The sequence below is a fragment of the Gordonia sp. 'Campus' genome, from assembly GCF_022206305.1.
Taxonomy (GTDB): Bacteria; Actinomycetota; Actinomycetes; order Mycobacteriales; family Mycobacteriaceae; genus Gordonia.
The window spans coordinates 171,649-268,783 of sequence record NZ_JAKOIW010000007.1 but is presented as its reverse complement, the minus strand read 5'-3'; the positions used below and the strand labels follow the sequence as shown (position 1 = coordinate 268,783).

Here is a 97,135-nt window from a genome sequence, read left to right as displayed (position 1 = left end):
GGCGACGGGCGGCCGCCGGCTTCCGATGCGCGATCGCGGCGCCACGTGTCGAATCCCGTCGCCGGGGGGACACGTGCGGAACACGCAGGGACATCGCTCCTCCAGGTGAGCAGACGCGGGCACGGACGGTGCGGTAACTCTAACCCGCGATCGCCGCGGTCCACGGTCTGAATAGCCCGAACGAATTACATGCGTCGCGCCAGGTCAGCGCCCACGCCGCGCACGTCGCCGTCGACGAACGTGACATCAGTTGTTGACAAATAGCGGACCGTCGAAATACGTTCGGAGTATCTGCTGTGGTCGGGCTCACCCGGCCCGGCCGCCCACCCCGAAGGACGCGACGATGACAAAAGCATTGACACCGAGCACTCCGGAGACCCGCCAGGACGCGCCCACGCGCTACGTCCCCCAGCACGACAAGACCGGCGGCGACCATGACTACAGCCAGGTACTCGACGACCTCTCCGCGGCCTCCGTGCATCGCAACTTCGACCCCTACGTGGACATCGACTGGGACGCGCCGCACATGGCGATCACCGAGAACGACCCCCGGTGGATCCTGTCCTACGAGGTCGATCCCATCGGCCGTCACCCGTGGTACCAGCAGCTCCCCCAGGAGAAGCAGATCGAGATCGGCATGTGGCGCCAGGCCAATGTCGCCAAGGTCGGGCTGCAGTTCGAGTCGATCCTCATCCGCGGCCTGATGCAGTACAGCTTCAAACTCCCCAACGGCGCGCGCGAATTCCGGTACACCACGCACGAATCCAAGGAGGAGTGCAACCACACCCTGATGTTCCAGGAGTTCATCAACCGCACCGGGGTGGACGTGCCGGGTGCCAAGATCGGCTACCGGCTGATCTCTCCGTTCGTCCCGCTCGTCTCGACCGTCTTCCCCACCCTGTTCTTCTTCGGGGTCCTCGGCGGCGAGGAGCCGATCGACCACATCCAGAAGGACTTCCTGCGCACCCGCGCCAGCCTGCATCCCACGATGGCCGCGGTCATGCAGCTGCACGTCGCCGAAGAGGCGCGCCACATCTCGTTCGCCCATCACCTCATCCGTGAGCAGGTGCCGCAGCGTGGCCGTTTCCAGCGGTTCATCCTGTCGCTCATGCTCCCGCTGACCATGCGCATCCTGTGCGGCGCGATCGTGGTGCCCCCGCGCGGTTTCGCCAAGCGTTTCGACGTCCCCGACGAGGTCATGAAGGACATCTTCTGGCGGTCGGCGGAGTCGAAGCGGTTCCTGCGCAACGTCTTCGGCGACGTCCGGATGCTCGGCGAGCAGAGCGGGCTGATGAACCCGGTGTCGCGACTGCTGTGGCGCGCACTCGGCATCAGCGGCCGGCCCTCGCGTTTCCGCAGCGAACCCACCTACACCGCGGCCTGAGCCGCACCGAACGCAGGTAGATCCCGAGACCATGCCCCACGTCGTCACCCAGGCGTGCTGCGGCGACGCGTCGTGCGTATACGCATGCCCCGTCAACTGCATCCACCCCACGCCCGAAGAACCCGATTTCGGCATCGCCGAGATGCTCTACATCGACCCGGCGACCTGCGTCGACTGCGGTGCATGCGTCAGCGCCTGTCCCGTCGGCGCGATCGTGCCCGGCCACCGGCTCCCAGTCGGCCAGGAACGCTTCGTCGAGGTGAACGCGGCCCAGTACCGGGATCCGTTCGACGGCGCCGCACGGTTCCCGGTGGACCCGTCGCGCCGGCTGCCGCTGGCTCCCATCGACCGCCCGCGCGAGCTCGCATTCGACCGTCCGGTGTCGATCGGCATCGTGGGGTCGGGGCCGTCGGCCATGTACGCGGCCGACGAACTCCTGCGCCGCCCCCAGATCTCGGTCACCATGTACGAGCGTCTGGACAGGCCGTTCGGGCTGGCGCGCTTCGGCGTGGCCCCCGATCATCTGCACACCCGCAAGGTGATGGAACTGTTCGACGACATCGCCCGCAACCCGCGGCTGGAGATCCTGCTGAACACCGAGGTCGGCCGGGACGTCACCCTCGAGGACTTGCGATCCCGGCATCAGGGAATCGTCTGGGCCGGCGGCGCACCCACCGACAAACCCCTGTCCTTGCCGGGCATCGACCTCGCCGGGGTCAGCAGCGCGACCTCGTTCGTCGGCTGGTACAACGGCCACCCCGACCACGCCGGTCTCGACGTCGACCTCACGACCGGTCGCGCCGTGGTCGTCGGCAACGGCAATGTCGCGCTCGATGTGGCCCGAATCCTCGTCTCCGACCCCGATTCGCTTGCCGCGACGTCGATCTCGCGACCGGCGTTGGCGCGGTTGCGCGAGTCGTCGGTACGCGAGGTGGTGGTGATGGGTCGACGCGGACCCGCACACGCGGCGTTCACGCTGCCCGAACTCATCGGGCTGGTGGACTCCGGGATACCGGTCGTCGTCGACGCAGCCGACCTCGAGTCCGTGCCCGCACCCGCCGAGCTGGATGCAACGGTCCGCGCGAAGCTCGACCTCCTCGCCGAGTGCGCGGCCCGGCCGGAACCGGAGGGTCGTCGAATCCGGCTGGCGTTCTTCAGCTCTCCGCTCGAGGTGGTGCCGGGCGACGACGGCCGGGCACGCGGCCTCCTCGTCGGCCGGAACCGGCCCGTGGTCGACGACGCCGGTGTGGCGGTCGGCATCGAACCCACCGGGCAGACCACCACGCTCGACGCCGGATTGATCCTCACCTCGGTCGGATACCGGGGGGTTGAGGTGCCGGGGTTGCCGTTCGACGCCGCGCGCGGCGTCATCCCCCACCACGAGGGCCGCGTCCTCGACGGAGCGGACCCGGTGCCGGGGGTCTACGTGACCGGATGGATCAAGCGAGGCCCGTCGGGTTTCATCGGCACCAACAAAACCGACTCCGCCGAGACGGTGTCGTCGTTGCTCGACGATCTCGAGTCCGGCGCGCTCGCCGCACCCGAACCGCGACGGCGTCGTCTCCTCAGCCGACGGTAGCCCGCCACGGGCACGTCGACGGCGAAACCTGCACTACATTGAGCAGCAATGGGGCCCGCGTACCAGCGCACGACCGAGCGCGCCGATCTGTCCGACCTGCCCGCCGACGTCACGGCGGTGTTGCGTGATCATGCGGAGTCACACCAGCTGACACTCACCGACGACCTGCCGTCGTGGTGCACCCGCAGCATCAACCCGCCGTCGACGTCGCTGCTCGGCAAGATGTTCGGTCGACGCAGCAATCCCGTCGACCCGGACTCCGAACACCAGACACTCATCGTGCTCCACCCGACGCACCTGCTCGTCGTCGTGTCCGGGGCCAAACGAGGCGTGTCCGCCCTGTCCGTTCCGCTGGCCGTCGCATCGATCGCGTCGGTCCCGGGCGTGCCCGCCACGGACGGCTTCTCCGTCACCGGTTTTCCCGGCCACGAGGGGCGTCCGGGCAGCTTCTATCTCGGCACCGGGCAGCCCTGTGGCGACGAATGCCGCGAGGCCGTCCGGGCCGCCATCGTCGCCGCCAAGAATCCGTGAGGAACCCCGGGAGCAGTGTGCCGTTCTGCGCCGGGCCACGGCACGTTGAGGATGAATGTGTCGCACGTCGCACCCGGTCGGGGTAACCTCGACCTCCATGTGGGGGGAGGAACCACGGGCGACGGGGATGTTCTCGAGGTTTGACTACATCGATGCCGCGCTCGCGACCGGAAAGCATTTCGCCGAACTCGTTCGCGGAGTCGAGAATTCGGAGGCGCGACTCGCCGACGCGCCGGGATGGACGGTGGCCGACTGCGTCGGCCACGTCTCACTCGCGCCGTCGAGGTTCCTCGGCCTCGCGCGCGGCGAAGGTGAGTGGTGCTGCCATGCCGTCGACGTCCCGGACTTCAATGCCAAACAGATCGCGAACCTGCCCACGCGTGACATCGACGTGCTGACACGGCAACTGATCGACGATTTGCACATCCTCGCCGACGAGGTCGGGCACTTCCAGGCGCAGGTCCCCAAGATGCACTTCGACGGCGACCGCATCATCCGAGCCGACGCCGCTCTGGGCCTGCTGATCGGCGAGTTCGTGGTGCACGGGTACGACATCGCGCGTGCGCTCGGCGTCCGATGGTGGGTCGAGCCGGAAGTCGTGCTGATGATCATCAGGGCACGCCAGCACATTCTCCCGAGCTGGGTCGACCCGGCGGCGGCAGCCGGGCACCACGGCACCTACGACATCCGGTTACGCGGCTGCGGCGAGCGGCATGTCTACGAGTTCACCGACGGCGACCTGGTGATCGATCCCCCGCTGTCTCGTCGCCCCGACGTCCACATCAGCGTCGACCCGGCCACCGCATTACTCGCAGGCTACGGGCGTCTTTCCCCGGCGTGGATCGGCATCACCGGCAAAGCCGTGGCCTGGGGCGCCAGACCCTGGCTGGCGCCACGGCTGGCACAGAAATTCCTGCCCGCCTGAAGTGACTTCAGGCGGGCAGGAGTCTTGCTTGTCAGTTGTCAGGCCGGCGAGCCTGCCGGACGGCTGGCGCGCCGACCCTGCGGACGTCCGCCCGCACGGTGCTGATCACCGGAGCGCGACTGGCCGGCGGAACGCGCCTGCCCCGTCGAGCGCGACTGCCCGGCCGATCGAGACTGACCCGTCGAACGTGCGTCGGTCGAGCGCTGACCACCCGAGCGGCGCGACCCGCTGCCCGCCGACCGTGAGTCGTCGCGCGCGGGACGCCCGCGGTTGTCCCCGCGGCTCTCGCCACGGCCTTCACCGCGGCTGTCGGCACGGGCGCCGTTGCCACGGCTCTCACCGCGTCCACGGCCCGGTCGGCCGCCACCGCGCCCGCCCTGCGAACGACCGCCCTGGGAACGTCCGCCGTGCGAACGCCCACCCTGGCCTCCGCCTCGAGCGGATTCGGCTGCGGCCCGCGCTGCCGCGGAGACACGCGGTGCACGCTCGCCGACGAGCTCGTCCACGGCGTCGGATCCGGGGGTGACGCTGGTCGGGGTGACCTTGATCTTGGCCTTGCGCAGCAACTGGGCGACCTCACGACGCTGCTCGTGCAGGCACACGGTCACCACGTCACCAGCGCTGCCCGCGCGGGCCGTACGGCCCGAACGGTGCAGGTAGGCCTTGTGCTCGGCCGGCGGGTCGACGTGGACGACCAGCTCGATGCCGTCGACGTGGACACCGCGGGCGGCGACGTCGGTGGCGACGAGCACGCGTACATCGCCTTCACCGAAGGCGGCGAGGTTGCGGTCGCGCTGCGCCTGGCTGAGGTTGCCGTGCAGGTCGACGGCCGGAATTCCTTCTTCGCTCAGCTTCTTCGCGAGCTTCTTGGCCTGATGCTTGGTCCGCATGAACAGGATTCGGCGGCCGGTGCCCGAGGCGAGTTCGGCGACGAGGGACGCCTTGTCGGCGGAGGAGACCTCGAAGACGTGGTGGGTCATGGCGGCGACCGGGGACTCCGCTGAGTCCACGGAGTGCAGAACCGGATTGTCGAGGAACCGCTTCGCCAGTTTGTCGACACCGTTGTCCAGCGTCGCCGAGAACAGCATCCGCTGTCCCTCTGCGGGGGTGGCGGCCAGGAGCTTGGTGACAACCGGCAGGAAGCCGAGGTCGGCCATGTGGTCGGCTTCGTCGATCACCGTGATCTCGACCTCGTCGAGACGGACGATGCCCTGACGCATGAGGTCTTCGAGCCGCCCCGGGCAGGCCACGACGATGTCGACGCCCCGGCGGAATGCCTGTTCCTGGCGGGTCTGCTTCACACCGCCGAAGACGGTGGTGACGGTCAGGCCGACCGACGCGGCCAGCGGCTCGACGACCGCGGCGATCTGGGTGGCCAGCTCACGGGTCGGCGCGAGGATGAGCCCGGTGGGGGCACCGACGTAACGCTTGACCTCCATCTCGGCCAGTCCGGCGACGAGCGGGATGGAGAAGGCCAGGGTCTTGCCCGAGCCGGTCTTGCCGCGGCCGAGGACGTCCTTGCCGTCGAGCGTGTCGGGCAGGGTATCGGCCTGGATCGGGAAGGCGTTGACCTTACCCTGAGCGGACAGGACCTTGACGAGTTCGGCTGGGACACCGAGTGATTGGAACGACGGCGAGTCAGACGCAACGGCGTCCGAGGTGGTGTGCGCCGACGAGGTTTCGAGTACAGCAGTCATCGAGTGTGCAGGGTTCTTCCTGTGCATGGCACGCGAACAGCACGACGAGGTGCCGGTGGGCTGTGCCGGTGGCGAACACGCGGGTGCGCGAGCTCGTTCGCCGTATGAAGTCAATGGCAGGTGGCCCGGCGATTTCGGTGGGTACCGACCTGCGAGAGAGGCGTTCTACGACGCTTGACGCGTCCCGGTTGCCGGGCGCATCACTGAACGCAACAGTACGCGTCGGTAACCGATGTGGCGAATCGTTGTGATGCAGGTCGCGATCGAGGCCTCGTCTCGACTCGCTGCGCGCGACCGCCCCGAGATTCCGTGCGGCGCGACAGCGGAGCTCAGAAGATCTCGTTCAGCATGACGGCCACCGTGCCGGGCTCGAGGGCGTCGAAGACGTGCTCGACGTCGCCCGGATACGAGATGTAATCGCCCGCCGAGAGCGTTTCGGGCGCGCTGATGGGGCCGAGACGTGCTCGGCCACTGCTGATCACGACATGCTCGCGCATCCCCCGGGCGTGCGGTGCGGACACTCTCGGCTTGCCCGGCTCGGCGCGGATGACGTACATGTCGCGGCGCGATCCCGGGGCGGCGGTGGAGAGCAGGGTCGCGGAATAGTCGGCGTCGGCGGCGGGGATGACGGGCCCCTCGCCGAGTCGGATGATCTCGACGGTGGGCGCGGGCGAGTCCAACAACGCCGAGAACGGCACGCCCAACGCCGTCGAGAGCGCCCACAGCGTCTCGACACTGGGATTTCCGTCCCCGGACTCGAGCTGCGACAGCGTCGACTTCCCGACACCCGCACGGCGCGCCAGCTCAGTCAGGGACAGTCCGGCACGCGTTCGTTCGCGCTTGAGCGACGCCGCCACCAGCTCTTTCGGGTTCACCGAAGAAGAGTCGTTCATCAAACCGTCCGATCGTCCATCTTGACGAACACCAGCATTCCTGTTCACTATAGTAGTCATGCGTTCGGCTTGGAGAACACTCGATGCGGCGACTCGGCGGGCCGTCGTGGTGATGTCCCTGTCCGTCCTCGTCATCGGCGCGTCGTATGGGGTTGCCGCGCATGGCGCAGGTCTCGCGCTGTGGCAGATCGTGCTCATCGCGACCGTGGTCCTCGCCGGCTCGTCGGAGTTCGTCTTCGTCGGCATCCTGGCCGCAGGCGGGGCCCCGGTCCTCGCCGCACTTGCGGGTCTGCTGGTGAACACGCGCAACTTCGGATATGGACTCGCAATCGGCAAGCATCTGCGCGGAGCGGCGGAGGTGTTCTTCGGCGCCCATCTGATCAACGACGAGACGGCCGCGGTCACGACAGCCGAATCCGATCCCCCTCGCGCACGAGCGGCATTCCTGTTCTGCGGTCTGGGAGTCCTCGTGTCATGGCCGGTCGGTGCCGCGCTGGGCGCTGCCCTCGGTGGCGCGCTGGCGCACCCCGAAGCCCTCGGTCTCGACGCAGCTTTCCCCGCCCTGCTTGCCGCGCTTGCGATCCCGGCGCTGCGCGACGGCGCGACGTGGGCCGCGGTGGCAGTCGGTGCGGCCGTCGCCGTGGCATCGACCCCATTCCTCCCGGCGGGATTGCCCGTCATCGGCGCGCTCGGCGGTTTCGTTGCGCTGGAGGCGATCCGGCGGGCTCGCTCGACCGGGCCTGCCCTCGCCTCGTCGCCGGTGCACACCGATCCGTTCATCCCCGGCGAGCAGGCGCGAACGCAACAGTCGCACAGCGACGTCTCCGGGGGCACTCGATGACGGGTGGACTCGCCCTCGGGGTCGGGGTGGCACTCCTGGCGGTCGGCACCTACGCGATGCGCGCGGCCGGTCCGGTACTGCGCCACCGGATCTCGATGTCCGACGAGACGGAGAAGGTGATGGACCGCGCGACCGTGGTACTCCTGGTCGCCGTCGCGGTGACCGGCGCGCTGTTCATCGAACACGACTTCGCGGGCTGGGCCCGCCCCGCCGGGGTGACGGTGGGGGTGGTCGCCGCGTTGATGAGGGCGCCGCTGGCCGTTGTGGTGATCCTTGCCGCGGCAACCGCCGCCGGCCTACGCGCCGTGGGCATCGCCTGACCGAACCCGGCGGTGGACTCAGAACGGGCTTCCCGTGACGGGCGCGGCCCGGTCACACGGGACGGCTCGGGGATGGTCGGGGTCGAGAGCGTTGAGCACGAAATGCGCTGCACGACGCGAACCCGCGATCCCGGCGTGCTCGGTGAAGTCGACCGAACAACCTTCCTGCACAATGATGTTGCGGACGTTGGGACCGCCCGGGGGCAGACCGAGCCAGTACGGCACCACCAGTTCGTCGTAGCGGGTGGCGATGTTGGTGTACTGGATCGACGGCAGGTAGTAACCGCCCTCCGCGACCTGACGGAGCACCTGCGCGCCCGGATCGAGTTGCGCGCACGCCTGACAGAGAGGCACCTGCTCGGGTCGCAGTCCCAGGGACCGGACGATCGGCATGATCACATCGTTTCCGCCGACCCCGGACCCCCGCCACGCGGGAGCCAGCGACACGTACTTGTCGATGGCGTCGCGGCCCCCGAGATACTTCGCGTAGTAGGCGGGCACCACAGTCCCCTGCGAGTGGCCGACGACGTCGACCTTCGGCGCTCCGGTCGCCCGGCGCACCTTGTCCACGAACGCACCGAATTCGGCAGCGCTGGCGGACATCTCACCCATCCCACCGATGGCGCTGATGGGCCACGGGGCGCCCTTGATCGCACCGTAGGTCAGTGCATAGACGCAGTATCCCTCGTTCTTCAGCAGCGGCACGTAGGTGCCCCAGTTGGTCTGCTGCGATCCCCCGGTCCCGTGAGCAAGGATCACCGGGTTGGGGTGGCGCGCGCTCGGCGTGCAGTTCCAGTCGTTGGAGCCGGGCAGCGAGCCGCCCGGATCGGTCAGTTCGTCCGGGATGCCCGCGAGAAAGTTGTAGGTGACCGGCAGGGTGTCGGCTCGCGCCGGAGCCGCGGTCATCACCATGAGCGCCCCGCAGACGGCGACGACCAGCGCTACCAGGATCTTCGTCGATCTCATGGACGAAAGCTAACAAACCGTCTCAGGCGGGGGTGCGAGTTTGGCCGGACCGGCGCGATCAGTCCGCGGGTTCCTCGTCGCGGTGCCGGATGTCGCGGATCGTCGCGACCGCCGAGGCCAGCACGAGAACGAAACCTAGCACCAGCAGCGTCACGGCGACGTAGTGCATGATGCTCTCGTAATGGCCGATGTCGAACTGCTCGGCCGAGATCCGCAGTCCCACGACGACGAGCCACGCGAGGAAGGCCATCGTCAACGCCCGTCGTTGGAAGACGGCGCTGCGCCGGCGATGTTCGTACTCCGCCAATTCGTTGATCGCGTCGAGGACGATGCCGTTCATCCGCTCATGCGCCTGCGACTCGTGCGGCAGTTTGACCAGGATGTCGACCTTTTGCGACAGCTTCTGGTGCCGATCGTTGGCGTCGAGCCGGGCGATGACCGCGCCGATCATGGCGACCAGCAGCGTTCCGGCGAACGTGAGCATCGCGGCGGTCATGAGCGAGAAACTACACCGCGGTACCCCGCTTCGAGGCCCGAAGCGGACGGGCCGACACCCTCACCGCGACCGGGCGCGTCGTCCGATCAGCGGGCACCCTGCGGGCAGGCAACCCCAGCGCGGACCAGAATCCGTTCGGCGCGACGGTATTCGAGGGAATGGCATTGGCTGCCCGTGATGACGCTGTCGCTGGCCTGACGCAGCAGGATGGCCGCCAGCGACGACGCCGTCCGCGGCGGGATGACCAGCAGGGTGACAGTCCTCCCCGCGGTGGTCAGCGTCATCAGCGGAGGTGTCTCCGGCGAGTCCGGCGAATCGAGCCCCGGCAGTCTCCGAAAGCTGTTCCAGTTCACGTCGATCCCACTGATGTCGCCGACGCGGGCCCGCGCGGCGGCAAGCATGCCGGGGAGTTCCTCGGCGAGTTGCACGGTGTACGGATACCACGCACCCGCGACGGCCGCGCCGGGGTCGACACCGAAACGGACCCGAGCCGGTCCGAGTAGGGGCTTCATCGCCGCAGTCCGTTCCGCGTTGTTTGCGGGGTACCTACGACACGGGACACCATGATCACCGACGCCACCTGACTTGGTCACCGGACGGGTCAGCGTCCGACACCGGAGACGCCAACAGTTCTCTGTCAGATGTTCGATCCAGTTGGTGCCACTCTACGCCCCGAGTCCCGAGGCCAACCCACCTGCGACACGAAAAAACCCAGGTGACGGTATTGTCACCCGGGTTCTGCCGGTGGAGCTATGGGGAATCGAACCCCAGACCTACTCGATGCGAACGAGTCGCGCTACCAACTGCGCCATAGCCCCGGGAGGCGTGTGACCGCCAACCGGGAGCCACTCTAGCAGCCCCGGACCGGCGACACCCAAACGCCTCACCCGCCGCTAGGCTGGTCGGGTGCCTCGGATGTCTGATCAGCAGTTGGCCGGAATTCTCGACAACGTCGTGGGGGTGATCAACCCCGTTCTCGACGCGCTGGCCGAGCGGGACCCCCTGGGTCTGAAGGGCCACACCTTCCACGACGACGACCACGCCGACTCTCGGTTGCAGCAGGCCCAGCACGCGGCGTCGAAGCTGCTCGACGCGGCTGACTGGCCCGGGACCAAGGGCTGGAGCGAACGGTCGATGGCCAAGCGGGCGAGCTGGTGGGTCACCCGCATCGGGACGCTCAACACCGGCGCCGTCGCCTTCCCGGGCGTCTTCGGAATCTGGGCCAAACGTCTGCCGGTGACCCCCTACCTCGGCTTCGCGAACCAGTCGATGGTCCTCGTCGCGATCGCCCGCGAGTACGGCGTGACCGACCGCAAGAGTCAGGTGCAGTTACTCGCATCGGTGCTGTGCAAGCGAGACCTCTCGAACCCAGATGTCACCGCCGAGTCGGGCAAGTCGCTGCCCGACGAACCGAAAGAACGCGAGAAGTCGTTGTTCAAGGCGATCTGGGACGCAGCCAAGCTCCTCCGGGCCGTCGACGACGAGTTCGAGAAGCGCCCGCAGCCGATGGCGGTGTTCCGCATGCTGAGCTACATCCCCGTCGTCGGGGCGCCCGCGACCTATCTCGGCGAACGTTTCGCGTTGTCGAAGGCGGCGAAGGCCGGTCGGGCGTGGCTCGAGTCGCACGGCAAGCCGGCGCTGACCAAGTAGTGCCGAAACGACTCAGCAGTGGGTATCGATCATCGATACCCACTGCTGAGTCCGTTGGTTGTGTGAGTCCTAGGGTCAGCCGACCCGGCGGTACTCATGGTCCTCGCGCTCCACGCGCCGGCGCTGGAACGGCGGCAGGTGGTCGAACACGGGGTCCTCGTCGTCGATCTCGAGAACCGTTGCGCCACCGGGCCTGCGCAGACGCGGAGGCGGCGGTGCGGCCGCGAACTCGGGGACCGCAGCGGCGCGTCGACGCCGCTCCTGCTCGGCACGCGCCGCCCGCTTGGCGCGCGCGGCTCGTTGAGCGCGGATCTGCTGTTCGGTCATCACCGCACGACGCAGGTAGGCGAGGTATCCCACGAGCAGCAGCCCCAGCACCCCGGTGGCCACCCAGCCGGGCATCCCGGTCAAGAATCCGGCGACCACGGCCAGCAGAGTCAGGACGAACAGACCGAGGGTCACCCGCTGGCGCTCGCGGTACTTGAGTTCGCGTTCTTTCTCCGACGAGTACACGCTGCGTCGACCGGACCGCTCGGTCCGCGACCGGGCCACCGGGGCGTCCTCGACCTCGTCGATGACGGACTCCGGCTCGTCGTCCTCGGCATGCGGCTCGGACGCACGGGAGCCACGGGCGTAGTCGTCGTACTCGTCCTCGTCGAGTTCGTCTGTGGCGTCCTCGAAATCGGCGGCGTCCTCGAAATCGGCGTCGTCCTCGAGTTCTGTGTTGTCCTCGGGTTCCGCATCGTCGAGCTCGGCGTCCTCGAGCTCTGCGTCTTCCTCGTGATCGGCCGCGTCGTCCTCGACCTCGTCGTCGTACTCGGCGTCTTCGATGTCCTCCGACGCCTCGACATCGGAATCCGCGGCATCATCATCGGCGCCGTCGACAGTGTGCAGCTCGGTGTGCTCGGCGCTGTCCTCGTTGTCGTCGTCGGCCGCGTCATCGCTGGACACGACGGTCGGCTTCTCGACGACAGGCTTGCCGGCACGACGGACACGCGTGGTGGTGGTGCTCTCGGCGGTGTCCTCAGAAATGTCGGAGTCCTCGGCCTTGTCCTCGTCGAGGGTGGCAGTCGCGGTGCGCCGCGACGACTTCCACGACGGGTCGTGGGGGTGCCTGGCCGATGACCGGCGCCGGTCTCGCGTCGCGGTGCTCGCGCGCGACCCGCCGCGGTGCAGCAGGCGGGTCTTGCGGGCGGCGTCGGTGGACTTCAGGATCTGCGGACGACCCTTGATGACCATCGGGACCAGCACGAAGAGCCAGACCGCGACGAGACAGACCCACAGTACGGAGTTGGGCATGCGACTCTCCCTTCATTCACTCTGGTCACACGAGGCCACTCCACAATCTAGGGCCGGAAGACGCCGGTCCCGGGCAGACGCGCCGGGGCACGGGCGAATCGGCACGGTTTCACACGCGCCTCTCAGCAATTTCGACGCCGCCGGGGTCAGCGCGCCCGGAACCGACCACGACCTCCGGGCCGAAGATGTGCTCGGTCGTCGACGAGAGCCGGTGCGTCGACGCGCCGAGTCCGGACTATCGTGAAAACGGACATTCCGGCGCAGGGGTGGAGGTAGAGGGCGTGCGAACAGACGGCCTGACGGCGAGCAGAACGGTGCCCGTGCGCCGACTCGTGGCATTGTGCGCGACCGCGATGTCGGCGTGCATGCTGGCCGGCTGTGGCTGGATCGCCGACGTCGTCTCGCAGCGGGTGGACGCGGCCGACTACTTCTCCCCTCCCACCGTTCGACTGCTCGACGCCGCCCGGCGTGACGACCAGGCGCAGATCCGATCCCTCGCGGCCGCCGACGCCGACCTCGACGAGCAGGGCGGCGATCCGGACACCGACCCGCGCCGGGAGAACATCACCCCGCTTCAATGGGCGGTGGAATTCGAGCGACCGACGGCCGTGGCCGCTCTCCTCCGTGCGGGTGCCGATCCACACCGTCCGGGCGCCGGTCGATACAACGCCGTCGCCTACAGCGTGCTGCTCGACCGTTTCCCGGCCTTCCGCACCTTCATCGAGTTCGACGCCGGACTTGTCGAGGCGTCCGACCGGATCGGCGGCAACGTCGTCCACACCGCGGTCCGTCACCGGCGCGGCGACGCGTTGCGCCTGTTGATCGATCGCGGCGCCGACCTCGACTCGGTGCAACCACTGGCCGGGCGGACACCGCTGTTCACCGCAGCCGACGTCCTCAACATCGACCATTGCCTGATCCTGCTGCGTGCGGGCGCCGATGGCGCACACCGGGATCAGCGCGGCGCGACGTTCCTACCCTCGCTCTACACCGCCGACGACTCCATCCGGACAGGTTCGTATCTTCGCACTCGAGCGGCGATCGAATCCGAGATGCGCGCACGGGACTTCCCCATCGAGACCGGCCGCTGACACGGTCCGGCACCCCTGCTCATCGGAGGCGGTGCGCACAGACCACCGCCGGCTCAGCCGAACGACGCCCGGCCCGCGCGGACGAGCGCCTCTGCGGCGCTGCCGACCACTTCCTCGGCGGTGAGCGCGAAGAGCATGTGGTCACGCCAGCGCTTGTTGACGTCCATGTAGCGCAGGAGCAAACCCTCTTGCCGAAAACCGATGTTGGTCAACACTTTCTGCGATGCCTCGTTGGCGGGTTGAACGGTCGCGTCGAGGCGGTGCAGACCCACCGGGCCGAAGCAGTGGTCGACCCCCAGCGCCACCGCCGCGGTTGCGATCCCGTTGCCGGCGACCGCCGAGTCCACCCAGTACCCGATCCAGGCGGTGCGCACGGCGCCACGCTGGATGTTCCCGACCGTCAGCTGCCCCACGTAACGGCCGTCGAGTTCGATGACGAACGGCAGGAGGGCGCCGCGCTTCGCCTCGGACTTCAACACCCCGAAGAGCGGCGGCCACGAGGCCGGCTGATGCCGGTCGGCCCAGCTCCCCACACCGGTGGGTTCCCAGGGGAGCAGCGCATTCTGGTTACGGATGCGAAGTTCGCTCCACGTCTTGGCATCACGCATCTTCACCGGCCGCAGCGTGACCGATCCGGTCCTGGTGTGCAGCGGGCCGAGAGTCGCCGGCCAGCCCGGGCTGCTTTGATCGCCGCTCAACCACCTGAACACGTGATGAAGTTTATGCGTTGTCACGGATTCGTCTGCCGAACCCGGAACTCACACCGGGCACCGCGTCGTCGGACCGGGAGCAGTGCCCCGTCATCCGCGTTGCGCGAGGAATGCCACTTCCACCTCGTCACCGGTGCCCAGCTCCTCGACCTCGGGGTCGACCATGATCAGGCAGTTGGCTTCGGCGAGTTCGGCCAGCAGGTGCGAGGACCCGGTCGGTGAGGCGCCCAGCACCTGGACGAGATAGTCGCCGGAACGCTCATCGCGCATCAGCTGGCCCCGCAGATAACCCTTGCGGCCCTGCACCGACGCGATCGGACCTATCGTGCGCGCCTTGATGATCCGGCGCATCGGCTGCCGCTTGCCGAGGGCGATCCGGATGAGTGGACGCACCATCACCTCGAAGGTCACCAGCGCACTGACGGGGTTGGCGGGCAACAGGAACGTGGGGACCTCGTCGCGGCCCAACCGCCCGAAGCCCTGTACCGAGCCGGGATGCATCGCCACCCGCACGATCTCGAGATCGCCGAGATCGGCGAGGGCGTCGGCGACGGCCTTCGACGCGCTGCCGCCCACCGCGCCACAGATGACCACGATCTCCGAGCGGATCAGTTGGGCCTCGACGACCTCGCGCATGCGTGACGCCTCACGCTCGGCGATGCCGACGCGGTTGACGTCGGCCCCGGCGTCGCGCGCGGCGGCGGCCAACGCATAGCTGTTGACGTCGTAGATCTGCCCCGGGCCCGGCGTCCGGTCGATGTCGACGAGTTCGCTGCCCACCGAGATGACCGACAACCGGGGACGTGGGTGGACCATCACCCGCGCCTGGCCGACGGCCGCGAGCAGACCGACCTGGGCCGGTCCGATGATGGACCCGGCACGGACCGCGACGTCACCGGGCTGCACGTCGTCGCCGACACGCCGCACATAATTGCCGCTCTCGACGCCGTGCCCCACCTTGACCCGCTGATCACCGCCATCGGTCCACCGCAGCGGCACCACCGCGTCGGCGAGGGTCGGCATCGGGGCACCGGTCTCCACCCGCACCGCCTGGCGCGGTTGCAACCGGGTCGGGTTCCGCGAACCCGGACCGACCTCGCCGACCACCGGCAGGGACACGATCATCGGTTCGCCCGACTCGAGGTCGACGAGTTCGGCGCCGTTGGCGTCGAAGTCCTCGAGGTCCTCGGGCGCGAGGACGCCGGCCAGACCGACGTCGACGGCCCGCACCGCGTACCCGTCGATGGCAGCCTGGTCGAACCCCGGCATCGGGTGTTCGGTGACGACTTCCTCGGCACACATCAGGCCCTGCGCCTCGGAGATCGCGACGCGCACCGGTCGCGGCGCGACCGCGGCCGCGGTCACCAGCGTCAGATGATCTTCGACAGACCGCATCTCACCGCTCTTCTCGTCTCACCCGGTCAGCACACCGCGTCCTACGCCCGACACAGTCGCACGCGCCGGTCGGCACGCCGTGCACTCGATACAACACAGGGAAACGGTATCGGGCGGTCGCACCCCAGCGTTCGAGGCGCGCGGGAGGAGACGAACGGACGGGGCGAACGAGATCGCGCCTGGCTTCAGCGTTCGGTCAGTCGCTTCTCGAGCCACTCCCGCAGATCGGGGCCGTAGTCGTCGCGGTCGAGCGCGAAGTCGACCGCGGCCTTCAGGTATCCGCCGGGATTGCCCAGATCGTGGCGTGTTCCACGATGGACGACGACGTGGACCGGCTCACCCTCCTCGATGAGGAGTGCGATCGCATCGGTGAGCTGCAGCTCGCCGCCGGCTCCCGGTTCGATGCGGCGCAGCGCGTCGAAGATCTTGCGATCGAGGATGTACCGGCCGGCGGCCGCGAAGTTGGACGGCGCGTCCTGCGGTTCGGGCTTCTCGACCATTCCCTTGAGCCGCATCACATTCGGGTTGTTCGCGTCGGGCAGCGGTTCGACGTCGAAGACGCCGTACGCGCTGATCCGGTCTTGGGGGACCTCGATGGCGCACAGCACCGAACCGCCTCGACGCTGCCGGGTGCGCGCCATGACCTCGAGGACCCCGCCCGGCAGGACGAGATCGTCGGGCAGCAGCACCGCGATGGCGTCCTCGTCGTCGTCGAGGTAGCTCTCCACACAACCCACCGCATGCCCCAGGCCGAGCGGCTTCTCCTGGATGACCGAGGCGACCTCGAGAAGGTTCGGCGCCTTGCGCACCTTGGCGAGCATGGACTCCTTGCCGCGGGTGGCAAGGGTGTTCTCCAGGACGAGGTCTTCGACGAAGTGGGCGACCACGCCGTCCTTGCCGGGCGAGGTGATGATCAGCAATCGGTCGGCGCCTGCGGCTTTGGCCTCCTCGGCCACCAATTCGATTCCGGGGGTGTCGACCACCGGCAGCAACTCTTTGGGGACCGTCTTGGTCGCCGGGAGGAACCGGGTCCCCAATCCGGCTGCCGGGACGACCGCGGTGTGCGGGATCGGCGGAGTGTTCGGTACACCCTCGTACTCACTGAAACCAGCTTTGTTGGTCGCACTCATGAATCCACCCTAGGACAGGTGTCGTCTTCCGGCCCGATGGACAGCGGTGTCCCGGACGTCCCCGGCACGATTCGGTCGTCGGATACAGTGCGGTCGTCCCGGCCGGCACGGTTGCGGACGGAGTCACCGATCTCGAGACGATGCGAAGGACGGTCGGGTCTTGCGAACGCTGAAGGATCAGTTCCGGGAGGAGATCGAGACCCGGCGGGCACGTCGGTCCCGGGCCGAGAGAGACCGCGCCGCTGCGGCTCTCGCCGAGTGGATCTACTCGTGCCCGTTCCGGCTCGAGTACGACGTCACCGTCGCCGCGTACGTTCCCGTCGGCAGCGAACCCGGTTCGACGTCGATGCTTGATGCGCTGGTCGACCGAGGGGTCGCGGTTCTTGTCCCGGTGGTCCCCGCCGGCGGACCGGCACCGTTGGACTGGGCGCCGTACACCGGCCCGGAGTCGCTGGCACCCGGGCGGTGGGATCTGCTCGAGCCGACCACGGACAGGTTGGGTATCACTGCCATCCGTGCGGCGTCGGTGATCTTCGTCCCCGCACTCGCCGTCGACAAGACCGGGGTGCGTCTGGGTCGCGGGGCCGGCTACTACGACCGGACCTTGCACGGCCTGTCCGCCGACCTCGTCGGCGTCGTCTACGACGACGAGGTCGTCGACTCACTCCCCTCCGGCGACCACGACGTTCCGGTTCGCTGGACGCTCACGCCGGCAGATGGGTTCCGCGAGCTCACCTGAGGACGGTACGACTGAACCCGGGCGGTGCCGTCTGAGGCCCGTGCCCGGGTTCTGCGATCGTGCGTCCGGCGAGGATCAGGCCGGCGTCGCGGCCTTGCTCTCGCTCTTGCCGCTGCCGGCGGTCGAGGAGGAACTCGACGAGCTCGACGACTCCGACTTCGACGAGCCGGAGCTCGAGGAACTCTCCGACGACGAAGATGAACTGTCCGACGATGACGACGACGTCGAGGTGTCCGAGGACGACCCGGGTCGGGAGTCCGTGCGGTAGAAACCGCTGCCCTTGAACACGATGCCGACCGAGTTGAACAGCTTGCGCAGGCGTCCGGCGCACTGCGGGCACTCGGTCAACGAGTCGTCGGAGAAGGACTGGACGATGTCGAACTTGTTGTCGCACTCCGTGCAGGCATACGAGTAGGTGGGCACCGAAACCTCCGAAAAGTCAGTAAACGCTGACCAGTGTAACCGACTTTGGCACTCGCTCATTCCGAGTGCTAAGGGCTTCGATGTGCAGGCGTGCGGAGACCGTGGATCGTGCCATCTCGCGCCCGGTGCACACGTCGTGCAAACTGTTTCCCTGGCCGAAGTAAACGGTTCACCAATCACCGGGACAGCCGTCACGCGGAAGTCCTCTCACTCCGGAGCGCCATGACCGACTTCCTGACCGATCTCAACAGCATCATCTGGAGTAACCCCCTCGTGTACCTCTGCCTCGGGGTCGGGGTGTACTTCTCCATCCGCTCAAGGTTCTTGCAGATCAGGCACGTTCCGGAGATGGTTCGCGTGATGCGTCACGGCGAGAGCTCCCCCGACGGGGTGTCGTCGTTCCAGGCGCTGATGATCTCGCTGGCCGGTCGCGTCGGCACCGGCAACATCGCCGGCGTGGCCACCGCCATCGCGTTCGGCGGGCCGGGCGCGCTCTTCTGGATGTGGGCGATGGCGTTCCTCGGGGCGTCGACCTCCTTCGTCGAGTGCACCCTCGGCCAGATCTACAAGACGCGTGACCCGCTGACCAACGAGTACCGCGGTGGCCCGGCCTACTACTTCAGCAAGGCGCTCGCGCACACCAAGGCCGCGCCGTTCTTCAAGGTCTACGGACTCGTCTTCGCGGCGGTCACGGTCCTCGCCTGCGGCCTCCTGCTCCCGAGCGTGCAGGCCAATTCGATGGCGATCGCGATGAACCAGGCGTGGGGAATCGCCGACTGGGCAGTCGCGGTAGGAGTCGTGATCGTGCTGGCCTTCGTCATCATCGGCGGCGTCAAGCGCATCGCCACCTTCGCCACGATCGTCGTGCCGTTCATGGCCATCCTCTACATCCTGTTCGCGCTGTTCGTGGTTGCCACGAACGCGTCGCAGGTCCCCGAGGTCCTGCGGCTGATCTTCGCCAGCGCCTTCGGTGTCGATTCCGTTTTCGGGGCGGTTGTCGGCGCGGCGATCATGTGGGGCGTCAAGCGCGGGATCTACTCGAACGAGGCCGGCCAGGGCACCGGCCCGCATGCTGCGGCGGCGGCCGAGGTCTCCCATCCAGCCAAGCAGGGGTTCGTGCAGGCCTTCGCCGTCTATGTCGACACCCTCTTCGTGTGCTCGGCGACCGGCTTCCTGATCATCTCCACCGGCGCCTACCGGGTGTTCGAAGGCGAGAGCGCCGACGGCGCGGTCCTCGCTGACGGCGGACTGTTGCCCGGTGGCACCGACGTCGGACCCGCGTTCGTGCAGATCGGCTTCGACAGCATGTGGAGTGGCGCGGGTTCGACGTTCGTCGCGGTCTCGTTGGCGTTCTTCTGCCTGACGACGATCATCGCCTACTACTACATGGCCGAGACCAACCTGCGGTTCCTGATGGGCAAGGCCTCCACGCTGTACATCCGACCGCTGCGTAGCACGCTCGGCGCGAACCTCACACTGCTCCTGCAGGCGCTGATCCTGGTGTCGGTCGCCTTCGGCTGTGTCTCCACCGCCAGCGATGCGTGGACACTCGGCGACATCGGTGTCGGACTGATGGCGTGGCTCAACATCGTCGGCATCCTGATCCTCCAGCAGCCGGCGTTCAAGGCGCTGCGCGACTACGAGAAGCAGAAAAGGGAAGGCAAGGACCCGATCTTCGATCCCATCGCACTCGGCATCGTCGGAGCGACGTTCTGGGAGACCTACGGCAAGGCCGACGTCGAGAAAGAGGTCTCCGTCGCGAAGTGACCTTCGCGCTGTGCTTGCCGCGGGACGTGATCGGGAGTCATCCCCCGATCACGTCCCGATCGGTGTCGGGGATGTTGTCGCGGTTCATGTCCGGGTCGCGGGCCTGCCGGGCGTCCCATCGGAGCAGGATCGCGGCCAGGATCGCGGAGACGACCGAGCCGGCCAGGATGGCTGCCTTCGCCGCAGCGGCGTGATCGTCGGACCCGGCTTCGAAGCTCAGCTCGGCGATGAGGAGCGCGACGGTGAACCCGACCCCGGTCAGGAGCCCGACCGGTAGCAGGTCACGGAGTCCGATCGCATCCGGCAGGCGCAGAGGCGTGAACGTGGTCATCAGCCACGTCGACCCCAGGACGCCGACGAGCTTCCCGACCACCAGGCCGAGGAAGATGCCGATCGAGACCGGTTGGATGACCGAGCCCTCGCCACCGACGACGCTCACACCCGCTGCGGCGAACGCGAAGACGGGCAGCGCGAGGGCTGCCGAATACGGGCGCACCGCATCGTCGATGGTTTCGGTGCGGGGCGCCTTCTCTCCTCGGATCGCGACCGCCGGGACGGTGAACCCCAGCAGAACGCCTGCGATGGTGGCATGCACGCCCGAGGCGTGCATGAGGCCCCATGCCACGACGGCGACCGGGATGAGCACCGGCCACCATCGCCACGCCTGGCGGACCAGCACGGCGAAGACGGCCACCGTGAGCAAGGCGGCGCCGAGCAGCACGAAGTCGATCTGCTCGGTGTAGAAGGTTGCGATGACGATGATGCCGAGCAGGTCGTCGACCACGGCGAGCGTCAGCAGGAAGGTGCGCAAGGCCAGCGGCAGACCTCGCCCGAAGATCGCGAGCACCGCGAGGGCGAAGGCGATGTCGGTCGCGGTGGGGATCGCCCATCCGCGCAGACCCTCGGGATCGCCGAGCGCCACGACGAGGACGTAACAGGCAGCGGGGGTGATCATGCCGCCCACGGCAGCAGCGACCGGCACCCCGGCGAGCTTCAGGTCACGCAGGCTGCCCGCGACGAACTCGTGTTTCAGTTCGACGCCCACCACGAAGAAGAAGATGGCCAACAGACCGTCGGATGCCCAGTGCGCCAACGACAGATGCAGGTGCAGGGCGGACGGCCCGACCTCGATGTGCAGCAGGGAGTCGTAGCTGTCGCGCCATGGCGAGTTGGCCCAGATGACTGCGACGGCCGCGGCCAGCAGGAGCAGTGCGCCACTGGTCGTGTCGAGTGCCGCCCAACGCCTCAGGCGTGCGCTGCGGCCCGGGGCCGTGGCTGCTGCGGGGTGTGGCGGGTGGTCGGTCATGCCGCTCCTTCGGTGGTCGGGCACAGGGCCATCGTCACGCCACCCGGCCGGGCAGCGGCCGACCAGACTTCCCGGCACACCGTCGACGATTCTCCCCCACCGGGCCGCCGGTCACCAGTCGACCCCCTTCGTACCCCGGACCGCACGATCGCCCCCGGCACAGGTCCACATCGGCCGGCCCGGCTGCGGACCTGTCCACAGGTCGGGCTACGACCGCGGACTGCGGCTGCGCGCGGCCTACTGTGCGCGCATGCCTCCGACTCCCCCCACGATGTCGCGACACGCCCTCTCACCACGACTCCGCGACCGCCTGGGCGCGGCGCTACGGCCGGGATGGACGCGCAGCCTGCTGATCAGGCGGTGCACCGCGGTCGCGCTGATCGTGTGTGCCGCGGTCGTCGGCGTCGTCGGCGCGCGCACGGACGGCGACGTCGAGGTCATCGTGGCGACCCACGATCTCCTGCCCGGCACGGTCGTCGAGGAAGGTGATGTGCATCCACGCCGGGTCTCCGGCTCGTCGGTCCCGGAGGGAGTCCTGGACGATCCCGGCCTGGCGGTCGGGCGGACGGTGACCGGGCGCGTGCGCGGCGGCGAGATCCTCACCGACACCCGACTGCTGTCCTCGCACCTGCCCGCCGACGTCACCGGACTCGACGACGCGCGGCTCGTGCCGGTCCGCCTGTCCGACGAGGCGGTCGCGGCACTCCTGCGCCCCGGCGACGTCGTCGACGTGCTGACCGAGAACGCCGAGATCCTGGCGCGTCGCGCCGTCGTCGCACTGCATGCGGCCGGCTCGGCTCCGGGCGGCATCACGAGCGGCCGTACCTCCGTGTCCCCGGTGCTCCTCGCGATGGACGCCCCGTCCGCTCACCGGGTGGCGGCCGCGGGTCTGGATACGTCCCTTGCAGTGGTCCTGCACTGAGCCGCCGCGCCTATGGGCCTCGCTACGCCATCCGAGACGGGACGACACAGCAGCGGAAATCAACACAAATGGATCGGTTCGTTCACGATCGTGGATAGGGTAGTACAAGCTCGCACAGCGCATGTCGGATTTGCGGCGATCATGCACACAATCGCCGGCAATTGAGCGGAAACGTCGAGGAGAGGCCGTACACCGTGCTCAAGGGATTCAAGGACTTCATACTCAAGGGCAACGTCATCGAACTGGCGACCGCGGTCATCGTCGGTGCCGCGTTCACCGCGATCGTCACCGCCTTCACCGACGGCATCGTCCAGCCGATCATCAATTCGATCCCGATCGGGTCCGACGCCGCCCAGGGCCTCGGATTCCAGATCACCGACAGCCCATCGACATTCGTCGACCTCGGCAGTGTGATCACGGCGGTGATCAACTTCCTGATCATCGCCGCCGTGGTGTACTTCATCATCATCCTGCCCTACAACAAGCTCTCGGAACTCGGCGGATTCGGTAAGAAGGCCGAGGTCACCGAGGTCGCGCTCCTCACCGAGATCCGCGATCTCCTCGACCCCGAGGGGACGTCGAAGGCCAAGGCGGAGGCCGAAAGTGACCTACCGCCGCATCTGACCGACCCCGCCGGACCGGCGAGCGAATCCTACGGCCCGCCTTCGGGCTCCTTCGCACCCTATGAAGCACCGTCGGGAGCCGGTACCACCCAACGCATCTCGTCGCCGCCGTCTCAATCCCAGGGCCTGCCACCGCACTCGGGACCGCACCAGTCGGGCCCGCCCCAGTCCGGAACACCCCAGTCCGGAACACCCCAGTCGGGCCAGCCCCAGTCGAACCAGCCGTATTCCGCTCCGCCCCAGAACCGTCCTCCGCAGGGGCCGCCTCCCGGCCAGCCGTATCCGACACCGCAACCCGCCCCGGGCAACTATCCCCCGCCCGGCAACTACCCGAATCCCGATCCCTACCCGGCACCCGGGCAGGGATCGGGATACCCCGGCGAGCAGTATCCGGGCGACTTCCCCGGCGAAGGTCCGGACGCGCCCGGGCGGCATTCGCGGTGAGTTCCCCCGCCCGGTTGCGACTCCCAGGAGCCTGACAGCCAGGGCCATCCGAACCCGAAGGTCCGACTCCTAGTTTGGGATTCGTCGCCGCAACGAGCGACCACACCGGACAACACGCCGGTGTGACGTCACGAGAAGGATGAACGAATGCCCAACAAGACCACGCCGAATCGCCAGCCGCAGCAGCAGAACCGACGCAACGGACGTCCGCAGCAGCGCACCCAGCCGCGGCCTCAGGCTCGTCCCCGGACGTTCCCGTGGTTCTTCGGTAGCTGATCCCACCGCACACCCGATCGGGGAGACCGCCCCGAACCCACCGAGCCCCTACCGCCTCCGCGGTAGGGGCTCGGTGCGTGGTGGACGTCGTGTGGCGCGGACGCGTCTCAACCGACCGGGTCGATGCGCTGCACCCACACCGTCGGCCCATCGGTCAGGGTGAACTGCGCGCGGACAAAGGCGCTCCATCGGCGGGCGTACAGGTCCGAGAGCTGTGCATCGCTCGTGCTGCAGGTGAGCGGGCGGCCCTCACGATGCACACGTGCCACGACGGGGTCCACCAGTTGCGCCAGGATTCCCCCTCCACGGTGATCCGGATGGATGAGGACGAAGATGACGCGAATCGGATCGTCGGCGACGGTTGACTCCGCGGACTTCTGCTGCAGTTCGTTGAACCGATGCGGAAAACCGTCGAGCTCGCGAATGCGGCGCCGGGTGCGCTCCTTGAGATCGTCGTCGATGCGTCCGGACTCCTCGGTGTTGTCGGAGACGGCGATCAGCGCAATCAAGACGCCGGCATCATCAAAGATGCCCCGCAGGCCGTGCAGATACTCGACGAAGAGTATCTCGCCGTACCAGCGATATGCGTCCGGCTCAGCGTCGTCACCGATCAGCCACCGGTACATGGGAACCTCGCGTAACCCGTCCTGCAGCAGGTCCAGCGCAAGGTCGAGATCCGGAAGCGAGAGCGGTCGAATCGTCATCGTGCCTTTTGACTCATCAGGTCGCGTCACGGGTTCATACCAGCACACCGCGTCGACTTCCTGCCACGCCGGGACCGCGGCGGGACAGGAATCCGCGCACGCCGAGCCAGCCGAATACATTTCACCCAGAATTCAACTGCTTCTGCGGAGGACAGGCCAAGTGGGGTGCGGTATGGTCAGCCGCGTTGCTGTCTTCGAGACGGAACGACGCGCGACACAAAGAGTTTGTCGACAACCCATGAGGAGATTGACATGTCCGACGCCATCAGCATTTCCTGGATTCGCCTGTACCTCGAGGAAATCGTCACCGATTCCGATGGCGACGACGGCTTCGGTTCGTACGCGGCGGAGTAATTCGGACTGATTCGCGACCAGCCCGGTACGGGCGACTCGCGAGCCTCACCACAACTTCATCTTCCGACCGGGAGGGTGCGCTTTCTTTCGAGAGCTGACATTGAACTCAGACTCTTCCCGGGACGGCTCGAAATGATCGAGTACCGTCGGCTGTGTCACCGCCATGGAGACTCTGCGGTGTACTCGAAATCAAATGTGACGAAGGAGAACAACATGGGCGAGATCTACGGCGGAAGCATCCAAGAAGCGATCGCGGCACTCTTCAGTGGGTCCGACGACAATTACGGCGATCCGGTCGACTGATCCGGCTCACACCGGCCCGGCGGACTTCCGTCGGAACACGCGGTCACCTGACGCTGCAACAGCCAATCGGCTTCCGTAGCAGCGCCATCGACCGACAGACATTCCAGCACCACCACTCGTAGGAGACCGACATGGCCACTGGCATCGAAATCAACCTGAACGAACTCTTCAAAGAGTTGCAGAGCGGTTCGGCAGACTCCGACACCGCGAACTGACCGTTTGCAGTTCAGAAACCGCCCTCGGCCACGGCCCGGGGCGGTTTTTGTTGTTTGAAGTCCGCTCATCGCGGACGGGGGCCAGCGAGATCAGTGTGCTGACGAGCACTCGGAATTGCTCCGTCGTTCATACATCGACCACGTGCCGTGACCGCAATATTGTCGAATATCGTACAGTCTGCGATGTGAACGTCGATGGTTTTGTTCGACGTCCACGTTCGGCTGTTTCCACACGACGAAGGAGTTTCCATGGCAGAGATCATCCAAGGCGCAATCACTGACGCTATCGTCGAGCTGGTCACCGGGTCGATTGAATCCGGCTCGGACGACGCTGCCACGTAATAACGTCGCGAACACACCGCCCCGCGGATTCGGCCGCGGGGCGGCTGTGTATTCGGCGCAACCTCTGGGCGGTCACGATATATGCGATGGTTCGCCACCAATTGACGATGCATCGACACTTGCAGCGCGCGACCGGAACGATTGCCGCGTCTGTACACTTCTGAACAACTTCAGCGCCGCTGGTTGCCCTGCGGATCGATTTCCGCCGAACGACTCATCCATGCGCGGTCGGCCATGGTCGTACAACCGGGAGTAGCCTCACCAGATGCCCGTCACCCGCTCATTGAGCAAGGATGAGGTACGAGCGTTGCTCACCCTCATCTCGGACGCGGTCCGGACCACCCCGGCGGCATGCATCGGCTTCCTCGTCTTCCAGATCGCGTCGGTGTTCACCACTCTCGCCCAGCCGGCACTCAACGCAGCGATCATCGACGACGGCATCCTGCGCGGCGACATCGAGACCATCAAACGCGTCGGCGTCATCATGGTGATCGTCGCCGCGGTCAACCTGGTGGTCTCGCTGGGCGCCACCTACCTGGCCTCACATATCTCGGCGACCGCCGCGCGCGACCTGCGGGCGCGGCTGAACGTACGCGTCAGCTCGTTCACCGATCCCCAGGTTGCCCGACTGGGACTGTCGAGCCTGTTGACGAGGTCAACCGGCGACGTGGGTCAGGTGCAAGGGTTCCTGTTCATCAGCCTCACCGTCGTGGTGACCGCTCCGCTCATGCTGTTCGGCGCCCTGGTCCTCTCGCTGGCCCAGGGGTGGCGGATGGCGCCGGTCATCGTCATCGCGGGCATCCTGCTGGTACTCCTCGTCGCGCTACTCGTCCGCCGGCTGGTCCCGTGGGCCGCCCGCCTGCAACGGCGCCTCGATGTCGTCAACCGGGTGCTGCGCGAACAACTCCGCGGGATTGCCGTGATCCGGACCTTTCGCCGGGAGGACCGCGAACGTGCCCGCTTCGCCGTCGAGAACGACGAGTTGACCCACACGGCATTGCAGCTGGGCCGTCTCCAGGTGCTGATGCTGCCCGTGGTCACGATCGTCTCGAACCTCGCGGTGGTCGCGGTCACCGCACTGGGAGCCGTCTTCGTCGATCGCGGCCAGATGCAGATCGGGCAGATCACCGCGACCGTCGGCTATCTCGGGCAGATCCTGCTCGCGGTCTCGCTGTTGACCGTGGTCGCCGGGATCATCCCGCGCGCGGTCACGAGCGCGGGGCGCATCACCGAGGTCCTCGACACCGAGATCCTCGACGCCGGGGATCCGGGGACGGATACGCCGTCGAACCCTCCGACGATCGTCTTCGACAAGGTGACCATCGCTTACCCCGGCGCCGAATCCCCCGCCGTCGACAGCATCTCGCTGATGTGCGCGGCCGGGAGCGTCACCGGCATCCTCGGCGGCACCGGCAGCGGCAAGTCGACCCTGCTCTCCCTGCCACTGCGATTCGCCGACCCCACCGGCGGGCTGCTGCGTTGGGACGCCGACGACGTCACCGGCCTCGCCCCCGCGTGGATCCGTGCGCGCAGTGCCTATGTCGGTCAGGGCGCGGCCCTGATCTCCGGGACGGTGGCCACCAACCTTCGTCTCGCCCGACCCGATGCATCCGACGACGACCTGTGGGCCGCACTGGAAGTGGCCGCGGCGGCGGAGTTCATCACGACGCGGCCGGGGGGGCTGGACGCCACGGTTGCGCAGGAGGGACGCAATTTCTCCGGCGGGCAGCGTCAGCGACTCGCACTGGCGCGCGCCGTGCTCCGCCGGCCGTCGCTCTACATCCTCGACGACCCGTTCAGCGCCCTCGACGTGGACACCGAGTCCCGCATCATCGAACAACTACGGACCACCCATCCCGACGCGACCGTGCTCATCGCCGCACAGCGGGTGTCCTCGGTCCGGCACGCCGACGTCATCGCCGTTCTCGACGCGGGTCGCATGGTCGATGTCGGGACCGACGAGTCCCTGCGCGCCCGCAGCGACATCTACCGGGACATCGCCCACGCGCAGGCGGTGACCAGTGCTTGACGAGAAATCGCGCCCGGCGGCTCCCGCACGCGCGACGCCGCCGCTTCCCGGAACATCCTCCGGCACAACGCGATCCCACATACCGACGGCAGGCTCGGGAGGAGGTGGCCGAGACGGTTCGTTGCGATGGCTGATCGGCCAGCTCCATCTCAGCCGCGGTCGTGGGGTGGTCATCTCGCTGTTCGCCATCCTCGCCGCGGTGGGCAGCGTCGTCGCACCGATCCTCTTCGGGGCGATCACCAATGTCATTGTCGACGGCACCGTCGGCGACTCGACCATGAACTGGCGTCTGTTGTGGACTCTCCTGGGCACACAGATCGCCGTCTTCGCGGTGGTCGCGGTCCTCGGTCTCACGCAGGGCCAGATGCTGACCGTCGCCGTGCAGCGTTCGGTGGCAGGTTTGCGTGAACGCATCGAGGACAAGATCCATCGTCTGCCGCTGCGCTACTTCGAGAACACCCAACGCGGTGCCCTCGTCAGCAAACTGACCGCGCACACCGACAATGCCGCCACCGTCATCGCACCCGTGCTGGTCACCGTTCCCACCAACGCGTTGACGCTCGTCGTGGTCACCGCCGTGCTCTTCGTCATCTCCCCCGTGCTGGCGGCCGTGGCGCTGGTGGCGGCCCCGGTGTCGGCAGTCGCCGCCGTTCTCCTCGCCCGGCGCGCCCGCCCTCATCTCGAAGATCGATGGACCACCACGGCCGCACTCACCGGGCACATCGAAGAAGAACTGAGCGCCCGACGAACGCTCCAGGCGTACAACGCCGAAGAGGTCTCGGCCCGCCGATTCGACGACCTCAACCGAAAGCTGTTCACCTCCGTCCGCGCGGCGCAATGGACCGGCGGCTCACTGCCACCTGTCCTCACCGCGGTCAACGCGCTGGTGTTCCTCGTACTCGCGGTCCTCGGCGGCATCATGGTGGTCGACGGTCACCTGAGCCTCGGTGCGGCACAGGTCGTGGTGGTGTTCTCCCAACAGCTGACGAGCGCGGTCCGCGAGCTGGCCGGATTCGTGACCAAGGTGCAGTCGGGCACGGTGTCGGCGAGCAAGGTACGGGAGGTGCTCGACGCCGCGGAGGACCCGGGCGCCGACACCGACGTCGCTGTACACGCGCCGCCCGGACGACATGCGCGACCTCCCGAGATCGTCTTCGACGACGTGGGTTTCGCCTACGAGGAGGGCAATCCCGTCCTCGACTCGGTGAGCTTCCGAATGGCACCGGGCACCACCACGGCCGTGGTCGGGACGACCGGGTCGGGAAAGACCACTCTCACCAATCTCCTCCAGGGGTTCTACACACCGACGCACGGTTCGATCACCATCGACGGCGTGGACATCGCCGACCTCGGACCGCAGCAGGCACGCGCGCACATGGCCGTCGTCACCCAGGAACCCTGGTTGTTCACCGGGACGGTGCGCGAGAACATCGCCTTCGGCATGGACGAGTCCGACGACGTGTCCGGGGCGCTCGAGGACAGTCATGCGGCACAGATCGTCTCGGCCCTGCCGAACGGTGTGGACACCGTCATCGGCCAGGAATCGGAGAATCTGAGCGCCGGCGAGAAGCAGCTGGTGACCGTGGCCCGCGCGATTGCCGCCGCGCCGCAGATCCTCATCCTCGACGAGGCGACGAGCGCCGCGGACCCCCGCACCGAACTGCTCGTGCAGCGCGCGCTGCACCGCCTGCGCGCCGGGACCACGACCCTGCTGATCACCCATCGCATGGCCACCGCAGCGCTGGCCGACACCATCGTCGTTCTCGACGATAGGGTGATCGTCGAAGCCGGGACCCACCGAGAACTGGTCGCCGCAGGCGGGATCTACGCCCGCAGGTGTGGCCTGGGCCCGGGCACCGGGACTCCGATCACGGGTGATCTCGAAACGGGTACTGAGCCATGACAGAGACGACCGACCGAGTGCGCGCAGGCGCGGGCTCGCCATCCCCCGAGCAGGAGGAACACATGTCCAGCAGCTGGCGCAGATTCGGCATGGCCGCGGTGGTGGCCCTGAGCATCACACTCGTCGCACCACTGAGCGGCGGAGCGAACGCGGCACCGCGACTGGTGAGCCCGGGCGTCGCGGGTGAGCGGGTGACCGACATCGTCGTCCATTCGGATGCGATGAACCGCGACGTCCCGCTCACCGTGATCAAGCCGGCCGACGAGTCGAAGCCACGCGGCGTGCTCTATCTCCTCAACGGCGCGGGCGGCGGCGAAGATCGCGCAAACTGGCTGGAGAAGACCGACATCGTCGAGTTCACCCGCAACAAGAACCTGTATGTCGTGATCCCCAACGCCGGGCAGTACAGCTACTACACCGACTGGGAAAAGCCCGACCCGGTCCTCGGCGTACACAAGTGGTCGACTTTCCTCGGCAAGGAACTGCCGCAGGTGGTCGACGCCACCTACAACACGTCGGGCCGCAACGCGATCGGCGGGATCTCGTCGTCGGCCACCTCGGTGCTCAACCTCGCCATCGAGCATCCGGATCTGTACCAGGCAGTCGGTTCCTACAGCGGTTGCGCCACGACGTCGGATCCATTCGGGCAGGAGAACATCCGGCTGGTGGTCGAGATTCGCGGCAACGGCGACGCCACCAACATGTGGGGGCCGTACAACGGCCCGGGCTGGCGCAACCACGATCCGGTGGTCAACGCGAACAAACTCCGCGGCAAGCAGCTCTACATCTCGAATGCCGGCGGCCTACCGGGACAGTACGACACACCGCGGTACGTCAAGGATCTCGACACCCTCGCCGATCAGATCGTGGTCGGTGGCGTCATCGAGGGCGGTACCCTCGTCTGCACGGTCCAACTGTTGAACCGTCTCGGGCAGTTGAACATTCCGGCGACGGTCGACCTGCCCCCGACCGGCACTCATTCGTGGAAATACTGGCAGGACCAGCTCCACCGGTCATGGCCGTTCTACGAGCGCGCCATCGGCTGACCGCCTGAATCGGCCCTCGATCCGACGAGTCGTCGCTCCTCGAAGCCCCCGTCACGCAACTCGATCCGACGGTCCGCGATCGCCAGGACGCGCGGATCATGGGTGATGAGCAGCGTGGTGCGCGTGGACGCCACCGCCGCGAGCGGTTCGAGGATCCCGGCGACGGTCTCGTCGTCGAGCCCGGTGGTCGGTTCGTCGAGGATCAGCAGCGGCCGGTTCCGAACGATGGTGCGCGCGAATGCTATGCGCTGCTGTTGGCCCCCCGAGAGGTTCTCCCCGCGTTCGGCGATCTCGGCGTCGAGACCTCCGGGAAGGGCGTCGATGAACTCCATCGCCCCGGCGGCGTGGGCCGCCGCGGTGATGTCGGCCCGCGTCACGCCCGGGCCTCCGAATGCGATGTTGTCGGCGATGGTGCCGCGCAGGAGCGCCGGACGTTGATGCAGCACCGACATCTGTGCTCGCACCATCTCGAGACTCATCCGGCGGATGTCGTTGTCGTCGAGACGGATCGAACCGGCGTCGGGGTCGTACAGCCGCAGCAGCAGGTAGGTCAGCGTGCTCTTGCCCGCGCCGCTCGGCCCGGTGACGGTTACGACCTCACCGGGTGCCACGTCGAGCTGCGCGTCGTCGAGGACACGCTTCGCCGACCCGGGATAGGCGAAGCAGACGCCGGTCAGCGTGAGGCCGACTGGAGGCGGAGCCGCGGTGTGGGCGAGTGCGTACCCCGGATTGCCGGTGTGGTCCTCCGGCCGTTCGGCGTCCTCGGCTCCGGACTCGCCGACGCCCATCGGGGCGTCGAGCACCTCTGCGACGCGCTCGGCACTTGCGGTCGCCGACGTCACCTCCACGACGAGACCGCCCAGCGTCTGGATCTGCGGGTAGAGATAACCGAGGTAACCCGTCAACGCGATGAGCGTGCCCAAGTCGGCCGCGCCGGTGGAGATCTGCCACGCACCGAGCGCGATGACAGCGATCATGCAGAGAACCTCGACGATGGTGACCGCCTCGCCGAAAGCCGCATCCGCCCTCACCTCCGACATACGCGCGTCGCGCCACCGCCGGCTCTGCCGGAGCACACGACGACGGTCACGGGTGACCTGATTGTCGGCGACGATGGCCAGGGAGTTGGCGATGCCCTCGGCCACGAGCGAGCTGATCTGTCCCGCGGCGTTGCGTTCGTTGCGGGCAGCGGATTTCACGATCGAGCCGAACCGGCGCGCGATCAGCCACAGCATCGGGGCGAGCACCGCGGCGACAGTGGCGAGCTGCCAGTTCGTCACGAAGGCGGCCGCGCCGTAGACCGCAAGACTGATCCCGGCCACGGAGCCCGTCACGATGCCCGACGAGAGGAGACTGTCGACGGCCTCCACGTCTCCGGTGTTCCGGGACACCAGATCGCCGGTGCCGAAACGTCGACGCGCGTGCGGAGCCAGGCGCTGGGTGTGGGCGTAGAGGCGGTCACGAAGGCGGAGTAGCAGGGTCTCGGTCACTCCTCCGGTCAGCATGCTCCCGGCGAAGGATGCCGCCGCTCCGGTCAGCGACGCACCGACCCAGATCATCAGCGGGCCCACGAGAGCATCGAGGTCGCCGGTGACGAGTACGTCATCGACGATGTGGGCGAAGACGGCCACCGTGATGACCGTGGTGACCACCTGGAGGAGATGGCACCCGATCGCCGCGACCAGTCGCCACCGCAAACCGGCGAGCAACGGTGCGAAGCGGCGCGCCGTCGCGATCACCGACAGCGTCGGCGGCCGCGTGTCCCCCACCGTTTCCGTAGCGCGGTCCACGTCGGTCGGCACACTCACCCTCGATCACTCCCTCAACGGCGGCATCGGCACCACCGCGGTCGAGGTTAGAGCGTCGACCCTGTGAAAAGGACCCTGCGAGAGGCGGTTACAGCACCCTCACAGACACCCGACAGCAGACACACAAACACCGCGGGGCGGGAACCCTGTCGGATTCCCGCCCCGCGGTGTAGTACGAGAGAAGCTGTCAGCCGATGCTGAACGGCTTGCCGTTGAGCGCGACAACGCCCTTCACGGCGTCGGTGCTGACGGTCACCTGGATGAAGGCGCGAGCAGCGGCGTAACCGGCGCAGCTCTCGACCTTGAACTGCTCCTGGCTGTAGACGACGCCGCCCTTGTTGCCCTTGAACGTGTAGGCGTTGACTTCGTAGCCCTTGTACGACTTGTCGTCGCCCGAGGTCTCGTTGATCAGCCACTGACGCTTGACCTCGCCCGGGCCGAGCGAGAAGCCGCCGCCGACCTCTTCACCGTCGAGACCGCCACCGACGGTCACGTTCGACGGGTCGCTGTAGTCGATGCCGCCTGCGACACCGGGCACGCTGACCTCGCCGCCACCGAAGTTGACCTGGCAGCCGACGTCGTAACCGACCTTGACCGAGCCGCCCTCGGCCTTGCCGCCGACGGTGACGCGAACCTTGCCCGACAGCCACACCTCACGGGTGGTGGGGACGTTGCTGATCGGACGCTGGACGTTGACGTACTCGTCGAACAGCTGAACGGTGACGGGGGTGCCGTCGACCAGGGTCTTGGTGATGGTGCCGCCTGCCAGGGGGCCGGCGGTGGCGCCACCGGCGCCGAGGCTGGTGAGGCCCATCGCGACGGCACCGGCGAGACCGGCCGCCGCAACCACGCGACGCGTGATGTTCTTCTTCATGATTCCCCTTCGTGGAATATCGATCTGCTCAGGGCAGACAAGTCAGGAAAAGCTGGTTTATCTGAGCTGATCAGCCGATGGTGAAGGGCTGGCCGTACAGGGTGGACTGGATGAGGGTTCCCTCGCCGCTGACCTTGCCGTCGTCGGTGCTGTAGCCCTTGGCGCCGATGGTCTTGACAGCCGAACGGGCCGAGGCGAAGCCACCGCACTGGTTGAGGTTGAACGAGAGCTGCGACAGCTGGACCGCGGCGACACCCGAATCGGAGAAGTCCTTGTCGGTGATGTCGACAACCGCGACCTGGCCGGGCTTCAGCGGGAGGCCGAGCGAACCGGACAAGGTGGTGGCGGTGAGGCTGATCGCGCCGCTGAGGTCGAGCGTGATCCCGCTGACGTCCACCTGGCAACCGACGATGTACTTCACGGCGAGGTTGCCGCCGACGCCTGCCGAGGCCTTGCCGGAGTAGGTACCCGAGATCACGAAACCGCGCGAGGCAGGGTTGTTGGCCACCGTCGGGATGGGGTACGCGCTCTCGGCGGTACGCCACGTCTGGATGGACTCGCCGTCGATACCGGTGGCGTTCTTGTAACCATTCGGCAGCTTCGCTGCCGACGCCTCGCCGACACCCATGCCGGCCAGGCCCACGACCGCGGCCGAGGCGATCGCGACCGCGCCCGCGGCGCGGCGCAGCCCAAGCTTGCTGAACTTGCTCATTCGTTCCCTCTCACAGGATTCGGCTGATACCCCGCGGAATGCACTCACACCCGCAAGTCATGACCCTCGACGTTCGATGGGCTTCCACACAGTTACCACTAAGCACGCTCTTACGCATGTCTTAGCCGTCGTTAAGAATCCATCGAAATCCTGGTCACTGCTGCGTTGTCACTCGCGACAGATCGCAGGACCACCCTCAGTCCCCGACTTTGGGGACCCGAGCGTTGTCGAGCCGAACGTTATCGGAGGGGTCTCAAGTGGGGCAACAGGAGGACTCAGGCGTGTCACGAACAGGCCACGCACCATAGTGAATGCGAAATCCGCCAGCTATCGAAAGTGCAAAGTTAACGACAGGAAAACACGCTGATGCGCGTATGTGCGGCGTTGCGCTCGTTATTCGTAATGCGGCGGCCGTTGGGCTTCGAACCAATCCTTAGAGCGGCCTGTGTGACTTTCGTCACTCTCGTCGGAGGTGACGTCGGGTAGCACGTTCCCGAACACGGCGTCGAGCCGCCGACGGCGGTCCGCACGACGCCGCGCGACCCCGTCGGCGCTGCTCACGGCGGATTTTTTCGCGTCGTCAGGGTCGGTCGTCATGGCGTCGGTCGCCCCCTCGAACGTTCTGTAGCACCCCGTTAACCTGGGGTTTTCTTCGTATTGCTGAACAGATTTCGCTGGCAACAAACCAGCCGAGGTCAGAACTCGCTGATGGCCTCGATGACGTGCTTGGCGAGCGGGGCCGCCGTCGCCATGCCGTCGCGCACCGCCGCTCGGGAGTTGGCGATGTTGACCACCAGCGTCTGACCGGAGATTCCGGCCAGCCCGCGCGAAAGTCCGCCGTCGGTGGCGCCGGCCGCCAAACCTGAGCTGCGTACCGCCTCCTCGATCCCCCGGAGTCGCCGGTCCAGCAGCGGCTCGGTCGCCTCGGGGGTCACGTCACGTGCCCCGACGCCCACGCCGCCCACCGACACCACGAGATCGACTCCGCCGATCACGGCGGTGTTCAGCGCATTGCGGATCTCCACCTCGTCGCCGGACACCACGACCGCGGCGTCGACATGGAATCCGGCCTCGGCGAGCAGCTCGCTGACGAGCGGCCCGAGGAGGCGCTGGTCCTCACCGTGGGCCGCCTCGTCGTCGACGACGACCACCAGGGCGCGGCCGACCTCCTCGCCCTGCGGTCGGTGGGTGGCCTGTTCGTGGCGGGCCACGAACTCGCGCGCCGCGGCGTCGGCGGCCACCACATCGGCGGGATCGACCGATCCCTGGCCCCCGGTGAGACGGACGTCGAGAGAGTTCTCGTCGAGGTCGCTCCCGGTGGAGATGGCGGTGTTGCGCGAACCAGCGTCGGACATGGCAGGCCCTTTCTGAGTGGGTCGGACCGTCGGAACGGTCATCGTGCTGGGCTGACCCGGCGCGGGAGGCGACGGTACAGCGTCTATGTAGTTGTCACCCGGCGGTTGATGACCGCCGCGGTTCACGTCACCGGACCTCGAGCGTTCCCAGCTTCACCTGAGCGGTCTTGGTCGCCCCGTTGTCCTCGTAGGTGACGGTCACGGTGTCGCCGGGAGCGTGCGAACGGACCGCCGCCACCAGTGCATCACCCGAGGAGATCACGCGTTCGTCGACCTTGGTGATCACCGCGTCGTTCGGGATCCCCGCCGCGGCCGCCGGCCCACCCGGGGTCACCGCCGTCACGACGGCGCCGGGAGCGTCGGAGCCGCCACTGGGGCGTACCGACACACCGATGTTCGCGTGGCTCGCCTTGCCGGTGCGCTCGAGTTCCCTGGCGACCCGGATCGCCTGATCGATCGGGATGGCGAATCCGAGGCCGATGCTGCCCCCGGCCTGCTGCTCGCCTCCGCCCAGGGTGGCGATGGCCGTGTTGATGCCGACGAGGGCGCCGCGCGCGTTCACGAGGGCGCCACCCGAGTTGCCGGGGTTGATCGCCGCGTCGGTCTGGATGGCGTCGATCACCGAGGTCGTGTTGGTTCCGGGATCACGTGAGGTCAGCACCGGACGGTTGAGCGCGCTGATGATGCCGGTCGTGACGGTGCCCGCGAGACCCAGTGGCGAACCGATCGCGATCACGTCCTGCCCGACGGCGAGGTTGTTCGAGTTGCCGACGGTGATGGCGGTCAGGTCGTTGCGGTTGACCTTGATGACCGCGATGTCGGAGATCGGGTCGGCGCCCAGCACACGGGCCTCCGCCCGCGAGCCGTCGGAGAAGTTCACCGCGACCTTCGACGCCGGGCCGTCGCCCCCGGCGCTGACGACGTGGTTGTTGGTCATGATGACGCCGTCGTTGCTCAGGACGACGCCCGATCCGGACCCCATCGCACCGCCGGCGGCCACGTCGATGGAGACCACCGAGGGGATGACCCTGGCGGCGACTTCCTGCACGGAACCCGCGGGGGCCGCGACCGGCGTCGTGGTGTTGTTGCCGGGATCCCCGCCGAGCGGTCCGCTGCTACTGCTCGAGCCGTTGTCGTCGTCGGCGAGGGTGTAGCCGGCGACGCCGCCCGCCCCGCCCGCGACCAGTGCCACGATCAGTGCCCCGGCACCGAGTGCGGCGAGTCGTCCACCGCTCTTCTTCTTGGGCGGGGTCTGCGGTTCCGGAGTGGGTCCGCCGAAGGACTGTGGCGTCCCGGGCCGTGAGCCGAACGGCGTCGACGACGGCTGGCCGTAGGGGCTGCCGAACTGCCCCTGGGGCGGGAACGGACCCGTTCCGGGAGTGGAGTAGGGCTGATTGACGTACGCCTGATTGGGGTTGGACGGGTTGGCATAGGACGACGTCGGCGCACTGCTGCCGCCGAAACCGGATCGACCGCCCGGCGCCGGGAACGATCCGGAGGCCGGCCCGGCCGATGGCCCGGAGCCCTGCGGTCCGGACGGGTTGCCGCTGCCGTGCTGGGTGCCGCCCTGCTGGTTCCCGGCACTGTCTCCTGCACTGTGCTGACCACCGCCGTGCTGGCCACCGCTGTGCTGGCCACCCCCGTAGGGACCGCCACCTTGCGAACCGCCAGTCGTCATCTTCGTCTCTTCCTCGTCGATCCGGCCGCTGTGCCGGTGTGGTGTCTTCCGATGGCTGGGACGGGGCCGGAACACCTCGGCCGTCGTACCCTGACTGCGCCTCCGGTCAACCCTAGGTGATCGATGACCAGGTCACACCGGGTGCGCACGCAGCAATTCGTAGTCGTGCCGGGTGGCGATCGGGGTCCGGTGTCAGGCGCTTCTCCTCTACTGACGAATCACCTGGGGAGATGGTTCCGCGGCCGTCGCACGACCCGGCAGCGTCATCCGGATGAGCGCGCCGCCGAGGGGTGAGGTGTCGGCGGCGACGCGGCCGCCGTGTCGTTCGACCACCTGACGCACGATCGCCAGTCCCAGACCCGATCCCGGCATCGACCGCGACTGCGTCGATCGGTAGAACCGCTCGAAGACCAGTTCGCGGTCCTCCTCCGGGATCCCCGGTCCGGCGTCGGCGACGATGAGTTCGGCGCTCGACATCCCGACCTGCGTCAGGGCGACGCTCACGGTGCGGCCCGGCGGACTCCACTTGGCCGCGTTGTCCAGCACGTTCAGCACCGCACGCGACAGTCCGTGCTGTTCGCCGAACACGAACCACGGTGAGAGGTCTACGTCGAACTCGACGTCGTTGCGGCGGCGTCGAACTCGTTCGAGTGACTGCTCGACGACCTCGGCCAGGTCGACCTCCTCGTAGATGACCTCGGGCGCATCCTCGCGCGCGAGATCGACGAGATCGCCCACCAGCGTGGACAACTCCTCGATCTGGGCCATGACGTCGGACCGCAGCTCGACCATGTCCTGTTCGGGTACCTCGCGGGCTCCCGGCCGGCTGGCGGCGATGAGCAGTTCGAGATTGGTCCGCAGCGAGGTCAGCGGGGTGCGCAACTCGTGCCCGGCGTCGGCGACGAGACGCGCCTGGCGATCCCGTGATTCGTCGAGTGCCCTGAGCATGGCGTTGAAACTGACGGTCAGGCGCGCCAATTCGTCATTGCCGGTCACCGGGATCGGGGTGAGATCGTTGGTGCGGGCGACCCGTTCGACGGCCCGGTTGAGCCGTGCGACCGGGCGCAGTCCGGCACGCGCGACCGTCGTCCCCGCCAGGGCCGCGAGAGCGACTCCGCCGCAACCCACCACGAACAACACCCAGGCCAACCGTTTCAGTGTCCGATCGGTCTGGATCAGGCTCTGCGCCAGCACAAGGGTGTTGCCGTCGTCGAGTTTGCGGGTGAGGACCCGCTGGTTGCGCGTGGTGCGCAGACTCTGCTTGTTGGAGCCGGGAACCGAAGGCGAGCGCACGATCCCGCGTTCGACGTCCTCGAACGGCACCTGCCCGATGAGGTAGGTCTCGCCGCTGGGGGTGACCAGCGCGATGGAGATGTTGGTGGAGAACACCGTTCCCGCCACCAGCTGTTCGGGCTGGTTGCGTAGGACACCGGCACGCGCCAGGGCCGCCATGCCGTCGGCGCGGCTCTCCAGTTGTTGATCGACGTCGTTGTACATCGCCCGGTAGACGACGAAATACGCCGCGGCGGCCATGAGACTCACCGAGACCAGGACGACGGTGGCAGACAGGATGGTCACACGCGTGCGCAGCGACACCGCACGCGTGAGCGGCATCGGCGCACGCATCTCCTTCTCCGCCGAACCGCCCGCACCTGCCGCATTGCCGGTCAGCGCCTGGGCGATTCGGTCGCGCAGCGGAAACCGGGCCCCGGTGGTCGGCGTCGACGCCGGGTCCGACGACCTGCCCACTAGGGCGGCGTCTCCCGCAACACGTATCCGACGCCGCGCACGGTGTGGATCAGTCGCGACTCGCCATCGGCCTCGGTCTTGCGGCGGAGATAACCGACGTAGACCTCGAGCGCGTTCCCGGAGGTCGGGAAGTCGTATCCCCACACCTCTTCGAGAATGCGGCTGCGTGACAGCACGCGACGCGGATTGGCCATCAGCATCTCGAGCAGTGCGAACTCGGTGCGCGTGAGGCTGATGGAACGCTCCCCGCGGGTGACGTCGCGGGTCACCGGGTCGAGCGAGAGGTCGGCGAACGTGAGGGTCTCGTTGTCGGCGTCGTCGTCCGGTGAGGCACGACGCAACAGTGCCCGGAGTCGTGCCAGGAGTTCCTCGAGGGCGAAGGGCTTGGGCAGGTAGTCGTCGGCTCCGGCGTCGAGACCGGAGACCCGTTCGGACACCGAGTCCCGGGCGGTCAACACGAGGATGGGCAGGTCGTCACCGGCGGAACGGAGTCGGCGACAGACCTCGAGGCCGTCGAGGCGGGGCATCATGACGTCGAGGATCGCGACATCTGGCCGGTCGGCCAGTATCTTCTCGAGTGCCTCGATACCGTCGCCTGCTGTCTCGACGCTGTATCCGTTGAAGGTGAGCGACCGTCGCAACGACTCCCGGACGGCCCGGTCGTCGTCGACCACGAGGATGCGCATGGATACAGTCTTATCCACCTCGGCTGAGATAGGGCTGAGCAACGCCGAAACCCGTGCGGTGAACTGACCATATCAGGGCTCACCTGCGGTTCCGGACCTCTTTCACACCCCGCGCGACGCCCTGTGAGGTCAAGTTGATGGATGCGTAACGCCGGGCTTCGGGTCGCGAAACATGCGGCTCCGACGCTGGGAGCCGTGACCGTCCCCGCACCCACTCGCTCCGTTGTCTCCAAATCGGTGATGACCCTCTGCGCCTACTGCGGCGTGGGTTGCGGCATGGAGATGAAGGTCGACGAGGACTCCGACCGGGTCACCAAGACGGTCGGGCGTGCCGATCACCCCACCAACTTCGGGCGTCTGTGCACCAAGGGTTCGACGACGGCCGACATGCTCGCGGCCGGTGGCCGCCTGCACACTCCCCTGGTCCGCGACGACCGCGGCGGTCAGCTCCGGCCCGCCGACCTCGACGCCGTCATCTCCGACACCGCTCGCCGACTCCGGGCGATCGTCGACGAGCACGGACCCGATGCGGTTGCGCTGTACGTGTCTGGTCAGATGTCGCTCGAAGCGCAGTATCTGTCCAACAAGTTGGCCAAGGGGTTTGTCCGCACCACCCACATCGAATCCAACTCACGACTCTGCATGGCCAGCGCGGGCACCGGTTACAAGCTGTCGCTGGGTTCTGACGGACCGCCCGGGTCGTACGAGGACTTCGACCATGCCGACGTCTTCCTCGTCATCGGCGCCAACATGGCCGACTGCCATCCGATCCTGTTCCTGCGGATGATGGACCGCGTCAAGGCCGGCGCGAAACTCATCGTCATCGATCCGCGTCGTACCGCCACCGCCGACAAGGCCGACCTGTTCCTGCAGATCAAGTCGGGTACCGACCTCGCCCTGCTCAACGGCCTGTTGCATCTGCTCATCGACGGCGGTCACCTCGACGACGAGTTCATCGAATCGTTCACCGACGGCTTCGAGCAGATGCCGGACTTCGCCGCCCAGTACCCACCCGACGTCGTCGAGGCCATCACCGGTATCGACGCCGCCGATCTGCGCGCCGCCGCCGAGATCATCGGGACCGCGGGCAACTGGATGAGTTGCTGGACGATGGGGCTCAACCAGTCGACGCACGGAACGTGGAACACCAACGCGCTCATCAACCTCCACCTCGCGACCGGCGCCATCTGCCGTACCGGGAGTGGACCGTTCTCGCTGACCGGCCAGCCGAACGCCATGGGCGGTCGCGAGATGGGTTACATGGGGCCGGGTCTGCCCGGTCAGCGGGCGCTGGTCTCCGACGCCGATCGGGAGTTCGTCGAGGACGTGTGGGAACTCCCGGCCGGGACACTGCGCACCGACGTCGGTGGCGGGACCGTCGACATGTTCCGTCGGATGGCCGACGGGGACATCAAGGCGTGCTGGATCATCTGTACCAATCCGGTTGCCTCGGTGGGTAATCGGAAGACGGTGATCGAGGGACTCGAACGTGCCGACCTCGTCATCACCCAGGACACCTTCGCCGAGACCGAGACCAATCAGTACGCCGACGTGGTCCTGCCCGCGACGCTGTGGTCGGAATCGACCGGGGTGATGGTCAATTCGGAACGGAATCTCACGCTGTTCGAGCCGGCGCTGTCGGCGCCCGGGCAGGCGATCCCGGACTGGAAGCTCATCGCCCGGATCGCCTCCGAGATGGGCTACGCCCACGCGTTCGACTACTCCAGCGCCGAGGAGGTGTTCGAGGAGATCAAACGCTTCGCCAACCCCAACACCGGGTATGACCTGCGTGGGATCACCTACGACCGACTTAGCCGGACGCCGGTGCAGTGGCCGTCCCCGCCCGTCGACGACGCTGCGCCCGATCCGTCAGACATCTCGTCCCGCAACCCGATCCGATACCTCAACGACGGTCGAAGCCAGACTCTGCACCGGCTCGACGACGGCTCGGTGCCGCGCCTGGCCTTCGCCACGCCGACGCGTCGTGCCCAGTTCTTCGCCCGGCCGCACATCGATCCCGACGAGATGCCCGACGACGACTACCCGTTCCTGCTCAACACCGGGCGGTTGCCGCACCAGTGGCACACCATGACCAAGACCGGTCGGGTCGCCAAGCTCAACAAACTCAACCCCGAACCGTTCGTCGAACTGCATCCCGCGGATGCCGAACGGATGGGTGTCTCGCCGAAGGACAAGGTCGAGGTGGCCTCGCGCCGCGGACGAGCGGTGTTGCCCGCCCGCATCTCCGACCGTGTCCGCCCGGGGAACTGCTTCGTCCCCTTCCACTGGAACGACGTCTTCGGCGAGCATCTCGCGATCAACGCGGTCACCTCGGACGCAGTGGACCCGCTCTCCCAGCAGCCCGAGTTGAAAGTGTGTGCCGTGACCCTGACCCGGGTGGTCGGTTCACCGACACCGTCACCGCACGCCGGGAAATCCGATGGCGCCTCGGAACTCGCCGTGGCGCTGGGGGTTCCGGACGTACCGCGTCCCGATCTGCTGCCCGCGGAGATGCTGTACCTGGCGGGCATGGCCACCGGACTCGAGGCCGGACGCGCCGGGGTGCCGACCGTTCCGACCGACGCTCCGCTACGAGACGAGGTCCGGATGTGGGTGTCCGGCCTCCTTGCCGGCATGTACTCGCGCGCCGAAGCAGATGCCGACTCGCCGGGGCCCGGATCCGATCCGACCCCGACGCAGGCACCCGCCGACACGGTCACCGTGCTGTGGGCGTCGCAGATGGGCAACGCCGAGGAACTCGCCGCCGAAGCCGCCGAACGCGTGAAAGCCAGCGGGCGCAACGTCGATGCCAAGTCGATGGACGACGTGGCGGTCGACGAACTGCGTGGCACCGCCCTGTTCGTCACGTCGACCACCGGCGACGGGGACCCGCCCGACAACGGGTCGTCGTTCTGGGATGCGCTGAACTCCGACGATGCGCCGGACCTGTCCGGGATCGACTATGCCGTTCTGGCGCTGGGAGATTCCAACTACGACGACTTCTGCGGTCACGGCCGAAAGCTCGATGCGCGGATCGGCGAACTCGGCGGTCGTCGGCTCGTCGACCGGGTCGATTGCGAACCCGACTTCGAGGAGACGGCCGGCGGATGGCTGAACGATGTCATCCGGGCGATCAGCTTGGGCAACAAGGCGCCGACGTCGGAGGTGACCGCCGACCGGGTCACCGTCGTCAGCGAACCGGCCGACTCCGCGGCCGCACCGTCGGTCCGCTCCGCACCGGCCTACTCGCGCAAGAAGCCGCTGATCACCTCACTCGTCCGCAACGACAGACTCAATGGAGCCGGATCGGCGAAGGACGTGCGCAACTTCGGGTTCCGGCTCCCGGCCGACACCCTGACCTATCAGGCCGGTGACGCACTCGGTGTGTGGCCGCACAACGACCCCGCACTCGTCGAGGAGTTCCTCACGCGCACCGGGCTGGACAGTGATACGCCGGTGACGGTCGGCGGCGACGCAATGCCCCTGCATACGGCGTTGCGCGAACGACTCGAATTCGCTCGCGTGACCCCGGATCTCGCGCGTTTCGTCGGCGACCGCACGGGTTCCGGCAACCTCCAGACCCTCGCGGCGCCCGGTAATCGCCAGCAGTTCAACGACTGGTCGTGGGGCAGGCAGTCGGTCGACATCCTGGCCGATCACCCCGTCGCCGCCGACGTCGAGGAGTGGATGCAGGTCCTCAAGCCGATCGTTCCCCGCTCCTACTCGATCTCGTCGAGCCCACTCGAGAGCCCGAACGAGGTACAACTCACGGTGTCGGCGGTGCGATACAACCTGTACGGAACCCCGCGCGGCGGTGTCTGTTCGACGTTCCTCGCCGACCGCGCCGAGGACGAAGTCGGTGTGTTCGTCACCTCCACCAGCCATTTCCGTCCACCGGCGGACCCGGACACCCCGATGATCATGATCGGGCCCGGCACCGGCATCGCCCCGTTCCGCGGATTCCTGCGGGAGCGAGAGGCACTGGGCCACAGCGGGAAGAACTGGCTGTTCTTCGGCGAGCAGTATTCCGCGACCGACTTCTACTACCGCGACGAGCTCACGACCATGCTCGGCGACGGCCTGCTGACACGCCTCGACGTCGCGTTCTCTCGCGACCAGGACCACAAGATCTACGTGCAGGACCGTATGCGTGAACACGGCGAAGAGCTGTACCAGTGGCTTCACGACGGAGCGCACGTGTACGTCTGCGGCGACGCCACACGTATGGCCAAGGACGTCGACGCCGCCCTGAAAGGAATTGTGGCGCAATACGGTCGACGCTCCCCCGCCGGCGCCGAGGCCTACGTCAAGGCCCTCGCCGCCGACAAGCGCTACGTGCGGGACGTGTACTGAGGAGCAGAGCACTCCACCCGCAAACCCACCACCGATGGACACATCCACCCCCCGAGCGAGTGTGGATGTGTCCATCGGTGGTGGGTTTGTCCGAGCGGGCGCGACCCTAGAGCCAGAGAACGATCTCGCCGCCTCGTTCCTCGACGCGGTGCACACCGACGCCGCCGACGTCCTCGGAGGTGCACCCTCCGTCGGCGAACCCGAAAGCGTACTGGTGCAGCGGGCAGACGACCTTTGAGAGATCGAACTGGCCGTCGGCCAGCGGTCCGCCGCGGTGTGGACACACCGCGTCCGTGGCGCGCAGCGTGCCGTCGGTGAGGCGGAACACGGCGATCTGCCTGCCGTGCACCGCGTATGCCCGGCTCTCGCCGATGTGCAGGTCCTCGACGAGTCCGATCACGACGCCCGGGTCGGCCGACACGCTCGTCATCGCACCGGCACCTGTGGCAGCGGAAGCAGCGGCAGCGCGGAGGTGAACTGTGCGGGCGACTTCGGTGCGGCGCGGTCGAGCCACGGATCGACGTAGGCTTCCACCGCCTCGTCGATCCGTTCCTGCAGGCCGGCCACCAACCCGTCACGGTCGTCGACGACGATTGCCCGGAGTTCTTCGATACCGATCCGCGGCACGAAGTCGTAGGTCCGCTCGAGCCACCTGCCCCGTTCGCGGTAGAACTGGATGAAGATGCCGCACAATCGGATCACCTCGGCAGGTGAGTCCACGGTCGCCAACACGTCTCCCTTGCGAATGTGTGCGCCGGCAGCGCCACCGACGTAGATCTCCCACTTGCCGTCACCGATCGCCACCACGCCGAAGTCCTTGCACAGGGCCTCCGCGCAGTTCCGCGGGCAACCTGTCACGGCCAGTTTGAGTTTCGCGGGTGACTCGAGGCCCTGGTACCGCGTCTCGATGTCGATGCCGAGCTGGGTGGAGTCGCCGAGTCCGAACCGGCAATAGTCGGTGCCCACACAGGTTTTGACGGTCCGGAAACTCTTGCCGTAGGCGTAACCCGACGGCATGCCGAGGTCCTCCCACACCTTGGGCAGGTCTTCCTTCTTGACGCCCAACAGGTCGAGTCGCTGCCCGCCGGTCGCCTTGATCATCGGGATCGAGTACTTCTCGGCGACGTCGGCGATCTTGCGGAGCTGGCCGGGTGAGGTGACGCCGCCTTTCATCTGGGGCACCACCGAGAAGGTCCCGTCCCGCTGGATGTTCGCATGCACACGATCGTTCACGAACAGAGCACCGGGTTCGCGCTTCCAGTCCGATCCCCAGATGATCCGCAGCAGCGACGCCACCGGCATTTTCGCGGTCGCGTCCTCGCCCCCGGGTGCGAGTTCGGCGAACACCTCACTGACCGACCGCAGATCTTGGCGGCGGATGGCATCGATGAGTTCGGGTTTGGTCAGCGGAATCGACGGGACGTACCACTCGGCGGATGCGTCCGTGGTCAGTGAGTCTCCCGCGGCGAACTCCACGATGTCGGCGACGAGACCCTTGCACGACCCACATCCCTTGCCCGCGCGCGTCTTCGCGCACACCTCCCCGACGCTGGTGCACCCCGACGCCACACAGCTCACGATGTCGCCCTTGGTGACGCCGTTGCAGTTGCACACCTGGACGTCGTCGGCGAGTTCGGCGGCACCGGTCTCGGCGCTGGGCGTGCCGAGGTCGAACAGCATGGAGATACGTTCGTCGGGCAGTGGGACCTTGTCGTCGAACGCCTGGGTGAGGAAGCTGACCTTCGAGATGTCCCCGAGCAGCATCGCGCCGATGAGCTTGTTGTCCCGCACCACCACGCTCTTGTAGACGCCGTTGCGCGGTTCGTAGAACTGGACGAACTCGTCGTCGTCGCGCTCGGGGCCCTTGACGCCCATCGCGGCGACGTCGACACCGGCGACCTTGAGTTTCGTCGTCAACCGCGAACCATGGTATTCGGCCTGCGGATTCGCACCCGTCAGAACGTCGGCCAGCACCACAGCCTGTTCCCACAGCGGCGCCACCAGCCCGTACACCTCACTGCGGTGCTGCGCGCACTCCCCGACCGAGTAGATGAAAGCCTCGTCTTCGCAGCGCATCTGGTCGTCGACGACGATCCCGCGTTCGACGACCAGCCCGGCACCGCGGGCGATCTCGACGTTCGGCCGGATACCCGCGGTGACCACGATCATGTCGGCGGGCAGCGAATCGCCGTCGGTGAAACCGACTCCCGTGATGGCCCCGCTCTCGTTCCGCAGTACCGAGGTGGTCCTCTTGCCGGTGTGTACACCCACGCCGAGCGACTCGATCTTGTTGCGCAGCACGCGCCCACCACGCTCGTCGAGTTGCTGGTTCATCAGGTGCCCGGGCGAGTGGACGACATCGACGCTGACGCCCTGCGTCTGTAAGCCGTACGCGGCCTCGAGTCCGAGTAGGCCACCCCCGATGACGACCGCTCGCACGTGATCTCGCGACGTCGCCATCTGCAGCATGCCGTTGGTGTCCTCGATGGTGCGGAAACCGAACACCCCGCGCGCGAGTTTGCCGTCGGGTTCACGCAATCCGTCCATGTTCGGGAAGAAGGTGTGCGACCCGGTGGCGATGATCAGGACGTCGAACGCGATGATGCGACCGCTTGCGCAGGTGACGGTCTTGGCGAACCTGTCGATCGACTCGGCACGGTCGCCGGAGTACAGCGTGACGTCGTTCTCGCGGTACCACGCCATCGGATTGAGCATGAGGTCGTCGTCGTCGACGCTGCTCTCCCCGGCGAGCACGTGGCTGAGCATGATCCGGTTGTAGTTGCCATACGGTTCGTCGCCGATCATGGTGATGTCGAACTGGTCGCCACCGCCCCGGGAGATGATCTCCTCGACGGTTCGCGCACCGGCCATACCGTTGCCCACGACGACGAGCCGACGCTTCTCCCGAGATCTGTCGCCGTGCTCCGCCGACTTGTCGTCGCGCATCAGAACACGACCAGCCCGAAGTCGACCACGACCTCACCACTGGCCCCTTCGGGTGCAGCGAGAACCAGTTCCAGCCTCGAGTCGGGATCCACGTCCTCGACGACACGCAGCGGCACGTTCACCGACGACCGCGCGCCCATCGGGAACATCCGCATCGGCGACCCGTCGCGCACCAGGGTGACGCAGATCAGTTCATCGGAGCTGTTGCCGCCGCGAAAATACAACGGCTGAGCCGTCATTCCCGACGGGACCACGAAGGTCAGTGAAGCATCGATCGGCCCCGGCCTGGTCAGCCCCGTGCCGGCGAAAGCGTAGACACCCTGCAGGAAATGTGGAGTGCTCGACATGCGGCCACTATCCGCGAGGCGCATGAAATGCGACTTGCCGCGGTGTTACGGCGGCGTTGTCTGGTTCTCACCGGGCCCGCTCGCCGAGGAGAGCGCGGGCATTAGGACTATCGCGAGCCGAGCGCCCGCTCCCGCGCGAGGAAGAAGAACGGGATCGCAGTCGCGATACCCACCCCGAAGGTCAAAACCACCGAGGCGGCCCACCACGGCAGGATGCGGAGTCGGCGGGCTTCGGCGAAGGCCCACAGGTGAAATCCGATGACGACGAAGGTGAGGTCCACCATCGCAAACCGGCCTGGCGTCGTCTTCAGGATGTCGCCGACGAAGAAGTCCTTCACCGACTCGGGACCGTTTCTCCGTACGTAGGGAATCGCGATGGCGTTCTGGCTCACCAGAGCAGCCACGAAGACCACGAACAACGATCGCTCGCGCCACTTCTGGTCGGTATCGGTCGTCGTCATCGTGCCTCCCTCGACATGCCGGAACCCCGATCGTGCCACGGTCGAGCGCCGGCGCGGCGGGACTCCGCGCCGACGGTGGACCTCAGGTCCGGCGCCACCCCGCTGCGCCGACCATCTCCGCCATCTGCGTGAACTTCACCCGCGGGCGGCCCTGCTCGAGACCCCGACGACGTTCCTGACGGTCGATGGCGCGCATGCCTCGGTATCCGATGACCGTCCGGACGCGCTTGCGCACAAGTGCGCCGAAGGCGCCCGGCTCACGCTCGGTGCGCTTGAGTCGCCCGGCTGCGACGTCGTCGATGAAGTCCTCGACGGTACTGGTCGCGCACATCTTGTTCGCGCCGATTCCGCCACTGGGGCCGCGCTTCGCCCATCCCAGTACGTATCCGCCCGGGACGATGCCGCCCGTCTCGTCGACCAACCGGCCGTCGACGTTGCCGAAGACCCCGCGCTGGTCGTCGAACATCACCCCGGGGATAGGCGTCGACCGGTAGCCGATCGACCGGACGACCAGGTCGGTCGCGATGTGGTGGCGTCCCTCGCCGGTACGGACCGTGATCGACGCGACCTGCGGGTCGCCCGTGATCTCTTCCGGTGAGCTGTGGAAGAGAAAGACGATTCGACGCCGTGCCGGGTCGGCCGGTTCCGCGAAGGACGGCACCTCGTCGTCGAGGCCGTCGATGACCTCGACGTCGACGCCCGGGATCTCCGACAGCGCACGGTATTCGGCTGCGGTGTAGGCGGCCGAGGCCTGATCCCGGCGACCCAGCAACACGACCTCGTGGACATTCTGCTCGCGCAGGATGTCCAGCGCCCGGTCGGCGATGTCGGTCGTCGCGAGCAGATCCGGTGGCGACACGAGAATTCGTGCGACGTCGAGCGCGACGTTGCCCGTTCCGACGACGACCGCGCGACCCGTGGCCGGATCATCGGTCGTCCCCCGACGGAGGGGCGGTCCCGCATCGACGCCGGGCACACCGTTGTACCAGGCCACGAGGTCGGTGGCGGATGTCGATCCGGGCAGGTCCTCACCCGGGATGCCCAGGCGCCGTGACTCGCTCGCGCCGACCGCGTAGAACACGGCGTCGAAGTGCTCGGCGAGCTCGGCGGGCGTGATCTCGCCGGGGCCGTCCCCGACGGTCACGTTGGTCATCATCGTCACGCGCGGATCGCGGTACAGGAGGTCGAAGCCACGCAGGACCCCCTTGGTTCCGGGATGGTCCGGTGCGACGCCGGCCCGGACGAGCCCGCCCGGCGTCGGCAGCTTGTCGATGACGGTGACCTGCGCCTCGGTGCGGTCGAGCAGTGTCCGCAGCGCGTAGCCGCCCGACGGTCCCGTTCCCACCAACGCGACCCGCAGTCCTGCAGGCAGTTTCGGGACGTCCGGGTAGTTGACCGTGGATCCGGACTCCTCGTCCACCGGAGCCCAACCCGACTTCACGTCCGGATTGTTCTTGTAGAAGTCGGCGTTGATGTCGATGAACACCTTGTCGCGGGTACCGAGCTTGTCCGCGGGGTAGATCGCGTCGACGGGGCAGGCGTCGGCACAGGCACCGCAGTCGATGCACGCCTCAGGGTCGATGTGCAGGATGTCGGAGCTGCCGAAACCGCGTTCCTCGGGTGTGGGGTGGATGCAGTTCACCGGGCACACCGAGACGCATGCCGCGTCGCTGCAACATGATTGGGTGATGACGAACATCAGAGCATGTGCGCTTTCCGGTAGTAACGCATGGCGGGCTTGGTGAGCAGGCCGACCTCGTCGAGGAACTCCATGAGGTGGGCGCAGCTACTGCGGATCATCGAGTGGAAGTGCGAGTTGCCGCGCATCTCGCGGACGGCTCGGTCGACGTCGAGCCCGGCGTCGGCGAAGGCCTTGGGCTGCACCAGACTCGTGACGATGAAGTAGGCCCCGATCGCCACGGAGAGGGCACTGAACTGGCGGCGCGCCCAGCTGACGCCCTGCAGCGAGTCGCGGACCTCTTCCCGCGCGAACTTCATGTGCCGCGATTCCTCGAGGACGTGGATCTCGTTGACGGTGCGGATGAAGTCGAGAACCCGGTCGTCACGCATGCATCCGCGTTGGAAGACGTCCAGGACTTCTTCGGCGACAAGGATTCCCGCGTATGCGACCTCGTTCTTGGCGGTCTGCATGAAGATCTTGCCCAGCCGGGAGACCTTCTTCGACGGATGGTAGGACGCACCGACCATCTTCTCCGAGGCCTTCGCGAACATGAGCGAATGCCGGCACTCGTCGGCGACCTCGGTGAGGGCGAACTGGAATTCCGAACCGTGGTAGTCCCCGAGGTACTGATCGCGGATCACCATCTCCTGCAGGATCATCTCGAACCAGATCCCGATGTTCATGATCGACGCGAACTCGTGGCGCGTGACCGAGATGCGCTGCTCCTCGGTGAGCTCGTCCCAGTACGCGGTGCCGTACAGCGAGGACCATTCCGGGCTGCAGCCGTACTTGGTGGGGTCCATCGGCTTGGACCAGTCGATCTCGGTCATCGCGTTGCGCGAGAGCCGGGCAGCCGACGCCAGCAAGCGTGCCGACACCTCTTCGGTGCCCTGGTCACGCAGACTGATGACATTCTCTGATCGTTCCATCGCGGCGGTCATGGAGAACTCGCTTCCGGTCGTCGTCGATCGTGACAATGATCGATGTAATGACAATGCGTGTTGTCAAGATAGCACCGCCTGGTGACGGAGTAAACGAATCAGCGAATATACTCACCGGTAAGTTCGACATCGGACACGATCGCCGCAGGTCAGCGCCGTCAATGCAGTACCCGTTCATCGACAGGAGTTCGCATGCCTTCCATCTTCATCACCGGTGGGGCCGCCGGTATCGGTCTCGCCACCGCGGAGCGGTTCGGACGCGAAGGATGGACGGTCGGCGTCTACGACGTCGACCCGGACGCCCTGGCGAAGGTGAAGGCAGACCATCCCGACTTCATCACCGGCACCATCGACGTCCGCGAGCCCGATCAGTGGGCCGACGCCCTCGCCGAGTTCACCTCGCACACCGGCGGCACCCTCGACGTGCTCGACAACAACGCCGGCATCCTCCACGAGGGCCAGATCGACCACATCACGCCGGATCAGATCAAGCGTCAGATCGACATCGACGCCCTCGGCGTCGCCCTCGGCGCCCAGGCCGCCTACCCCTACTTGAAGAAGACGCCGGGCGCGCACCTGGTGAACATCGGATCGGCGTCGGCCATCTACGGCCAGCCCGGCATCGCCGTGTACTCCGCGACCAAGTTCTTCGTCGCCGGCCTCACCGAGGCGCTCGAGTTGGAATGGGAGCACGACGACATCCGCGTCGTCAGCATCTGGCCGCTGTGGGCGAAAACCGCACTGGCCACCGGTGGCGCCAAGTCCACCAAGACGCTCGGCATCCGCATCACCCCGGAGCAGGTCGCCGAGAAGATCTGGGAGTCGGTGCACCCCACGCGCCAGGACAAGCTGCTGCACCGCACGAGCTACTCCGTCGGCGCCCAGACCCTGTTCCTACAGAATGCCGCCAAGTTCATCCCCAACTTCCTGAACCGGACCGTCAACAAGTACATCGCTCAGTAGCCGCCCGCGCCCCCGGGACAAACCCACCACCGATGGACACATCCACCACCGTCGAGGTGGAGGAGCTGTCCATCGGCGGTGGGTTTGTCTATGGGTGGCACCGGCGACGCCCCGGGTGCGTCCAAGACTCATGGACCTCGCGACCGATCAGCACGGCCTTGTTCGACGCTCTGACGCAGTTCGAACCGACAGCACCGACAAACAGTTGCAGCGACGCGTCGACGCCCGGCAACTCACCCGGTTGTGGCCCGGGGCGATGGCCGATCGTGAGCTGGTCGCCGGACTCGCCCGGATCGAGCAGCACCGTCTCACCGTGTTGGCGGCGGCCGCCGCCGGCGAGCCCGGCCGGATCTTCAGTCACGTGTCGGCCGCAGCGATCCACGGACTCCCGATGCTGAGTCCCGACGTCGCCCGGGTTCACGTCACGTCGCCGAAGGTCGGCAAACGGTCCGCTCGCGTGATGAGACACCAGGCCGTCGTCGCCTCGGAGGACGTCATGGTCGTCGACGGGGTGTGTGTCACCTCGGTCGAGCGCACCGCGTGCGACGTCGCCCGGCTCGGCACCAGCCGCCAAGCGCTTGTCGTGCTCGATTCCGCGCTCGCCGCCGGGGCCGACCCTGACCGGCTGGCGAAGATCCTGGAGTCGAGCAAACGGTTCAAGGGCGTGGAGACGTTACGTCGAATGCTGCCGATGGCGAGCAAGCTCTCCGAGAGCGTGGGCGAATCCCTCAGCCGTGCAGTGATGTTCGAGATCCCCGGGATTCCGATCCCCCGCCAGCAGGTGACCATCGGCGACGACTCGTTCACCGCCCGGGTCGATTTCCTTCTCGCCGGCACAGTCATCGGCGAGTTCGACGGGATGGTCAAGTACAGCGGCGCCCTCGGCGGCGACAAACCCGCCTGGCAGACGGTCGTGGAAGAGAAAGCCCGTGAAGACAAGCTGCGGGCGTTGGGGTACACCGTCGTCCGATGGACGTGGCGGGACCTTCAGGACAAGGCCGCGTTCGCCGCCCTGCTCACCGACGCTCTTCGCATCGCCGGCGCACCGCCCTTCGCAAACCCACCCCTAATGGACAAAGCCACCGGGTGATCGGTGGTGGACCTGTCCAACGGTGGTGGGTTTGCGAGCGGGGTCAGCGGCGCGCCGTCGGGAGGCGCAGCGCGAAACGCAGGCTCGCGAGCCGGAGCCCGGTGGCGAGCACCGACCCGACGACGAGCCACACCCATCCCGGGGCAGACGTGTAAGTGGCTCCCACCGCGACCACTGCGGCGCCGAGGACCGCGGGTACGGCGTACAGGTCGGAGGGCTGAAGCAGCAGGGGGATCTCGTTCGAGATCACGTCGCGCAGGACACCACCGCCGACCGCGGTGAGGAGTCCGACGGTGGTCGCCGCGAAGGGACTGGCGCCGACGTCGATCGCGATCCCGGCACCGGTCGCGGCGAAGAGACCCATCCCGAACGCGTCCAGAACCAGGATCGAGCGGTGCAGCGCGGTGAAGGCCGGGTGGAAGAAGAACACCACGACAGACGCGGCGGTCGCGGTGACGACCGGACCCCACCCGTCTATCGAGGCGGGCGGATTGATGCCGAGCAGCACATCACGGATCACTCCGCCACCGACGCCGGTGAGCACTCCGACGGTGATGATGCCCCAGATGTCGAAGTCCTTGCGGACCCCCAACGTGGCACCCGACGCGGCGAAGACCGCGATACCCGCGAAGTTCAGCACCTCGAGCAGCACGAGAACACCTCACTCAGGACACTGCGCGCCGTCCCGGGCACTTCCGCACACGAATGACCGCCCCCGGACGATCCCGGGGGCGGTCATCGGTGAGACGGTGCGGTGCCGGAACGGCTACCGGACGAGACTAGCGACGATCCAGATCGATGAGGCCGGCGCGAGCCGCCTTGACGAGCCGACGCGGAATCCGCACGGGAACGCCGTTCACCTTCTCCTCTTGCAGTGCGGGGTTTTCCGCCTTCCACTGCGATCGACGGCTACGGGTGTTCGCCCGCGACATCCGGCGCTTCGGTACAGCCATGGTTGAGCCCTTCTCCTACTGTGGTCTGCGTGGCCGCTGGTGACGCATGTCGTCACTGGATCGGCCTCATCAGTGCGCCCCTCTGCCCGCGCGGGCGCGGCACACAACCCGACCAGACTACCTGGCGAGGACGCCCAGCTCCAAAATGGGCTCCATCGCCCAGCCGGCCCGCTGCGATGTCAGAAGTAGTCCCACGGTGTGCGGGCCTCGGTCAGCACGACGACCAGCCAGTATGCGATCCACACGATCGCGACGAACGCGCCGATGATGACCGCGGTGAGGGCGACACCGTCGCCGGTCTGGGTGCCGTCGGACGCCGCGATCTGCTTGCGGGCGACGACACCGAGCACCAGTCCGACGAGCCCGCCGACGCCACTGCACACCAGGCCCAGCAGCGACGCGACCAGCGCGACGACGGCGAGAGTGTTGGTGGACCTTCCGGCCCCGTCCTGCAGCTGCCCGTCCTGCAACGGCCCGTCCTGCGGCCGCACGTCCGGTGCGGATGACGGGCCCGGCGAAGGTTGGCTGTAGGGGTGCCGTGCGGCTTGCCCCTGCATCGACGCCCCGGGCTGCCCGTGACCGGGCGGCGGTCCGTAGCCCGGAGGCCGGGCGGGGCCGGGCGGATAACGACCGGGCTGCCCTGGCTGGGGACGCGGACCGGCGAGGGGACGTCCGACTTGCGGGGGTGGCCCGGCGGGCGGGCGCGTCGAGATCACGCGAGTGGAACCGTAGCCCGACGGCGCCGGACCCGCCGGCGGAGGAGCGCCCGCCGGGGGATGCACCGGCCCACCGTCGGTTCCACCCGATGGTGCGCCGCCGGTGCGGATCACACGGGTGACGTCGTCGGCGGGGCTGTGCGAGTCGGGGACCTCGGTGCCCTCCGGAACGACGCCCGGGGCCGAGGACACCGGGACCGAACCCGTCTCCGGCTCGGTCACCGATGCTTTTCGGGTGGGCTCCCACGCCGCGGACTGCGGATCGGCCGAGGACTGCGCATGGGGCTCGGCGTCCGGCCGGGGTGCGGCGGACGGATCTCGCGGATCCCCGCCGTCGGGCGAGTTCGTCATCAGGTGCCTTTCACCGGGCGCCCGCTGGGCCGGCGCGACGATCGTGCGTACACAGCGCATGGCTATACATCACGCACAGACTAGAGAGAAAGCACCCCGAACTCGGCCGAAGTCGACGATCACGGTCCCGAAAGGACCCGAGATTCGTTCAGTAGTAGTAAACGGAATCGGTCGAGTTGCCCGCCGCGATGAGGATGATGAACAGGACAACCCACACGAGCGCGCCGACGATGCTCAATGCTCCGGTGATGATCCCGGCCAGGCCCATACCCGAGCCGGTCTGCGTACCGCCCGATTGTTCGACCTCGCGGCGGGACATGACACCCAGTACGACGGCTGCGATGCCCACCGGAAACGAGATGAGGAAGCACGCGGCGAGCATCACCAGGCCGACGATTCCGGAGATCAACGCCCCGATCGCCTTGCCGTTGGTGCTCTTCTGCTGCGGCGCACCGTACCCATAGCCACCACCGTAAGGGGCTGCGCCATAAGCGTTCTGCGACCCGTACCCAGCGGTTCCGTACGCGGGCGCCTGTCCCGCCTGATACGGATCGGTGTACTGCCCGTACGACGCTCCGGGTGGCTGTCCGTAGGGGTCCGACGACGGTGAGCCGTAGGCGTTCTGGCCGTAGGGATTCTGCCCGTACTGATTTTGGCCGTACTGATTTTGGCCGTACTGGTTCTGCTCATACGGGTTCTGCGACGGATTCGGCTGGTACGTCTGGCCGAACTCGGTGGGTGCGTATTCGGGAGACTGATGAGCCTGACCCTGGTCACCTTTGCTCAGGTTGGGACCGGAGCCCTCCGACGGTCCAGAGCTCGGCACCGTCCCCCAGTCGTCCTGACCGTGGCCCGAACCTTGTCCCGGTGGATAACTCACGCACAACCCCCATCTCGATCCGACAAATCCGTTCTTCACCCTAACGACTAAACTCGAGCGGTGTCTGGCGTCATCTCCGGGTTCACGGTGATCTTCATTGTAGTCGGGGTGGGTTATGTCCTCGGCCGGACGCATGTCATCGGCGAGCATGCCCACGAGGTGCTGTCCCGTCTGGTGTTCTTCGTCTTCACACCCGCCTTGTTGTTCCACTCCATGGTCACCTCCGATCTGGCGGTGATCTTCTCGTCGACGCTGCTGATAGCGGGTGGGAGCGCCTTCCTGATGGGCGCGGTCTACGTCGTCGTCGCGAAGCTCTGGCTGCGTCGTCAGACCCCAGAACTGGTCATCGGCGGACTCTCCGCGTCGTATGTCAACAGCGTCAACCTCGGCCTGCCGATCGCGATCTTCGTACTCGACGACGCGTCGTTCATCGCGCCGCTTCTGCTGTTCCAGATCCTCATCTACTCCCCCATCGCATTGCTGGCGCTGGATCTCACCGCACTGGACCGTGAGGCCGGGCGGTCCCTGATCCGCGATTCACTGGTCGCGCCCATCACCAATCCGATCGTCGTCGGCGGCCTCGCGGGCCTGGCGGTGTCGCTGACCGGGTGGACCCCGCCTGCCGCGGTCATGTCGCCGCTCAAGATGCTCGGCGACGCCTCGGTCCCGGCCGCCCTGCTTGCCTTCGGTCTGTCCCTGACCGGTGTGGCGGTGTTCAAGAAGGGGGAGAGTCCGCGCCGCGACATTGCACTGGCCACCGTCTTGAAGATGGTTGTGATGCCGATGACCGTCTACACCATCGCCCGTTGGGGTTTCGGCGAGGAAGGGGACGCGCTCTTCGCCCAGGTGGTCATCGCGGCGCTGCCCACGGCCCAAAACGTTCTCGTCTACGCGACGCGGTACCGGCGGGGGCAGATCCTGGCACGGGACACCGCATTACTGACGACGTTGACCTCGATCCCGACGATCATGGTGATCGCACTGCTCCTCGCCTGAGCCGAGTCACCCGATCACGCGTCGGGTTGATCGCGGGCAACGAGTTTCACGTCGACGCCGCCCATCAGCGCCAGGCCCGTCACCCGCACCACCGGGGCGCCCGGGCGCGGCGACTTCTGCGACTTGCCACTGAAGCCGCCCATGATGCCCAGTCCGCCGATCTCGACCGAGACACCTTCGGGCACCTTGATCTCGACGCCCCCCATGATCGCGACGCACTGCACCGTCAGCACCGGGGCCGTGAACTCGACCTCACGGAGGTCGATCTCGACACCCCCCATGATGGCGGTGGCCGTGAGCTGATCGGCGACGACGGCGGTCCCCGTCAGTTCGCTGCCCGACATGATCGCGAGCCGATGCCGCACCGCTCCGTCGGCGCTGCGCCCGGTGACCCGCGGACCCGGCGAAAGGCTGGCCGCCGGCATCGCGACGCCGAGCTGCGCCACGGGAAGATCATCGGTCAGCGCATCGAGATCACCGAAAGTCTTCGCCAGAACCGCCTTTCCGGCGCGTTCCTCGTATTCGACCGGTGAGAGACTGCCGTGGGCCATCGCCGCGGACAGGATCTCGTGGACCAGTTCGCGGTCCGCGTCCGCGGCACGGAGGCGGGAACGACGGTCGTCGGGCATCGGGAGCTCGCCGGGTTGTGTCACGCTTGTCGACCCTAGTGGCCGTGATCCGTTGCGACCACCCTGATCTTTCCCCCACAACCACCCCGAGGACGCTCGCGCGCCGCCCGGCGCCATCGCCGCTCTCGACTCGGGAACGGTCTGGGCAACCGAGCCACCGCGAAGCCACGCGCGCGGCATAATCCACCCGTGCGGCCGGAACCGGTCGGGCCATCACCATCAACTGCCGGGGATATCGGAGACGATCATGAGCCAGCCCTACGACCCAGGACAGTCCGGCGGCCCGGCGGGACCGTCAGACGGCCGGTTCCCCTACGGCGAACAGCCATACGGGCAGCCACAACAGTCCGGCGCCCCTCTGCCCGGCGCGGGATATGGGCAACAACCCGCGTACGGACAACCCGGGTCCTTCGGCAGCTATCCGCCGGCTCCGCCGCCGCGTAAGGACCGATCAGGCATGCGGAGGTGGGGCAAGATCCTCACGCTCGTCGGCGCCGTGATCCTGGTCCTGTCGGTGGCCGTGGGCGTCGTGCTGGCGGTGGCCGGCATCGGCGACGTCGTGGATCAGGCCGACAAGGCGTTCGAGGTCAACCCGACGGCCGAGCAATACTACGACGCCGGCGACACGTTCCAGCTGTTCAGTTCGGCGGCGAACGGTGTGCCATCGTGCGAGATCACCGGCCCGGCCGCCCTTGAGTCCGGGACGAACACCTCGACGGAGTTCACCTTCGACGGTTCCGGGGTCGAATCATTCGATTCCTTCGAGGTCGTCGAGTCGGGCACCTATTCGTTCCAGTGCGATTCACCGGCGGTGGTGGCGTCGATCGACGCGTCCGGAATCTTCAGCGGCGTCGGCGGAGTGCTGCTCGCGGTGTTCGGTGGCGGCCTGGGAGGGCTGCTCGCGCTGGTGGGGATCGTGCTGTGGGTCATCGCCGGCCGTAAACCGCGGACCGTCTGACAACCCACCGTCTGAAGCCCCACCCCGCCTGGGAAACAGGCTGCCCGCGAGACTCGGTCCGGTTGGCACCGGCCAGTCAGCCGCGCCGGCGGCCCTTCCGCGCTCGCAGGTAATCCCCGACGACGGCCGCACCGAGGCCGTCGACGTCGGGCGCGACCACCCGGCCACCGATCCGGCGCGCGATCTGGTCCATGAAGTGGGCCAGTCCCGGGTCCTCGCCAAGCCGGAAGAACGTGACCTGGGCGCCGATTCGGGCGACGTGGTCGAGTTCGCGGACGGTCAACGCGATCGTCTGCGGGTGCGGCGGATAGAAGAAGAACGGCTCTCCGCTGGGATCGAGATGAGCGGTCGGTTCTCCGTCGGTGACCACCAGGACCACCGGCTGCGCGTTGGGGAACCTCCGCAGATGACGCTGGGCCAGCAGCAGCGCGTGGTGGAGGTTGGTCCCCTGCTCCATCCGGGGCTGCAGTCCGGTCAACTCGGCGATGTCGATCGAACGCGCATAGCGCCCGAACGCGATGAGATGCAGTTCGTCGCTGCGAAAGCGCGTGGAGATCAGGTGGTTCAGGGCGATCGCGGTGCGCTTCATGGGCGTCCACCGCCCCTCCATCTCCATCGAGAACGAGGTGTCCACGAGGAGCACCACCGCAGCCTGCGTACGGCTCTCGGTCTCGGACACCTCGACGTCGCGGACATCGATGCGCACGCCCGACCGCGCCATCTCCGAGGTCGCCAGCGTGGGCTCGGTGGTCTCGGACACCGTGCGCAACACGGCATTCGAGACCGTCCGCGTGACATCCCACGGGTCGGTGTCCCCGAACTCCCACTCACGCGAGGCGCCGGTCGGTTCACCGAGCAGTCCGGTCCGCCGGGTCTGGCGGTCCCCTCGGCGTCCCGACAGTTGTTCGGCGATGTCACGGAAGATCGACTGCCCGAGTTGTCGCATCGCTTTGGGGCTCAGACGAAGTCGGCCGTCCTCGGTCCGGTCGAAGAAGCCCTCCTCGGACAGCGCCTTCTCCAGCTCGGCGAGCATTCGCGCGTCGACCGCGGCCTCGTCGCCCAATTGGCGGGCGAGCGCGTCGAGGTCGATGTCGTCCATCTGCGCGCCGGCGTACTGCTGGGACAGCTGTTCGGACAATGCCTCGAGCTCGGAGATGTCGCGCAGTGCCGCCGCCCCCTCCCCCAGGCCCATCGGCTGGTCTCCGGAGAAGGATTGCGCGTTGTCCCAATCGAGACCGGGACGTGCCGCGCGCAGTTGCGAATCCATCTGCGCGAGTTGGCTCATGAGGTCCGGGGACCCGAACGCCTGCTGGGCGAGCTGGTCGAGTTCGGCCCGCTGCTCAGGCGTGAGCGAGTTGTAGAACTGCTGTGCAGCGGCGGCACGCTGGGCGAGCGAGTCGATGAGTTCGTCGGTGTTGCTCGGGTTCTCGGGGAAGAACTCCCCGTGCTTGTCCATGAACTCGTCGAACTTCGTACCGGTGTCCTCGCCCCTGTTGTGCGACTCGAGCAGATCGTTGAGGTCCTTCAGCATCTCCGACACTCGCTGCCGGTCCTGCTCGCCGGCCCCCTCGAGTGCCTCCTTCATCCCGGCGAATCGTTGATCCAACAACTCCCGCCCGAGGATATCCTTGATCTTGTCGTAGTCCTCTCGCGCCTGCGGACTGCGCCAGTTGTACTCCGACAGTTCTTCGACGGCCTGCGCCGTCGACGGCGGAAGACTGCCGATCTGCATCTCGGCGAACCGGGCGTCGTCGTCGAGATCACGCCCGAGCTGTTTGCGTTCCTCGAGCACGGCGCGATCGAGGAGCTCGCGGATCTCGGCGAAGGTACCGTCCAGATTCCGCTTCTCCAGCAGCTCCTGCCGCCGGCGGTTGATCTGCTCGCGCAGCTTGTCGAGCCCCCGCATGTTCGGCGTGCCGCGACGCAGCAACTCGCGCAGCGCACGCTGCGGCGAGGCGCCGGCCATCACGTCGTCGCCGATCGTCTCCAGCGCTTCACGCAGGTCGACCGGCGGCGCCAAGGGGTCGGGACCGCCGGTGTACCGCTGGTAGCGCGATCGGTGGAAGCTCTTGCGCGCCATGTGTTCTCCTCGTTGTCCTAGCGGCGCCCTTCGAGGCTCGTCGCTTTCGCTCCTCGCACCTCAGGGAGCAGTTCCTGCACTCTCGCTCTCGCAGCGAGCCCCTGGTCCCTGAGGTGCGAGCGAAGCGAGCCACGAAGGGTGCCGCTCAGCCGTAGATCGTCTGTCCGGTCTCGTCGGCCTCTTTGCCGATGCGACGGGCCAGGAACAGTCCCTCGAGGGCCAACTCGACGGCGCTGGCGCGCTCCCCGTCGCTGTCGGCGTCCAGACGGTCGGCGATCTGGTCGAGGACCGCAGCGGTGGTGTCGGGCGACGGGATCGATCCCAGCAGGTCGGCAGCGCGGACGCGATCGCCGGTCACCACCGGTTCGCCCTCTTCGAGCGCAGAGACCAGCGGCGCCATGTCGATCCCGCCCAGATGCGCCCGCACCGCGTCGGCGATGGACTTGCGCATCAGGTGTTCGAGGATCTCCAGCTCCCGACCCTCTTCACCGGACTCGAACTCGATCTTGCCGCGCAGCACCTCGATCACCGATTCGAGATCGACGACGCGTGCGACCGCCTGGTCCTCACCGGTGACGGTGGCACGGTGAAGTGCGGCCGCGGCAACGGTTTCGGCGCCGGCGATGGAGAACCGCGCCGAGACCCCCGAGCGCTGGTCGATCGAGGGATGGTCGCGGGCGTAGCGGGTGAACCGCGCCAGGATCTCGGTGATGAACGTCGGGACGCTGGCGGTGAGGTCGGCTTCCTGCTCGATGACCGACACCTCGTCGTCGAGCTCCAGCGGGTAGTGCGTGCGGATCTCGGCGCCGAAACGGTCCTTGAGTGGGGTGATGATGCGACCGCGGTTGGTGTAGTCCTCCGGGTTGGCACTCGCCATCACGAGGACGTCGAGCGGTAGGCGCAGCGTGTAACCGCGGACCTGGATGTCGCGCTCCTCCATCACGTTGAGCATGGACACCTGGATGCGCTCGGCGAGGTCGGGCAGCTCGTTGATGGCGACGATGCCGCGATGCGCACGCGGGATGAGCCCGAAGTGGATGGTCTCCGGGTCGCCGAGACTTCGACCTTCGGCGACCTTCATCGGGTCGATGTCGCCCACGAGGTCGGCGACCGAGGTGTCCGGCGTCGCCAGCTTCTCGCTGTATCGCTGGGAACGGTGACGCCATTCGATCGGCAGGTCGTCGAGGAGGTTCGCGGCCTTCCGGATCGACCCCGGGGTGATCGGCTCATACGGGTGCTCCCCCAGCTCCGAACCCGCGATCACCGGCGTCCACTCGTCGAGGAGGCCGACGAGCGTGCGCAGGATGCGTGTCTTGCCCTGGCCGCGCTCGCCGAGCATCACGACGTCGTGGCCTGCGATCAGCGCACGCTCGAGTTGCGGGATGACCGTCGCCTCGAAGCCCACGATGCCGGGCCAGGGGTCGCGGCCCTCACGGAGCGCGGACAGCAGGTTGTTGCGGATCTCGTCGCGGATGCTGCGCTGCACGTGTCCGCTGGCACGGAGTTCGCCGAGGGTCCGGGGCGACGGGTGGCGGGTTTCGGTCGATTGAGAACCATGGGTGGTGAAGTTGTCCTCTGGCACCTGATCCACGCTACTCCGAGTTGTGATCTGCGTCTGCGCCGTTGCGGGTCGCCTACCCGGCGGGTGCGGGTGTCCAGGCCGGGTCGCGTCCGATGAAGCCCATCAGCCGGCTCACCACGTCGGCGTCGTCGGGCAACTCGACCTTCGGGCCGTACTGGCCCGAACTGCGCAACATCTCGTCGATGGACGCCATGCCGTCGAGGAGGCGTCGCGCGAATGCCGCGTCGAGGTCGGGTGTCATTCCCTGCGATCGCGCGAGATCCCAGGTGTGCATGAACACGTCGGCGGTGTAGAACTGGTCGACCGCGTCGGCGAGGCGGTGTTCACCTGCCATCGGATGGGCGAAGGAGTCCTCGGCCGACGGCCCGTCGAGAAGAGCCTGGACCCCCGCCGCGTGCGCCGACCACGCCCCGCCCGGGTCGTCGGCGACTGTCGGTCCGGCCGGGAGCTCGACGCCGCCGGCGGCGAGGAACCCGGTGAACCAGTCGACGAGGTGGGCGACGACGTCGCGCGCCACCCATCCGTCGACCGGCGTCGGGGCGTTCCAGTCGGTGACGCCGGCGATGACGTCCGCGAAACCGGCGGCGACGTCACGGTGGCGCGCAGCGGCGTCCAAGTCTGCGATGGTCATGTCCGGGGACTCAGACCGTGCCGTCCGACAGCATGCGGTCGAGGGCGGCGTAGCCCTCGTTGACGCCGACCTCCATGCCGGAGGCGAGCCACCCGTCGCGGGCTTCGAAACTGTCGCAAAGGGATTGGGCGTGGAGTCGCGTCGTGCCGTCACCGAGGTCCTCGAACCACAGGGTCTCCAGCGACACCGCGTCGGGCATGCCGAGGAACGTGAACGTCTGGACGATCTTGTCCTCGCCGACGGTGTGGAAGCAGCCGCGGAAGCCGAACTCCTGCCCCTCGTGGGTGGAGACATAACTCCAACTGCCGCCGTCGCGGACGTCCCACTCGACGATCCGGCTGCTGATCGCCTCCGGTCCGACCCACCGGACGAAGAGTTCGGGATCGGTGTGGGCCTTCATCAGCTGCGCGGGCGTCCCACGGAAGTCGCGGGTGATCCGGATCAGCGGCACCTCCTGATCGGCTTCGATGGCGGCCTCGGGATAGCGGGTCTGGGTTGCGGTCATGACACCTTTCCTTCCTTGTGGAGTGGTTGTTCGACCTCGAGGTCCGGCGCTGTCGGATTCTCGGCCTCGGGGCCGTCGTTCATCTCGGCGAGCAGCGCATCGAGACGCTGGTAGCGCTCCTCCGCCCGCTTCCGATACCGCTCGATCCACTTGGTCATGAGGTCGAACACCTCGGCTTCCAGGTGGACCGGACGGGTTTGGGCCTCCCGGGTGCGGGTCACCATGCCGGCGTCCTCGAGCACCTTCAGATGCTTGGAGACGGCCTGGATGCTGACGTCGTACGGCTCGGCGAGCTGGCTGACCGTCGCATCCGAGACCGCCAGCCGCGCGACCATGTCGCGCCGCGTGGGGTCCGCGAGTGCGGCGAACACCTTGGACAACTCGTCTGCCATTCGAACTCCTCAACCGTTTGGTTGAATACGATCGTGCGCCACTCCAGGGGCGTTGTCAACCCCCTGGTTGAATAACCGCCCCAGGGCCTGAGAGCACTCAGGGCCCCACACACGACGACTCCCACCACCGGCCGGTGGGCCGAGGGTGGGAGTCGTCGGGGGTGGGTGCGGTCAGGCGGGCCCGATGGGCGCCTCGCCACGCAGGGTGATCCGATGCATCACCCTGCGGGCATCGCCGTAGTCGCGGTTCGCGTAGTGCAGCGTGTTCCGGTTGTCCCACAGCACGAGGTCGCCCAGACGCCAGCGGTGCCGGACGATGTGCTCGGGCTTGGTGAGATGCGCGTAGAGCAGGTCGAGGATGCCGCGGCTCTCCGCCTCGGAGACACCATCGATGTGCGAAGTGAAGCCAGGATTGACGAACAACGACTTCCGTCCGGTCTCCGGGTGGATGCGCACCACCGGGTGGGTCACGGGAACGAGTTCGGTCACCTCTTCGCCGTCCCAGGTGTTGCCGCGGCCGTTGCGTCGCTGCTTGAGGTAGTAGCCGAATTCGCGGTTCCCGTCGTGCACCGCACTGAGTCCGTCGATCATCCGGCGGACCGGCTCCGACAGCGACCGGTAGGCGAGCTCCGCATCCGCCCAGTTGGTGTCACCACCGTTGCGCGGCAACACCACCGGGCGGAGGATCGAGCCCATCGGCGGACGCGGCATGAAGGTCACGTCGGTGTGCCAGACGTCGGCGAATCCGTTGTCGGCGCTGTCGAGCGAGTAGACCTCACCGGGAACGTCGCCGCTGTTCCACACCGGGTGCCCGAAGGTGAGGTCGCCCAGTCGGTTTCCGAATCGAATGTGGGCCGCATCGTCAAGGTGCTGATCGCGCAGGACGATGACCTTGTAGTCGATCAGCGCCTGCCGAAGCGCGGCGACCTGCGCATCGGAAGCGGATGCGACGTCGACGCCGCGGATCTCGGCGCCGAAATTCGGTCCGAATTCGTCGATGTCGAATTCGACTCCGCTGGAGATGGTTCCGACGTCAGAACGGTGTGCGGTGCCGACGGGGTGTGCGGTGGTCATGGTGATCGTTCTCCGGGTCGAGGAAGGCGAGGGTGGGAGCGGGGTGCGCCGGCGGCGAACCGTGATGGGAACCGTCCGCCCAGTTCATCGAGTGGAGAGTGCACTTCCCACCGCCGACCGGGCCGGCATGAGACCCCGGAGCGCTCGATGAGCGACCGGGCCTCGTGGCGCGCGGAACGGTGGTGATGGACACCCGTACTGTCTATCCGTCCGCCGTGCCGCCGGACAGGGTTGAGCCCACGGTGAGGAAAAAGGCCGGCCTCAGGCCACTGCGGCGTCTTTCACCGCGGCTCCGATCTCGGCGCGCAACGCGGCGTACTCCGGCGAACCCCGCAGTTCCTCGGGTTCGACGCCGGTGCGCGGCAACGTCGAGGTGAGATCCAGCGCGACACGTCCGGGACGCTTCGTGAGAACGACGACCCGGCTACCCAGGAAGGCCGCCTCGTCGGCGCTGTGGGTGACGAAGACGTTGGTGCGTCCCGAATCCGCGCTCACCGTGCGCAGATCCTCTTGCAGCCGTTCGCGGGTCAGGGCGTCGAGTGCGGCGAACGGTTCGTCGAGCAGGAGCAGGGATGTCTCGGCCGCCAGCGCGCGGGCGATCGCGACGCGCTGCTGCTGCCCGCCGGAGATCTCCCAGATGCGCCGGTGGGCGGTGTCGTCCAACCCGACCCGTTCGAGGAGTTCGTTACGTCGTGCCGCCCGTTCGGATTTCGGGACCTTCGCATACTTGAGTGCGAGATCGACGTTGCCGCCCACCGTCTTCCACGGGAAGAGACGCGGTTGCTGGAACACGACACCCGAGGACACCCCGGGCACCGGGGCACCGCCCGAGACCACCACCTCGCCCGACGTCGCGGGCTCGAACCCGGCGATCAGCCGCAGGAGGGTGGACTTGCCGCATCCGGATGCGCCCACCAGCACCAGGAACTCCCCCGGCGGAACGTCGAGATCGACCGGACCGACCGCGGTCACCGCGTCCGCACCCGTCCCATACCGCTGGGACACGTTGTGCAGGCGGATCGCACCGCGCTCACCCGCGGAGCGTCCGGTGTCGATGATCTGGCTACTGCTGTTCGAGGACACCCGGCAATCCCTCTGTGTAGATGGCCTCGCGGAAGGTCTCGATCGGCGGGGCCGCGGGGATCTGCTGCTGCTCGGCGAGGAACACCGCTGCGCTGTGCAGATTCTCGGACAGATTGCCCGGGTTGCCCTGCGTGCCCAGCCACGTCGGACTCGTGAGCTCCGCGACGGTGAGGTAGGTGCCCTGCTTCAGCTGGTTGGCCGCATCCTCCGGGGTCGTGCCCAGCTGCGCGGCGATGGCGTCGGCCGCGGCCTGCGGGTCGTCCTTGATGAGGGTCAGCGCCCGGGCCTGGACCTGACGCCAGGTGTTCACGACCTCCGGGTTCGCCGTGGCGAAGTCACTGGAGACCACCCCGAGGTCGAGCGTGGGCTTGCCGGCGGTGGCCAACTGTCGACTGGCGATGAGAGTCTTGCCGTCCTGGCGCAATTCGTCGAGCGTGGGCAGCCAGGTGTAGACCGCGTCGATGTCGCCCCGTTGCCAGGCGGCCAGCGAGGCCTGCGGCTGCAGGTCGATCAGGTCCACGTCTTTCGGGTTCACGCCGGCCTGGTTGAGCGCGGCGAGCAGGCTGTAGTGGGCGGTGGAGGCGAACGCCGTCGCCACCCGCTTGCCCTTGAGGTCGGCGACGGTGTCGATCCCGGTTCCGTTGCGCGCGACGAGCGCCTCGTTGTCGCCCGCGACATCGAGGACGAAGGCCACCTGGTACGGGATGTTCAGGGGCGCGGACAGTCCGCGGGCCACCGGACTGGAGCCGATGGCGGCGAAGTCGACCTCCTTGGCGACGAAGGCGGTGTTGATGTCGGCACCGGAGTCGAACTTGGTCCACTTGATGTTGTAGTCCGGCAGGGCCTCTTCGAGCCAGCCGTTGTTCTTGACGATCAGGTCACCGCTCGGGAAGGACTGGTACGCGAGCCGGATCGTCGGCTTGCTGTCGTCGCCGGAGTTGTCGACCGAGCACCCGGCGAGTACCAGCGTGATCGCGGCGATCACCCCGAGCACCGCACCGAACCGCGAGCGGCGCAGTCCGTTCGATCGCCCGAGCCGGCTCGAGCCGGTCCCCTTGCGTGTGATTCTCATGTCCCTCAGACCTTTCCGCGCCATGGCACCACTCGGTGCTCGATTGTTCGAAGGAGCCCGTCGATGATCAGTCCGGACAGACCGATGGCGATGATGCCGACCAGTACGACGGGTGTGTTGTTGTAGTTGCTGGCGTCCTTGACCACGCCACCGATTCCGGGAATGCCGTTGAACAGCTCGGCCGCGACCACCGAGGAGTAGGCGATGCCGACCGAAAGCCGTACACCGGTGAAGGTCTCGGGCAGCGCCGACGGTACGACGACGTCGCGGATCACCTCGGACCGTGACGCACCGAGCGCGCGGGCCGCCTCGATGAGACCCACCGGCGCGGCACTGACCGCGGCGGTGGTCGCCACCGCCGCGGGTGGCAGCGCGGCCAGGGCGAGCAGCGTGATCTTGGGAGCTTCGTCGATGCCGAGCCAGATGACCAGCAGGAAGAAGTAGGCCAGCGGCGGCAGTGCGCGCAGGAACGTCAGCCACGGTTCGAGCAGTCGCCGGAGCGACACCACCGTTCCCATCGCCAGTCCGAGCAGGACGCCGAGGATCACACCGATGGCCACCCCGGCGAAGACCCGGCGCAGCGTCATGTACAGGTGTTCCCACCAGTAGTAGTCGGCGTAACCGCGGACGCCGTCGTGCGTGGTGGACATGTCGACGAAGGCCCGCCACACCGTGCCGAGACGCGGCACGAAGGTCTCGCTCCAGATCCCGCTCACGGCAACGAGCTGCCACACCGCAGCGAACACCACCACCGACAGCAGCGGGAGTCCCACCCGGGTCATCAGTGATCGCACGCGCGAAGAACCGCTGGGCGACGTGCGCTCCGCCCCACCACCCGCCTCTTCCGGGGTGATGTCCACAAACAAGGTCACCGTGCATGTCTAGACATCACCAACCCCGGCGACCAGAGTTTTCCTCGTCGAGAGGGAAAGTGCCCGGGAATGCGTGCGAATGGGTTGCGATGTGCTTGTCGAGCGGATCTCGCCGGTGCCGCTCTCAAGGCCGTGGCGTTTCAGATCGTGGCGTTCAGGGGTCCTGCCGGCGCGGGAACTGCGCGGCGACTTCGGCGACTCACGTCAGCGCGAACTGAACCCGAGCCTGAAGCGCCAGACCGGCGGCGGTCCAGCCGGGTTCGTCGTCGAGATCGGCGTCGTGTGGACGGGCGTTCAGCGTTACCCGCTCCACATCGGAGGTGCGTGACCAACCGCCTCCGCCGTGCGGTGCGAGGTACGCAAGCGACGAGATCCTCCCCCGCCTCCTGAGGCGTGAGGACCGCAGGCGACGAGTAGCACTGTTTCGCAATGGGTTTCAGCTCAAATCTAAGGACTCAGTTGATCGAGGGTGAGTCGTAAGCCGAGACAGACGTGGCGCGAGTTCACCCTCGCCAACGATCCATGCACAGTCAACGTAAATCGACGCACGGTCGACGAAATATTCTGCACGGTCGACGCTTTCGGGATCTTGGACCTATGGAAACCCGTACCTTGACAACTCCACAGTGACACAGCAGTTGGCTCCGTCCCGGTCCTCTCCACCGGTGGGAACGGAGCCAGACCGTCCACCGCACCAGCGCTACTTCGGCATAGACGCGCTACGTAGAACCAGCGCAGATCGCTGTCAGGTAGCGCGTATGTTGTGGCGCCTCACCCGAGGCCAGGCCAGGAATGCTTCTTCCGGCTCCTACCTCCCTGAGGTGCGACCGAGAACCTCCTCTGCCTCCCTGAGGTGCGAGCGAAGCGAGCCACGAAGGGATGGTGACCTGCCGCGCCAGCATTTCGCGGCTCATCGCCATCGCCCCCTCACACCTGAGGACCCAGCCGCCACGGCAATCTCTGAAGGACGGCGAGCAGCGGGGGTGCGCCAAGCCGACCGCTAGCTGACGGCGAGCCACACCGCGAGTCCCAGACCGCAGACACCCACGACGATGCGCAGCGGTCCGGGTGGTAGTCGCTTCACGACCGGCGGACCACACCACCCGCCGGCAAGACATCCGACCGCCATGGCGAGGGCCGCCCACCAGTCGACGGGGCCCCAGATCATGAAGCCGACGGCGGCAACCGTGTTGGCGATGCCGAGGAACAGCGACTTCGACAACGCTGCCCGCCAGAGCGGCTCGCTGGTCACCACCAGCATCAGTGCCAGGATCATGATCCCGGCTCCGGCACCGAAGTAGCCGCCGTACACCGAGATGAGCATCAGTCCGACGATGAACACCCAGGGACGTTCGATATGAGAGGTCGCCCAGCGGCGCAGGACCGGTTGTACGAGTAGCGCGATCGCGGCGATGGCCACGAGGAACGGCACCACGGCCTCGAAGGCCTCGGCAGGCGTCGAGAGCAACAGCACCGCACCGACCGTGCCGCCGATCAGCGAGGCGATCGCCCCGATGATCAGCCGCCTGCGATCACCGTCGAGCAGCGATCGGCCCGACTGTGCCGTACTGCCCACTCCCACCGCGACTAAAGCGACCGTGTTGGTCACGTTGGCCGCGATGGGACTGAGCCCCACGGCGAGCAACGCCGGGTAGCTGACTATCGAGGCCAGCCCGGTGATGTAGCCGATCAGGCCGGCACCGAAACCGGCGACGACCAGTAGCGCGAGTTCAGTGAGCGAAATGGCGTGCCCCGGTGAGGTAGAGCGTCACGCCCGCCTCCTCGGCCGCCTCGACCACCTCGTTGTCACGGATCGAACCGCCGGGCTGCGCAACGGCTTTCACTCCGGCAGACAGCAGCACCTGCAATCCGTCCGGGAAGGGGAAAAACGCGTCCGACGCCCCGACACTGCCGGCCGCGCGGTCGCCGGCCCGCTGCACCGCGAGGTGAGCGGAATCGACGCGGTTGACCTGGCCCATACCGACGCCCACCGACGCACCGTCGGAGGCGAGCAGGATCGCATTCGACTTGACCGAGCGGCATGCGCGCCAGGCGAACTCGAGGTCGGCGAGGGTCTGGGGATCCGCGGGAGGACCGGCCACGAGATTCCAGTTGGCCGGGTTGTCACCGTCGGCGTCGAGCACGTCTCGCTGCTGCATGAGCAGACCACCCGACACCGGCTTGGTCTCGATGCCGGTGGCAGCGGGCGGGGCCGCCACCAGCACGCGGATGTTCTTCTTACGCGTCAGCACCGAGAGCGCGCCGTCGTCGAACCCGGGAGCCACGATGACCTCGGTGAAGATCTCGGCGACCTGTTCGGCCATCTCCACGGTGATCTCACGGTTGGCCGCGATCACACCGCCGTATGCGCTGACGGGATCACACGCGTGCGCCTTGCGATGCGCTTCGGCGATGTCGGCGCCGATGGCGATCCCACACGGGTTGGCGTGCTTGATGATCGCGACCGCCGGTGCGTCGAAGTCATATGCGGCACGCCACGCTGCGTCGGCATCGGTGTAGTTGTTGTAGCTCATCTCCTTGCCGTGGAGCTGCTCGGCGGTCGCGACGCCGCCGGCCCCGGCGGTGCCGACGTACAGTGCGGCCGCCTGGTGAGGGTTCTCGCCGTAGCGCAACACGGCCGAACGGGTCCAGGTCGCACCAGCCCATGCCGGGAACTGCGAGTCGTCCTCGGGGGCAACCACACTCGACATCCACGAGGCGACCGCCACGTCGTAGTCGGCGGTGTGCCGGAATGCCTTCGCGGCGAGCTTCTGCCGGTCGTTCAGGGTGAAACCGCCCGCCTCGACGGCCCCGGTCACCTGCGAGTAGTCGGCCGGGTCGACGACCACCGCCACCGACGGATGGTTCTTGGCCGCGCCGCGCACCATCGACGGACCGCCGATGTCGATCTGTTCGATGCACTCGTCGGGCGTCGCGCCCGAGGCGACGGTCGCGGTGAACGGGTACAGGTTCACGATCACGAGATCGAATGCGGCAACGCCCAGTTCTTCGAGCTGTGCGAGGTGATCGTCCTTACGGGTGTCGGCGAGGATCCCGGCGTGGACCTTGGGGTGCAGGGTCTTGACGCGACCGTCGAGGCACTCGGGAAAACCGGTCAGCGAGGACACCTCGACGACCGGGACACCCGCGGCGGCGATCGTCTTCGCGGTCGATCCCGTCGACACGATCTCCACACCGGCGGCCTGCAAGGCGGTCGCGAGTTCGGTGAGACCGCTCTTGTCGTAGACGCTGACCAGCGCGCGCCGGATGGGTCGGCGGGAGCTGTCAGGGCTGTGTGCGTTCACGGGATGCGGGCCTTTCGTCCATCGATGACTACTCCTCTGGTGACCAGTGCGGTCACCACCTCGGCGAGCAACACGCGCTCGACCGTCTTGATGCGTTCGTGCAGCGTGTCGGTGGTGTCGTCGTCCTCGACCGTCACGACCCGCTGCGCCAGGATCGGTCCGGTGTCGACTCCCTCGTCGACGAGGTGGACCGTCGCGCCGGTGACCTTGACGCCGTAGTCGAGGGCGTCGGCGACGCCGTGTGCGCCGGGGAAGGCCGGCAGCAGTGCGGGGTGGCTGTTCACGATGCGTCCACCGAAGCGGTCGAGAAACGCCGACCCCAGGATCTTCATGAAGCCCGCCGTGACCACCCACTCCGGTTCGAACGCGGCGACCTGCTCGGTCAGCGCGCGATCCCATGCGGAGCGGTCGGCGTGATCCCCGACCCGGCAGGTGACGAGCGGGATGTCGTTGGCCTGCGCCACCTCCTGGGCGCGGCAGGCACGATCGACGACGATGGCGGCGACGGTGAACGGCGAGTCGACGGCGCGGGCGACCAGAGACTCCAGCAGCGAACCGGTACCGGAAGCCATCACCACGATGGGGCTGTGTCCGGGCACGGTCGGGGATGTCACGGGGTCGAGCCTAGTGGCCGGACACCGACCGAGCCGCGCCGGGTGGCTGCCACGATCCGCCGGTCATCGTCGGCGTGAGGCGCCGTGTGAACCCGGATACAGGTCGTAGTCGGCGTCGTCGGCGAGATCGGTCTCGTCGAGGTCGTCGGCGTACACGCGGTTCGCCGCGGGACGGGGCCCTTCGCCCTCGGGTGATCGTCGAACGCCGGCATCGCTCGCACGGTCACCGTCGTCGAGGCCGTCGTGATCTGGGTGATCCTCGAGACGACCGCCGTCGGCGCGATCGCTGTCGTCCTCGTAGTCGACGTCGTCGTGGTCGGCGTCGTCGTGGTCGGCTTCCCCGTACTCGTCGTCGACGCGGTCCCCGTCCTCGTACCCGGCGTCCTCGTAGTCGACTTCCTCGTAGTCGCCGAATTCGTCGTCCTCGTCGAGGTCGGTGACGATCACGTACTCGTCTTCGTAACCGGGATCGAGCGGGTCGTCGAAGTAGTCTTGCCCGACGGCGGCACGCGCGGCCCGGGTGGACGGCAGGAAGGCGTACACGAGCACGAGCAGCAGGCCGACGACGGCTACCCAACCGAGGGTGAAGACGCCGGCGGCCGACACCGTGATCGTCATGTCGCCGAATTCGCCGAGTTCACCTCCCGCGGTGGCCGTCGCGATCGCGACGATCGATGCGGCGACCGCTGCGGCCACCCCCACCGAACGCACGTGCGCCATGGGGTCGAGGTCGCGGCATCGCCAGGCGACGAACGCCGCGACGCCGGCCGGGACCAACAGGCCGACGAGCCCCCACGAGCCGGCGCCGGACCCGTCAGGCAGGACGGCCAAGACGGGGACGGGCGGTACGGCACCGCCGCGGACGGTGAACAGGTCGACGGTCATGGCACCCAGCTGGACATCGGAGCCGACGAGCACCGCCGTGGCCGCGACCATCACGTTGGGCAGGTAGAGCAACGAGAGCACGCTGAGGCCGAGGAACCCGTCGAAGTCGTAACCGGTGTCGATCAGTTCGCCGATCTGACCGTGACGCAGCAGCATACGGACGCAGATCAGTATGGCCCCGGCCACGAAGAGCATCAGTGCCGCGACCAGGCCGTAGCGGAAACCGCGCCGGTCGGCGTGCGTCACCCCGAAGCGGGCCGCGAAGTCGCGGCGGCGGGTCCAGACGATGCCGGCGAACGCTCCTCCGCCGTGCACACCCAGCGTGTAGAGGAATGCGATCAGCGGGTTGGGGGTCTGGACCGGCAGAACCGAACCGCCGTCCATCACGATCGCCAGTGACATGGCGGTGATCAGCACCGGACCGATGACGGCCGAGAAGACGACGGCACCGACATCGAAGAGGTCGTGCCCCGGTCGTTCGAAGGAGTTGCCTCCGGCGACGACGGCCCGTGCGGTCAGCATCGCGGTCCCGGCAGCGACGACCAGCGTCGGCAGCAGCGGCAGCACGCCGATCGTCACGCCGCTGATGGTGACGGGCACCTGGTGGATCGCCAGCCAACTCGACGCGATCGCGCTCGGCAGACCCGTCAGACCGCTGCCCGCGAGCAACAGGACGGTCAGCATCACCACGATCAGCATCACCAGTGCGATCGCCGGCACGGTGAAGGCCACCACCGCCAGCTGGCGTGCGGATCCCTCGGCGGCAGTGCGCTGGGCACGACGGGATCGTCGCAGGTGACGAAGCTGCGACGCCAAGTTCTCCGCGCGGGTCTCGGGCCTGAGGGTGGGCATCGGTATGAGCGTGACACGGGTCCGGCCGAGCCTGTCGCAGACGCGCCGAGCGACGGGCGAAAGCGAGTGAGGTCACGCCCCGACACACGACGGTGCCCCGCCGACCGGAGTCGACGGGGCACCGTGGAAGAGCGTCAGCTACCGCTGCTCGTGGGCGGTTCGGGCTTCTGGAACACCGTGGTCGAGTGGTCACCGGTCGGGGTGTCGGGCGCCGACGGGGTCGACGACGCACCGGGGCCGGATGCCCCTGCGCCGTACTGGCCGGGCCGGTAGTCGCCGTATCCCGATTCACCGTGCCCGGAGGCCGACGCGGTGGACTGGCCGGTCGATGCCGAGGACTCGCCCGCGCCGCTGCCGTAGCCGGAGGACGAAGCGCCCGACGACTGTGCGTAGGCCGACGGGTCGTAGTTCGACGACGCCTGCTGACCGTACTGCGACTGCCCGGTGCCGGCGCCGGTGCCGTAACCGGTGGTCTGCGCGTCGCCGTAACCACCCGCCTGCTGGCTCCCGGTCGTATCGGCCTGGGCGGGGACCGAGCTGGCGGGATTGATCGCCGCGGCCGTGCCCACAGCAGGCGCGACCTTGATGATGCCCGCGTCGGTCAGCAACCACACCACTGCGAGAACCGCGGACAGGAGCGTGAAGATGAGCAACACGATCGCGCCGGCACCGTTGTCGTCGATGTTGAGGAACTGGAACAGCGTGATCAAGAAGGCCGGGATCGTCAGCGACGCCACGATCGGCGCGGCCGGGACCTTCACGCCCGGGATGATCGACAGCAGTGCCAGGACCCCGGCGACGCTCATCAGCGCGTACGGCGCGTTGTACTGGGTCTGGAAGAGTTTGAGTGCGAAGTCATAGCTCTCGGCAGCCGACAGGAAGCCGCCGAACAGCACGATGAGGCCGAAGGCCCCGATCGCCGCGGCGAGAAGCGTCGGCGTGATCGCCGGCAGTCCCTGGCCGGGGGTCTTGGCCGGTTGCTGCGGGTAGCCGTACTGGCCGTAACCCTGCTGCCCCTGGGCCGGCTGACCGTAACCGGACTGTCCGTACCCGGGCTGACCGGCGGCCTGCTGACCGGCAGCCTGCTGACCACTGTCCTGCTGTCCGTAGCCCTGCGGCGCGGAGCCGGGCTGGCCGTAGCCCTGTGCCGGGTTCTGGCCGTAGCCCTGCTGTCCCTGACCGTAGGTCTGGCCGCTCTGTCCGTACTGCTGGCCGTAGCCCTGCTGTCCGTACTGCCCCTGCTGGCCGTACTGCCCGTACTGCTCGGTGCCGGAGGAAGGCGTGACGTGCGGTCCGGTGTTGTGGGCGCCGGCCTGCGGGTAACCCGACGGGTTGCCGTACTGGCCGTAGGACTGGCCGGACTCGGGCTGCTGCCCGTAGCCCCCGGGTGGATAGGTCATGGCGATCTCCTGGTCGGGTCGGGTCGGTCAGGATCAGCGGGTCGCGGTCGAGGTGACGGCGTCTGCCGTCGCCCCCACGAGCGCAGAACTCCCGGCCCACGCTAGTACACATGGCCGGCGCCTCGGCCCGAGAGTTGCACAACTGCCGCAGGCGCACGCGGCGATCGCGCCGATCCCCGTGTCTGGAGTCCCCCACCGTACCGGCATCCGGCGACCGGACGACCGGCGTATCACCAGGCGTGCGAACGGCCCTGTTCGGCGTACCAGTCGATGAGCCCGTAGTCGTCGACGGCTCTCGGATCGATGTTGACCTCGGTGCGACCCGCCAGGATCGACGTGACCGGAACCTCGAGTTTCTTTCCCGTGCGAGTGTGCGGGATTCCCGGCGCCTCGATGACCTCGTCGGGCACATGCCGTTTCGACAGCCGGTCGCGCACGGCACCGGCCACGCGGGCGACCAGTTCGTCGTCGAGCACCGCCCCGGGAACAAGGGTCACGAACAACGGCATCCAGTACGCACCGGCGGGCCCGTCCACGCCGAGCACGAAGGCTTCGGCGATCTCGTCGAGGGATTCCACGACCTCGTAGATGTCGGCCGATCCCATCCGAATCCCGTGGCGGTTCAGGGTCGCATCACTGCGGCCGTGGATGACGAGCGACCCGCGTTCGGTGACGGTCACCCAGTCACCGTGACGCCACACCGGCGCGTCGACTCTCGTCGATGTCCCGCCCCCGTCCCATTCGTGGGCGAAATACGCTGCCCGGTAACGGGCCCCGTCGGGATCGTCCCAGAACCCGACCGGCATTGACGGCATCGGTGCGGTGACGACGAGCTCACCCACCTCACCCACCAACGGCGTGGTGTCGGGAGCCCAACTCTCCAGCGCGACACCGAGATAGCGCACGGACAGCTCGCCGGGCACCACCGGTACGCCGATCGACCCGCCGGCGAAGGCCGAGACGATGTCGGTACCCCCGCTGATCGACGAGATCGGCACGCCGGCCTTGACATGGTCGTCCACCCAGGTGAAGAGATCCGCGGCGAGCGAGGATCCGGTACTTCCCACCGCACGCAACGGTCTCAGGTCATGGGTGCGGCCCGGTTCGAGCCCCGCCTTGCGAGACGCCTGCAGCTGTCCGGGACTGGTGCCGAAGTAGGTGACCTTCTCATCGTCGACGATCTGCCAGAGCCGATCGGCGTCCGGATACAGCGGCGACCCGCTGTAGCAGATGATCGTTGCGCCGCAGAGCAATCCGGCGACCTGGTAGTTCCACATCATCCAGCTCAGCGCGGTCTGCCAGAAGAACACGTCGTCGTCGGACAGATCACCGTGCAGCGCACCGGCCTTGAGATGCTCGACGAGCACACCGCCGTGACCGTGGACGATGCCTTTGGGACGCCCGGTGGTCCCGGAGCTGAACAGGACCCACAGCGGGTGGTCGAAGGCCACGGGCACCGGCCGGAACCCGCTCGCATCACCCTCGAGCGCGTCGTCGTACGACATCGTCGACGATGCGGTGTCCGCGGCGCCGACGGTGATGTGCGCTGCGAGCCCCGGCAGCAGGGCGGCGAGTTCGCTGCTGTCGGCACGCTTGTCGACGTACTTGCCGTTGTAGCGGTATCCGGCCCCGGTGAACAGCACCTTGGGCGAGAGCTGACCGAGCCGACCGGCCGCGCCCTGCGGCGCGTAGTCCTGACCGCAACCCGACCAGATGGCACCCAGCGACGCCGTGGCGAGGAAGGCGACGACGGCTTCGGGGATGTCGGGCAGATATGCCGCGACCACGTCTCCGGAGCCCACGCCGTGCGCGCGCAGGGTCGAGGCCAGGCCGGCGACCTGCGCCGGCAGCTCCGACCAGCCGATCTCGGATCGATCTCCCGACTCGTCGATCCCGATGATCGCGGCGCCCGGCAGGGACGCGTGACGCAGAACCTGGTCGACGTAGTTCAGCTGTACGTCCGGAAACCACCGCGCGCCGGGCATCCGGGCATCGGCGAGTACGGCGTCGTCACCGTCTCCGAGGGGGGCCACCGACAGCGCGTCGAGGTCGAAGAACTCCCAGACGGCACGCCAGAACTGTGCGGGCCGGCGGACCGACCATTCCCACAGATCGTGGTAATCGGTTGCTGCGGAGGCGAGTTCAGCTTCATCGAACCGTTCGGCGACGAACCGCGTGAACCGCTCGATCTGCGCTCGGCTCATCGCAACCGCTCGAGGATCGACAGGGCCTCGTCGCGCATCGCGACCTTGCGGACCTTGCCGGTGACCGTCATCGGGAACTCGTCGACGACGTGGACATAGCGCGGAATCTTGTGGCGGGCGATCTTGCCGTCGGCGAACGCACGCAGGTCCTCCGCGGTGAACTCCGTCGCGGGGTCGCGCAAGCGTACCCACGCCATCAGTTCCTCGCCGTACTTCTCGTCGGGGACGCCGATGACCTGGGCATCGAGGATGTCCGGATGGGTGTAGAGGAATTCCTCGATCTCACGCGGGTAGATGTTCTCGCCACCGCGGATCACCATGTCCTTGATCCGGCCGGTGATCCGCACGTACCCGGTGTCGTCCATCTCGGCGAGGTCGCCGGTGTGCATCCAGCCGTCGGAATCGATGGCCTCGGCGGTCTTTTCGGGCTGATTCCAGTAACCGGTCATGACCGAGTAACCGCGCGTGCACAACTCGCCGGTCTCGCCGCGGCCCAGGGTCTCACCGGTGGCGGGGTCGACCACCTTGATCTCGAGGTGCGGTCCGACGCGGCCCACCGTCGTCACCCGCAGTTCGAGGGGATCGTCGACGCGGGTCTGGGTCGACACCGGTGACGTCTCGGTCATGCCGTAACAGATGGAGACCTCCCCCATGTGCATGCGCTCGACGACCTGCCGCATCACGTGCTCGGGGCACGGCGACCCCGCCATTATGCCGGTCCGCAGCGACGACAGGTCGACGTCGAGACCGTCGTCGAGCAGGGCGAGCTCGGCGATGAACATCGTCGGCACCCCGTACAGGCTGGTGCAGCGGTGGTCGGCCACCGCGGCGAGGGTCGCCCGTGGATCGAAGGCAGGTGCGGGGATGACCATGGCCGCACCATGACTCGTCGCCGCGAGGTTTCCCATCACCATGCCGAAGCAGTGATAGAAGGGCACCGGCAGACAGATGCGGTCGTCGGCGGTGTAGTCGAGGAGTTCGCCGACCAGGTAACCGTTGTTGCCGATGTTGCGGTGCGACAGCGTCGCACCCTTCGGGAAACCGGTTGTGCCGGAGGTGTATTGGATGTTGATCGGGTCGTCGGCGGACAACGACGCGGCGATCTCGGCCACCCGGGCCGCCTCGTCCGGCGTGGGTTCCGCGCTCAGCACCGCCCACTCCGGCGATTCGAACAGCACGACCTCCCGCAGATCCGGGCACCGGGGTCGCGCCTGCTCGAGCATCGAGGCGTACTCGGAGTCCTTGAACCGTTCCGCGGTCAGCACGACGCTCGTACCCGACTGCGCGAGTGCGTACTCGATCTCGTTCTGACGGTAGGCAGGGTTCAGATTGACCAGGACGGCGCCGATCTCGGCGGCCGCATACTGGGTCAGCACCCACTCGAACCGGTTGGGCGACCAGATACCGACACGATCACCGACCGCGACCCCGAGGCGCACGAGGCCCGCGGCCACCGCGCGAACGTCACGGTGGAACTCGTCGTAGGTCCACTCGCGGCCCGCCGCGGCGTCGATCAGCGCCGTGCGGTCGCCGTGTTCGGCGACGGTGCGCGCGAGGGTCGCGCCGATCGTCTCGGTCAGCAGGGCCGGGGTCTCGTCTCCTCGGGTGTGTGCGCGCTTGAGGTGAGCGTCGGTGCTCATGTCGTGCTCCGGTCTGTCGGGGCGAAGTGCCCAGATGAATTGTCGGGGAATGTCAGTCGAGTTCGGATGTCGGGTCGGTTCGCCCGACGCCCACGCGGGACAGCACCACCTCGGCCTGCCGCAGGACGGGTCCGTCGATCATCTGTCCGTCGAGACTGAACACGCCGCCGGCGTGTTCGGTGGCGCCGTCGAGGACCTTGCGGGCCCACTCGACCGCCTCGTCCGACGGTCGGTAGCCGTTCCGGATGTGATCGACCTGCGAGGGGTGGATACATGCGGTCGCGGTGTAGCCCAGCGCCACCGCGTCCCGGACCTCGGCGACGAGGCCGTCGACGTCGTCGATGTCGAGGTGCACCGAGTCGACGGCGAACTTGCCGTACGCCGCGGCGGCGATCCGGACCATCGATCGCACCCAGCTCGCGACGTCGCGGTACTGGCCGGGACGGGACTCCTCCGGGCCGAACCGGCTCGAGGTGCCGCCCAGTCCGGCGACGAGGTCCTCGGCGCCCCACATGAGTCCGATGCAGTTGGACGTCGCGGCGATGTCGCGGGCGCGCGTCGCACCGAGTGGCGTCTCGATCAGCGCGATCGTCTGGAACGCGGTGTCGAGGATCGACGACACGTCCTCGGCCTTGGCCTGCATGACGACCCGATAGTTCGTCTCGGCGACCGCGGCGAGGTCACGGCGGTAGTCACCGGTACCCGCCGGGTTGATCCGCACGATGGTCCGGTCCGGGTCCACGGGATGGTTGACGAGGGCCTCGCGTGCCTGCGCACGGTTGGCCGGGGAGACCGCGTCCTCGAGGTCGATGATGACCACGTCGGCCCGGTCGAGCGCCTTCTGGTAGCGCTCCGGACGGTCGGCCGGGCAGAACAGCAGTGCGGGCCCGGGGGGCAGCCATGCGTTCGTCGGTTGCGGTCCCGCCGACTGCCGGCCGGCATTGACCGGGCCCGGCGCCGGGTCCTCGAAGAACATCGTCGTCACTCCGTCCGTTGCTTGCGCACCAGCGTCGCGCGTGCGGCCCGCGCGACCACCTCGCCGTGCTGGTTGCGTCCGATGTGGGTCAAGTTGACCACGCCCTCCCCCGGGCGGGACCGCGATTCGCGTTTACCCGTGCACTCGGTCTCGGCGTAGAGGGTGTCCCCGGCGAAGAGCGGGGCGGGGAACGCGACCTCGCTGAACCCGAGGTTCGCGACGAGGGTGCCCTGCGTCAGCTGCGACACCGACAACCCGACGATGGTGGACAGGGTGAACATCGAATTGATCAGTCGCTGACCGCCGAACCCCGGCTGCTCGGCCGACCACGCGGCGTCGAGGTGCAGTGCCTGGGTGTTCATCGTCAGCGTCGTGAACAAGACATTGTCGGCTTCGGTGACGGTGCGGCCGGGGCGGTGCTCGTAGATCGTGCCCTCGGTGAACTCCTCGAACCACAGCCCGCGCTGGGTGATCCGGGGTTGCTCCGCCGCCCGCCGGGTGTCGTCGTCGGTCATGCGAACCCCAGCTCGCGCGCGATGAGCATCAGCTGGACCTCGGTGGTGCCCTCGCCGATCTCGAGGATCTTGGAGTCCCGGTAGTGCCGGGCGACGGGATAGTCGTTCATGAACCCGTAGCCGCCGTGGATCTGGGTTGCCATGCGCGCGTTGTCCATCGCGGCCTCGCTCGCGATCATCTTGGCGATCGACGCCTCTTTCTTGAAGGGCTTGCCCGCGAGCATTTTCGCGGCGGCGTCGTAGTAGGCGGTGCGGGCGACATGGGCGCGGGCCTCCATGCGGGCGATCGCGAAGGACACCGACTGGTACTGGCCGATCGGTTTGCCGAAGGACTGGCGTTCCTTGGCGTACTTCACGCTCTCGTCGACACACCCCTGGGCCACGCCGGTCGCCAGGGCGGCGATCGCGATGCGACCCTCGTCGAGGATGGACAGGAAGTTGGCGTACCCGCGCCCACGCACGCCGAGGAGGTTCTCCTTCGGCACGCGGACGTCGGCGAAGGTGAGCGGATGGGTGTCGGAGGCATTCCATCCGACCTTGTTGTAGGCCGGTTCCACCGTGAAACCCGGTGTGCCCGAGGGCACGATGATGGTGCTGATCTCCTTCTTGCCGTTCTCCTGCACACCGGTGACGGCGGTGACGGTGACCAGCGACGTGATGTCGGTACCGGAGTTGGTGATGAACTGCTTGCCGCCGTTGATGATCCAGGAATCACCGTCGTCGCGGGCGGTGGTCGCGGTGGCCCCCGCATCGCTGCCTGCGCCGGGTTCGGTCAGTCCGAAGCCGGCGAGTGCCGTACCCGCGGTGAGTTCGGGAAGGTATTGCTGTTTCTGCTCCTCGGTGCCGAAGCGGTAGATCGGCATCGCGCCCAGGCTCACGCCGGCCTCGAGGGTGATGGCAACCGACTGGTCGACCTTGCCGAGTTCCTCCAGGGCCAGCGACAAGGCGAAGTAGTCGCCTCCCATACCGCCGTACTCCTCGTCGAAGGGCAGGCCGAAGAGACCCATCTTGCCCATCTGGGCGATCACCTCGTACGGGAAGGTGTGTTCGGCATCGTGTTTCGCGGCCACCGGCGCCACGACGGTCTGCGCGAAGTCGCGGACCGTGTCGATGAGGTCGGTGTACTCCTGGGTGAGTTCCATCAGGATCCTTCTGGTCAGTCGGTCGTTGAGCTGGTGGTGTCGTCAGGATCGTGCGGGCGCATTCCCCACCCGGACATCGTCCTCGGGTTCCGCGGCCGGCTGCCCGCTGCCGGGATCGGTGGGCGTGTCGGCGGTGACGACGGCGAGGGTCTGCCCCGCGTCGACCTTGTCCCCGACCGCGACGGAGATGTCGACGGTGCCGTCGACCGGCGCGGTGAGCGAGTGTTCCATCTTCATGGCCTCGACGACGACGATCGGCTGACCGGCCGAGACCCGGTCGCCGGTGGCCGACGACACCGCGACCACCGTGCCGGGCATCGGACTGGTGATCTCGCCGGCGTGATCGCCGGCCGCCTCGTCGAGCAGCGGTCGCGCGAGGTCGATGACCGACGTGCCCGAGGGCCCGGCGACCCACCAGCTCTCGCCGACGCGGGTGCTCGACCACGACTGGCTCACCCCGTCGACGATGAGCCGGTCGGAGTCGCGGGCTCCGCCGGGCGGCGTGGGCAGGTAGACCACGTGTGCGCTCCAGGTCGGCGACCCGCCGTCATCGGCGTCCTCGTGGGTGACGGTCGCGGTGCCCGAGATCGACTGTGCGTCGGCGTGATCGACATGGATGGCGACCGTCCAGTGCCGCCCGTCGCCGACCAGCCGCGTGACCACCGGCGCGGCGGGGCCCACGCGCCATCCGACGGCCGACGACCAGACGTCACCGGGGTCACGCGTGCCGATACGCGCGAGTCCGACGAGCGCCAGCGCCTCCGGCGCCGGTTCGGGGTCGACGTACTCGGCGACCAGACGATCCAGGAGCTCGGTGTCGAGTCGGGCCTCGATCACCTCCGGCCGACGGAGAACGAACCGACAGAAGTCGATGTTGGTGACGACGCCGAGGACCCGGGTGTGGGCGAGCGCCTGGTCGAGCCGTTCGAGCGCCTCCTCACGGTCGGTGCCGTATGCGATCACCTTGGCGAGCATGGGGTCGTAGTCGCTACCGACGCGGAGACCGTCGATCATCGCCGAATCGACGCGCACACCGCTGCCCGGAGCGGTGTCCGGATGCACGAGGTGCTCGATGGTTCCGCCGGTCGGCAGGAACCCGCGGGCCGGGTCCTCGGCGTAGACGCGTGCCTCGACAGCGTGTCCGGTGAGGGTGATCGAGTCCTGCTCGAGGCCCAGGACCTCTCCCCGCGCGACGCGGATCTGCTGCTCCACCAGGTCCACGCCGGTGACCAGCTCGGTCACCGGATGTTCGACCTGGAGCCGGGTGTTCATCTCCATGAAGAAGAACTCGTCGGGCCGGTGCGCGGACACGATGAACTCGACGGTTCCCGCACCCGTGTAGCCGACGCTCCGAGCTGCATCGCAGGCCGCCTCGCCGATGCGGGCACGTGTGTCGGCGTCGAGCAGCGCCGAGGGCGCCTCCTCGATGACCTTCTGGTGGCGCCGCTGCAGCGAGCACTCACGTTCGCCGAGGTGGACGGTGTTGCCGTGCTGATCGGCGAGCACCTGCACCTCGATGTGCCGCGGCGTGTCGACGAAGTGCTCCAGGAACAGGGCATCGTCGCCGAACGCTGCGGCGGCCTCGCGCCGCGCACGCTGCAGGGCGGCGGGCAGGCCCGCCGGGTCCTCGACACGGTGCATGCCCTTGCCGCCGCCGCCCGCGCTCGGCTTGATGAGCACCGGGAATCCGATGTCGGGGGCCGCGGCGATCAGGTCGTCGTCCGACAGCCCCGGGCGGGACAACCCGGGGACCACCGGGACTCCGCGAGCGGTGACCGCCGCCCGGGCGGTGATCTTGTCGCCCATCGTCGCGATGGCCTCGGCCGGTGGACCGATGAAGATGATGCCCGCGTCGTCGAGTGCGGCCGCGAATCCCTGGTTCTCGGAGAGGAATCCGTAACCCGGGTGGACGGCGTCGGCGCCGGTCCGACGGGCCGCGTCGACCACGGCATCGATGTCGAGGTAGCTCTGCGTCGCGGCGGCGGGTCCGATGCGTACCGCGACGTCGGCTTCGCGAACGTGGCGGGCGTTCGCATCGGCATCGGAGTACACCGCGATGCTACGGATGCCCATGCGTCGCAGTGTGTCGATGACGCGACAGGCGATCTCGCCACGATTGGCCACCAGGACGCTGCGAATGGCTCTGGTACTCACGGTCGGGGTCCTCCGGGTCGGCGGTAGGGGTGGTCGGGGTTCACCGGATCGGGTTCACCGGATCGGGGCTCCACATGGTCGGGGTTCACATCCGGAAGACGCCGTAGCGCGGCTCGGCGAGCGGCGCATACCGGGCGGTCTCGAGCGCGAGTCCGAGCAGGGTCCGGGTCTGGGCTGGATCGACGATGCCGTCGTCCCAGAGGCGAGCCGTCGAATAGTAGGCGTCGGACTGACGCTCGAACTGTTCGCGGATCGGCGCCTTGAACGCCTCCTCGTCGTCGGCCGCCCACTCCTGCCCGGATCGCTCGATCTGGTTGCGCCGCACCGTGCCCAGCGTGTCCGCGGCCTGCGGTCCACCCATGACGGAGATGCGGGCGTTGGGCCACATCCACAGGAACCGGGGCGAGTACGCCCGTCCGCACATCGAGTAGTTGCCTGCGCCGAAGGAGCCGCCGACCATGACGGTGAACTTGGGAACGCGGGCACAGGCCACCGCGTTCACCATCTTCGCGCCGTGCTTGGCGATCCCGCCCTGCTCGTAGGCCTTGCCCACCATGAAGCCGGTGATGTTCTGCAGGAACAGCAACGGGATTCGGCGCTGGTCGCACAATTCGATGAAATGCGCACCCTTGAGGGCCGACTCACCGAAGAGCACACCGTTGTTGGCGACGATTCCCACCGGATGGCCGTGGAGGTGAGCGAACGCGGTCACCAGCGAAGTTCCGTAGTTCTCCTTGAACTCGCTGAACTCGCCGCCGTCGCAGATGATCTCGATGACCGAACGGACGTCGTACGGCGTGCGGGGATCGGTGGGCACGACGTCGTAGATGTCGGTCTGCGGCCGCAGCGGCTCACGCACCGGGACGGTCTCCCACTGCGGCGCCGCGCGCGGGCCGAGTGTCGCGACGATGTCGCGGACCTTCTCCAGGGCCTGCTGATCGTTCTCCACGAGATGGTCGGTCACGCCGGACACCGAGGAGTGCATCGCACCGCCGCCGAGGTCCTCGGCCGAGACGTCCTCTCCCGTCGCCGCCTTCACCAGGGGCGGTCCGGCAAGGAAGATGGTGCCCTGGTTGCGCACGATCACGGTCTCGTCGCTCATCGCCGGCACATACGCCCCACCGGCGGTGGACGAACCCAGGACGGCGGAGATCTGGGGTATGCCCGCGGCACTCATCGTCGCCTGGTTGTAGAAGATCCGACCGAAATGGTCACGGTCGGGGAAGACCTCGTCCTGCTGCAGCAGCATGGCGCCGCCGGAGTCGACGAGATAGATGCACGGCAGGCGATTGGCCGCGGCGATCTCCTGCGCCCGGAGATGCTTCTTGACCGTGACCGGGTAGTAGGTGCCGCCCGAGACCGTCGCGTCGTTGGCGACGATCATGCATTCGCGGCCGGCGACGCGTCCCACCCCCGCGATGACACCCGCGGCGGGCGCTTTGCCGTCGTACATCTCATAGGCCGCCAGCGGGGCGACTTCGAGGAACGGGGACCCGACGTCGAGCAGTCCGTCGACCCGGTCTCGCGGGAGCAGCTTCCCGCGGGAGACATGACGTTCCCGCGCCTTGGCGCCGCCACCGGCGGACACCTCGCGGAGCCGCTCACCGAGGAGGTCGATGTTGCGCTGGTGGGCGGCCCGGAAGCCTTCGAGCGTGCTGGTCACCGTCGACCCTTCAGTTAGTTGGGATTAACTGAAACGAGATACTACGCGACGCAGTGGCCTGTGTCACGCAATCGGTGCCACCGGGACTCGCGCCGGCTCACATCCCCGTGGAACGTGACGCACATCACCGGTTCTCGTACTGTGGTGGCAGGCCCACCACCCCCGGGCCGCGACAACCGATGCGCCGACCAGCCGAAACCCACGGCATCGACCCACCGCATACAGAAGGCCAGGTGACCCCATGACCCTCGCAGACGACCGCGCACGACCCCGGAACGCCGCGGAACCCGCCCCGCGTGCCCCGCAGACCGGCATCGCCGGGTTCTCGCTCGACGAGCGCTACACCCGCGACGCGGGCGACATCTACCTCACCGGAATCCAGGCTCTCGTCCGGATGGTCCGGGACCGCGCTCGCGTCGACCGCCGCCAGAACCTCCGGACCGCATCGTTCATCTCCGGGTACGAGGGGTCGCCCCTCGCCGGTTACGATCTCGAGCTCGCCCGCCGCCGGGATCTCCTGGCCGAGTACGACGTCATCCACCGCCCGGCGCTCAACGAGGAACTGGCCGCCACATCGGTGATGGGTTCCCAGCTCGCCGCCCAGGTGACGGGCCCGGACGGCCTGCGTCGAGCACCCGACGGCGCGGCTCGCGACGGGGTCGTCGGCTACTGGTACGGCAAGGCACCGGGACTCGACCGCGCGACCGACGCACTGCGGCACGCCAACCTCATCGGGACACACCCGGCCGGCGGTGCCGTCGCTCTCGTCGGCGACGACCCCGGCGCCAAGTCGTCGACGGTCCCCTGCGCATCCGAGATGGCCCTAGCCGACCTCTACATCCCCATCCTCTACCCCGCCGACTCGCAGGACATCCTCGACCTCGGCGTCCACGCGGCCACCATGAGCCGGGTCAGCGGACTGTGGACCTCTCTGAAGATCTCCGCCCACGTCGCCGACGGCGCGTCGACAGCCCATGTCGACCCAGACCGCATCGTGCCCGTCCACGGTGACCTCGGCAGGAGCCCACACGTTCCCAGCGGGCGTTTGCTCGGATCGAATCTCATGGAACTCGAGCAGAACCAACTCACCATCAGGCTCCCCCGTGCGCAGGAGTACGCGCGCCTCAACGGGATCAACCGCATCGTGGTCTCCGGCCCCGACGACCGCATCGGCATCGTCGCCGCGGGCAAGACCTACCTCGACCTCCGGGAGGCACTGCGCCTCCTCGGCATCGACGACGAGGACCTCCGACGGCTGGGTATACGCATCCTCAAGCTCGGGATGGTCTACCCCATCGAGCGAGAGATACTGAATCGCTTCATGTTCGACACCGCGACCGGAGATCTCGACGAGGTCATCGTCGTCGAGGAGAAGCGCGACTTCATCGAGACCATGATGCGCGACATCCTGTTCCGTCACCCGCGGGCCCCACGCATCGTCGGGAAGGTGCACGAAGACGGTTCCACGCTGTTCTCGCGCTTCGGCGAACTCGATGTCGACGCGGTGACCCGCGGGCTCGCCGACCGGCTCGCCCGGCATCATGTCGAGGCCGCAGAGCAGTGGCTCGATCGAAAGGCTGCCCGCCGCAACCGGATCGAGCTGCCGCTGGCCGTGCGGACCCCGTACTTCTGCTCCGGTTGCCCCCACAACAGTTCGACGAAGGTCGCCGAGGACACCCTGGTCGGTGCCGGCATCGGCTGCCACGCGATGGTTCTGCTGATGGATCCGCGTCAGGTCGGCGACATCGCCGGGGTCACGCAGATGGGCGGCGAGGGAGCGCAGTGGCTGGGCATGGCGCCGTTCGTGTCCGCTCGTCATTTCGTACAGAACGTCGGCGACGGCACCTTTCTGCACTCGGCGTCTCTCGCGCTGCGGGCCGCGGTGGCCTCGGGCGAAAACATCACCTACAAGCTGCTGTTCAACGGCACGGTCGCGATGACCGGAGGGCAGGACCCCGTGGGCGCGATGGCGCTCCCACAGCTGACCGCCATGCTCCTCGACGAGGGCGTGGCGAAGGTCGTCGTCACCTCCGACGACACCAAACGCACTCGCGCGCTGGGACTTCCGGGAAAGGTCGAGGTACGCCATCGGGACGATCTCCTCGACGTCCAGGCCGAACTCGCGGCCGTGCCCGGGGTGACGGTCCTCGTCCACGACCAGCACTGCGCCGCCGAGAAGCGTCGTAAGCGCAAGCGCGGCACCATGCCCACCCCCACCACGCGGGTGATGATCAACGAGCGCATCTGCGAGGGCTGCGGTGACTGCGGCGAGAAGTCCAACTGTCTGTCGGTGCACCCCGTGCAGACCGAGTTCGGCCGCAAGACGCAGATCGACCAGAGCTCCTGCAATCTGGACTACTCGTGCCTCGACGGCGACTGCCCGTCGTTCGTCACGGTCACACCGGGGTCTGTCCGTACGCGCCGCCGAGCAGCCGATCTCGCCGACTCCGCGCTGCCGACTCCCGCCGTTCCCTCGGTGCGGGACACGTTCTCGATGCGTGTCACCGGCATCGGCGGCACGGGCGTCGTGACGGTCTCCCAGGTGCTGGCGACCGCCGCGGTCCTCGACGGCCACTGGGCGCGGACCGTCGACATGACCGGGCTGGCGCAGAAGGGAGGTGCGGTGGTCAGCGACATCAAGGTGGCACCGCGTCCTCTCGAGCAGGCCGCGAAGGTCGCCTCCGACGACTGCGACCTGTACCTCGTGTGCGATCCACTCGTCGGGACCGACCCGGCCAACCTCAAGGTCGCGGCTCCGGAGAAGACCGTCGCCGTCGTGTCGACCACGCAGGTGCCGACCGGACTGATGGTCATCGACACCTCCGTCGGATACCCGGCCGAGGCCGCGGTCCACTCCGCGATCGACGCGCGTGTCACCCGCGGGGTCTACCTCGACTCCGGCGCGTTGTCGACGGCGCTGTTCGGCGACGAGCAGTTCGCCAACATGCTCATGGTGGGTGCTGCGTATCAGGCCGGGGCGCTGGCGATCACGGCGTCGGCGATCGAGCGCGCGATCACCCTGAACGGCGTGGCGGTCGACGCGAACGTGCAGGCGTTCCGGCGGGGACGACAGACGGTGGTCGATGCGGCCGCGGTGGCGTCGACGGTGGCCGAGCTTCGGGGAACCCCCGAGACCACGCCGGCGCCGAGCAGCCGCGCGGTCGCGATGGTGACCGCCTCACCGGACCTCTCCGGACTCGACGACGAACTCGCGGCGACCGTCGCCATCCGCTACGACGAGCTCATCGCCTATGCCGACGAGCACTATGCGCGAACGTATCTCGATGCGGTGGGTCGGTTGCATGCGGCTGCATCCGACGACGCACTGACCGCCGCGGTCGCCCGGAACCTGTACAAGCTGATGGCGTACAAGGACGAGTACGAGGTGGCCCGGCTCACCCAGGACCCCGCATTCGCGGCGCGGGTGTCCCACGAGTTCGGGAACGATGCACAGGTCGCGGTCCGACTCCATCCGCCGACCCTGCGGACGCTCGGGATGCGCGACAAGCTGGCCCTCGGCCGGTGGGCGAACACACCGCTGAGTGCGCTCGCGAAGATGAAGCGACTTCGTGGCACGGCCCTGGACCCGTTCGGCCGCAGCGAGATCCGGCGGACCGAGCGCGCCCTGGTCGCCGAGTATCGTGCTTTGCTGGAGTCCCTGGCCCGCGCGTTCTCCGGTGGCGGACTCGGTGCCGAGCAGATGCCTGCGGTGATCGCACTGGCCGAGCTGCCGGACATGGTGCGCGGATACGAGGGTGTCAAGATGCGGAATGTGGAGCGCTATCGCGCGGAGCTCGGGCGGCAGCGGGCGGCGTTGGGCGTCTGATACGACGTCCCTGGGATCTGAAAACCGCCCTCTGGAGAGCACCCGATCGCGATATGTCGTCGGACGCCGGCTGGAGGGCGGTTTTCAGGGGCGGTTCAGACTGCCGTCAGCGCGTCCGCCGAAGACGCGCGACGGCGGTCTGCCCATCGTCACCAGACACGGCACTGCACTCGTACGACGGGCCCGCCCGCCCGTCGCGGACGATCAGATCGTATTGGGCGGTGTTCATCTCGACGAGCAGTTCGCCGCCGACAGCGAGCCATTCCCGGGCGGCGGAGATCAACGCCGTGACGTGGTCGAGGCCGTCGGGGCCACCGAGCAGCGCCCGGGGTGGTTCGTGGTCCCGGGCCTCGGGCGCAAGCAGTCCGCGCGCCGAGTCGGGCACATAGGGAGGCACGGCCGCGATCACATCGACGCGGCCGCGTAGGTGAGTAGGCAGTGGTCCGAGCCCGGCGCCGAGATGAATTCCGCTCCCGCCCGGAAGGTTTCGGCGCGCGAAGGCCAGCGCGGTGTCGTCGGCATCGACGACGTGCAGGCCGACACCGGGGACAGCGTTCGCCACGCTCGCGGCGATGGGTGCGACACCGCAGAACGCCTCGAGCACGAGCGGCGACACTCGCGCCCGCGCTGCGGCGACCGCGGTCCGCGCCAGCAGCAGCGAACGTTGCCGCGGTACGAAGACACCCGGCCCGACCGACAAGCGCAGATTGCCGAACTGCACCCAGCCGACGAGGTGCTCGAGCGGTTGCCCGGAGGCGCGGCGCGCACACAGGTCATCGAGTTCGGTTGCGTCACGGGCGTGCTCGCGCAGGATCGCCGCCTCCTGCTCGGCGAACACGCAGCCGGCTCCGCGCAGGAGGGCGACCACGGGGTCGTCAGGCGGGTTGTGCGTCATCCTTTTTCAGACCGTACAGAAACGCCGCCGCCATCAACAGGGCCACCTGCAGGAACCCCAGGATGAGGCCGACGATGGCTCCGGCACCGAGGTCGAGGAACGGCGGCGTGATGAGTGCTGCCGCGAACAGGGCCAGCCACGCTGCCGCTCCGATCACCGCCAAGAACGGGAGGGCTTTGCGATAGCGCGGAACCAGGACGAGAGTCGCTGCGATGCCGACGACCCCGAGAACGATGAAGAACTTCCCGGGGTTCAGAACGATCTCATAAGAGAGGTACGCCGGAATCCCACCCTGGCCGTCCTCGAAATCTGTCCCCCACCGGTTCAGTTCTTCCTCGGCACCGGCCGACACCGAGATCCATCCGAGGAAACCCATGAAATAGGTGACGATCCCGGCCAGCGAGGAGGCGAGCGCGAAGATCACCGCGAGGTCGGCGCGCGGGACCGTACTGCCCGGGGTCGGGCCCCAGCCACCGGTCGGGTACGGACCGCCCGGCCCGCCCCACGGCTGCCCGGGGAAGCTGCCGGTCTGTGGCTGCCCCTGGGGTACGCCCGACCACTGCCCGCCTTGCTGCTGAGGGTCGCCTGCGTTCACGGTTGCACTCCTCGTCGACGGCGCGGGCCGGTTGGACTCCGCGGTTGCTCACCAGCCCGCGCGTCTACGCCGGGCATGATCTGGCGCAAGACTAGATCCTGCGCCCCCGGGCGCGCACCGGTGAGCGGAGTTGTCATTCGACCGGAGGTCACCGGGGTCCCGGGCGTCGGCGCGGAGGCCGCACTGTTTCGACGGCTGCCCGGCACGCCGGGCGCGTAGAGTTCGGACGATGTCCGCGACGCACGAAGCGCGCGGCGGCGAGACGGCATCCGAGACTCGTCCGCCCACGCGCCGAACCCAGGCCAAGGCGGCGCGTCGTGCCGAGCTGCTGACCTCCGCCGCCGCGCAGATGGCCGAGCGTGGATTCGCCGGTGTCCGCCTCGAGGACATCGGCCGCGCCGTCGGCGTCAGCGGCCCGGCGATGTACCGGCATTTCTCGTCGAAGACCGAACTGCTCGACGAGATGCTCATCGACATCAGTCAGCGTCTGCACGACGGCGGCACCGAGGTGGCCGACCGCGGCGGGCGACCCGCGGACACGCTGGTGGCACTGATCGGCTTCCACATCGACGTACTGGTCACCCGCCCCGACCTGATCACCGTGCAGGACCGCGACATCTCGTCGATGACGCCGGCCGCCAATCATCGGGTGCGCCTGCTGCAGCGGCGCTACGTCGAGAGGTGGGTCGACGTGTTGCTGGCGGTGGGCGACGCCGAGGGCCGGCCGGGCGATCGTGACGAAGCCCGTGTGCGGGTCCACGCCATGTTCGGCCTGTTGAACTCCTCGCCGCGGCTCCCCGCCTTCGACCAGGACCGGTTACGGCACTTGCTCACCGCGATGGCCCTGGCCGCCCTTCGATGTGAGGTCCCGGACCGGACGTGACCGGTCCGGCGGCTCACCAACCGTCGATGTGCAGGACCGAGTCGAGCGGCTTGCGCGGCGCCGGCTTGAAGTCGGTGCCCTTGGAGTATGCGACCGGGAGCAACACACCCTGGTGGATGTTGTCCGGGATGCCGAGGAGTTCGGCGATCTCCTTCTCGTAGTTGATGTGCAGCGTCGTCCACGCCGAGCCGAGACCGCGGGCACGAAGCGCCAGCTGCAGGCTCCACGCGCCGGGCAGCAGCGAGCCCCACACACCCGCCTGGTTACCCGCGGGCAGATCTCCGCCGGTGTAGATGGCGCCGATCACCAGGACCGGGACCTGGCCCATCGTGTCGGCGAGGTACTGGGCGCTGGAGGCCACCCGCTTTCCGGTCTCGTCCCGCGGAGCCTGACCGGTGTAGTACTTGGCGAAGGACTGCGCGTAATAGTCCGCGACCTTCTGCTTGAGCTCGGCATCGGTGAGCACGATCCAGTGCCACGTCTGGCTGTTGCTGCCGGTCGGCGCCTGGAGTGCGACCTCAAGGGCCTCCTTGATCACCTTGAGCGGCACCGGGCGGTCGAAGTCGAGACGCTTGCGCACCGAGCGCGTGGTCGTGAGGAGCTGGTCGGGATCCAGGGGCAGTAGTTCGGTCATCACTCCATCCTGCACAAGACTTCCGTGCGGCACCAACGTCGGCCTCGGGCTCACATCCTCAGCGCGATGCCCGCGGCAGCACCCCCGCCCGCTCGAGGTACTCCACCAGCCGGTCGGTCACCTTGGCGTCGCGAACCTGCGCGGGAGTGAAGTACGCGGCGTCGGCGGCGTCGTCGCCGGGCCGCAGGGTGCCCGCGCGGATCTCGGCGCGGAAGTCGTACACCTCGTAGACCCGCCCGTCGCCAGTCGGGATCTCCAGCTGCACAGCCGGTTCACCGACCTCGACGATCAGACCCGTCTCCTCCTCGACCTCGCGGACGACCGCCTGCTCGAGCGTCTCCCCCGGCTCGACCTTGCCGCCGGGAAGGCTCCAGTGCCCGGCCGACGGCTCGTTGCGGCGCAGGATCAACAGGATTCGGCCGTCCTCGTCGGTCATGAGTGCCCCCACCGCCACGACGCGCTCGGTCATCGCGCGTGCACCGACGGAACGCGGGTACGCGCTGCCGCGTCGGGGTTCGGGGAGGTGGCGAGGTACCGCCCGATGAGGCTCCGGATCTCGTCGATCGCGGCGGGGTCGGATGCGGCATCGACGATCTCGTCCACCATCCCCTGCGCGGCCAGCCGCCCGGCGAGGATGCCCTGCCGTGCCGCCATCTCGCCGGCATGATCGCGGTCGCGATGCACGATCAGGCTCGCCCCCTCCGGCGGGAGCGGCGACAGCCATGCATCCGACCGCGCCACCCGGAGGTCGGCCGGGAAGAGCGCCAGCGCCGCACCCCCGGCACCCTGACCGAGCAGCACTGAGACCGTTGCGACCGGGGCTTTCATCAATTCGACTGTGCAGCGGGCGATCTGCGCGGCGAGACCACCTTCTTCAGCCACCACCGACAGTTCCGCTCCCGGCGTGTCGATCACCGTGACGACGGGCAGGCCGAGGTCACCGGCGGCCATGATCGCCCGGCGCGCCTCGCGGAGATGCCGCGGGCCGGGCAGATCGCCGCCTGCCTGCGACGCCCGGTCGTAACCGACGACGAGAGCCACCCGTCCCCCGAAGTCGCTGAGCGAGAAGCGCAGTGGGCCGGCGTCCGACAGCGGCGCCGATTCACCCGCCGCGAGGAATTCGATCAGCCCCGCCCGCCCGGACGCCCGGGTCGCGAGGACACACTTCCACGCGTCCTTCGGCGACCGGTGGACGGTCGGTTCCGACGTCGTGGTGGTCTCGACGGTCTCGACGGATGGTGGTGGCGACGATCGGCGCGCGAGCAGCCCCAACACCGACGTGAGTCGGGCGGCGAGATCGCCGGGGTCTACGACATCGTCGACGACCGTTGTGCGAGCCAGGTTCTCGGCTGTCTGCACCCCGCCGGGAAACGCCTCGTCGTACAAGCCTTCGTACACACGCGGCCCGAGGAAGCCGACCAGCGCCCCCGGTTGGGCCCAGGTGACATGTCCGAGGGATCCCCACGACGCGAAGACGCCCCCGGTGGTCGGATGCCGGAGATAGACGAGATAGGGCAGACCTGCTGCCTTGTGGTCGGTGACCGTCCCGGCGATCGCGACCATCTGGAGGAACGCCGCGGTTCCCTCCTGCATCCGCGTGCCACCCGAGGCGGGAAGGGCGATCAGCGGGAGGCGTTCCTCGGTCGCACGCCGGACCGCGGTCACGATCCTGGCACCCGCGTCGCGTCCGATGGACCCACCGAGGAAGCCGAATTCACTGACCACCAGGGCCACCGGATGACCGCCGATCACGCCGGTGCCGGTGGTCACCGATTCGTCGGACCGGGTGCGCTCGCGGGCCCGCGCCAGTTCCTCGGCGTAGGCTGCGTCGTCGCCGTCCGATGTGGACGCCGGACTCCCGACCGGGGCGTCCCACGATGTCCAGCTTCCCTCGTCGACGAGCATGTCGCGCAGGTCCGTTGCCGTCAGCCGTGCCCGTTCACCCATGGATGCCACCGTATCCCGGCGGGTCATGGCCCGCGGCAACGCTGTGGCGTTCGGGGGTTCCTCAGTGGTCAAAGCCGCCTTCTGTTCTCGGGATCACCGCCGGCCGTCGCTGCGCCGGGGACTGTGGTCGCCACTATGTTGGGTGCGATCTCCAACACCAGAAGCGCGGCAGCGACGTGTGTGGGGTTCTCTTCCACTTTGACCACGGAGAGTTCGTTGGCGCGCGAGACCCGGCGCTCGACGGTGTTTCGGTGCGCGTAGAGAGTGGCCGCCGCCCGAGTGGTGTTGAAGCCGCACTGCACGTAGGTCAGGAGAGCCTGCCGAATCGCTTCGTCTGCTTCGGCCAATGGGCCGAGAGTCTTGGTCACGAACCTTTGCGCGCTGGCAGGTTGGTGCGTGATGCTGTCGATGAGCTCGACGTCTGCGTACGCCGTGAAGCGCCGGCCGGATCCGAGCCGAACGACCATCGCCTGCGCCGCGAGGGCGTCTTGATGGCTGGACCTGAAACCGTCGAGTCCTCGGCCCGGCCTCCCGACGGCCGCTCGAACATCTGCCACCTTCGCCACGATCTTCTCGACATGGCGAAGGTCAGGTGCCTCCGCCCCGGACAGCCAGATCCAGCGCGACGTGGCGCTTGCACGGGCTATCAGGACACTTCCCCCCGCCGAAGCCGAACGCACGGCCGCGACCACATCGTCCAACGCGTCGGCCTGCTGAGGATCGTCGGCCCATACGACGACACCCACGTGTGAGCGGGCCAACCGGTACCTCAGCCGCCCTTCGGCGAGGTCCTCGGTTATGGGGGCTCCACTCGCGATCAGTTGTATCAGCGCAGTCGCGTCGGCATTCGCATTGCCCATCGCGGCCGCCAGACCCGCCTCACGCAGGGCCGAAACCGAGTCGAGCGCGTACTGCACCAACGACTTCGCCGACACGTCGAGGACCTCCACGAGGAGGTCGGGGTCTGTGCAGTGCGCCACGCATTCTTCGAGCCATCGGCGCCAGCCGAGGCCGAGTGCCACCCGCCACCCGTCAGCGAAATCTGGTGCGATGCCGCGGGATACAAGGTCGCCGATGTATTCCGCTGCCCTCGGGCCGACGTAGGGCTCGACCCTCCGCCCCGGTTGTTGGATGTTCGACGTCAGCCACTGGACGAGGTCGGAGCGGTTGAGGTGGCGGTCCTCTTCGACCAGCGACGCATCCGGAAGCAGGGCAGGCTCGTACTGCGCCAAGAGTGCGGCATCGGCGATGACCCCGATGACCTCGGTCATCGCATCTGTTTCCGTCAAGAGCCGCTGACACAATGCTCGGATTGCGTCAGCGGCCTCGACGGTGGGCAGGGGCCACAAGTCCTCCATACCGACAAGTCTCCCCTGACCGTGCGGGACGAGGCGCTACACCGACGCTTTTTCCTCGATCCCCACCAGTCCCGCGACCCGTTCTGCGGCCCGCAGGCCGGTGAGAACAGCACCATTCATCGTTCCGGCCCACTCGCCCGCGGTTTCGGTGCCCGCCCAATGAATTCGTCCGTGCGGGTCGGCGAGGGCGCTGCCATAGCTCACAGACGCGTAGGGAGGCGCTGCGGGGTGTGGTCCACCGGGGGCAAACGACTCTGTGCCCCAGCAGTGGTCGATGTAGTCGATGGGGGTCATCGCCTGTGGGCCGTACAAGTCCACAAGCTGTCGGATCACTCGGCTACGCCGCATCTCGGGGCTGAAGCCGTCGAACACACGCGGCGCGCAGAACACCATCAGGATTCCGGGTCCAGTGTCGTCCGGCGTGACATCGAAGGTGATGAAGGCCGTTCCGGTGTCGGTGAGACCTTCACCCGACAGCCCGTCAGCCCGCCAGAACGGCTTGTCATAGGCGACGAACGCCTTGCTGAGCGCGCCCATGGGCCAGGTCCGCGTGAGTCCGACGGTCTTCTCGGGAAGCGCAGGCTCGAACTCGATGTCGGCGCGGTGCGGCGGGGCCGCCGTGACGATGGCGTACTTGGCCTTGATAGTTGCCGCGTCGGTCTGGACGGTTACGCCGTTGTCGTCCTGGGCGATACGGCGGACCGGTGCGTCGACGAAGATTCGATCACCGAGCCGCTCGGCGAGCCGCTTGGCGATCTCCTGGGTGGTTTCGGTGATGCGGTCTTGATTGGCCCCGTTCTCGACGTCGAGCATATGGTTGAGCCCCCCTGCAGCGCGGATATAGCGCAGTACATGAAGCAGCGAGACGTCTGCCGGGCTGCAGCCCCACTGCACCTTGCTGACGATCGCCATCAGCGCGCGAGTGCTGGGCAGGGCCTTCTTACGATCGAGCCATTCGCCGAACGAGATGGCGTCGAGACGGTTGGCGTCCGGGGACTCCCAGGCGGCATCGACGTCTACGGCACGTGCCGACTTTTCCAACGTCAGCTGCATGCGGGCCATGTCGACCATGACCAGCGGGGAGACGGGAGGGATCGTGCCCTTGTACGTGCGACGGCGACCGGCCAACCACAGGACGTTGCGGCCATGGTCGAACTGACCGGTCGTCGTGCATCCCATTCGCTTGGCGAGGTCACGGATCGCGGTGTGCCGCGGCGACACCCACGTTGCCCCGAGGTCTACCTCGACGCCGGCGATCTCACCGGAGAACGATCGGCCCCCGACCCGGTCCCGACCTTCGAGAACGGTCACTGAAAGCCCCATGCTGACCAGGCGCTCCGCTGCGCTCAGGCCCGCGAAGCCCGCACCGACGATCACGACGTCGACGGAAGCGGCCTCAGTACCGTTTTCAGGCGATTGCGACATTGTTTCCTCCTCCTTCGCTCGCGCGGTGTGCGTGATGCGAGATGTATCGGGTGATCGGATCAACCAGGGCCTGTGGGATGTGGTGGCCCATGCCTGGGATGACGATGTGCTGCGACGAGTGGATGGCGGTGACGGTCGCGGTGCCACCGCTGGGGTGCACCATCAGGTCCCGGTCGCCGTTGATGACCAAGGTCGGTGCTGTGATCCTGCTCAGCTGGGCGGTGCGGTCCCCGGAGCACTGGATCGCCTGGATCTGGCGCGCAACACCTGCAGCCATGTCGCCGGCGCTGCGGTCCCATCCGCGTGCGGCAATCGCGGCCTCCTCCGCGGCATCGATGGGGTACGCCGTTCCTGCGATGTGCTCGGTGGTCCGCAGGTGGGCGCGCACTGCCGCGGTTCTGGTCCTCGGCGGTGGGGCGGCGAGCAGCGGGATTGTCGAGAGCGCCGGCTGGCCGACCCTGCTTGCCCCGGTGGTCGAGTAGATGGAGGTCAGCGACAGCACTCGCTGAGCCTGGGTGGCGGCGATCGTCTGCGCGATCATCCCGCCCATGGACCGCCCGACGAGATGGGCCTGGGTGATACCCAGGTGGTCGAGCAGGCCGACACAGTCGTCGGCCATCTCCGCGAGTGAATAGGCATCGCGTCGGGGACGCCCCATCAGCTGACGCCAGAGCGCAGGTGCCGGAGTAGCTGCGAACGTCGACTGGCCGACGTCCCGGTTGTCCATGGTGATGACCCGAAATCCCCGGGCAGCAATCGATCTGATGAACGATTCGGTCCAGAAGGTGAGGTCCTCGCCCAGCCCGGCGATGAGCAGGATGGCGGGCTCGGCGTCGTCGCCGGAGACGCGAAAGCAGACCGTTGTCCCGGACGTGAGGGTTGCGTATCGGTCGATGCCGTGGTCAGACATTTGCCGGTTCCGCCTTGGCGGGTCGCCGCGAAGGCGACCCGCCAGCACCGAACTCGAGGCTCTCATCGGCCACTGGGCCGCGCAGCGCCTTGGCGTCCTCCTGATAGGACATCGCCATCCGCCATGGGGCGACGGAGCCCTGCTTGGGCAGGGTCTTCGCCGCGCGTTTGGCGTAACCGGATTGGAGGTCCATCACTGGCCTGCGATCCATCCCCGGCGGCGGGACCGGGACCACCCGGTCGTATCCATGAGTGTCCATGTGCCTGACCAGGTCGATGAAGTAGCGGCACATCAGGCTCACCTTGAGCGTCCAGGACGACGTCGTATAGCCGATGGCTATGGCCCAGTTGGGAATTCCACTCAGAAGCATCCCGCGGTAGCAGAACGAGTCCGCGAGGTCCACGTGCTGCCCGTCGACCACGATCGGCATTCCGCCGAACAGTTGCAGATTCAGGCCGGTGGCGGTCACGATGATGTCGGCGTCCAACTCTTCACCCGACCCCAACACAATTCCGCGTTTGCTGAAACGCACGATGGAGTCAGTGACCACCGAGGCGCTGCCGTCCTCGATCGCGTCGAAGAAGTCTCCGT

At 67.7% G+C, this 97,135-nt stretch carries 84 protein-coding genes and 1 tRNA gene (1 of these 85 cut by a window edge); 24 read left to right on the top strand and 61 right to left on the bottom strand.

What is annotated here, in order from left to right; all coding sequences use genetic code 11:
- The first annotated feature begins 343 nt into the window (after window positions 1–343).
- From MAY35_RS10785 to MAY35_RS10770, 4 genes are all read left to right on the top strand, one after another.
- Window positions 344–1,384 (top strand): diiron oxygenase, encoded by a 1,041-nt coding sequence (locus tag MAY35_RS10785; RefSeq protein WP_238421293.1) that lies wholly within the window; start codon window positions 344–346, stop codon window positions 1,382–1,384.
- 31 nt (window positions 1,385–1,415) lie between these two features.
- Window positions 1,416–2,963 (top strand): 4Fe-4S binding protein, encoded by a 1,548-nt coding sequence (locus MAY35_RS10780; protein WP_238421292.1) that lies wholly within the window; start codon window positions 1,416–1,418, stop codon window positions 2,961–2,963.
- Window positions 2,964–3,011: 48 nt separating this feature from the next.
- Window positions 3,012–3,494, top strand: a complete 483-nt coding sequence (locus tag MAY35_RS10775; RefSeq protein WP_238421291.1) for a hypothetical protein — start codon at window positions 3,012–3,014, stop codon at window positions 3,492–3,494.
- A 127-nt stretch (window positions 3,495–3,621) separates the two neighbouring features.
- The gene (locus MAY35_RS10770) at window positions 3,622–4,419 is read left to right on the top strand and encodes a maleylpyruvate isomerase N-terminal domain-containing protein (RefSeq protein ID WP_238421290.1); all 798 of its coding nucleotides are present in this window, start codon (window positions 3,622–3,624) and stop codon (window positions 4,417–4,419) included.
- A 38-nt stretch (window positions 4,420–4,457) separates the two neighbouring features.
- On the opposite strand, the gene MAY35_RS10765 is transcribed toward MAY35_RS10770, so the two are convergent.
- Both MAY35_RS10765 and MAY35_RS10760 read right to left on the bottom strand, forming a co-directional pair.
- Complete coding sequence (locus tag MAY35_RS10765) at window positions 4,458–6,116, bottom strand: DEAD/DEAH box helicase (RefSeq protein ID WP_238421289.1); 1,659 nt, start codon at window positions 6,114–6,116, stop codon at window positions 4,458–4,460.
- A gap of 329 nt (window positions 6,117–6,445) precedes the next feature.
- The gene (locus tag MAY35_RS10760; RefSeq protein ID WP_238421288.1) at window positions 6,446–7,009 is read right to left on the bottom strand and encodes a helix-turn-helix domain-containing protein; all 564 of its coding nucleotides are present in this window, start codon (window positions 7,007–7,009) and stop codon (window positions 6,446–6,448) included.
- A 58-nt stretch (window positions 7,010–7,067) separates the two neighbouring features.
- On the opposite strand from MAY35_RS10760, the gene MAY35_RS10755 reads away from it, so the two are divergent.
- Complete coding sequence (locus MAY35_RS10755) at window positions 7,068–7,850, top strand: AzlC family ABC transporter permease (RefSeq protein ID WP_238421287.1); 783 nt, start codon at window positions 7,068–7,070, stop codon at window positions 7,848–7,850.
- Window positions 7,847–8,170 carry an AzlD domain-containing protein gene (locus tag MAY35_RS10750; RefSeq protein ID WP_238421286.1) on the top strand — a complete coding sequence of 108 codons (324 nt, stop codon included), beginning with the start codon at window positions 7,847–7,849 and terminating at the stop codon, window positions 8,168–8,170. The genes MAY35_RS10755 and MAY35_RS10750 overlap by 4 nt, the downstream gene beginning before the upstream one ends.
- 18 nt (window positions 8,171–8,188) lie before the next feature.
- Here MAY35_RS10750 and MAY35_RS10745 read toward each other — a convergent pair whose 3' ends face one another.
- The 4 genes from MAY35_RS10745 to MAY35_RS10730 form a co-directional block, all read right to left on the bottom strand.
- Complete coding sequence (locus tag MAY35_RS10745) at window positions 8,189–9,136, bottom strand: triacylglycerol lipase (protein ID WP_238421285.1); 948 nt, start codon at window positions 9,134–9,136, stop codon at window positions 8,189–8,191.
- Window positions 9,137–9,194: 58 nt separating this feature from the next.
- Complete coding sequence (locus tag MAY35_RS10740) at window positions 9,195–9,632, bottom strand: hypothetical protein (protein ID WP_238421284.1); 438 nt, start codon at window positions 9,630–9,632, stop codon at window positions 9,195–9,197.
- 86 nt (window positions 9,633–9,718) lie between these two features.
- The gene (locus MAY35_RS10735) at window positions 9,719–10,144 is read right to left on the bottom strand and encodes a DUF5994 family protein (RefSeq protein ID WP_238421283.1); all 426 of its coding nucleotides are present in this window, start codon (window positions 10,142–10,144) and stop codon (window positions 9,719–9,721) included.
- 233 nt (window positions 10,145–10,377) lie between these two features.
- Window positions 10,378–10,450, bottom strand: a tRNA-Ala gene (locus tag MAY35_RS10730).
- A gap of 88 nt (window positions 10,451–10,538) precedes the next feature.
- Here MAY35_RS10730 and MAY35_RS10725 point away from each other — a divergent pair.
- Window positions 10,539–11,282, top strand: a complete 744-nt coding sequence (locus MAY35_RS10725; RefSeq protein WP_238421282.1) for a hypothetical protein — start codon at window positions 10,539–10,541, stop codon at window positions 11,280–11,282.
- A gap of 75 nt (window positions 11,283–11,357) precedes the next feature.
- Here MAY35_RS10725 and glpR read toward each other — a convergent pair whose 3' ends face one another.
- A complete protein-coding gene (gene glpR / locus MAY35_RS10720) occupies window positions 11,358–12,581 on the bottom strand; it encodes a gephyrin-like molybdotransferase receptor GlpR (protein ID WP_238421281.1) in 1,224 nt (407 codons plus the stop codon).
- A gap of 281 nt (window positions 12,582–12,862) precedes the next feature.
- On the opposite strand from glpR, the gene MAY35_RS10715 reads away from it, so the two are divergent.
- Window positions 12,863–13,672, top strand: a complete 810-nt coding sequence (locus MAY35_RS10715) for an ankyrin repeat domain-containing protein (RefSeq protein ID WP_238421280.1) — start codon at window positions 12,863–12,865, stop codon at window positions 13,670–13,672.
- 53 nt (window positions 13,673–13,725) lie between these two features.
- Here the strand turns inward: MAY35_RS10715 and MAY35_RS10710 are convergent, their stop codons facing one another.
- The 3 genes from MAY35_RS10710 to MAY35_RS10700 all read right to left on the bottom strand — a co-directional run bounded on the left by MAY35_RS10710 (window position 13,726) and on the right by MAY35_RS10700 (window position 16,907).
- On the bottom strand, window positions 13,726–14,382 hold the full coding sequence (locus tag MAY35_RS10710; RefSeq protein WP_238421279.1) for a GNAT family N-acetyltransferase: 657 nt from the start codon (window positions 14,380–14,382) through the stop codon (window positions 13,726–13,728).
- 90 nt (window positions 14,383–14,472) lie between these two features.
- Entirely contained in the window at window positions 14,473–15,777 is a 1,305-nt protein-coding gene (glp, locus tag MAY35_RS10705) for a gephyrin-like molybdotransferase Glp (protein ID WP_238421278.1), read from the bottom strand.
- Between the two features lie 185 nt (window positions 15,778–15,962).
- The gene (locus tag MAY35_RS10700) at window positions 15,963–16,907 is read right to left on the bottom strand and encodes a UTP--glucose-1-phosphate uridylyltransferase (protein WP_238421277.1); all 945 of its coding nucleotides are present in this window, start codon (window positions 16,905–16,907) and stop codon (window positions 15,963–15,965) included.
- Window positions 16,908–17,067: 160 nt separating this feature from the next.
- Between MAY35_RS10700 and MAY35_RS10695 the strand changes: the two genes are divergently transcribed.
- The gene (locus tag MAY35_RS10695; protein WP_238421276.1) at window positions 17,068–17,646 is read left to right on the top strand and encodes a 5-formyltetrahydrofolate cyclo-ligase; all 579 of its coding nucleotides are present in this window, start codon (window positions 17,068–17,070) and stop codon (window positions 17,644–17,646) included.
- Between the two features lie 75 nt (window positions 17,647–17,721).
- Here the strand turns inward: MAY35_RS10695 and MAY35_RS10690 are convergent, their stop codons facing one another.
- Window positions 17,722–18,069 carry an FmdB family zinc ribbon protein gene (locus MAY35_RS10690; RefSeq protein WP_238421275.1) on the bottom strand — a complete coding sequence of 116 codons (348 nt, stop codon included), beginning with the start codon at window positions 18,067–18,069 and terminating at the stop codon, window positions 17,722–17,724.
- A gap of 222 nt (window positions 18,070–18,291) precedes the next feature.
- Here MAY35_RS10690 and MAY35_RS10685 point away from each other — a divergent pair, with 222 nt between their 5' ends.
- Window positions 18,292–19,836: a sodium:alanine symporter family protein gene (locus tag MAY35_RS10685; RefSeq protein WP_238421274.1), complete on the top strand. Its 1,545-nt coding sequence runs from the start codon at window positions 18,292–18,294 to the stop codon at window positions 19,834–19,836.
- Between the two features lie 37 nt (window positions 19,837–19,873).
- Here the strand turns inward: MAY35_RS10685 and nhaA are convergent, their stop codons facing one another.
- Window positions 19,874–21,142, bottom strand: a complete 1,269-nt coding sequence (nhaA, locus tag MAY35_RS10680; RefSeq protein WP_238421273.1) for a Na+/H+ antiporter NhaA — start codon at window positions 21,140–21,142, stop codon at window positions 19,874–19,876.
- Window positions 21,143–21,392: 250 nt separating this feature from the next.
- Here nhaA and MAY35_RS10675 point away from each other — a divergent pair, with 250 nt between their 5' ends.
- From MAY35_RS10675 to MAY35_RS23280, 3 genes are all read left to right on the top strand, one after another.
- Window positions 21,393–22,064, top strand: a complete 672-nt coding sequence (locus MAY35_RS10675; protein ID WP_238421272.1) for an SAF domain-containing protein — start codon at window positions 21,393–21,395, stop codon at window positions 22,062–22,064.
- A 194-nt stretch (window positions 22,065–22,258) separates the two neighbouring features.
- Entirely contained in the window at window positions 22,259–23,131 is an 873-nt protein-coding gene (gene mscL / locus MAY35_RS10670; protein WP_238421305.1) for a large conductance mechanosensitive channel protein MscL, read from the top strand.
- A gap of 147 nt (window positions 23,132–23,278) precedes the next feature.
- A complete protein-coding gene (locus MAY35_RS23280) occupies window positions 23,279–23,407 on the top strand; it encodes a hypothetical protein (RefSeq protein ID WP_281063127.1) in 129 nt (42 codons plus the stop codon).
- A gap of 107 nt (window positions 23,408–23,514) precedes the next feature.
- Here the strand turns inward: MAY35_RS23280 and MAY35_RS10665 are convergent, their stop codons facing one another.
- The gene (locus MAY35_RS10665) at window positions 23,515–24,111 is read right to left on the bottom strand and encodes a hypothetical protein (protein ID WP_238421271.1); all 597 of its coding nucleotides are present in this window, start codon (window positions 24,109–24,111) and stop codon (window positions 23,515–23,517) included.
- A gap of 1,479 nt (window positions 24,112–25,590) precedes the next feature.
- Here MAY35_RS10665 and MAY35_RS10660 point away from each other — a divergent pair.
- From MAY35_RS10660 to MAY35_RS10650, 3 genes are all read left to right on the top strand, one after another.
- On the top strand, window positions 25,591–27,354 hold the full coding sequence (locus MAY35_RS10660) for an ABC transporter ATP-binding protein (protein ID WP_238421270.1): 1,764 nt from the start codon (window positions 25,591–25,593) through the stop codon (window positions 27,352–27,354).
- Window positions 27,347–29,257: an ABC transporter ATP-binding protein gene (locus tag MAY35_RS10655; protein ID WP_374237940.1), complete on the top strand. Its 1,911-nt coding sequence runs from the start codon at window positions 27,347–27,349 to the stop codon at window positions 29,255–29,257. Before MAY35_RS10660 ends, MAY35_RS10655 begins: the two co-directional genes overlap by 8 nt.
- 62 nt (window positions 29,258–29,319) lie before the next feature.
- On the top strand, window positions 29,320–30,303 hold the full coding sequence (locus MAY35_RS10650) for an alpha/beta hydrolase family protein (protein WP_238421269.1): 984 nt from the start codon (window positions 29,320–29,322) through the stop codon (window positions 30,301–30,303).
- On the opposite strand, the gene MAY35_RS10645 is transcribed toward MAY35_RS10650, so the two are convergent.
- From MAY35_RS10645 to MAY35_RS10615, 7 genes are all read right to left on the bottom strand, one after another.
- Window positions 30,282–32,111, bottom strand: a complete 1,830-nt coding sequence (locus MAY35_RS10645) for an ABC transporter ATP-binding protein (protein ID WP_238421268.1) — start codon at window positions 32,109–32,111, stop codon at window positions 30,282–30,284. The two genes, MAY35_RS10650 and MAY35_RS10645, sit on opposite strands and share 22 nt — an antisense overlap.
- Before the next feature lie 187 nt (window positions 32,112–32,298).
- Window positions 32,299–32,985 carry an MspA family porin gene (locus MAY35_RS10640; RefSeq protein WP_238421267.1) on the bottom strand — a complete coding sequence of 229 codons (687 nt, stop codon included), beginning with the start codon at window positions 32,983–32,985 and terminating at the stop codon, window positions 32,299–32,301.
- Between the two features lie 70 nt (window positions 32,986–33,055).
- Window positions 33,056–33,697, bottom strand: coding sequence for an MspA family porin (locus tag MAY35_RS10635; RefSeq protein WP_238421266.1), 642 nt, complete (start codon window positions 33,695–33,697; stop codon window positions 33,056–33,058).
- Window positions 33,698–34,392: 695 nt separating this feature from the next.
- The gene (locus MAY35_RS10630; RefSeq protein ID WP_238421265.1) at window positions 34,393–35,052 is read right to left on the bottom strand and encodes a molybdenum cofactor biosynthesis protein B; all 660 of its coding nucleotides are present in this window, start codon (window positions 35,050–35,052) and stop codon (window positions 34,393–34,395) included.
- A gap of 127 nt (window positions 35,053–35,179) precedes the next feature.
- Window positions 35,180–36,730 carry a S1C family serine protease gene (locus MAY35_RS10625; RefSeq protein WP_238421264.1) on the bottom strand — a complete coding sequence of 517 codons (1,551 nt, stop codon included), beginning with the start codon at window positions 36,728–36,730 and terminating at the stop codon, window positions 35,180–35,182.
- A 207-nt stretch (window positions 36,731–36,937) separates the two neighbouring features.
- Window positions 36,938–38,425, bottom strand: a complete 1,488-nt coding sequence (locus MAY35_RS10620; protein ID WP_374237942.1) for an ATP-binding protein — start codon at window positions 38,423–38,425, stop codon at window positions 36,938–36,940.
- 53 nt (window positions 38,426–38,478) lie between these two features.
- Complete coding sequence (locus MAY35_RS10615; protein ID WP_238421263.1) at window positions 38,479–39,165, bottom strand: response regulator transcription factor; 687 nt, start codon at window positions 39,163–39,165, stop codon at window positions 38,479–38,481.
- Between the two features lie 240 nt (window positions 39,166–39,405).
- Between MAY35_RS10615 and MAY35_RS10610 the strand changes: the two genes are divergently transcribed.
- The gene (locus MAY35_RS10610) at window positions 39,406–43,518 is read left to right on the top strand and encodes a bifunctional nitrate reductase/sulfite reductase flavoprotein subunit alpha (protein ID WP_238421302.1); all 4,113 of its coding nucleotides are present in this window, start codon (window positions 39,406–39,408) and stop codon (window positions 43,516–43,518) included.
- Window positions 43,519–43,624: 106 nt separating this feature from the next.
- Here the strand turns inward: MAY35_RS10610 and MAY35_RS10605 are convergent, their stop codons facing one another.
- The 6 genes from MAY35_RS10605 to MAY35_RS10580 all read right to left on the bottom strand — a co-directional run bounded on the left by MAY35_RS10605 (window position 43,625) and on the right by MAY35_RS10580 (window position 49,894).
- Complete coding sequence (locus MAY35_RS10605; protein ID WP_238421262.1) at window positions 43,625–43,948, bottom strand: Rieske 2Fe-2S domain-containing protein; 324 nt, start codon at window positions 43,946–43,948, stop codon at window positions 43,625–43,627.
- Window positions 43,945–46,464, bottom strand: a complete 2,520-nt coding sequence (gene nirB, locus MAY35_RS10600; RefSeq protein ID WP_238421261.1) for a nitrite reductase large subunit NirB — start codon at window positions 46,462–46,464, stop codon at window positions 43,945–43,947. Before nirB ends, MAY35_RS10605 begins: the two co-directional genes overlap by 4 nt.
- The gene (locus MAY35_RS10595) at window positions 46,464–46,811 is read right to left on the bottom strand and encodes a molybdopterin oxidoreductase (RefSeq protein ID WP_238421260.1); all 348 of its coding nucleotides are present in this window, start codon (window positions 46,809–46,811) and stop codon (window positions 46,464–46,466) included. Before MAY35_RS10595 ends, nirB begins: the two co-directional genes overlap by 1 nt.
- Window positions 46,812–46,918: 107 nt before the next feature.
- Window positions 46,919–47,272 (bottom strand): DUF2834 domain-containing protein, encoded by a 354-nt coding sequence (locus MAY35_RS10590; RefSeq protein WP_238421259.1) that lies wholly within the window; start codon window positions 47,270–47,272, stop codon window positions 46,919–46,921.
- An 82-nt stretch (window positions 47,273–47,354) separates the two neighbouring features.
- A complete protein-coding gene (locus MAY35_RS10585) occupies window positions 47,355–48,971 on the bottom strand; it encodes an FAD-dependent oxidoreductase (protein WP_238421258.1) in 1,617 nt (538 codons plus the stop codon).
- On the bottom strand, window positions 48,971–49,894 hold the full coding sequence (locus MAY35_RS10580) for a diiron oxygenase (protein ID WP_238421257.1): 924 nt from the start codon (window positions 49,892–49,894) through the stop codon (window positions 48,971–48,973). Before MAY35_RS10580 ends, MAY35_RS10585 begins: the two co-directional genes overlap by 1 nt.
- Window positions 49,895–50,086: 192 nt before the next feature.
- On the opposite strand from MAY35_RS10580, the gene MAY35_RS10575 reads away from it, so the two are divergent.
- On the top strand, window positions 50,087–50,857 hold the full coding sequence (locus tag MAY35_RS10575; RefSeq protein ID WP_238421256.1) for an SDR family oxidoreductase: 771 nt from the start codon (window positions 50,087–50,089) through the stop codon (window positions 50,855–50,857).
- 205 nt (window positions 50,858–51,062) lie between these two features.
- Window positions 51,063–51,947: a hypothetical protein gene (locus tag MAY35_RS10570; protein WP_308192450.1), complete on the top strand. Its 885-nt coding sequence runs from the start codon at window positions 51,063–51,065 to the stop codon at window positions 51,945–51,947.
- Window positions 51,948–51,990: 43 nt separating this feature from the next.
- Here the strand turns inward: MAY35_RS10570 and MAY35_RS10565 are convergent, their stop codons facing one another.
- From MAY35_RS10565 to MAY35_RS10550, 4 genes are all read right to left on the bottom strand, one after another.
- Entirely contained in the window at window positions 51,991–52,599 is a 609-nt protein-coding gene (locus MAY35_RS10565) for a trimeric intracellular cation channel family protein (protein ID WP_238421254.1), read from the bottom strand.
- Between the two features lie 127 nt (window positions 52,600–52,726).
- A complete protein-coding gene (rpmF, locus tag MAY35_RS10560; protein ID WP_004020060.1) occupies window positions 52,727–52,900 on the bottom strand; it encodes a 50S ribosomal protein L32 in 174 nt (57 codons plus the stop codon).
- Between the two features lie 179 nt (window positions 52,901–53,079).
- Window positions 53,080–53,967, bottom strand: coding sequence for a DUF4190 domain-containing protein (locus tag MAY35_RS10555; protein ID WP_238421253.1), 888 nt, complete (start codon window positions 53,965–53,967; stop codon window positions 53,080–53,082).
- A 148-nt stretch (window positions 53,968–54,115) separates the two neighbouring features.
- Window positions 54,116–54,847: a DUF4190 domain-containing protein gene (locus MAY35_RS10550; RefSeq protein WP_238421252.1), complete on the bottom strand. Its 732-nt coding sequence runs from the start codon at window positions 54,845–54,847 to the stop codon at window positions 54,116–54,118.
- Window positions 54,848–54,907: 60 nt separating this feature from the next.
- Between MAY35_RS10550 and MAY35_RS10545 the strand changes: the two genes are divergently transcribed.
- Window positions 54,908–55,843, top strand: coding sequence for an AEC family transporter (locus tag MAY35_RS10545; RefSeq protein ID WP_238421251.1), 936 nt, complete (start codon window positions 54,908–54,910; stop codon window positions 55,841–55,843).
- 14 nt (window positions 55,844–55,857) lie between these two features.
- On the opposite strand, the gene MAY35_RS10540 is transcribed toward MAY35_RS10545, so the two are convergent.
- Complete coding sequence (locus tag MAY35_RS10540; RefSeq protein ID WP_238421250.1) at window positions 55,858–56,496, bottom strand: DUF1707 domain-containing protein; 639 nt, start codon at window positions 56,494–56,496, stop codon at window positions 55,858–55,860.
- A 223-nt stretch (window positions 56,497–56,719) separates the two neighbouring features.
- Here MAY35_RS10540 and MAY35_RS10535 point away from each other — a divergent pair, with 223 nt between their 5' ends.
- Complete coding sequence (locus MAY35_RS10535) at window positions 56,720–57,430, top strand: hypothetical protein (RefSeq protein WP_238421249.1); 711 nt, start codon at window positions 56,720–56,722, stop codon at window positions 57,428–57,430.
- Between the two features lie 76 nt (window positions 57,431–57,506).
- Here the strand turns inward: MAY35_RS10535 and MAY35_RS10530 are convergent, their stop codons facing one another.
- The 9 genes from MAY35_RS10530 to MAY35_RS10490 all read right to left on the bottom strand — a co-directional run bounded on the left by MAY35_RS10530 (window position 57,507) and on the right by MAY35_RS10490 (window position 66,721).
- Window positions 57,507–59,510: a VWA domain-containing protein gene (locus MAY35_RS10530; RefSeq protein ID WP_238421248.1), complete on the bottom strand. Its 2,004-nt coding sequence runs from the start codon at window positions 59,508–59,510 to the stop codon at window positions 57,507–57,509.
- Window positions 59,511–59,655: 145 nt separating this feature from the next.
- Complete coding sequence (locus MAY35_RS10525; protein WP_238421247.1) at window positions 59,656–61,101, bottom strand: sigma 54-interacting transcriptional regulator; 1,446 nt, start codon at window positions 61,099–61,101, stop codon at window positions 59,656–59,658.
- Window positions 61,102–61,144: 43 nt separating this feature from the next.
- Complete coding sequence (locus MAY35_RS10520) at window positions 61,145–61,723, bottom strand: maleylpyruvate isomerase family mycothiol-dependent enzyme (RefSeq protein ID WP_238421246.1); 579 nt, start codon at window positions 61,721–61,723, stop codon at window positions 61,145–61,147.
- 10 nt (window positions 61,724–61,733) lie between these two features.
- Window positions 61,734–62,228 (bottom strand): SRPBCC domain-containing protein, encoded by a 495-nt coding sequence (locus MAY35_RS10515; RefSeq protein WP_004020069.1) that lies wholly within the window; start codon window positions 62,226–62,228, stop codon window positions 61,734–61,736.
- Window positions 62,225–62,620: a helix-turn-helix transcriptional regulator gene (locus tag MAY35_RS10510; protein ID WP_238421245.1), complete on the bottom strand. Its 396-nt coding sequence runs from the start codon at window positions 62,618–62,620 to the stop codon at window positions 62,225–62,227. Before MAY35_RS10510 ends, MAY35_RS10515 begins: the two co-directional genes overlap by 4 nt.
- Before the next feature lie 171 nt (window positions 62,621–62,791).
- Window positions 62,792–63,694, bottom strand: coding sequence for a TauD/TfdA family dioxygenase (locus tag MAY35_RS10505; RefSeq protein WP_238421244.1), 903 nt, complete (start codon window positions 63,692–63,694; stop codon window positions 62,792–62,794).
- A 261-nt stretch (window positions 63,695–63,955) separates the two neighbouring features.
- Window positions 63,956–64,777, bottom strand: coding sequence for an ABC transporter ATP-binding protein (locus MAY35_RS10500; RefSeq protein WP_238421243.1), 822 nt, complete (start codon window positions 64,775–64,777; stop codon window positions 63,956–63,958).
- Window positions 64,758–65,849: a glycine betaine ABC transporter substrate-binding protein gene (locus tag MAY35_RS10495; RefSeq protein ID WP_238421242.1), complete on the bottom strand. Its 1,092-nt coding sequence runs from the start codon at window positions 65,847–65,849 to the stop codon at window positions 64,758–64,760. The genes MAY35_RS10500 and MAY35_RS10495 overlap by 20 nt, the downstream gene beginning before the upstream one ends.
- A gap of 5 nt (window positions 65,850–65,854) precedes the next feature.
- Window positions 65,855–66,721 carry an ABC transporter permease gene (locus tag MAY35_RS10490; protein WP_238421241.1) on the bottom strand — a complete coding sequence of 289 codons (867 nt, stop codon included), beginning with the start codon at window positions 66,719–66,721 and terminating at the stop codon, window positions 65,855–65,857.
- Between the two features lie 115 nt (window positions 66,722–66,836).
- Between MAY35_RS10490 and MAY35_RS10485 the strand changes: the two genes are divergently transcribed.
- Complete coding sequence (locus MAY35_RS10485; RefSeq protein WP_238421240.1) at window positions 66,837–67,049, top strand: hypothetical protein; 213 nt, start codon at window positions 66,837–66,839, stop codon at window positions 67,047–67,049.
- Window positions 67,050–67,721: 672 nt separating this feature from the next.
- On the opposite strand, the gene MAY35_RS10480 is transcribed toward MAY35_RS10485, so the two are convergent.
- The 12 genes from MAY35_RS10480 to MAY35_RS10425 form a co-directional block, all read right to left on the bottom strand.
- The gene (locus MAY35_RS10480) at window positions 67,722–68,465 is read right to left on the bottom strand and encodes a sulfite exporter TauE/SafE family protein (protein WP_238421301.1); all 744 of its coding nucleotides are present in this window, start codon (window positions 68,463–68,465) and stop codon (window positions 67,722–67,724) included.
- Entirely contained in the window at window positions 68,452–70,026 is a 1,575-nt protein-coding gene (gene purH / locus MAY35_RS10475) for a bifunctional phosphoribosylaminoimidazolecarboxamide formyltransferase/IMP cyclohydrolase (RefSeq protein WP_238421239.1), read from the bottom strand. Before purH ends, MAY35_RS10480 begins: the two co-directional genes overlap by 14 nt.
- Window positions 70,023–70,640 (bottom strand): phosphoribosylglycinamide formyltransferase, encoded by a 618-nt coding sequence (purN, locus tag MAY35_RS10470; RefSeq protein ID WP_238421238.1) that lies wholly within the window; start codon window positions 70,638–70,640, stop codon window positions 70,023–70,025. The genes purH and purN overlap by 4 nt, the downstream gene beginning before the upstream one ends.
- A gap of 63 nt (window positions 70,641–70,703) precedes the next feature.
- Complete coding sequence (locus tag MAY35_RS10465) at window positions 70,704–72,377, bottom strand: DUF6350 family protein (protein ID WP_238421237.1); 1,674 nt, start codon at window positions 72,375–72,377, stop codon at window positions 70,704–70,706.
- Window positions 72,378–72,511: 134 nt separating this feature from the next.
- Window positions 72,512–73,777, bottom strand: a complete 1,266-nt coding sequence (locus MAY35_RS10460; protein ID WP_238421236.1) for a DUF5336 domain-containing protein — start codon at window positions 73,775–73,777, stop codon at window positions 72,512–72,514.
- Window positions 73,778–74,007: 230 nt separating this feature from the next.
- The gene (locus MAY35_RS10455) at window positions 74,008–75,981 is read right to left on the bottom strand and encodes an acetoacetate--CoA ligase (protein WP_238421235.1); all 1,974 of its coding nucleotides are present in this window, start codon (window positions 75,979–75,981) and stop codon (window positions 74,008–74,010) included.
- Complete coding sequence (locus MAY35_RS10450; protein ID WP_238421234.1) at window positions 75,978–77,621, bottom strand: AMP-binding protein; 1,644 nt, start codon at window positions 77,619–77,621, stop codon at window positions 75,978–75,980. Before MAY35_RS10450 ends, MAY35_RS10455 begins: the two co-directional genes overlap by 4 nt.
- Before the next feature lie 52 nt (window positions 77,622–77,673).
- Complete coding sequence (locus MAY35_RS10445; RefSeq protein WP_238421233.1) at window positions 77,674–78,597, bottom strand: CoA ester lyase; 924 nt, start codon at window positions 78,595–78,597, stop codon at window positions 77,674–77,676.
- A gap of 5 nt (window positions 78,598–78,602) precedes the next feature.
- A complete protein-coding gene (locus MAY35_RS10440; RefSeq protein WP_238421232.1) occupies window positions 78,603–79,112 on the bottom strand; it encodes a MaoC family dehydratase in 510 nt (169 codons plus the stop codon).
- Window positions 79,109–80,254: an acyl-CoA dehydrogenase family protein gene (locus MAY35_RS10435; protein WP_238421231.1), complete on the bottom strand. Its 1,146-nt coding sequence runs from the start codon at window positions 80,252–80,254 to the stop codon at window positions 79,109–79,111. Before MAY35_RS10435 ends, MAY35_RS10440 begins: the two co-directional genes overlap by 4 nt.
- Window positions 80,255–80,296: 42 nt before the next feature.
- Window positions 80,297–82,408: a biotin carboxylase N-terminal domain-containing protein gene (locus MAY35_RS10430; RefSeq protein ID WP_238421230.1), complete on the bottom strand. Its 2,112-nt coding sequence runs from the start codon at window positions 82,406–82,408 to the stop codon at window positions 80,297–80,299.
- Window positions 82,409–82,493: 85 nt separating this feature from the next.
- A complete protein-coding gene (locus MAY35_RS10425; protein WP_238421229.1) occupies window positions 82,494–84,071 on the bottom strand; it encodes a carboxyl transferase domain-containing protein in 1,578 nt (525 codons plus the stop codon).
- A gap of 241 nt (window positions 84,072–84,312) precedes the next feature.
- On the opposite strand from MAY35_RS10425, the gene MAY35_RS10420 reads away from it, so the two are divergent.
- A complete protein-coding gene (locus MAY35_RS10420; RefSeq protein WP_238421228.1) occupies window positions 84,313–87,897 on the top strand; it encodes an indolepyruvate ferredoxin oxidoreductase family protein in 3,585 nt (1,194 codons plus the stop codon).
- A gap of 106 nt (window positions 87,898–88,003) precedes the next feature.
- Here the strand turns inward: MAY35_RS10420 and MAY35_RS10415 are convergent, their stop codons facing one another.
- Entirely contained in the window at window positions 88,004–88,792 is a 789-nt protein-coding gene (locus MAY35_RS10415) for an SAM-dependent methyltransferase (protein WP_238421227.1), read from the bottom strand.
- Window positions 88,773–89,387 (bottom strand): DUF5336 domain-containing protein, encoded by a 615-nt coding sequence (locus tag MAY35_RS10410; RefSeq protein WP_238421226.1) that lies wholly within the window; start codon window positions 89,385–89,387, stop codon window positions 88,773–88,775. Before MAY35_RS10410 ends, MAY35_RS10415 begins: the two co-directional genes overlap by 20 nt.
- Before the next feature lie 229 nt (window positions 89,388–89,616).
- Here MAY35_RS10410 and MAY35_RS10405 point away from each other — a divergent pair, with 229 nt between their 5' ends.
- Window positions 89,617–90,270 (top strand): TetR/AcrR family transcriptional regulator, encoded by a 654-nt coding sequence (locus tag MAY35_RS10405; RefSeq protein ID WP_238421225.1) that lies wholly within the window; start codon window positions 89,617–89,619, stop codon window positions 90,268–90,270.
- 13 nt (window positions 90,271–90,283) lie between these two features.
- On the opposite strand, the gene MAY35_RS10400 is transcribed toward MAY35_RS10405, so the two are convergent.
- The 7 genes from MAY35_RS10400 to MAY35_RS10370 form a co-directional block, all read right to left on the bottom strand.
- Window positions 90,284–90,904 (bottom strand): nitroreductase family protein, encoded by a 621-nt coding sequence (locus MAY35_RS10400; RefSeq protein ID WP_238421224.1) that lies wholly within the window; start codon window positions 90,902–90,904, stop codon window positions 90,284–90,286.
- A gap of 58 nt (window positions 90,905–90,962) precedes the next feature.
- Window positions 90,963–91,373, bottom strand: a complete 411-nt coding sequence (locus MAY35_RS10395) for an NUDIX hydrolase (RefSeq protein WP_238421223.1) — start codon at window positions 91,371–91,373, stop codon at window positions 90,963–90,965.
- The gene (locus MAY35_RS10390; protein WP_238421222.1) at window positions 91,370–92,851 is read right to left on the bottom strand and encodes an acetyl-CoA carboxylase carboxyltransferase subunit alpha/beta; all 1,482 of its coding nucleotides are present in this window, start codon (window positions 92,849–92,851) and stop codon (window positions 91,370–91,372) included. The genes MAY35_RS10395 and MAY35_RS10390 overlap by 4 nt, the downstream gene beginning before the upstream one ends.
- A gap of 68 nt (window positions 92,852–92,919) precedes the next feature.
- A complete protein-coding gene (locus MAY35_RS10385) occupies window positions 92,920–94,122 on the bottom strand; it encodes a CdaR family transcriptional regulator (protein ID WP_238421221.1) in 1,203 nt (400 codons plus the stop codon).
- Window positions 94,123–94,245: 123 nt separating this feature from the next.
- Window positions 94,246–95,634, bottom strand: a complete 1,389-nt coding sequence (locus MAY35_RS10380; protein ID WP_238421220.1) for a flavin monoamine oxidase family protein — start codon at window positions 95,632–95,634, stop codon at window positions 94,246–94,248.
- On the bottom strand, window positions 95,618–96,544 hold the full coding sequence (locus MAY35_RS10375) for an alpha/beta fold hydrolase (protein ID WP_238421219.1): 927 nt from the start codon (window positions 96,542–96,544) through the stop codon (window positions 95,618–95,620). Before MAY35_RS10375 ends, MAY35_RS10380 begins: the two co-directional genes overlap by 17 nt.
- Window positions 96,537–97,135, bottom strand: partial view of an NAD(P)/FAD-dependent oxidoreductase gene (locus tag MAY35_RS10370; RefSeq protein WP_238421218.1) — the 3' portion only. The gene runs 937 nt beyond the window's last position; the window shows 599 of its 1,536 coding nt (coding positions 938–1,536); the start codon falls outside the window, past its right edge — the gene reads right to left on this strand; the stop codon is at window positions 96,537–96,539. The genes MAY35_RS10375 and MAY35_RS10370 overlap by 8 nt, the downstream gene beginning before the upstream one ends.

What these genes read in the sequence shown, in the direction of transcription:
- MAY35_RS10785 (WP_238421293.1), top strand. Translation starts at nt 344, where the DNA reads ATGACAAAAGCATTGACACCGAGCACTCCGGAGACCCGCCAGGACGCG.
- MAY35_RS10780 (WP_238421292.1), top strand. Translation starts at nt 1,416, where the DNA reads ATGCCCCACGTCGTCACCCAGGCGTGCTGCGGCGACGCGTCGTGCGTA.
- MAY35_RS10775 (WP_238421291.1), top strand. Translation starts at nt 3,012, where the DNA reads ATGGGGCCCGCGTACCAGCGCACGACCGAGCGCGCCGATCTGTCCGAC.
- MAY35_RS10770 (WP_238421290.1), top strand. Translation starts at nt 3,622, where the DNA reads ATGTTCTCGAGGTTTGACTACATCGATGCCGCGCTCGCGACCGGAAAG.
- MAY35_RS10765 (WP_238421289.1), bottom strand. Translation starts at nt 6,116, where the DNA reads ATGACTGCTGTACTCGAAACCTCGTCGGCGCACACCACCTCGGACGCC.
- MAY35_RS10760 (WP_238421288.1), bottom strand. Translation starts at nt 7,009, where the DNA reads ATGAACGACTCTTCTTCGGTGAACCCGAAAGAGCTGGTGGCGGCGTCG.
- MAY35_RS10755 (WP_238421287.1), top strand. Translation starts at nt 7,068, where the DNA reads ATGCGTTCGGCTTGGAGAACACTCGATGCGGCGACTCGGCGGGCCGTC.
- MAY35_RS10750 (WP_238421286.1), top strand. Translation starts at nt 7,847, where the DNA reads ATGACGGGTGGACTCGCCCTCGGGGTCGGGGTGGCACTCCTGGCGGTC.
- MAY35_RS10745 (WP_238421285.1), bottom strand. Translation starts at nt 9,136, where the DNA reads ATGAGATCGACGAAGATCCTGGTAGCGCTGGTCGTCGCCGTCTGCGGG.
- MAY35_RS10740 (WP_238421284.1), bottom strand. Translation starts at nt 9,632, where the DNA reads ATGACCGCCGCGATGCTCACGTTCGCCGGAACGCTGCTGGTCGCCATG.
- MAY35_RS10735 (WP_238421283.1), bottom strand. Translation starts at nt 10,144, where the DNA reads ATGAAGCCCCTACTCGGACCGGCTCGGGTCCGTTTCGGTGTCGACCCC.
- glpR (WP_238421281.1), bottom strand. Translation starts at nt 12,581, where the DNA reads ATGCCCAACTCCGTACTGTGGGTCTGTCTCGTCGCGGTCTGGCTCTTC.
- glp (WP_238421278.1), bottom strand. Translation starts at nt 15,777, where the DNA reads ATGCGGTCTGTCGAAGATCATCTGACGCTGGTGACCGCGGCCGCGGTC.
- MAY35_RS10700 (WP_238421277.1), bottom strand. Translation starts at nt 16,907, where the DNA reads ATGAGTGCGACCAACAAAGCTGGTTTCAGTGAGTACGAGGGTGTACCG.
- MAY35_RS10685 (WP_238421274.1), top strand. Translation starts at nt 18,292, where the DNA reads ATGACCGACTTCCTGACCGATCTCAACAGCATCATCTGGAGTAACCCC.
- nhaA (WP_238421273.1), bottom strand. Translation starts at nt 21,142, where the DNA reads ATGACCGACCACCCGCCACACCCCGCAGCAGCCACGGCCCCGGGCCGC.
- MAY35_RS10675 (WP_238421272.1), top strand. Translation starts at nt 21,393, where the DNA reads ATGCCTCCGACTCCCCCCACGATGTCGCGACACGCCCTCTCACCACGA.
- MAY35_RS23280 (WP_281063127.1), top strand. Translation starts at nt 23,279, where the DNA reads ATGCCCAACAAGACCACGCCGAATCGCCAGCCGCAGCAGCAGAACCGA.
- MAY35_RS10665 (WP_238421271.1), bottom strand. Translation starts at nt 24,111, where the DNA reads ATGACGATTCGACCGCTCTCGCTTCCGGATCTCGACCTTGCGCTGGAC.
- MAY35_RS10660 (WP_238421270.1), top strand. Translation starts at nt 25,591, where the DNA reads ATGCCCGTCACCCGCTCATTGAGCAAGGATGAGGTACGAGCGTTGCTC.
- MAY35_RS10650 (WP_238421269.1), top strand. Translation starts at nt 29,320, where the DNA reads ATGTCCAGCAGCTGGCGCAGATTCGGCATGGCCGCGGTGGTGGCCCTG.
- MAY35_RS10640 (WP_238421267.1), bottom strand. Translation starts at nt 32,985, where the DNA reads ATGAAGAAGAACATCACGCGTCGCGTGGTTGCGGCGGCCGGTCTCGCC.
- MAY35_RS10635 (WP_238421266.1), bottom strand. Translation starts at nt 33,697, where the DNA reads ATGAGCAAGTTCAGCAAGCTTGGGCTGCGCCGCGCCGCGGGCGCGGTC.
- MAY35_RS10630 (WP_238421265.1), bottom strand. Translation starts at nt 35,052, where the DNA reads ATGTCCGACGCTGGTTCGCGCAACACCGCCATCTCCACCGGGAGCGAC.
- MAY35_RS10625 (WP_238421264.1), bottom strand. Translation starts at nt 36,730, where the DNA reads ATGACGACTGGCGGTTCGCAAGGTGGCGGTCCCTACGGGGGTGGCCAG.
- MAY35_RS10615 (WP_238421263.1), bottom strand. Translation starts at nt 39,165, where the DNA reads ATGCGCATCCTCGTGGTCGACGACGACCGGGCCGTCCGGGAGTCGTTG.
- MAY35_RS10610 (WP_238421302.1), top strand. Translation starts at nt 39,406, where the DNA reads ATGACCCTCTGCGCCTACTGCGGCGTGGGTTGCGGCATGGAGATGAAG.
- MAY35_RS10605 (WP_238421262.1), bottom strand. Translation starts at nt 43,948, where the DNA reads ATGACGAGCGTGTCGGCCGACCCGGGCGTCGTGATCGGACTCGTCGAG.
- nirB (WP_238421261.1), bottom strand. Translation starts at nt 46,464, where the DNA reads ATGCGCGACGACAAGTCGGCGGAGCACGGCGACAGATCTCGGGAGAAG.
- MAY35_RS10595 (WP_238421260.1), bottom strand. Translation starts at nt 46,811, where the DNA reads ATGTCGAGCACTCCACATTTCCTGCAGGGTGTCTACGCTTTCGCCGGC.
- MAY35_RS10590 (WP_238421259.1), bottom strand. Translation starts at nt 47,272, where the DNA reads ATGACGACGACCGATACCGACCAGAAGTGGCGCGAGCGATCGTTGTTC.
- MAY35_RS10585 (WP_238421258.1), bottom strand. Translation starts at nt 48,971, where the DNA reads ATGTTCGTCATCACCCAATCATGTTGCAGCGACGCGGCATGCGTCTCG.
- MAY35_RS10580 (WP_238421257.1), bottom strand. Translation starts at nt 49,894, where the DNA reads ATGACCGCCGCGATGGAACGATCAGAGAATGTCATCAGTCTGCGTGAC.
- MAY35_RS10575 (WP_238421256.1), top strand. Translation starts at nt 50,087, where the DNA reads ATGCCTTCCATCTTCATCACCGGTGGGGCCGCCGGTATCGGTCTCGCC.
- rpmF (WP_004020060.1), bottom strand. Translation starts at nt 52,900, where the DNA reads ATGGCTGTACCGAAGCGCCGGATGTCGCGGGCGAACACCCGTAGCCGT.
- MAY35_RS10555 (WP_238421253.1), bottom strand. Translation starts at nt 53,967, where the DNA reads ATGACGAACTCGCCCGACGGCGGGGATCCGCGAGATCCGTCCGCCGCA.
- MAY35_RS10535 (WP_238421249.1), top strand. Translation starts at nt 56,720, where the DNA reads ATGAGCCAGCCCTACGACCCAGGACAGTCCGGCGGCCCGGCGGGACCG.
- MAY35_RS10530 (WP_238421248.1), bottom strand. Translation starts at nt 59,510, where the DNA reads ATGGCGCGCAAGAGCTTCCACCGATCGCGCTACCAGCGGTACACCGGC.
- MAY35_RS10520 (WP_238421246.1), bottom strand. Translation starts at nt 61,723, where the DNA reads ATGACCATCGCAGACTTGGACGCCGCTGCGCGCCACCGTGACGTCGCC.
- MAY35_RS10515 (WP_004020069.1), bottom strand. Translation starts at nt 62,228, where the DNA reads ATGACCGCAACCCAGACCCGCTATCCCGAGGCCGCCATCGAAGCCGAT.
- MAY35_RS10510 (WP_238421245.1), bottom strand. Translation starts at nt 62,620, where the DNA reads ATGGCAGACGAGTTGTCCAAGGTGTTCGCCGCACTCGCGGACCCCACG.
- MAY35_RS10505 (WP_238421244.1), bottom strand. Translation starts at nt 63,694, where the DNA reads ATGACCACCGCACACCCCGTCGGCACCGCACACCGTTCTGACGTCGGA.
- MAY35_RS10495 (WP_238421242.1), bottom strand. Translation starts at nt 65,849, where the DNA reads ATGAGAATCACACGCAAGGGGACCGGCTCGAGCCGGCTCGGGCGATCG.
- MAY35_RS10465 (WP_238421237.1), bottom strand. Translation starts at nt 72,377, where the DNA reads ATGCCCACCCTCAGGCCCGAGACCCGCGCGGAGAACTTGGCGTCGCAG.
- MAY35_RS10460 (WP_238421236.1), bottom strand. Translation starts at nt 73,777, where the DNA reads ATGACCTATCCACCCGGGGGCTACGGGCAGCAGCCCGAGTCCGGCCAG.
- MAY35_RS10455 (WP_238421235.1), bottom strand. Translation starts at nt 75,981, where the DNA reads ATGAGCCGAGCGCAGATCGAGCGGTTCACGCGGTTCGTCGCCGAACGG.
- MAY35_RS10450 (WP_238421234.1), bottom strand. Translation starts at nt 77,621, where the DNA reads ATGAGCACCGACGCTCACCTCAAGCGCGCACACACCCGAGGAGACGAG.
- MAY35_RS10445 (WP_238421233.1), bottom strand. Translation starts at nt 78,597, where the DNA reads ATGTTCTTCGAGGACCCGGCGCCGGGCCCGGTCAATGCCGGCCGGCAG.
- MAY35_RS10440 (WP_238421232.1), bottom strand. Translation starts at nt 79,112, where the DNA reads ATGACCGACGACGACACCCGGCGGGCGGCGGAGCAACCCCGGATCACC.
- MAY35_RS10435 (WP_238421231.1), bottom strand. Translation starts at nt 80,254, where the DNA reads ATGGAACTCACCCAGGAGTACACCGACCTCATCGACACGGTCCGCGAC.
- MAY35_RS10420 (WP_238421228.1), top strand. Translation starts at nt 84,313, where the DNA reads ATGACCCTCGCAGACGACCGCGCACGACCCCGGAACGCCGCGGAACCC.
- MAY35_RS10415 (WP_238421227.1), bottom strand. Translation starts at nt 88,792, where the DNA reads ATGACGCACAACCCGCCTGACGACCCCGTGGTCGCCCTCCTGCGCGGA.
- MAY35_RS10405 (WP_238421225.1), top strand. Translation starts at nt 89,617, where the DNA reads ATGTCCGCGACGCACGAAGCGCGCGGCGGCGAGACGGCATCCGAGACT.
- MAY35_RS10400 (WP_238421224.1), bottom strand. Translation starts at nt 90,904, where the DNA reads ATGACCGAACTACTGCCCCTGGATCCCGACCAGCTCCTCACGACCACG.
- MAY35_RS10395 (WP_238421223.1), bottom strand. Translation starts at nt 91,373, where the DNA reads ATGACCGAGCGCGTCGTGGCGGTGGGGGCACTCATGACCGACGAGGAC.
- MAY35_RS10390 (WP_238421222.1), bottom strand. Translation starts at nt 92,851, where the DNA reads ATGGGTGAACGGGCACGGCTGACGGCAACGGACCTGCGCGACATGCTC.
- MAY35_RS10385 (WP_238421221.1), bottom strand. Translation starts at nt 94,122, where the DNA reads ATGACCGAGGTCATCGGGGTCATCGCCGATGCCGCACTCTTGGCGCAG.
- MAY35_RS10380 (WP_238421220.1), bottom strand. Translation starts at nt 95,634, where the DNA reads ATGTCGCAATCGCCTGAAAACGGTACTGAGGCCGCTTCCGTCGACGTC.
- MAY35_RS10375 (WP_238421219.1), bottom strand. Translation starts at nt 96,544, where the DNA reads ATGTCTGACCACGGCATCGACCGATACGCAACCCTCACGTCCGGGACA.